The organism is Campylobacter sp. US50a (assembly GCF_004379015.1).
GTDB classification, from domain to species: Bacteria; Campylobacterota; Campylobacteria; order Campylobacterales; family Campylobacteraceae; genus Campylobacter_D; species Campylobacter_D jejuni.
The window spans coordinates 1-82,919 of the sequence record NZ_RYYJ01000010.1; the positions used below are offsets into that span (position 1 = coordinate 1).

At 32.1% G+C, this 82,919-nt stretch carries 79 protein-coding genes and 4 tRNA genes; 27 read left to right on the forward strand and 56 right to left on the reverse strand.

The window, feature by feature from the left end; all coding sequences use genetic code 11:
• Positions 1 to 38 precede the first annotated feature (38 nt).
• The 6 genes from ELQ11_RS07210 to topA all read right to left on the reverse strand — a co-directional run bounded on the left by ELQ11_RS07210 (position 39) and on the right by topA (position 7,170).
• Positions 39 to 806 (reverse strand): hypothetical protein, encoded by a 768-nt coding sequence (locus ELQ11_RS07210; RefSeq protein WP_083263155.1) that lies wholly within the window; start codon positions 804 to 806, stop codon positions 39 to 41.
• Positions 807 to 845: 39 nt separating this feature from the next.
• Complete coding sequence (locus tag ELQ11_RS07215; protein WP_052949470.1) at positions 846 to 1,610, reverse strand: 3'(2'),5'-bisphosphate nucleotidase CysQ; 765 nt, start codon at positions 1,608 to 1,610, stop codon at positions 846 to 848.
• An 80-nt stretch (positions 1,611 to 1,690) separates the two neighbouring features.
• Entirely contained in the window at positions 1,691 to 2,959 is a 1,269-nt protein-coding gene (locus tag ELQ11_RS07220) for a citrate synthase (protein ID WP_134225222.1), read from the reverse strand.
• A 114-nt stretch (positions 2,960 to 3,073) separates the two neighbouring features.
• Entirely contained in the window at positions 3,074 to 4,249 is a 1,176-nt protein-coding gene (locus ELQ11_RS07225) for a cation:proton antiporter (protein ID WP_072223923.1), read from the reverse strand.
• Positions 4,230 to 5,066 carry a biotin synthase gene (locus tag ELQ11_RS07230; RefSeq protein ID WP_074487266.1) on the reverse strand — a complete coding sequence of 279 codons (837 nt, stop codon included), beginning with the start codon at positions 5,064 to 5,066 and terminating at the stop codon, positions 4,230 to 4,232. Before ELQ11_RS07230 ends, ELQ11_RS07225 begins: the two co-directional genes overlap by 20 nt.
• A gap of 1 nt (position 5,067) precedes the next feature.
• Positions 5,068 to 7,170, reverse strand: coding sequence for a type I DNA topoisomerase (gene topA, locus ELQ11_RS07235; protein ID WP_126230522.1), 2,103 nt, complete (start codon positions 7,168 to 7,170; stop codon positions 5,068 to 5,070).
• A gap of 194 nt (positions 7,171 to 7,364) precedes the next feature.
• Between topA and ELQ11_RS07240 the strand changes: the two genes are divergently transcribed.
• A complete protein-coding gene (locus ELQ11_RS07240; protein ID WP_044778601.1) occupies positions 7,365 to 8,636 on the forward strand; it encodes an MFS transporter in 1,272 nt (423 codons plus the stop codon).
• 67 nt (positions 8,637 to 8,703) lie between these two features.
• On the opposite strand, the gene ELQ11_RS07245 is transcribed toward ELQ11_RS07240, so the two are convergent.
• The 23 genes from ELQ11_RS07245 to rpsJ form a co-directional block, all read right to left on the reverse strand.
• Positions 8,704 to 10,716 (reverse strand): CocE/NonD family hydrolase, encoded by a 2,013-nt coding sequence (locus tag ELQ11_RS07245; protein ID WP_126264572.1) that lies wholly within the window; start codon positions 10,714 to 10,716, stop codon positions 8,704 to 8,706.
• A complete protein-coding gene (locus tag ELQ11_RS07250; protein WP_126264573.1) occupies positions 10,700 to 11,953 on the reverse strand; it encodes an MFS transporter in 1,254 nt (417 codons plus the stop codon). The genes ELQ11_RS07245 and ELQ11_RS07250 overlap by 17 nt, the downstream gene beginning before the upstream one ends.
• A 191-nt stretch (positions 11,954 to 12,144) precedes the next feature.
• Entirely contained in the window at positions 12,145 to 13,410 is a 1,266-nt protein-coding gene (secY, locus tag ELQ11_RS07255) for a preprotein translocase subunit SecY (RefSeq protein ID WP_002860827.1), read from the reverse strand.
• Positions 13,410 to 13,802, reverse strand: a complete 393-nt coding sequence (gene rplO / locus ELQ11_RS07260; RefSeq protein ID WP_002851292.1) for a 50S ribosomal protein L15 — start codon at positions 13,800 to 13,802, stop codon at positions 13,410 to 13,412. Before rplO ends, secY begins: the two co-directional genes overlap by 1 nt.
• 4 nt (positions 13,803 to 13,806) lie before the next feature.
• Complete coding sequence (gene rpsE, locus ELQ11_RS07265; protein WP_002779428.1) at positions 13,807 to 14,250, reverse strand: 30S ribosomal protein S5; 444 nt, start codon at positions 14,248 to 14,250, stop codon at positions 13,807 to 13,809.
• 11 nt (positions 14,251 to 14,261) lie between these two features.
• Positions 14,262 to 14,618 (reverse strand): 50S ribosomal protein L18, encoded by a 357-nt coding sequence (gene rplR / locus ELQ11_RS07270; RefSeq protein WP_002870461.1) that lies wholly within the window; start codon positions 14,616 to 14,618, stop codon positions 14,262 to 14,264.
• A gap of 9 nt (positions 14,619 to 14,627) precedes the next feature.
• Positions 14,628 to 15,164, reverse strand: coding sequence for a 50S ribosomal protein L6 (gene rplF, locus ELQ11_RS07275; protein WP_002851302.1), 537 nt, complete (start codon positions 15,162 to 15,164; stop codon positions 14,628 to 14,630).
• Between the two features lie 78 nt (positions 15,165 to 15,242).
• A complete protein-coding gene (gene rpsH, locus ELQ11_RS07280) occupies positions 15,243 to 15,638 on the reverse strand; it encodes a 30S ribosomal protein S8 (RefSeq protein ID WP_002860830.1) in 396 nt (131 codons plus the stop codon).
• A 9-nt stretch (positions 15,639 to 15,647) separates the two neighbouring features.
• Positions 15,648 to 15,833 carry a type Z 30S ribosomal protein S14 gene (locus ELQ11_RS07285; RefSeq protein ID WP_002851478.1) on the reverse strand — a complete coding sequence of 62 codons (186 nt, stop codon included), beginning with the start codon at positions 15,831 to 15,833 and terminating at the stop codon, positions 15,648 to 15,650.
• Position 15,834: 1 nt separating this feature from the next.
• Positions 15,835 to 16,380, reverse strand: coding sequence for a 50S ribosomal protein L5 (gene rplE, locus ELQ11_RS07290; RefSeq protein WP_002870460.1), 546 nt, complete (start codon positions 16,378 to 16,380; stop codon positions 15,835 to 15,837).
• A gap of 3 nt (positions 16,381 to 16,383) precedes the next feature.
• Positions 16,384 to 16,617, reverse strand: coding sequence for a 50S ribosomal protein L24 (gene rplX, locus ELQ11_RS07295; protein ID WP_002779437.1), 234 nt, complete (start codon positions 16,615 to 16,617; stop codon positions 16,384 to 16,386).
• Positions 16,617 to 16,985, reverse strand: coding sequence for a 50S ribosomal protein L14 (gene rplN / locus ELQ11_RS07300; RefSeq protein WP_002779438.1), 369 nt, complete (start codon positions 16,983 to 16,985; stop codon positions 16,617 to 16,619). The genes rplX and rplN overlap by 1 nt, the downstream gene beginning before the upstream one ends.
• Complete coding sequence (gene rpsQ / locus ELQ11_RS07305) at positions 16,985 to 17,236, reverse strand: 30S ribosomal protein S17 (RefSeq protein ID WP_126223236.1); 252 nt, start codon at positions 17,234 to 17,236, stop codon at positions 16,985 to 16,987. Before rpsQ ends, rplN begins: the two co-directional genes overlap by 1 nt.
• Positions 17,237 to 17,245: 9 nt before the next feature.
• The gene (gene rpmC, locus ELQ11_RS07310) at positions 17,246 to 17,431 is read right to left on the reverse strand and encodes a 50S ribosomal protein L29 (RefSeq protein ID WP_002851566.1); all 186 of its coding nucleotides are present in this window, start codon (positions 17,429 to 17,431) and stop codon (positions 17,246 to 17,248) included.
• Complete coding sequence (rplP, locus tag ELQ11_RS07315) at positions 17,418 to 17,843, reverse strand: 50S ribosomal protein L16 (RefSeq protein ID WP_002779441.1); 426 nt, start codon at positions 17,841 to 17,843, stop codon at positions 17,418 to 17,420. The genes rpmC and rplP overlap by 14 nt, the downstream gene beginning before the upstream one ends.
• 2 nt (positions 17,844 to 17,845) lie before the next feature.
• Entirely contained in the window at positions 17,846 to 18,547 is a 702-nt protein-coding gene (gene rpsC, locus ELQ11_RS07320) for a 30S ribosomal protein S3 (RefSeq protein WP_002851138.1), read from the reverse strand.
• The gene (gene rplV, locus ELQ11_RS07325; RefSeq protein WP_002860832.1) at positions 18,547 to 18,972 is read right to left on the reverse strand and encodes a 50S ribosomal protein L22; all 426 of its coding nucleotides are present in this window, start codon (positions 18,970 to 18,972) and stop codon (positions 18,547 to 18,549) included. The genes rpsC and rplV overlap by 1 nt, the downstream gene beginning before the upstream one ends.
• Before the next feature lie 10 nt (positions 18,973 to 18,982).
• Entirely contained in the window at positions 18,983 to 19,264 is a 282-nt protein-coding gene (rpsS, locus tag ELQ11_RS07330; RefSeq protein WP_002851509.1) for a 30S ribosomal protein S19, read from the reverse strand.
• Between the two features lies 1 nt (position 19,265).
• A complete protein-coding gene (gene rplB / locus ELQ11_RS07335) occupies positions 19,266 to 20,096 on the reverse strand; it encodes a 50S ribosomal protein L2 (protein ID WP_002825501.1) in 831 nt (276 codons plus the stop codon).
• A 1-nt stretch (position 20,097) separates the two neighbouring features.
• On the reverse strand, positions 20,098 to 20,379 hold the full coding sequence (locus ELQ11_RS07340) for a 50S ribosomal protein L23 (RefSeq protein WP_002856384.1): 282 nt from the start codon (positions 20,377 to 20,379) through the stop codon (positions 20,098 to 20,100).
• Between the two features lie 2 nt (positions 20,380 to 20,381).
• Entirely contained in the window at positions 20,382 to 20,996 is a 615-nt protein-coding gene (rplD, locus tag ELQ11_RS07345; protein ID WP_002791636.1) for a 50S ribosomal protein L4, read from the reverse strand.
• The gene (gene rplC, locus ELQ11_RS07350; RefSeq protein WP_002870458.1) at positions 20,993 to 21,568 is read right to left on the reverse strand and encodes a 50S ribosomal protein L3; all 576 of its coding nucleotides are present in this window, start codon (positions 21,566 to 21,568) and stop codon (positions 20,993 to 20,995) included. Before rplC ends, rplD begins: the two co-directional genes overlap by 4 nt.
• Positions 21,569 to 21,577: 9 nt before the next feature.
• The gene (gene rpsJ, locus ELQ11_RS07355) at positions 21,578 to 21,889 is read right to left on the reverse strand and encodes a 30S ribosomal protein S10 (protein WP_002779353.1); all 312 of its coding nucleotides are present in this window, start codon (positions 21,887 to 21,889) and stop codon (positions 21,578 to 21,580) included.
• Positions 21,890 to 22,322: 433 nt separating this feature from the next.
• Here rpsJ and ELQ11_RS07360 point away from each other — a divergent pair, with 433 nt between their 5' ends.
• Positions 22,323 to 22,883, forward strand: coding sequence for a hypothetical protein (locus tag ELQ11_RS07360; RefSeq protein ID WP_074487264.1), 561 nt, complete (start codon positions 22,323 to 22,325; stop codon positions 22,881 to 22,883).
• A gap of 110 nt (positions 22,884 to 22,993) precedes the next feature.
• On the opposite strand, the gene ELQ11_RS07365 is transcribed toward ELQ11_RS07360, so the two are convergent.
• The 3 genes from ELQ11_RS07365 to rsmA are packed head-to-tail and all read right to left on the reverse strand — an operon-like array spanning position 22,994 to position 26,554.
• Positions 22,994 to 23,755, reverse strand: coding sequence for a pseudouridine synthase (locus ELQ11_RS07365; RefSeq protein ID WP_002937493.1), 762 nt, complete (start codon positions 23,753 to 23,755; stop codon positions 22,994 to 22,996).
• 35 nt (positions 23,756 to 23,790) lie between these two features.
• Positions 23,791 to 25,785 carry a ribonuclease J gene (locus ELQ11_RS07370; protein WP_079264310.1) on the reverse strand — a complete coding sequence of 665 codons (1,995 nt, stop codon included), beginning with the start codon at positions 25,783 to 25,785 and terminating at the stop codon, positions 23,791 to 23,793.
• Entirely contained in the window at positions 25,754 to 26,554 is an 801-nt protein-coding gene (gene rsmA, locus ELQ11_RS07375; protein WP_002870454.1) for a 16S rRNA (adenine(1518)-N(6)/adenine(1519)-N(6))-dimethyltransferase RsmA, read from the reverse strand. Before rsmA ends, ELQ11_RS07370 begins: the two co-directional genes overlap by 32 nt.
• Positions 26,555 to 26,633: 79 nt before the next feature.
• Here rsmA and ELQ11_RS07380 point away from each other — a divergent pair, with 79 nt between their 5' ends.
• The 3 genes from ELQ11_RS07380 to ELQ11_RS07390 are packed head-to-tail and all read left to right on the forward strand — an operon-like array spanning position 26,634 to position 28,358.
• On the forward strand, positions 26,634 to 27,170 hold the full coding sequence (locus tag ELQ11_RS07380) for a purine-nucleoside phosphorylase (protein ID WP_052859152.1): 537 nt from the start codon (positions 26,634 to 26,636) through the stop codon (positions 27,168 to 27,170).
• 22 nt (positions 27,171 to 27,192) lie between these two features.
• Positions 27,193 to 28,263 (forward strand): 23S rRNA (adenine(2503)-C(2))-methyltransferase RlmN, encoded by a 1,071-nt coding sequence (rlmN, locus tag ELQ11_RS07385; RefSeq protein WP_052859150.1) that lies wholly within the window; start codon positions 27,193 to 27,195, stop codon positions 28,261 to 28,263.
• Positions 28,260 to 28,358 (forward strand): hypothetical protein, encoded by a 99-nt coding sequence (locus tag ELQ11_RS07390; RefSeq protein WP_002869298.1) that lies wholly within the window; start codon positions 28,260 to 28,262, stop codon positions 28,356 to 28,358. The genes rlmN and ELQ11_RS07390 overlap by 4 nt, the downstream gene beginning before the upstream one ends.
• Positions 28,359 to 28,371: 13 nt before the next feature.
• On the opposite strand, the gene ELQ11_RS07395 is transcribed toward ELQ11_RS07390, so the two are convergent.
• Positions 28,372 to 28,448, reverse strand: a tRNA-Met gene (locus ELQ11_RS07395).
• Positions 28,449 to 28,583: 135 nt separating this feature from the next.
• On the opposite strand from ELQ11_RS07395, the gene ELQ11_RS07400 reads away from it, so the two are divergent.
• From ELQ11_RS07400 to ELQ11_RS07420, 5 genes are all read left to right on the forward strand, one after another.
• Positions 28,584 to 28,671, forward strand: a tRNA-Ser gene (locus ELQ11_RS07400).
• Between the two features lie 112 nt (positions 28,672 to 28,783).
• Positions 28,784 to 29,740: a glycosyl transferase family 90 gene (locus ELQ11_RS07405; protein WP_070261419.1), complete on the forward strand. Its 957-nt coding sequence runs from the start codon at positions 28,784 to 28,786 to the stop codon at positions 29,738 to 29,740.
• A gap of 138 nt (positions 29,741 to 29,878) precedes the next feature.
• Positions 29,879 to 29,954 (forward strand) — tRNA-Ala (locus tag ELQ11_RS07410).
• 3 nt (positions 29,955 to 29,957) lie between these two features.
• A tRNA-Val gene (locus tag ELQ11_RS07415) sits at positions 29,958 to 30,033 on the forward strand.
• Positions 30,034 to 30,060: 27 nt separating this feature from the next.
• Entirely contained in the window at positions 30,061 to 30,591 is a 531-nt protein-coding gene (locus tag ELQ11_RS07420; protein ID WP_002870451.1) for a GNAT family N-acetyltransferase, read from the forward strand.
• On the opposite strand, the gene leuD is transcribed toward ELQ11_RS07420, so the two are convergent.
• From leuD to leuA, 4 genes are read right to left on the reverse strand one after another with little or no spacing between them, the layout of a single operon-like run.
• A complete protein-coding gene (leuD, locus tag ELQ11_RS07425; RefSeq protein WP_134225223.1) occupies positions 30,571 to 31,173 on the reverse strand; it encodes a 3-isopropylmalate dehydratase small subunit in 603 nt (200 codons plus the stop codon). The genes ELQ11_RS07420 and leuD overlap by 21 nt on opposite strands.
• 1 nt (position 31,174) lies before the next feature.
• Complete coding sequence (leuC, locus tag ELQ11_RS07430) at positions 31,175 to 32,587, reverse strand: 3-isopropylmalate dehydratase large subunit (protein ID WP_079396633.1); 1,413 nt, start codon at positions 32,585 to 32,587, stop codon at positions 31,175 to 31,177.
• Complete coding sequence (gene leuB, locus ELQ11_RS07435) at positions 32,574 to 33,650, reverse strand: 3-isopropylmalate dehydrogenase (RefSeq protein WP_052859143.1); 1,077 nt, start codon at positions 33,648 to 33,650, stop codon at positions 32,574 to 32,576. Before leuB ends, leuC begins: the two co-directional genes overlap by 14 nt.
• Complete coding sequence (gene leuA / locus ELQ11_RS07440) at positions 33,647 to 35,182, reverse strand: 2-isopropylmalate synthase (protein WP_002870447.1); 1,536 nt, start codon at positions 35,180 to 35,182, stop codon at positions 33,647 to 33,649. Before leuA ends, leuB begins: the two co-directional genes overlap by 4 nt.
• Positions 35,183 to 35,501: 319 nt before the next feature.
• On the opposite strand from leuA, the gene ELQ11_RS07445 reads away from it, so the two are divergent.
• On the forward strand, positions 35,502 to 36,131 hold the full coding sequence (locus ELQ11_RS07445; protein WP_002870446.1) for a hypothetical protein: 630 nt from the start codon (positions 35,502 to 35,504) through the stop codon (positions 36,129 to 36,131).
• 35 nt (positions 36,132 to 36,166) lie between these two features.
• Here the strand turns inward: ELQ11_RS07445 and ELQ11_RS07450 are convergent, their stop codons facing one another.
• The 4 genes from ELQ11_RS07450 to ruvC all read right to left on the reverse strand — a co-directional run bounded on the left by ELQ11_RS07450 (position 36,167) and on the right by ruvC (position 40,839).
• Complete coding sequence (locus ELQ11_RS07450) at positions 36,167 to 36,814, reverse strand: outer membrane beta-barrel protein (protein ID WP_126230514.1); 648 nt, start codon at positions 36,812 to 36,814, stop codon at positions 36,167 to 36,169.
• A gap of 134 nt (positions 36,815 to 36,948) precedes the next feature.
• The gene (gene queF / locus ELQ11_RS07455; RefSeq protein ID WP_070209957.1) at positions 36,949 to 37,332 is read right to left on the reverse strand and encodes a preQ(1) synthase; all 384 of its coding nucleotides are present in this window, start codon (positions 37,330 to 37,332) and stop codon (positions 36,949 to 36,951) included.
• Positions 37,333 to 37,577: 245 nt separating this feature from the next.
• Positions 37,578 to 40,154 (reverse strand): flagellar hook protein FlgE, encoded by a 2,577-nt coding sequence (flgE, locus tag ELQ11_RS07465; protein WP_134225224.1) that lies wholly within the window; start codon positions 40,152 to 40,154, stop codon positions 37,578 to 37,580.
• Positions 40,155 to 40,356: 202 nt separating this feature from the next.
• Complete coding sequence (ruvC, locus tag ELQ11_RS07470; protein WP_079264419.1) at positions 40,357 to 40,839, reverse strand: crossover junction endodeoxyribonuclease RuvC; 483 nt, start codon at positions 40,837 to 40,839, stop codon at positions 40,357 to 40,359.
• A gap of 94 nt (positions 40,840 to 40,933) precedes the next feature.
• Here ruvC and dnaA point away from each other — a divergent pair, with 94 nt between their 5' ends.
• From dnaA to gyrB, 3 genes are all read left to right on the forward strand, one after another.
• Positions 40,934 to 42,256: a chromosomal replication initiator protein DnaA gene (dnaA, locus tag ELQ11_RS07475; protein ID WP_002870442.1), complete on the forward strand. Its 1,323-nt coding sequence runs from the start codon at positions 40,934 to 40,936 to the stop codon at positions 42,254 to 42,256.
• A 158-nt stretch (positions 42,257 to 42,414) separates the two neighbouring features.
• On the forward strand, positions 42,415 to 43,482 hold the full coding sequence (dnaN, locus tag ELQ11_RS07480; protein WP_002860849.1) for a DNA polymerase III subunit beta: 1,068 nt from the start codon (positions 42,415 to 42,417) through the stop codon (positions 43,480 to 43,482).
• Positions 43,483 to 43,511: 29 nt separating this feature from the next.
• On the forward strand, positions 43,512 to 45,821 hold the full coding sequence (gyrB, locus tag ELQ11_RS07485) for a DNA topoisomerase (ATP-hydrolyzing) subunit B (protein WP_126238377.1): 2,310 nt from the start codon (positions 43,512 to 43,514) through the stop codon (positions 45,819 to 45,821).
• 25 nt (positions 45,822 to 45,846) lie between these two features.
• Here the strand turns inward: gyrB and ELQ11_RS07490 are convergent, their stop codons facing one another.
• Both ELQ11_RS07490 and ELQ11_RS07495 read right to left on the reverse strand, forming a co-directional pair.
• Positions 45,847 to 46,188 (reverse strand): monoheme cytochrome C, encoded by a 342-nt coding sequence (locus ELQ11_RS07490; RefSeq protein ID WP_002853099.1) that lies wholly within the window; start codon positions 46,186 to 46,188, stop codon positions 45,847 to 45,849.
• A 2-nt stretch (positions 46,189 to 46,190) separates the two neighbouring features.
• A complete protein-coding gene (locus tag ELQ11_RS07495; protein ID WP_002860851.1) occupies positions 46,191 to 47,429 on the reverse strand; it encodes a sulfite oxidase in 1,239 nt (412 codons plus the stop codon).
• Between the two features lie 173 nt (positions 47,430 to 47,602).
• Here ELQ11_RS07495 and ELQ11_RS07500 point away from each other — a divergent pair, with 173 nt between their 5' ends.
• The 4 genes from ELQ11_RS07500 to ELQ11_RS07515 all read left to right on the forward strand — a co-directional run bounded on the left by ELQ11_RS07500 (position 47,603) and on the right by ELQ11_RS07515 (position 56,705).
• Positions 47,603 to 48,910 (forward strand): Na+/H+ antiporter family protein, encoded by a 1,308-nt coding sequence (locus ELQ11_RS07500; RefSeq protein WP_134225225.1) that lies wholly within the window; start codon positions 47,603 to 47,605, stop codon positions 48,908 to 48,910.
• Between the two features lie 133 nt (positions 48,911 to 49,043).
• Positions 49,044 to 53,531 carry a glutamate synthase large subunit gene (gene gltB / locus ELQ11_RS07505; RefSeq protein WP_134225226.1) on the forward strand — a complete coding sequence of 1,496 codons (4,488 nt, stop codon included), beginning with the start codon at positions 49,044 to 49,046 and terminating at the stop codon, positions 53,529 to 53,531.
• A 21-nt stretch (positions 53,532 to 53,552) separates the two neighbouring features.
• Entirely contained in the window at positions 53,553 to 55,244 is a 1,692-nt protein-coding gene (locus ELQ11_RS07510; protein ID WP_126266646.1) for a DUF262 domain-containing protein, read from the forward strand.
• Positions 55,245 to 55,259: 15 nt separating this feature from the next.
• Positions 55,260 to 56,705 carry a glutamate synthase subunit beta gene (locus ELQ11_RS07515; RefSeq protein ID WP_134225227.1) on the forward strand — a complete coding sequence of 482 codons (1,446 nt, stop codon included), beginning with the start codon at positions 55,260 to 55,262 and terminating at the stop codon, positions 56,703 to 56,705.
• Here the strand turns inward: ELQ11_RS07515 and ELQ11_RS07520 are convergent, their stop codons facing one another.
• The 3 genes from ELQ11_RS07520 to ELQ11_RS07530 form a co-directional block, all read right to left on the reverse strand.
• The gene (locus tag ELQ11_RS07520; protein WP_126267855.1) at positions 56,706 to 57,281 is read right to left on the reverse strand and encodes a ribonuclease HII; all 576 of its coding nucleotides are present in this window, start codon (positions 57,279 to 57,281) and stop codon (positions 56,706 to 56,708) included.
• 33 nt (positions 57,282 to 57,314) lie between these two features.
• Positions 57,315 to 57,554: a ComEA family DNA-binding protein gene (locus tag ELQ11_RS07525; protein WP_002870434.1), complete on the reverse strand. Its 240-nt coding sequence runs from the start codon at positions 57,552 to 57,554 to the stop codon at positions 57,315 to 57,317.
• Positions 57,555 to 57,618: 64 nt separating this feature from the next.
• Positions 57,619 to 58,266: a ferritin family protein gene (locus ELQ11_RS07530; RefSeq protein ID WP_002855562.1), complete on the reverse strand. Its 648-nt coding sequence runs from the start codon at positions 58,264 to 58,266 to the stop codon at positions 57,619 to 57,621.
• A 158-nt stretch (positions 58,267 to 58,424) separates the two neighbouring features.
• On the opposite strand from ELQ11_RS07530, the gene ilvD reads away from it, so the two are divergent.
• A complete protein-coding gene (gene ilvD / locus ELQ11_RS07535) occupies positions 58,425 to 60,101 on the forward strand; it encodes a dihydroxy-acid dehydratase (protein ID WP_070274832.1) in 1,677 nt (558 codons plus the stop codon).
• 11 nt (positions 60,102 to 60,112) lie between these two features.
• Here the strand turns inward: ilvD and ELQ11_RS07540 are convergent, their stop codons facing one another.
• A complete protein-coding gene (locus ELQ11_RS07540) occupies positions 60,113 to 60,637 on the reverse strand; it encodes a YagU family protein (RefSeq protein WP_002860860.1) in 525 nt (174 codons plus the stop codon).
• Between the two features lie 91 nt (positions 60,638 to 60,728).
• Positions 60,729 to 61,955 carry an HD domain-containing protein gene (locus tag ELQ11_RS07545; RefSeq protein WP_002853125.1) on the reverse strand — a complete coding sequence of 409 codons (1,227 nt, stop codon included), beginning with the start codon at positions 61,953 to 61,955 and terminating at the stop codon, positions 60,729 to 60,731.
• A gap of 77 nt (positions 61,956 to 62,032) precedes the next feature.
• Between ELQ11_RS07545 and queC the strand changes: the two genes are divergently transcribed.
• Entirely contained in the window at positions 62,033 to 62,707 is a 675-nt protein-coding gene (queC, locus tag ELQ11_RS07550) for a 7-cyano-7-deazaguanine synthase QueC (protein WP_002871557.1), read from the forward strand.
• Between the two features lie 20 nt (positions 62,708 to 62,727).
• Here queC and dsbI read toward each other — a convergent pair whose 3' ends face one another.
• The 6 genes from dsbI to ELQ11_RS07580 form a co-directional block, all read right to left on the reverse strand.
• The gene (gene dsbI, locus ELQ11_RS07555; RefSeq protein WP_134225228.1) at positions 62,728 to 64,254 is read right to left on the reverse strand and encodes a disulfide bond formation protein DsbI; all 1,527 of its coding nucleotides are present in this window, start codon (positions 64,252 to 64,254) and stop codon (positions 62,728 to 62,730) included.
• Between the two features lie 11 nt (positions 64,255 to 64,265).
• The gene (dba, locus tag ELQ11_RS07560) at positions 64,266 to 64,433 is read right to left on the reverse strand and encodes a disulfide bond formation protein Dba (protein ID WP_002779270.1); all 168 of its coding nucleotides are present in this window, start codon (positions 64,431 to 64,433) and stop codon (positions 64,266 to 64,268) included.
• A gap of 106 nt (positions 64,434 to 64,539) precedes the next feature.
• Positions 64,540 to 66,318 carry a methyl-accepting chemotaxis protein gene (locus ELQ11_RS07565; protein ID WP_126229668.1) on the reverse strand — a complete coding sequence of 593 codons (1,779 nt, stop codon included), beginning with the start codon at positions 66,316 to 66,318 and terminating at the stop codon, positions 64,540 to 64,542.
• Positions 66,308 to 67,222, reverse strand: coding sequence for a cytochrome-c peroxidase (locus ELQ11_RS07570; protein ID WP_134225229.1), 915 nt, complete (start codon positions 67,220 to 67,222; stop codon positions 66,308 to 66,310). Before ELQ11_RS07570 ends, ELQ11_RS07565 begins: the two co-directional genes overlap by 11 nt.
• 101 nt (positions 67,223 to 67,323) lie before the next feature.
• Complete coding sequence (locus ELQ11_RS07575; RefSeq protein WP_126230590.1) at positions 67,324 to 68,190, reverse strand: fumarylacetoacetate hydrolase family protein; 867 nt, start codon at positions 68,188 to 68,190, stop codon at positions 67,324 to 67,326.
• Positions 68,191 to 68,301: 111 nt separating this feature from the next.
• Positions 68,302 to 69,204, reverse strand: coding sequence for an RluA family pseudouridine synthase (locus tag ELQ11_RS07580; protein ID WP_052859117.1), 903 nt, complete (start codon positions 69,202 to 69,204; stop codon positions 68,302 to 68,304).
• 77 nt (positions 69,205 to 69,281) lie between these two features.
• Between ELQ11_RS07580 and purB the strand changes: the two genes are divergently transcribed.
• Together purB and ELQ11_RS07590 are read left to right on the forward strand one after the other, a co-directional pair.
• Positions 69,282 to 70,610, forward strand: a complete 1,329-nt coding sequence (gene purB / locus ELQ11_RS07585; RefSeq protein WP_126264579.1) for an adenylosuccinate lyase — start codon at positions 69,282 to 69,284, stop codon at positions 70,608 to 70,610.
• Between the two features lie 15 nt (positions 70,611 to 70,625).
• Positions 70,626 to 72,995: a ribonucleoside-diphosphate reductase subunit alpha gene (locus tag ELQ11_RS07590; RefSeq protein WP_002860869.1), complete on the forward strand. Its 2,370-nt coding sequence runs from the start codon at positions 70,626 to 70,628 to the stop codon at positions 72,993 to 72,995.
• A 38-nt stretch (positions 72,996 to 73,033) separates the two neighbouring features.
• Here the strand turns inward: ELQ11_RS07590 and ELQ11_RS07595 are convergent, their stop codons facing one another.
• Positions 73,034 to 74,419: a cation:dicarboxylase symporter family transporter gene (locus ELQ11_RS07595; RefSeq protein WP_002871157.1), complete on the reverse strand. Its 1,386-nt coding sequence runs from the start codon at positions 74,417 to 74,419 to the stop codon at positions 73,034 to 73,036.
• 119 nt (positions 74,420 to 74,538) lie between these two features.
• Complete coding sequence (thyX, locus tag ELQ11_RS07600; protein ID WP_002871158.1) at positions 74,539 to 75,162, reverse strand: FAD-dependent thymidylate synthase; 624 nt, start codon at positions 75,160 to 75,162, stop codon at positions 74,539 to 74,541.
• A gap of 119 nt (positions 75,163 to 75,281) precedes the next feature.
• Here thyX and ELQ11_RS07605 point away from each other — a divergent pair, with 119 nt between their 5' ends.
• The 5 genes from ELQ11_RS07605 to ELQ11_RS07625 all read left to right on the forward strand — a co-directional run bounded on the left by ELQ11_RS07605 (position 75,282) and on the right by ELQ11_RS07625 (position 82,797).
• Positions 75,282 to 76,913 (forward strand): CTP synthase, encoded by a 1,632-nt coding sequence (locus tag ELQ11_RS07605; protein ID WP_002871159.1) that lies wholly within the window; start codon positions 75,282 to 75,284, stop codon positions 76,911 to 76,913.
• Entirely contained in the window at positions 76,900 to 78,471 is a 1,572-nt protein-coding gene (gene recJ, locus ELQ11_RS07610; RefSeq protein ID WP_002871160.1) for a single-stranded-DNA-specific exonuclease RecJ, read from the forward strand. Before ELQ11_RS07605 ends, recJ begins: the two co-directional genes overlap by 14 nt.
• 102 nt (positions 78,472 to 78,573) lie before the next feature.
• The gene (locus tag ELQ11_RS07615) at positions 78,574 to 79,602 is read left to right on the forward strand and encodes a type II asparaginase (RefSeq protein ID WP_126214499.1); all 1,029 of its coding nucleotides are present in this window, start codon (positions 78,574 to 78,576) and stop codon (positions 79,600 to 79,602) included.
• Between the two features lie 262 nt (positions 79,603 to 79,864).
• On the forward strand, positions 79,865 to 82,261 hold the full coding sequence (locus ELQ11_RS07620) for a molybdopterin-dependent oxidoreductase (RefSeq protein WP_002871162.1): 2,397 nt from the start codon (positions 79,865 to 79,867) through the stop codon (positions 82,259 to 82,261).
• A 2-nt stretch (positions 82,262 to 82,263) separates the two neighbouring features.
• Positions 82,264 to 82,797, forward strand: coding sequence for a hypothetical protein (locus ELQ11_RS07625; RefSeq protein WP_002871164.1), 534 nt, complete (start codon positions 82,264 to 82,266; stop codon positions 82,795 to 82,797).
• Positions 82,798 to 82,919 lie beyond the last annotated feature (122 nt).

Below are 82,919 nucleotides of genomic sequence, written 5' to 3' on the forward strand. Positions count from 1 at the left end.
ATTTGCAAAAACTGATTAAAGATATCTTAAACTAAAGCTTAGTTTAAGAGCTTTAGGTGGAAAATTTGGTTTTTGATAACATCAGCTAGCATTTTTGGCATTTGGTTTATAATATCTTGATAATTTTGCTTTGCATCTTGATCTTTTAATGTCAAATTTAATTTTGCATTTTTAGCTGAAAGAATTTTTCCATTGCTTGTAGAAATAATTTTAAAATTAACATTAGCCACACCCTCTTTACTAGTTGTGATAAAATAATTTGTAATATTTACATAAAAATCTTGCAAATTTACCACCACAACATAATCTGTAAATTTAGCATACATTTTAGCCTTATCTTTTTCTTGTGTTAAAAAAGGACTTACATTTATAAGTTTTGCATCCTTAGGGCTAAAATATGACAAAGTTTTAGGACTTTGATAAATACCATTTGCAGCAGAATTAACCCAATTAAGCTTTAAACTTTGAATCAAATTTTTAGCAAATAATGTAGAAAATTCCTTATCACTCACCCTAAAACCATCTAAAAAATAACCAAAATTTTTCCTAAAAGTTAATACAATAGCAAAATCAATATCCTTATCTTTGGTGATTTGCGATTTTTTTTCAATCAAGGTAGAACTATCGAACAATGCTTTTTGTTGATTTAGATTTGGATTTGCAACATTTTGATTTAGATCTATTAGCTCAAAACTATCTGCGCTTTTTTCAATTTTAATAACTTTTTTCTGAGAAAAATTATTTGCCAAAAGATTAGAGCTTAAAACTAAACTTAAAAACAAAATGAAACAATACCTCATCTTCATCCCTATAAATTATTTAAATATAAAATTATACTCTTTATTTTATAAAAAATCTTGTAAAAAATTCTTAGATGAAACACAAATAAAAGGACTGGATTTATAATTTAAAGGGTTATATAAAATGTATTTTTTAGAAAAATCTCCCATAAATCCTCCATTTTGATTAATCAAAAAATCTCCTGCTACAATATCCCAAATATTAAGCTTTTCAAATCTTTTATAAACTCCTGCCCTAGCCTCTAAAATAGCACAAAATTTCAATCCAGAACCTATATTAATAGCTTCTAATTGATGCTCTTTTGCAAAGTCTTCATCTTCTTTGCTAAGATGATTAACACTCAATAAGGCTTTATATTTATTTTTCTCGTATTCTTGCTGGTCAATTTGCAAAGGTTTATCGTTTTTATAAACCTTGGTTTTTGCATGAGCATAGAATATATCACCTTTTGATGGATTTTGTATAAGCGATAAAACAGGGCGATTGTCATGAACTAAACTTATCATAACACAAAATTCATCACTGCCTTTTAAAAAACCACTTGTTCCATCAAGAGGATCGATAAGCCAAAAAGTTTTTAATTCTTCACACTCTTCTTTGCTGAGTAATTTTTCTTCTGATAGAATTTTAATATCCGTAGAACCTAAAATATCATTTAGAATTTTATTAGAAGCAAGATCTGCTGATGTAAGCGGGCTTTTATCTTCTTTTTCCCAAGTTTTAAAATTTTTTCTCTCTTCTAAAATAGCTTTAGAAGCTTGATTGCTAGCATTTATAGCAATTTCTAAAAATTTATCAAGATTAAGCATGATTATAAGACTTTCTATAAGATTTTTTAAAATTATACAAGAAGATTTTGTGGAATTTTTAATTTCCACAAAAATTTTAATTAAATTTTACTAGTTTCACCCAAATAAAGTTGTCTTGGACGGACTATTTTAAGACTTTCTTGCTCTTTTTGTTCTATCCACTGAGCTATCCATCCTGGGGTGCGTCCTATAACAAATAAAGTAGCAAACATTTCATTTGGAATACCTAAGGCTTTTAAAATAAGTCCGCTATGAAAATCAACATTCGGATATAGCCCTCTTTGAACGAAATAATCATCATTTAAAGCAATCTCTTCTATACGCGTTGCTACTTTAATAAGATTGGTATCAATACCCAACTCATCAATAAGTTGATCACGAAGTTTTTTAAGTACTTTTGCTCTAGGATCAAAATTTTTATAAACCCTATGTCCAAAGCCCATCAAACGGAAAGGATCGTTTTTATCCTTAGCCCTTTTGATGAATTCATCTACCCTATCAACACTACCTATTTGCTCAAGCATTCTAATAACACCTTCATTAGCTCCACCATGTGCATGACCCCAAAGTGCACCAATACCTGCTGCTATACAGGCATAAGGATGAGCATGAGTTGAACCCACAGAACGAACCGTTGAAGTTGAAGCATTTTGCTCATGATCTGCATGAAGCATAAAAACTGTATCAAGTGCTTTTACTTCTATAGGTTTAAGCTCTACATGATCGTAAGGATAAGTTCTTAACATATATAAGAAATTTTCTGTAAAACCACGATCTAAATTTGGATAAGCCATAGGAAAGCCATGTTTATATCTATAAGCGGTGGCGACTATAGTAGGGATTTTAGCTACTATTCTAGCTGCCATTTCCATATATTCTTCTTTTACATTCATGTTTAAATGATCAGGATAAAAAGCACTAAGCGATGAAACAGCACCTTGTAAAACTGCCATAGGATGAGCATTATCAGGGAAAGAATCAAAAAGACGATGCATACCTTCATGGATAAAAGAACGCTTTTTCATTTCATAACGAAACGCTTCAAGACGCGTAGTATCAGGTAGTTCTTTATAAAGTAAAAGATGAACCACATCTAAATAAAGTTTGTTTTCAGCAAGCCACTCTATAGGATAGCCACGGTGCATTAAAATTCCGTTTTCTCCATCAATATAAGTGATTTTTGATTTACAAGTAGCCGTAGAAGTCAAGCCCTCATCATAAGAAAACATTCCTGTTTGTTTATAAAAACTTGACATATCTACAACGCTTGGGCCAGTTGTACCATCATATATAGGAAATTCATAGCTTTTTCCATTTCTATTATCGGTTATAGTAACGGAATTTGACATTTTTGCTCCTTTTATTGTTACTTTTATTAATTCTAACAAAAAAGGGCGATTATGAGTTTTTTTATTATTAAATTTTTAAGATTTTGTTTGCTTTTTTGAGTAAAAAAGTAACTTTCATTTTTTAGAATTGGAAAGAAATTTAATCATACTCATAACAATAATAGCCTCAAACAACGCTGTTAAAATAAGTGCTGAATAAAGCTTCTCATCAATAACCTTGCCCGAATAACCCAGAGTAGCTGTTGCTATAAGCAAGGTTAAAGGCATAGAATGACTAAGACCAAATAAAATCATATTTTTAAAACCAATTCTTTTTAAAAAAACACTTGCACATAAAATTCTTAAGCCCACCATAACAAACATAAGTAAAAATGCTTGTAAAACGATTTTATAATCTAAAATCATTTTAAGATCAAAGGTTGAACCTATATGGATAAAAAAAATAGGGATCAAAAACCCGTGTCCAAAAGTAGAAAGCTTGTGCTCAAGATCTTTTTTATGATCAAAAAAAGTAGCTATAAATGAACCTGCTATAAAAGAACCAAGAACGATTTCAAGTTTTGTAATAACCATAGCAACAATGATCAGTATAAAAATGGCCATACAAAATCTTATATCTTTTTCATTTTTATCTTCCCATGGCATAAGCACAACTTTAAGCTGAGGATACCACCAAAAAAGCACACCAAGCATTTTAAATCCAAGTAAACAAAGCCCCAAAAAGATATTAAGATATAAAATACTTTGCACTACATCAATAATACCCGTTCCTTCGCGCAAAAAAGCTCCCGCTATAGTCAAAAGCACAATAGAAATCACCTCAGCTAAAGTAGCTACTACCATAGCAATATTTAGCCAATAACACTCTTTTCCAAAATCCTTAAAAAGCAAAGATAAAAGCCCTACACTCATCACAGGTATAATGATAACAAATACTAAAGAAAGTCCAAAAATCCATACTATAAAAGAAGATAAAGCATAAAGTAAAAAAATATAAAAAAAGCTTTTTTTGACAACTTCTTTATCCATATTGAAAAAAGCTCTTAAATTGACTTCCATACCCGCTATAAACATTAGATAATAAAAACCTACATTTGCTAAAAGTGCAAAATTTTCACTTTTTCCTATAAAACCAAAATATGCAATTACCGCACCTAAAATAATTTCAGTAGCCGAAATAGGTAAGCGAAAAATTCTCGCAATATGCGGAGAAAAAAGCAAACACAAGGCTATAACAATAAGAATTTTTAAATCAATTAAAGCCTGCGTATCAATGACACTCTGATGCAAAAGTAAATCCCATTTCTTTTAATTTTATTATATCTTGACTTGGTTCTTCACCTTTAGTGGTTAAATAATCCCCTATAACAATAGCCCCAGCACCTGCTTGAAAAATTTCATATTGTCTTTCTCGTAATACCACTTCACGCCCGCCTGCTATCATTACCACGCTTTGCGGTAAAGCCTCTTTGGTATCACGAACAATTTTTAAGGCTTCATCAGCACTAAGTCTTGGAACTTGTAGTTTTAAATTTTCATTTGCTATAAAAAAATTAATAGGCGTTGAAAAAGGTTGTAATTCTTGCAAAGATTTTCTAAAACTTAGCCTATCTTCTTCACTCTCACCCATACCATAGATTCCACCACAACAAAGCATAAGCCCTGCTTCTTTAGCGTTTAAATTGGTTTGAAATCTACTTTCCCAAGTATGAGTGGTGCAAATTTGTGGAAAAAATTCCTTAGAAGTTTCAAGATTGTGATTATAAGAAAAAATTCCTGCTTTTTTAAGTTCTTTGAGTTGTTCCACGCTTGCCATGCCATTACAGGCAATTAAAAGCAAGTTAGGCACTTCTTTTTGCACGGCCTTAGCAGCCTCGCAAACATACTCAAGCTTTTCATCATCAAGTCCAAGTCCTGCCGTAACCAAACAAAAACCCAAGGCTTCATTTTTCTTTGCCATTTTTGCTTCTAAAACAATTTGTGAAAGTTCTTTACGACGATATTTTTGAATATCTGTTTTTACATATGCACTTTGAGTGCAGTATTTACAGTCTTCTGAACAATTTCCACTCGCTATATTTGAAATAGCACAAAGCATGATTTGCATTCTAATCCTTCATTTCTTTTTTGATTTTACATTTTAAACATTCTAAAAATGTACCTTTTTTAAGCTCTTTTATCACTAAAGTTTCGCCACACTCTTCGCATTTTTCTTCACTTGGTTTGTATTTGCTTATAAAATTGCATTTTGGATAAGCGCTACAGCCATAAAATTTACCACGTTTTGAAAAGCGTTCTACGATTTCACCTTTTTGACAACTTGGACAAGTAATACCTGTACCATTAGCTTTAGCTTTTGCGGCAGTATTTTCGCTTTCATTTTTACTTTCACTTTTTAAATTTCTTGAATACTTACATTTTGGGAAATTTAAACACGCTACAAATTCTCCAAAACGCCCTTTTCTAATAGCAAGTTCCCCACCACAATCAGGACAACTTTCACCTAATTTTGTAACAGTTTTTTGACTAGCGATTTTTGTTTTTCCTTCTTCGATTTTTCTCATAAAAGGATAGTAAAATTCTTTTAAAGTTTCTTGCCAATCTGCCTTATCTTCAGCGATTTCATCTAGGGTATTTTCAAGATTTGAAGTAAATTTGCTATCTACTATATCGCTAAAATTTTTTTCAAGCACTTCGGTTACATTAAAAGCAACCTCGCTAGGAATGAGTTGTTTTTTATCTATTTTTACATAATCACGACTTGTAAGTATAGAAATGGTTGGCGCATAGGTAGAAGGACGACCTATACCTAAACTTTCAAGTTTTTTTACAAGTCCAGCTTCTGAATACCTTGAAGGTGGTTCGGTAAAATGTGAGTTCATTTCTAAATTTTGTACTTTTAAATTTTCACCTATTTTAAGATTTGGTAAAATTTTATCCTTATCCATATCACCATAAACTTTATAATATCCATCAAAAAGGATTTTTCTACCGCTTATTTTAAAAACTGCTCTATCATTTTTTACAAATACATTTTGGGTTTGAGAGATAGCAGGATTTATTTGACAAGCTAAAAAACGATTGTAAATAAGTGTGTAAAGTTTTAACTCATCTTTGTCTAAAAATTTGGACGCAATTTCTGGAGTAAAACTTAAATTTGTAGGGCGTATAGCCTCGTGAGCTTCTTGAGCGCCTTTGGCTTTTGTAGTGTATACATTTGCTTTACTTGGAAGATAGTCTTTGCCAAAATTTGCTTGTATGAATTTTCTTGCATTCTCTATAGCTTCTTTGGCCAAATTTAAACTATCGGTTCTCATATACGTAATAACCCCCATCACGCCCTCGTGAGTATTTACTCCTTCATAGAGTTTTTGAGCTATCATCATGGTTTTTTTAGGATTAAAACCAAGGCGATTGCTAGCACTTTGCTGCAAAGTTGAAGTCATAAAAGGAGGCGGTGGAACGATTTTTCTTTCTTTGCTTTCAATGTCGCTTATAGTATAAGCTTCATTTTTACAAGCCTCTAGTATAAGCTTAGCACGATCTTTGTTGGTAATGGTAAGTTTTTCTATCTTAGCTTTATCAAACTCAACTAGTTCTGCATCTAAATCTTTTTGAAAAATCATATCTATGCTAAAATATTCTAGTGGTACAAAGGCACGAATTTCTTTTTCACGATCGACTATGATCTTTAAAGCCGCACTTTGAACACGCCCTGCGCTAAGTCCTCTTTGAATTTTTTGCCCCAATAAAGGGCTGAGTTTATATCCTACAATGCGATCTAAAAGGCGTCTAGTTTGTTGGGCATTTACAGAGTGCATATCTAATTTTCTTGGATTTTTTAAAGCATTTTCTATAGCACTTTTAGTAATTTCATGGAAAACGATGCGTGGCAAGGTATTTTCATCTTTGCCTATAGCTTTTGCAATATGATAAGCTATGGCTTCTCCTTCTCTATCCTCATCCGTTGCAAGATAAACTTCTTTGGCATCTTTGGCTTTGCTTTTAAGTTCTTTAACTAAGGCGCTATGATCACTTGTAATTCTATACTCAGGGATAAATTCATCATCTTCTATTTTAATCCCAAAGCTTGATTTAGGTAAATCTCTAATATGTCCTTTAGAAGCGATAACTTCATAATCTTTTCCCAAAAAATTTCCTATGGTTTTAGCTTTTGCAGGAGATTCTACTATGATTAAATTTTTCTTCATTTTGCACCCTTGTTAAATAAAAAGCTGAATTTAGCTAAAAATATTTAAAATTCTACTTATAAAATATATTTTAATTAAGCTAAAATATTTTAAAAACAAAACTATCATAACAAAATAAATAAAATATAATTTTAAGTAATTTTAAATACAAATCATAATTTTTGGAGTATAATAAAATAAAAAAGGCAAAAATTATGAATAGCAAAAATTATAAATTTCATCCAAATGACACAAAAATGGATAGAAAAATAATTCAAATTACTGAAAAGTCCGGATTTAAAGCGGCTGTGTTTTCTATGGCCGCTATGACTATGCTAGGAAGTGTGGTCATTTCATCTGCTCTGCCTGCTATCAACAGACATTTTGAAGAACTTTTAACCCAAAGTGGCGCTACTCTTGCTTCAAGTTTCACATTAACTCATCTTGATATACTTGTTCGCTTAGTTTTAACCATTCCTGCTATTTTTGTTGTCATTTTATCTCCATTTGCTGGTATTTTAATGGATAAATTTGGCAAATTAAAATTCATTCTTCCAGCTATGGTGATTTGGACTATTTCTGGGGTAAGTGGCTTTTTCTTAAATGATATTTATGCTATACTGACTTCAAGAGCTATTTTTGGTATGGCAACTGCTTTTATAATGACAGGCGCTTCGGCTTTACTTGGAGATTATTATAGTCGCGGTGGCTTTAATCGCAGAGAAAATGCTTTAAGTCTTCAAGGATTTTTTTGTGCGGTAGGGGGTGCTGTTTTTATTTCTATTGCGGGATTTGTTTCAAGTTATTCTTGGCGTTATCCTTTTTTGGTATATGGACTTGGAATTTTAATTACCTTAATGGCTATCATTTATCTTTTTGAACCTAGAAAATTTAAATTCTATAATCATACAAAAATAGAAGCAAAAACAAATTATTGGCAATTTTTTCCTATCTATTTTATAGGTTTTTTTATCATGGTAGTTTATTATATTTCGCCAACTCAACTTCCTTACTATATAGAAGAACATTTAGGATTGGATCCTAAATATATAGGTATTTCGATGTCTGTGTCTGCACTATGTTATGGTTTTTTCTCTCTAAGCTATAGATATATTATAAAATTCTTAAGTATTAAAACTATCTATGTTTTAACTCTTTTTATCGTATCTTGTTCTTTTTTGCTGCTTTTTTTAGTAGATAGCTTTTTCACAGTTTTAATCGCCTTAGCTTTGCTTGGAATGGGCGGAGGTATTATGCTTGTAAATAATACGGCTTATCTTTTTTCAATCTGTCCTGAAAATGCTCGCGCTAGGGCTTATGGAATTTTAGCAAGTTGTATATTTTTAGGACAATTTTTAAGTCCTATTATCTCTCAACCTATCGTTAGGCAAATGGGTCTTGTAGATGCTTTTTTAATATGGTCAATAGTAATTTTTATAGTGTGCATTGTGTTTTTATTTTTAAAGCAAAAACCTAGGATAAATTAATTCAATTAATTATATTCTTCATAATTTTTAATTAAACCTGATAAATTTAGATTTAATTATCTAGGATTTACAAACTCTTTCGTAGAGTTTTATAATTATAATTTTTATCAAAGACAAGTTTTTCATTTTCCTTAACCTGCATTTTACCCTTGATATAAAAATACTCCTTATCACTGGTTTGAGTAAGAATAATATCAGCATCCATCATGCAATTTTCCCTACCAATTTTCATCTTTTGAGTGATAGTGTATTTAGCACTTAGAGGATCTTCATTTTGAAGGACTAGCTCTCTTTTAAGATTGTGTTCTACTAAAATATCAATCTCATCAAATCTATAAATACCTTCGCCAAAAACTCCACCCACTCCATCGGTTATACAAGTGTAAGTATCGCTTAAAATATCATAAGTTATACTCCTATCTACCCTACCTTCTTTAAGCAAAGTAAGAGGAGTTAAAGGAGCACTTTGAGCTTCTAAATTCACTTTATTGCTATCCTTGCCACTAAAAACAGGTAAAGCAAAATCGCATTCATTTAAATCCAAAGTCAAGGTCACATTTTCAGGCATAGGCCAAAACATAGGCCAAAAGGTTGTAGCCAAAGAAAGTCTTATCTTAGATCCCTTAGCAAAACGATGCCCACAACAATCAAGCCTTAGCTCTCTTTGGATCCATTCATTTTTTATCAAGGGTGTAAATTCACTTCTTTCTTTATTTAAGGCTAAATTTAAAACCCCATAGCTCACCCTTTGTACAAAGCCATCTTCCCTTACTTCACTAAGTTGTGCAAAAAGCATAGCTTTAGGCTTATCGCTATTTAATTTCACTTTTAACAAGGGATAACCTAAAACATCAAGCTCATCTTGCAAAATTTCACTTTCAAAAACCACAGCCAAACCATCATCTAATCTTTGATCTGCAGGACTTTCTCCCAAAACGGCTGCTCCCATCCACTCTCCAGCTAAAAGTCCATGATTTTGTGGGGTATTAATCTTAATGCTTTGCTTGCTTTTTTCTTGAGTGAGTCTATAAGGATTTAAAAAATAGGTATGATAATTTATATCCTTACTAGGATAACTTTCTAATCCCACAAAACGCCCTTTAACCTCACTCACTTTAGAACTAGGTTTTAAAGGATCTTCTATATAAGCTTGTATCATAGGACAATCAAGAACATCATTATCTTCATCTTTTAGCCATTTATCCCACCATTTTAAAGCTTCTTGTAAAAATCCCATAGCAGGAGCTGGAAAACCATCGTGCGGATAAACATGAGCCCAAGGGCCTATAATGGCTTTTCTTGAAACCTTTAAACCTTGCATGAGAGTAAAAACAGGATTGGTATAAGAATCAGCCCATCCATCTAAAGCAAAAACAGGTACTTGTATATCCTCATAATTTTCACTCACCGAGCCATGTTTCCAATACTTATCCTTTAAATTATGTTCCATCCATAAAGCAGGCCATAAAGGCATATTTTCAAGTCTATGAAGCCATTTCTCTCTTCCATTTGGATCGATTTTTGGATCTACAAAACGGGCTTGATAAGCAAGCATGATATTGCCCCACCAAAAATTATCATTGAGTAAGCACCCGCCTTTATAATGTATATCTTCATTGTATCTATCATCGGTAAAACCCACCACTATAATGGCTTTTAAATTCTTAGGTCTTCTAGCAGCCACTTGCAAAGAATTAAAACCACCCCAAGACTTACCCATCATGCCTACTTTGCCATTGCACCATTCTTGTTTGGCTATCCATTCTATAAGCTCTAAGGCATCATCTTGTTCTTGCTTTAAATACTCATCTTTTAAGAGCCCATCAGATTCCCCACTGCCTCTCATATCCACTCTTACAACAACATAACCATTGCCTGCAAAATAGCCATGCATAGGTTCATCTCTTGTTCTTGTACCATCATTTTTTCTATAAGGAATGTATTCTAAAATAGCAGGAAGTTTCTCATTGGTTTGTGGAAACCAAATTCTAGAAGAAAGCCTTGTGCCATCCTTTAAAGTAATCCAAATATTTTCTATCACTTTCACTTTAAATTTAAAATCTTTAATTATTTTCTTCATATTTTTTTCCTTTTTTATTGTATTTTTTTATCCAAAACAAACAAAAAATAGCACCCATAATAGCCATAGCAATCATGATACTAAAATAGATATGAAAACCCTTTACTCCTTGATATTTATCAAGCAAATCTCCTGCTAAAACAGGTGCAAAAACTTCAGGCAAATATCCAAAAGTAGAAACTATACCTATGGCCATACCAGCTAAATGTACAGGAATTTTACCCTCGCTTAATAAAGAATAATAAATACTAAAATTAGAATACATAGCCACATAAACAATCACACAAGCTAAGGTTAAAGCCACCATTTGTATAAAACCACCCCAATAAGCACTAAACATTAAAAGCACCACTCCAAGTCCCATGGTTACAAAACCCACTAACATAACCTTAGCCTTTCCAAAACCATCAGCTACAAAACCACCTACTATAGAAGCAATGGGGCGTATATAAGAGGCTAAAACCGCTAAAATAGCTGCAAATACAGCAGAAGTACCTATAACATTACTCGCATAAGGGGTAAAATAATAAAAACTCATATTGAAAAAATAAGTACAAAAAGTGATGGCCACCACAAGCCATAAAGCAGGATTTTTAATAAGAGATAAAAAATCACTCCATTTTAAATTTTCACTTTTTTCATGCTTACCCTCTTTTAAAAGAAAAAACAAAATCACTGCACTAATTATAGGAGCTAAAGAATAAAAAATGATAATCATCTCTATACCCTTAGAAGCTAAAGCCTTGGTTTGAAAATAGCCAAAAATAGCCGTAGCAATAGCTAAATGTATAGCGCTAACCACACCACGACCCCCTTCAAAGACCCCATAAGCTCTTGCTTGCTCTTGCTCGCTGGCTAAAGTGCGTATGATTTTCATCAAAGAAGGCCAAAAAGTAAGAAGCGAAGTAATACCCCAAAGCCCATAAATAATCATAAGAGCCTTAAGCGAAGCAAAATAAAGATGAAGCAAACCCCCACATCCTGTAGCCACCAAAGAAAAGATCAAAAGCTTCTTAGGAGCAAAACGATCTGCTAAATATCCACCCAAAGCATAAGAAAAAAGTCCTAACAAACCATAAGCACTACCTAATAAACCCATTTGAAAATTATCTAAATGATACAAAGCCATATAATCATCATAATAATACTTTCTAAAATAAGGCAAACCATAAATAATAGAGCCACAAAAAGAAAGCAAAATCAAAGTGAAAAAATTCTTTTTTAAAGTATTCTTCATGGCTTCTCCTAAACAAATCTAATTTTAGTATTACATATTTTTAGTATTTTTTTAAAAAAATTAGAAAAATTTTAAAAGCTAATTTAAATTTTTGTAGATTATTTACACATTTGATAAAAATAAAACATACAAGAAAAAGAATAAAATAAAAAAATTATTTCAACAAGGAAAATTACCCTTGTTGAAATATATTACAAACCTACCGCACTTAAAGTTTGGTATTTACTCATATAAATTTGAGCTTCAATTTTTCTCATTGTATCAAGCGCTACTTGAACTACAATAAGTACAGAAGTACCGCCAAAATGAAAAGGCACACCCATAAATTTCACCAAAACCCAAGGCAAGGTTGCAACAAGCCCTAAATAAATAGAACCTGATAAAGTTAAACGAGAAGCCACTTCATTAAGATAATTTGAAGTTCCTTCACCTGGACGAATTCCAGGGATAAAACCGCCTTGCTTTTTCAAATTTTCTGCTATGTCTTTAGCGTTAAATACAATAGAAGCATAAAAATAAGCAAAGAAAATTACAAACAAGAAAGTTAAAACATGAAACAAATAACCATTTGGATTTAAAAAGTCATTAATGGCTTGCAGATAAGGATTTGTACTAGTTTGTAAAATCGTTGTTGGAAACATCAAAATCGCACTAGCAAAAATCGGTGGAATAACTCCACTAAGATTGAGTTTAATAGGAATATAATTCATAATGCGTTTGTTTTGATTTTGCATTACAACTTTACGAGAATAAGAAATAGGAATTCTTCTTTCTCCAAGTTCTACATAAATAATCACGCCTATAGTGATTAAAATCAAAGCAAAAATTGCAAAAGCGGTTAAGAAATTCATCTCACCTGAATTAATTTGTCCTACAGTTCCTGAAATCGCTCTTGGAATACCTGAAACAATACCTGCAAAAATGATTAAAGAAATACCATTTCCTATACCTCTTTGTGTAATTTGTTCGCCAAGCCACATTAAAAGCATAGTTCCTGCAAGCATAGAAATAGCACAAAGTGCGATAAACATATTTAAATCTTCCACCATTATAGCCCCTGCACCACCACGACCATGTAAGCTTTGCAAACCTATAGCAACGCCTATACTTTGAACCAAAGTAATCACAATAGTCGCATAACGGATAATTTGCATATATTTTTGCATACTATCACGTTCTTTTTTCATCTTACCGATATTTGGAAAAGTTGCCGCAAGAAGCTCCATGATAATAGAAGCAGTAATATAAGGCATAATACCTAAAGAAATGATAGAAAAGCGTTCAGCCGCTCCACCACTAAAAACATTAAATAAACCCAAAGCATTGTTTTGATTGTTATTAAAAAATTCCGCAATCACATCAGCATTGACGCCAGGAACTGGCACATAAGCCAGAACCCTATAAGCAAACAAAAATGCTAAGGTGATTAAAATCTTATTCGTCAATGCTCTATTCATTATTTTGATCCGGTGACGCTAATATTCTCGTCTTTGATTTTTGATACTAAGTCTTTTGCACTTGCACCAATTAATTTGATTTTATTCACAGATTTTGAAATTTTGTGAACACTTTTAATGCTCTCAAATGTAATTTCACTAAGCTCTTTTACAGCTGTGATTTTTTCAACATTAATCACATAAGGTTTTTGAATTTTAGAAGTAAAACCTACTTTTGGTAGTCTTCTTTGAAGTGGTTGTTGACCCCCTTCAAAACCTCTTTTTTCATTATAACCTTTTCTAGCAGTTTGACCTTTACCCCCTTTAGTAGCAGTCTTACCCATGCCAGAACCTTGACCACGGCCAATTCTTTTAGTTTTATGCGTTGAACCCGCTGCTTTTGTTAAATTCATCTTCTTATCCTTTTAACATTGTTAAAGCTTTGATTGTAGCACGAACCACATTAGCTGAATTATTTGAACCCAAAGACTTGGTTAAGATGTCTTTAATACCTGCAAGTTCCACGATAGGGCGTGTAGAACCACCCGCGATAACTCCTGTACCTTCACTAGCTGGTTTAAGTAAAATTCTACTTGCGTTGTATTTTACCTCTACATCATGAGCGATAGTTGAGCCTTTAGTTTTAACTTCAACGATATTTTTAAACGCATCGTCAACAGCTTTACGGATAGCATCTGGAACTTCCTTAGCCTTACCATAACCAACACCTACCAAACCTTTGCGGTTTCCAACGATAACTAAAGCAGTAAATCTAAATCTTCTACCACCTTTAACAACCTTAGTAACTCTGCCGATATCGACGATTACTTCTTCAAATTCTTCTCTATTATATTTTTCCATCGATTTACCCCTTATAGCCTAATGCCATTTTCTCTTAAAGATTCAGCCAAAACTGCAATAACACCATGATATACATAACCATTTCTATCAAAAACAGCTTGTTCTATCTTTTTAGCTTTTAAAGTTTTAGCAAATTCAGCAGCAATTTTTTTAGCGCCATCTTTATTTGCTTTAACGCCAAGTTTGCGTCCATCAACTGCTGCTAAAGTTACAGCTTTTACATCATCAATCGCTTGGATATATAGAGTTCTGTTCGATTTAAATACAGAAATTCTTGGAAAATTTTCACAACCTGAAATTTTCGCTCTAATTCTTTTTTTTCTTTTGATTCTTAAAGTTAGTTTTCTTTTTAATACATTTGCTCTCATATTCTACCCTTACTTCTTAGATGTCTTACCAGCTTTGCGGATAATGCGTTCATCAGAATACTTAACGCCTTTTCCTTTATATGGCTCTGGTGGTCTAAATTCACGAATTTGAGCAGCAACTTGACCTACAACTTGTTTATCACTTCCTTTAACTGCAATAGTATTTTTATCCACTACAATTTCAATTCCTTCTGGAATATCATAATTAATAGGATGAGAAAAACCAAGGCTTAGTTCTAAAACTTTACCTTTTAAAGCTGCTTTATAACCAACTCCATTGATTTCAAGAGTTTTTGAAAAACCTTGAGTTAAACCTACAACGATATTGTAAGCTAAAGCTCTGTAAGTTCCCCAATAAGCTCTACTTTGTCTATCTTCACCTTTTGGAGAAAAAAGAATATTATTATCTTTAATCTCAACATTTACATTTGCTTTAGTATCAAGTTCTTTTGCCAAATTTCCTTTTTTAAATTTAAGCAAATTTCCTTCTAATTTTACTTCTACTCCTGCTGGAATAGCAATCGGTTGTTTACCTATACGAGACATATTTTTCCTTTTTATTTGTCTAGGATATTTCTACTTTTTTAAAAGAATGGATACCCAATGCCATAAAAAGCAGATTTTTTACCAAATAGTACATAAAATTTCGCCGCCAACACCTGCTTTATAAGCTTCATCATTAGCTAAAACGCCACGACTTGTGCTAACTACGATAGTACCATAACCATTTTTAAAACGCTTGATTTCATCTTTACCTTTATAAACACGACGACCGGGCTTAGAAATTCTTTTAAGCTCATTGATAACACTCTTACCTTTTTCATCGTATTTTAAAACTACATTGATAAATTTCTTTTTATCTTCTTCAATAACATTAAAACTCTCAATATAGCCCTTAGCTTGAAAAATTCCAACTAAAGCTTCTACAACTTTAGAATGTAAAAGCTTGGTTGTTTCAAGCTTTCTCATTCCTGCATTTCTGATACGAGTGAGTGAATCTGAAATAATATCATTTATCATATTTTATCCTTACCAACTTGCTTTCTTAAGACCTGGAATCAAACCTTCATTGCCCATTTTTCTTAAGCAAACTCTGCAAATTCCAAAATCTCTATAAACCGAATGCGGACGCCCACAAATTTGGCATCTCGTATAAGCTCTAACCTTAAATTTAGGCTTGCGTGCCGCTTTTGCAATCATTGATTTTTTAGCCATCTTACTTTCCTTTTGTAAATGGCACACCGATAAGTTCTAATAACTTTTGTGCCTGTTTGTCATTTTGTGCTGTTGTAACTATAGAAATATTCATACCATGAGTTCTTAAAATTTTATCATACTCCACTTCTGGGAACATCAACTGCTCATCAAGACCGAAGTTATAGTTTCCGCGTCCATCAAAACCATCTCTACTTAAACCTCTAAAGTCTTTCACCCTTGGCAAAGCAATAGAAATTAATTTATCAAGAAAAGCATACATATTTTCTTTTCTTAAAGTTACCATTACACCTACAGGAAAACCTTCGCGAACTTTAAATCCTGCAACTGATTTTTTAGCTTTAGTAATCACAGCCCTTTGTCCTGCAATTAAAGAAATAGTATCTGCAACATTTTGCAATACTTTTTGATCTTTAGCTAACTCACCAGCACCTACACTGATAACTACTTTTTCGATCACAGGGATAAGCATAGGATTTTTAATATCAAATTCTTTAACCAATGCAGGTTTAATGCTTTGATTGTATTTTTCTTTTAATCTCATCATCGCTTACTCCTGAACTTTTGCCACATTGGAAATATCCATTGGCATTTCTTTATTGATAAAACCACCATTTGGGTTTTTCTCGCTCGGCTTAATAGCTTTTTTAGCAATTTTACATCCTTCAACTACCACTTTAAGTGTTTTTGGATATACCGCCAAAACTTTACCTGTTTTACCTTTATCATCGCCTGTGATAACCTTAACGCTATCACCTTTTTTGATTTTTAATTTAACCGCCATTATAATACCTCCGGTGCTAGTGAAACGATTTTCATAAAGCCACCATATCTAACTTCTCTGCCCACTGGCCCAAAGATACGAGTTCCGATAGGCTCTCTTTTATTATCAAGAATAACTGCAGCATTTTCATCAAAACGAATCAAAGAACCATTATCTCTATGAATTTCTTTTTTAGTTCTAACGATAACCGCTTTTACCACTTGACCTTTTTTAACTTTTCCATTTGGTAAAGCTTTCTTAACAGATGCAACGATTACATCACCTACAGTAGCGTATCTTCTTTTGCTACCCCCTAAAACCTTGATACACATTAATTCTTTTGCACCGCTATTATCAGCAACTGCAAGTCTAGTAAAACTTTGAATCATTACTCAACTCCTGTAGCTAATACAGATTTTAAGCGAAATGATTTTCTTTTTGAAAGCGGTCTACATTCTACTGCAACAATAGTATCACCCACTTTAACTTCATTTCTCTCATCATGAATTAGATATTTTTTAAAGCGTTTAACAATTTTTCTATATCTTGGATGAACCACTTTTCTTTCAACCAAAACACTTGCGGTTTTTTCACCAGCGATTTTAACAACAACGCCTTGAATTTCTCTTTTAAATGCCATTTTCTATCCTTATCTTAAAGCGTTAATTGCTGTATTTATTCTAGCAATGTCTTTTTTTACTTGGCTAATCTCTTTTGGATTAGTAAGTTGCATTGTTTTTAGCTTTTGTTTTAAAGTGAATAAAAGCACCTTTTTTTCTTTTAGCATTGTTGCAAGCTCAGCTGCTGTTTTATCTTTAATCTCAGTATATTTCATTTTGGCTCTCTCTTGTAACAAACTTAGTTTTAAATGGAAGTTTATGCATAGCTAAAGTCAATGCTTCTCTTGCCATTTCTTCGCTTACTCCTGCCATTTCATAAATGATACGGCCTGGCTTGATATTCATTACCCATTCCTCAACAGCACCTTTACCTTTACCCATACGAGTTTCTAAAGGTTTTTTTGTCAAAGGCTTATCTGGGAAAACTCTAATCCAAGTTTTTCCTTGTCTTTTAACGAAACGAGTTAAAGCAATACGCGCTGCTTCGATTTGGCGTGAGTTAATGCGTCCTGCTTCAGTTGCTTTTAATGCAAATTCACCAAAAGTAAATTCTGTTCCACGATTAGCATAACCTCTGTTACGCCCTTTCATCATTTTGCGATATTTAGTTCTTTTTGGCATTAACATGATTATTTACCCCTTCTTGTGCGTCTTGGCTTTTTAGCTGGAGCACTTTCTTCAGTTTTTTCAGGTTGCATACCTTTGTGTAATACCTCACCTTTAAAGATCCATACTTTAACCCCTATGTTTCCATAAGTAGTTCTAGCTTCTGCAAAACCATAATCGATTTTTGCTCTTAAAGTATGAAGTGGAACGCGTCCTTCAAGATACCATTCTGTTCTTGCCATTTCAGCACCGCCTAAACGACCAGAAACTGAAACTTTAATCCCTTTAGCACCTGCTTTTTGCGCGCCTTGAATTACTTTTTTCATTGCTCTTCTAAAAGCAATTCTTTTTTCAAGTTGAGTTGCAACACTTTCAGCAGCAAGTTGAGCTGAAGCTCCTGCTTTTCTTTCTTCTTTGATATTGATATTTACATCTTTACCGATTAAATCTTGCAATTCTTTTCTTAAATTATCAACATCACTACCTTTTTTACCGATGATGATACCTGGTCTTGCGGCAACTACAGTAACGCGAAGTTTTTTAGCAGTTCTTTCTACTAAAATTTGACTAATTCCTGCGTAATAAAGTTTTCTTTTTAAGAAAGCTCTGATTTTGTAATCTTCACCGATATTTTCTACTAAATTTGCTTTAGTTGGAAACCATCTTGATTCCCAGTTTCTATTGATTCCTAGTCTTAGACCAATTGGATTAACTTTTTGTCCCATTAGCTTTCCTTTTTCGCTGTTGCTTTTTTAGTGCTTGTTGTTTTTTTAGCTGGAGCTTTTGTTGTAGTAGTTTTTTTAGCTACTGTTTTTTTCTCTTCAGCTTTCACTTCTGCTTTTGCCACTTCTACTAAAATATGTGAAGTTGGTTTTCTAATACGACTTGCACTTCCTCTAGCTCTTGGTCTAAATCTTTTTAACACCGCAGCTGCATCCACGCGACAACTTTTTACAATCACTTCGTTTGCTTCAAAGCCACCATTTGCTACTGCACTTGAAATTGCGTTTGCGATATATTTTGCACCTTTATTTGGCATAAATTTTAAACTAGCCATAGCTAATTCTGCATTCATCCCCTGAACTTCCCTAGCAATCAATCTTGCTTTAGTTGGAGATAATCTTATGAATTTAATTAATGCTTTACTCATATCTTATCCCTTACTTACCAATTTTCTTTTGCACAGAGCCTTTATGCCCTTTAAATGTGCGTGTTGGAGCAAATTCACCAAGCTTATAACCGATATGATTTTCAGTAATATAAACTGGAATAAAGCTTTTACCATTATGAACATTAAATGTAAGTCCTATCATATCAGGAGTAATTGTGCTTCTTCTTGACCAAGTTTTAATTGGTTTATTATCATTAGCCTTTTTAGCAGCGATGACTTTTTTCATTACATGATCATCAACAAAAGGACCTTTTTTTAGTGATCTAGCCATCTTACTTTCCTTTTCTTCTTGAAATTATTAGCTTATCGCTAGCTTTTTTACGACGAGTTTTCGCACCTTTGGTTGGTTTACCCCATGGAGTTACTGGATGACGGCCTGAATTTTTCTTACCTTCACCCCCACCGTGCGGATGATCTACTGGGTTCATAGCAGAACCACGAGTTTGTGGACGGATACCTCTATGGCGATTTCTACCTGCTTTACCGATAGTTACATTAGCCCATTCTTCATTTCCAACTTCGCCGATACTTGCCATACATTCAGCTAAAACTTGTCTCATTTCGCCACTTGCAAGTCTTAAGATAACATATTTTTCTTCTTTACCCATAAGTTGTGCATAAGCACCTGCAGAACGGATCATTTGACCGCCTTTGCCTGGCTTTAACTCAACATTATGAACAATAGTACCCACAGGAATGTTTTTAAGTTTCATTGCATTACCTGGTTTAATATCAAGTCCGCTTTCAGCAGCTGCAACAATATCGCCAACGCTTAATCCACGTGGTTGAAGAATATATCTTTTTTCCCCATCTTTATAAGCAATCAAAGCAATTCTACAATTTCTATATGGATCATACTCGATTGCTTCTACTTTACCTTCTATACCGAATTTACGACGTTTAAAATCAATAATTCTGTAAAGTTTTTTAGCACCCGCTTCTTTATGACGACTTGTAATTCTTCCATAGCTGTTACGACCCGCGTGTGCTGGAAGTTTAACAAGTAGTGAGCGTACACTTGGTTTAGCTGTAATATCTTCAGAACTTAAACCTGTGATATATCTTCTACTTGGAGTATATGGTTTATAAGTTTTAATTGCCATCTTAAGCCTCCGTATTTTCTAAGCTAACACCTTCAGGTAGCTTAACATAGAATTTTTTATAATCGTTTCTTTGACCTAAACGACCTCTAAAACGCTTAACTTTTCCATCCATTCTTAAAGAATTGATACTTTTTGGAGTTACACCAAAATACTCTTTTAAAACCGCTTTTAAACCTGTTTTAGTCATTTTTGGTGAAGTTTGAATAACTACGACACCTTGCTCTTGCAAATTCAAACTTTTTTCTGTGTAAAGTATAGTCTTTATATCAGTAATATCTGCCATAATTATCCCTCTTTTGTAATAGATTCTAATGCTGATTTTTCTATGATAACAGCATTAAATACAGATACTAAATAAGCATTTACTTCAGTTACATCAACTACATAGCAATTTGCTAAATTTCTGTAAGCTAAAAGTGTTTTTTCATCTAGTAAATCTTTAACGATTAAAGCATCTTTGACGCCAAGTTTTTTAATCACAGCGTTTGCATCTTTTGTTTTACCACTTTCAATAGCCAAAGAATCAGCAGTAAATAACGCACCTTTAGCTGCTTTATCTGCTAAAGCTCTTTCAAGCGCCAATCTTTTTTGTTTTTTATTTACTTTTTGGAAGTAGTTTCTTTCATTTGTTGGACCAAAAGCAACCGCACCGCCTACCCAAACGTTAGTTCTTGTTGAACCCGCTCTAGCACCGCCACGACCTTTTTGTCTCCAAGGTTTTTTACCACCACCACTTACATCACTTCTACCTTTAGTATGAGCTGTATTTGCTCTTAAACTTGCAAGGTAAGATTTTACATACAAGTAAAGATTGTGTGGATTTACTTCCGCATATTTTGAAGGTAAATCAAGTTCACCTGCTTTTTCTAATTTATCATTTAAAACAACTACTTTACTCATTTTGCAATCCTTATTTTACCCATAGCACCATTATAACCTGGTACTGCACCTTTAACTACTAAAATTTTGTTTTCAGCATCATAAGATATAACTTCGTTTTTAACGGTCACTTTAGTATTTCCATAGTGTCCTGCCATTTTCATACCTGGTTGAACACGACCTGGCCATTCTCTATTACCAATAGATCCGTGGCGTCTGTGAAATCTAGAACCGTGACTTGCTGGACCCCCTGCGAAGTTATGTCTTTTCATAACACCGCTATAACCTCTACCTTTAGTGTTAAAGCTTACTTTTAAAATTTTTGCTTCATTTAATGGAGTTTCATCTAAATCTCCTGCTTCAGTATTTGCTACTTCTAAAGTCGCAAATCTATTGTATTCTGCAGAAAGATTATACTTTTTTTGTTGTCCTGCGACACATTTATTACTTGCTTTACCTTTTGGATATGCTACTAAAGCCTTTCCGCCTTCAACTTCACATACTTTTGCATTTACAACTCTTAGTAAAGTTACAGCGATACTTGGATTAGTAATTGTTCTACTCATTCCGATTTTTTCTACAATATATTCCATATCTTATCCTTACTTACCCATAGCTCTTACTTCAACGCTTACTTCTGGCGCTAAATCAAGCTTAGTTAAAGAATCAACTGTATCTGGAGTCGCTGCTACTATATCTAGCATACGCGCGTGAATTCTTATTTCAAACTGCTCACGAGAATCTTTGTTAATGTGTGGAGATTTTAAAACTGTATAGCGTTTGATTTTAGTAGGCATTGGTATCGGACCTCTGATATCCGCACCTGTTCTTTTAACAGCTTCTACGATTGCTGCAACTGTTCTGTCTAGTACTCGATGGTCATAAGCTTTTAGCTTAAGCCTAATTCTTTCCATAATATTTCCTTTAAAAAGAACTCGTTAGTTAAAAACTAACCAATTTATAAAAATTGAAATGAGAGTATATAAAATCTTGTTTTCAAAGTCAAGAAATTCAATGAAAATTTTATATTATTTTCCTTTTTAAAAGGACGAAATTGAAATATTTTATTTTTTGGTGAAAATTTTAACAATCAATGAATTATATTTATTTTAAGGAATAAAATATATAATTATCCAAAAAAATTAAATTATCAAAACATAACATCAAAATGTTTTATAAAATAATTTTTTTATATTTACTTAAGGAAAAAGCATAAAATTCATCTTTTACATTTTAACGTTTTGCACTTTTGTCTTTGGCGTAAACCTTGAAAATTCACTAACCTGTATCAATAAAGGATTAAATTCTCTTAAAGATCCTTATAGTAGAGATAAAGAACTTATTTTTATGCCTATTTATGATATTTTGCAATTTTATGGAATACGTGGTGCTAGAGTAGGTGCTGCAGATTATCAATGTAACATTAAAGACAAAAAGATAGTTTGCGATGTTAAAAATTTTTTTGTAGGCGACGAAATTTTTATTCTTGCTTATACTGAAAATCTTAGAATTATTTACAGTAATTTCAAAGAAGATTTTGGAAAAATAAATGTCTATGCAAAAGATATTCAAATTGGCAACATTTTAAAAAACACTCTTAACAAACATCAAAAAAATAATAATTTTATTAAACTTGCTTTACAAAAATATTCTTTAAATTATGAAGGAAAAATACAAGGAGCTAAATTCAACTCACAACTTAATATCGTAAGCAAAGATTTAGAATTCAATGCAAATTTAAACAATATTTCACAAAAAGAATTTGAAAATGTTTTTAAGTATGTCAAAGAATGTGGTTTTGGCATTTTTATCTCAAGTACTTTTGAAATTTTGAAAAAATATAAAAAAGAATTACATTGCAAAAGTCAAATTTGCAGAGAAATAGAAAAAGATTTTTATTTTATGTAAAAAACAATTTAAGTTAAATTTGTCCATCTTCACATAAATTACAAAAATTTTAAAATAATTTAAAGTCTTTTATTTTAATCTCCCTTCAAATTAAAATAACCTATAAAAAATTAATAATATATATTATTCATTTTCAAAAAATCTCTTAGTTTTTCATATTCTCCATTTTCTAAATAGCGATGTTTTCCAGCCTTTAACATACCAAGATCTAATGCTCCAAAAGCAACACGCTTAAGATCCATAACCTCAAGATCAAAATGTCCAAAAAAGCGTCTAAGCTCTCTATTTTTACCTTCATTTATAACCACTCTAAGCTTAGTATAACCTCCACTTGATCCAAAAATTTCAAAGTCTATAAAAGGAGCAAAACTCATAGAGGTAATTTTAGTTTTTGCATGTGCGCCTTTTTTTTCGTTTTTAATCTCAAGTCCATTTTGCATCGCTTCGATGACTTGTTTGCTCACCGTACCTTTAACTTTAAGGTAGTATTCTCTTTCTAAATCACTATGCATTAAAGCATCGGCAATCACAGGAGAATCTGTAAGCAAAAGCAAGCCTTCACTTGCATAATCTAGTCTGCCTACACTAAGCCAAGTACTAAATTGTCTTGGCAAGGTATCGTATATAGTTTTTCTTCCACGATCGTCTTTTTTACTGACAATTTCGCCTTTTTGTTTATGGTAGATTATCACGCTAAATTGCGTTCTTTTTTGCACTCTTTTACCCTTAACAAAGACTTTATCATCAAATTTAACCTCATCGCTTAAAAGGGCAATTTTGTTGTTTATTTTTACTAAACCTTGTTTGATAAGTTCATCAGCTTCACGGCGTGAATAGCGGGTGTTATGGGATATAAATTTATTAATTCTCATTTGATCTTCCTTAAAAAGGGCGTTTTTGCCCTTTTTTACATTACAAAAATAGTTGGAACTATGGTTGGGTATTTTTTAATCTTTCTAAAGATATGTTTTCTTAAAACTTGGCGGATTTGATTTTCTAAAAATCTTGGATCATTGAGTACTTCATCTTTAACATTAATGAAAAACTGTCCTAAAACTTCAGCCATATCTTTGCTAAAAGCATGATCGTGTTTGTCAGCTACTAGCCCATAGCTAAATACTCTTGGTTTGTTGATCAGTGTTTTTGTGGCTTTGTCAATTTGTGCGATAATAACCACTATACCACTATCTGCAAGTTTTTGGCGATCTATAACTACATCATCGGCGATTTGTTTGTTGATTTGATTATCCACAAAAACTTTACCTGTTTTTACGGTTTTTATGCGTTTAACATATTTTTGGCAAAGTTCTACTTGATCACCATCACTCATAAGATAGATATTTCTTTCAGGAATACCGCATTTCATCGCTGTTTCTTTGTGTTTGGTGATGTGATTGTATTCTCCATGAACTGGTAGGAAAAATTTAGGCTTAGTAAGGGTTAGCATAAGCTTTTGTTCTTCTATACTAGCGTGTCCGCTTACATGAATTTCACTAAATTCTTGATACGCTACTTTAGCTCCTGCTTTTAAAAGATAATCAAGCACCGCAGAAACACTTGCTTCATTTCCTGGTATGGCTTTAGCTGAAATGATCACTTGATCTGTAGGTTTGATTTTTATAAATTTATGCTCATCTGTTGCCATTCTATAAAGCGCACTCATGGTTTCGCCTTGACTTCCTGTAGTTACAATAAGCACTTCATTGTCTTTATATTTGCTTACTTCATCAGCATCGATGAAAATTTTTCTATCAAGTTTGATGTAGCCTAATTCCATAGTGGTATAAAGATTTCTTTCCATAGAACGACCGATCACACAAACTTTTCTACCGTATTTTAAACCATAAGTGATAGCTTGATAAACGCGGTGGATATTAGAACTAAAGGTGCTCATGATCACCCTGCCTTTGGTGCGTGCAAAAATTTGATCAAAAGTTGGCCCTACGGAGCTTTCACTTTTTGTATAACCTTCTTTATAAGAATTTGTACTATCACTTAAAAGACATAAAACCCCTTCTTCTCCATAATGCGCCAAACGCCCTAAGTCTGTTGGATAGCCATCGATTGGAGTTTGATCGATTTTAAAATCACCTGTGTGGATAATCGTTCCTGCTTTTGTTTTGATCGCAAGTGCTGAAGCATCAATGATAGAATGCGTGATGTGAATCCACTCTATATCAAATTCACCTATCTCATAAACTTTGCGTTTTTCTACAGGACGAAACCATTTGCGTTCTGCTTTTAAGCCATGTTCTTCAAATTTGTTTGAAATCATTCCTAAAGCCAAAGGTGTAGCGTAGATAGGAAATTGAAATTCTTTAAAGAAATAAGGCACCGCACCGATATGATCTTCGTGCGCATGAGTGATCACTATACCACGAATTTTATCTTTAATTTTTCTTACATAGTCAAAATCAGGAATGATAATATCTACCCCATGCATAGTTCCATCAGGAAAACTCATACCTATATCTACTATAATTGCATCTTTATTGGTTTCAAAAACACTGATATTTCCACCAATTTCTCCCAAGCCTCCTAAAGGAGTGATGCGGATTTTATGTTCGCTAGAATTATTATATTTTAAAGGGTGTAAGCGGTTTTCATGTGAAACACGGTTAGCTTCTATACATTCTGCAAGAGCGATTTGCCAATCTTCATTGCCTGTGAGTTTTGAAGGAAGATTGCGATTTTTTTTCTTTTTTTTCTCAGTTTTATTCTCTGAGTTTTCAGAAATTTCCTTGTTAGAATTTTGATCAATTTTTGGAGTATCATTTTCATTTTGCAAAGAATCGGCTAATTTTTTTCTGCGATTTTTATATTTATAGCGTTTATTGTTTTTTGAATTTGAGTTCGGATTTTGTTCGTTTTTATTTATCTCTTTGTTTTCGTCCATATTCATCCTTTAATTTGTCATAAATTTTAAGGTATGAATCAACGCAAATTTCATGTGGTCTGATGTTTTCTTTTAAGCCAAGGGTGCTTAAAACTTCTAAAACTTTTGCTTTATATGTTTTTAAATTTCCTAAGAGTTGTTTTCTAGGAGCTTTAAAACAGTCTTTTAGAAAATTTTTGAAATTTTCTATTTCGCAAAGTTCATCAAAATCCTTAGTTTTAATCAAACTCATCACCGCTGACATAACTTTTGGTGGAGGATTAAAACATTGTGGATCAACATCAAAAAGTATTTTTCTTTCGCAAATCATTGCACTTAAAACACCTAAGGAAGAAAACTCACTATTTCCTTCTTTAGCGCAGAATTTTTCAGCCATTTCTTTTTGCACCATTACAATAAGCCCTAGACAATTTTTATCTTCTAAAGCTTTTAATATAATATGACTTGCAACATAATAAGGCAAATTTGCAACCAAAAAATATGGTTTTTCATCAAGACTAGGATTAAAAGCTTCGCTTGCGTCTTGATGGATCAAGTTAAATTTTCCACATTCAAGTTCTTTTTGAAATTTCTTTTTTAAAATAGGTATGAGATCATTATCGATTTCATAAGCTTTTACTTGAGAAATTTTTAAAAGTTCTTGCGTTAAATCACCTAAGCCAGGCCCAATCTCAATGATATTGTTCATCTCTTTGGGTATGGCTTGGATGATTTTTGCTAATACGCTTTTATCGATTAAAAAATTTTGTCCGTATTGTTTTTTTGCTTTAACCATAAGAAATAATTTTATCTAAAAATTCTTAATTAAGTCTTTTTAGGTAGAATTATTTTTGTAAAATTTCATAAGGATCAAAATGATTGTTTGTGCGGGTGGAAATGAAAATTTTTCTTTTGCAAAAGCTATAGGTATAGGTTTGGTTGAATCAGCTTTTCATTTGGGTCAACTTTGCTTAAAAGAAACACCATCAAAACTTATATTTATAGGAACTTGTGGACTTTATGATAAGGGAGAAATTTTAGAAATTTATAGAAGTTCATATGCTTTTAATGTAGAATTTTCTAAAATTTCACATGCTTTTTATACTCCTGCAAAATATGAAATTTGCTTAGAAAAAGAAAATGTTTCTCGTGAAACAATCAAAATCAATTCTTCAAATTATATTTGTCAAAATTCAAAAGCAGCAAAAGAATTTTCAAAATTAGGTTTTTTTGCAGAAAATATGGAAGCCTTTTCTGTTTTGAGCGTAGCTAAAAATTTAAATATTGATGCAGAGTGTATTTTGTGTGCAACAAATTTTTGTAATGAAAATGCTCACGAAGATTTTATAAAAAATCATCAAAAGGCAAAAGAAAAATTAGAAGAATACTTAAAAAAATATCATTATATTTAAAAATTCAAAAAGGAAAATAATTTTGAAAGAGCTTGTTAATATTTTAGATTTTTTACCTGAAGAATTAGGAGAAAAAATCAAACCGATGTTTCGCGTGAAACAAATTTATCAATGGATTTATCAAAAATACGCCAATGATTTTTCCGATATGTCAAGTTTACCAAAAGATCTACGTTTAGAACTTGCGCAAAATTTTCATTTTTCTCCTGTAAAATGCGTTAAAAATGAGCAAAGCAAAGATGGAAGTATAAAATATCTTTTTGAACTTATCGATGGTTTAAGGGTAGAAAGTGTGCTTTTGCCTATGAAAGAAGAAAAAATAGACACAGAAGGCAAAAGAATTTCTCATGCGAGATATACTATCTGTGTTTCTTCTCAAGTAGGTTGTAAAAGCGGATGTAGTTTTTGTCTTACTGCCAAGGGTGGTTTGAAAAGAAATTTAAGTGCAGGGGAGATAGTCGGACAAATTTTATGGATAAAGAAACAAAACAATATCCCTTATGAACGCCGTGTAAATATAGTATATATGGGTATGGGCGAGCCTTTGGATAATCTTAAAAATGTTTCTAAAGCGGTAAAAATTTTAGCGCAAAATGAGGGGCTTGCCATAAGTCCTCGCCGTCAAACCATCAGCACTAGCGGTTTAGCAAAACAAATCAAAGAATTAGGTCAAATGAATTTAGGTGTTTTACTTGCTATATCATTGCATGCGGTTAATGATGAGCTTCGAACTGAGCTTATGCCTATCAATAAAGCTTATAATATCGCTGCAATTATGGATGCGGTGCGTGAATTTCCTATAGATCAAAGAAAAAGGGTAATGTTTGAATATCTTTTAATTGATGGTATCAATGATAAGCTTGAACACGCTAAAGAATTAGTCAAGCTTTTAAACGGCATTAAAGCTAAAGTGAATTTAATACTCTTTAATCCACATGAAGGAAGTTTATATAAACGCCCTAGTTTAGAAAATGCGATTAAATTCCAAGATTTACTCAGTAATAAAGGTGTAACTTGCACTATAAGAGAAAGTAAAGGGCTTGACATTTCAGCTGCTTGTGGACAGCTTAAAGAAAGGGCAAAAGAACAATGACAATGTTAGATATTTTTGAAATCGTTTTTATAACAGCTGTTGTGATTATAGGTTTCGGTGGAATTGTTTTTGTAGTAACAAAAGAAAAAAAATAATTATTACATTTAATGGTGTCAAGGGGGAGACTTGAACTCCCGACCTCCGGCTTATGAGACCAGCGCTCTAACCAGCTGAGCTACCCTGACTAAAAATAAAAATATAATTATACTACTTTTTACTAAAAATTTTCTGATTTTTTTAAAAAATAATTTTATTTTCAATATTTAAAAAATTTCTTTATTTTTAAAGCTTTTATAGATATAATGAACACTTTATTTCATAGACAGGTGTCCGAGCGGTTGAAGGAGCACGCCTGGAACGCGTGTAAAGTGCAAGCTTTCGAGGGTTCGAATCCCTTCCTGTCTGCCATTCTTATTTTTAATATTTAAAAATTATTGTTTTGTCAAAAGTTATTTTATTGTTTACAAATTCTTAAATTTTTGATAAAATATTAAAAATTTTATTTATTAGGTTTTTTATAATGCTACAATCAAGACTTTTGATGAATTTAAAAGGAATAGGAATATCTTTTATACCAAGATATTTTTTTCAAATAAATTTAGATAAAATTTTTAATGATATTTTAAAATACAATATTAAAGACTTAGAAGAAATACAAACTCGAGTTAAATATTATAATCAAATAAATGAATTTTTTACACCTACAGCAAAGGAAAAAATAGGAAAATTTCCTTTTAAAGACACCTCTTATGCTTTTGATGCTTATGAAATCAGTAAATACTTTAAAGATGAATTTTTATGGAATAAAGAATTTGGCGATGTAAGACATACTTTTAAAGAAGCAACTATTTGCAAATCGAGATCTTTGGAAAATAATATAAATAATATTTTATTAAAACTTGATAAAAATAGGCATTTTTGCTTTTTAAAAGATAACATAAACTATGAAAATAAAAAGGATATAGCAATATTTAGAGGAGCAGTATTTCAAAAACATAGAAAAGAATTTTTTGATTCTTATTTTGGTAGAACTTTTTGCGATATAGGAGATACTTCAAAACAATCTAGCCAATGGAAAAAAAACTTTTTAAATAAAAAAGAACAAATGAAGTATAAATTTATAATTTCTTTAGAGGGTAACGATGTAGCAAGCAACTTAAAATGGGCTATGAATTCTAATTCTTTAGTTTTAGCTCCAAAAATAACTTGCGAAACTTGGTTTATGGAAGGAACTCTAAAACCAAATTATCACTTTGCTTTGATTGATAATGAGAATTTGTCAGCAGTAATTGAATATTTTAAAAGTCGCCCAAAAGATGCATTGGAAATTATTAATAATGCTCATCAATATATTAAGAAATTTTTAGATAAGAAAAAAGAATTCCATATAGGAATTTTGGTTTTGACCAAATATTTTTATTATTCTAGACAGCTTGAACTTAGCAAAAAAAGAGATATTTTAGAATTAATCAAATAGTAAAATTACTCTCATTAATTCTCTAATTTTTCATAAAAATAAATCTTTTTATACATATATTACATCATAAATTAAAAATTTGATTTTAGTTTTCAGCCAAAAACAAGTAATATTGCGATAAAATCTCAGACTTATAAAGGGGCATTAGCTCAGCTGGGAGAGCACAACGCTGGCAGCGTTGGGGTCAGCGGTTCGAACCCGCTATGCTCCACCATATGGTTCCGTAGCTCAGCTGGTAGAGCACTACCTTGACATGGTAGTGGCCGTTGGTTCAAGTCCAATCGGAGCCACCATCACCCTTCCTTATACAAAGGATTATTATGCAAAACACTATCATACAAAAAGCCGTCCATAAAGATTTAAATTCTATACTTGAAATCACAAAAGATGCTTTAAATGCTATGAAAGCTATGAATTTTCACCAATGGGATGAGAATTATCCCAATGAAATAGTTTTTCAAGAAGACATACAAGCACAAGAACTTTATGTGTTTAAAGAAAATGATGAAATTTTAGGCTTTATCTGTATCAATGAAAAATTTGAACCTGAATTTTACAAACAAGTTATTTTTAACAAAAATTATGATGATAAAGCCTTTTATCTACACCGTTTAGCCGTCAAACAAAATGCAAAAGGCAAAGGCGTGGCACAAAAACTTTTAAATTTTTGCGAAAATTTTGCCTTGGAAAATCACAAGGCAAGTTTAAGAGCAGATACTCATAGTAAAAATTTTCCTATGAATTCGCTTTTTAAAAAGCTTGATTTTAATTTTTGTGGAAACTTTGACATACCTAATTACCAAGATCCTTTTTTAGCTTATGAAAAAATTCTAAACCAAAAAGCTTTTTGAGTTTTTTTCATAGGCTTTGATTTGTGCTTCATGTTTTAAAGTCAAAGCTATATTATCAAGTCCTTCCAAAAGACAAATTCTGTGAAAATCATCTAAATCAAAAGAAAAAATCTTATCTTTAAAAAATACTCTTTTTTCCAACAAAGAAATTTCTATATTTTTATCTTGGGATTTTTTTAACTCATCAACTATTTCCAAAACCTCATCTTTAGCAAGCTCTATAGTAAGCAAACCATTTCCTAATGCATTGTTTTTAAAAATATCCGCAAAAGAAGGTGCAATAATAGCTCTAATACCATAATCAACCAAAGCCCAAGGTGCATGCTCTCTTGAAGAGCCACTACCAAAATTTTCAAAACTTACCAAAATAGAGCTATTTTGATATTCTTTTTTATTGAGATTAAAATCCATATTTAAAACACTTTCTTTATCATCTAAATAACGCAAATCATGAAACAAATGCTTGCCAAAACCTTGCTTAGACACTGCAAGTAAAAATTGTTTAGGTATAATTTGATCTGTGTCTATATTGGCATATTCTAAAGGACAAGCTATACCTTTATATATAATAAATTTTTGCATATTAAACTCCTAAATACTTTCTATTATCACAAATAACACCTTCTATGGCACAAGCTGCTGCACTTGCAGGACTCATCAAATGAGTGATAGAACCTTTACCTTGTCTTCCTACAAAGTTACGATTTGAAGTTGAAGCAACTCTTTGACCTGAATTTGCTTTATCATCATTCATACCAAGACACATAGAACACCCTGCATATCTCCACTCACACCCTGCATCGATAAAAATCTTATCAAGTCCTAAATTTTCAGCTTCTTTTCTTACTTGCATTGAACCAGGCACGATTAAAGCTTTAACATTTTTATGAATTTTGCGCCCTTTTAAGATATCAGCGGCTATTTTAAGATCTTCTAAACGCCCATTTGTACAAGATCCTATAAATACAATGTCGATTTTTACCCCTTTTATAACTTGATCTTGCTCTAAATTTACATAAGATAAAGCATCAAGCAAAGATTTTTGCTCACTTTGATTTTTAAAATCACTTATTTTTGGAATTTTTTCATCTATGCCAATCACTTGCGAAGGATTTGTTCCATAGCTAATTTGTGGTTTTATCTTGCTTGCATCCAAAGTAATGCTCTCATCATATTTTGCCCCTTCATCACTTCTTAAACTCTTCCAATACTCACAATACTTTTGGAATTCTTCTCCTTTAGGTGCAAATTCCTTTCCCTTAATATACTCAAAAGTGATTTCATCAGGAGCTATCATACCTACTTTAGCTCCAAATTCTATAGCCATATTACAAAGAGTCATTCTAGCTTCCATGCTTAAATTTCTTATAAGTTCTCCGCAAAATTCTATAGCATAACCTGTGCCTTTTGCCGTGCCGTATTGTGCGATCAAATACAAAATCAAATCCTTAGCATAAACGCCTTTTTGAAACTGCCCTTTACATTCGATTTTCATGGTTTTAAGTTTGGCTTGTTTTAAAGTTTGCGTTGCCATGACATGCTCTACTTCACTCGTGCCTATACCAAAGGCTAAAGCTCCAAAAGCCCCATGTGTTGCCGTATGAGAATCCCCACAAACTAAAGTAACCCCAGGTAAAGTAAAGCCAAGCTCAGGACCTACTATATGAACTATGCCTTGATTTTTATCTCCAAGTCCTAAAAGCCTTACTCCAAATTCCTTAGTATTTTGCATCAAAGTTGTAATTTGCTCTTTTGCCATATCAGAACAAGCATTTAAATCCATACTTTTAGTTGAAACATCATGATCTATAGTAGCCAAAGTTAAATCCGCTCTTGCCATTCTACGCTTAGCCATTTTAAGCCCTGAAAATGCTTGAGGGCTTGTTACTTCATGGATTAAATGTCTATCGATATAAAGTATAGGAAGTTCGTTTTTGCCTTCATAAACCACATGAGCATCAAAGACTTTTTCATATAAAGTTTTAGCCATTGTTATTCTCCTTTAAAATTTCTAAAATATAATCTCCCATTTCATCAGTATTTAAATACGACTTAGCATTTAAATCCTTAGTCATTTTTCCTTGTGCCAATGCTAAAGATATAGCATTTTCTATATCCTGCGCGGCTTGTTCTTCTTTGAAACTATACTTTAACATCAAAGCCGCACTTAAAATTTGAGCTATGGGATTGGCTATATTTAAATGAGCTATATCAGGCGCACTTCCACCTGCTGGCTCATAAAGCCCAAAACCTTTATCGTTTAAACTTGCTGAACTTAACAAACCTAAAGATCCATTAATGGCAGCTAACTCATCACTCAAAATATCACCAAAAAGATTTGAACAAAGCATAACATCAAAAATGCTAGGATTTTTTACAATCTGCATCGCAGCATTATCCACATACATGTACTCTAAGTTTATATCTTGATAATCTTTTGCAACATTTGCCACTACTTCTCGCCACAAAATAGAACTTGCTAAAACATTCGCCTTGTCGATTAAATGCACTTTTTTCTTTCTTATTCTTGCACTTTCAAAAGCGATATGAGCTATCCTTTCTATCTCTTTTTTAGTGTAAATTTCAGTATCATACGCACTTTCCTTGCCTAAATCTTGCTTACCAAAATAAATCCCACCTGTAAGCTCTCTAACACATAAAATATCCACTCCTTTTTGGATAATCTCATTTTTTAAAGGTGAAGCATGAGTTAAACTTTCATAAATTTTACAAGGACGCAAATTTGCAAACAAATTAAAATACTTTCTTAAAGGCAAAAGCGAGGCTCTTTCAGGTCTTTGATCTATGGGCAAATTATCCCACTTAGGCCCACCAACAGAACCAAATAAAATCGCATCACTTTGCTCACAAAGCTTTAAAGTTTCATCACTTAAAGCCACTCCATAAGCATCTATACTTGCACCACCTATTTTAGCTTCGTTAAATTCAAAACTAAAATTGTATTTTTGCGCAATAAAAGTTAAAATTTTTAAAGCTTCTTTCATCACTAAAGGTCCTATGCCATCTCCTGCTAAAACAGCTACTTTATAAGTTTTCATGCCATTTTCCTTTCTTCTACTTTTAAAGAGCGATAAATCGCATTGTAAGCACTCACAAAAGCTTGTGCTGAAGCTTCTATAACATCTGTTGAAAGTCCTTTTCCATGGAATTTTCTCCCTTTAAATTCCAAATCCACATCCACTTGTCCTTGAGCATCTACCCCTGAACTTTTTGCATTAATACTGTAAGCTTTTAACACAGGCTTTAAATTTGTTATCCTAGCAATGCAGTTAAAAACTGCTTCAACAGGACCATTTCCTGTGCAAGCTTCAGTTTTTAGCTCTTCTTTGATACGCATACAAACACAAGCGGTTGGGATATTGCCACTAATCACGCTTAATTTTTCAAGTATAAATTCATTTTCTTCTTCATTTTCATAGCTTAAAAACATCAAAGCTTCTAAATCATAATCATACACTTGACCCTTTTTATCCGCAAGGCGTAAAAAACGCTCATAAACATCATCTAAATTATAAGTATTTTCATCATAGCCTAAATTTTCAAGGCAAGTTTTTATCATAGCTCTTCCACTTCTTGCCGTCATTAACATACGATTTTCATGAATTCCTATGGCACTAGGGCTTATGATCTCGTAAGTTTGCCTATTTTTAAGCACTCCATCTTGATGAATGCCTGAACTATGAGAAAACGCATTGCTACCAACTATAGCTTTATGCGAAGGTATGCTTTCATTAGTGATAGCTGAAACTAATTTTGAAGTTTTAGAGATATTTTCACATTTAATATCAGTATAAAAACCTTTTAAATAATCTTTCCTAGTTTTTATCGCCATAACCACTTCTTCTAAAGCACAATTGCCCGCCCTTTCGCCAAGTCCATTTATAGTGCACTCTATCTGTCTTGCACCTTGTAAAATAGCACTTAAGCTATTGCCCGTTGCCATACCTAAATCATTGTGACAATGCACAGAAATGATAGCCTTGTCTATATTTGGCACTTTGTTAAATAAAATTTTGATGATATTAGCAAATTCACTTGGCAGGGTATAGCCCACAGTATCTGGGATATTTATAGTTTTAGCGCCTGCTTTTATCGCATTTTCCACCATAAAACAAAGATTATCTATAGGAGTTCTTCCTGCATCTTCGCATGAAAATTCTACATCATCAGTATAAGATCTTGCTCTTATAATCGCTCTTTTTGCCATAGACAAAATTTCATCAAAATCTTTTTTTAATTTATCTTGTATATGTAAAGTTGAAGTGGCTATAAAAGTATGAATCCTAAAATGCTTTGCCACTTTTAAAGCTTCATAAGCCATATCTATATCTTTATCCAATGCTCTAGAAAGTGCACAAATGGTTGAGTTTTTAACCTTAGAAGCGATCTTTTGCACCGCTTTAAAATCCCCTTGTGAAGATACCGGAAAACCTGCTTCTATAACATCTACGCCTAAATTTTCAAGCGCTAAAGCGATTTGTAATTTTTGATTGATACCCAAAGAACTGCCTAAAGCTTGTTCTCCATCACGCAAAGTGGTATCAAAGATTATGATTTTATTATCTTTCATGATTTAATCCTTTAAAACCAAACAAACTAAATGAATTTAAAAAAATTCAAAAACTTGACAACAATGATAAAAACTTAAAAATATAAAAAATGATTAAAAATAAAATTGAGTTTTAGAGTGAGAGTTGCAGTAGTAGATTAAAAGTATCTTTACTTTTTTGTTGGACTGAATTTGAAATTTTAAAAATTTGTTTCATCTTTTCCTCCTTTGTTAAAATTAATCCCTAATGTATCATATTTTTAGTAAATGTGTTTGTAAAATTCTTAAATTAAGAAAATTATTGATATAATTGTAATTTTAAGTAACAAAAAGGATGTTGATGTTAAAAGAACTCTTAGAGATTAAAAAGGAAATGGAACCTGTTATCCACGAAGCCAATGTGAAATTAAATGTCCTAGCTCGTGAAGTCATAGTCCGAAAAAAAGAATACGAAATTTATGGCCCTATGGTAGATCGTGTTTATCTTGATAATGCCATTTATGTTAAAGTTATGTCAAGTGGACGCGATGTAAAAACAGACAATGTAGCTATAAAAAATGGTTTTTACATGGTTTTTGTAGCCCCTGAAAAAGAAAGTACAAAAGACATCAAAAACAAACTCAAAGTAGCTTATGAGGGGCTTGATAACAAATTTATCGCTACACTCATACGATCTTGCCAACGCTTTAAAGAAATCATAAATAAAACCCAAGCCACACTCGCTAAAGCTTCTAAAATGAATGTAGTAGTAAAAACAAATTTAGGCGAAGCAAGTGCTGCACTTAAATTTAACATCAATATAGAATACACTAGAGATACTCAAAAACTCACCCGCGAAAATTCAAAATCAGCAGGAAGCTTTAGAGATACTAAAACTTATATAAATCTTATAGTAGAAAAAAATACAGATTCTCAAATTTGTGAAAAATTACTTGACGATGTTGAAAAATACTTTATTGGTGGAGGTTGATTTCATTAATGCAAGTTATAAAAACTTGCATTAGATTAAAATTTATAATTATATCCTAAATATACACCATAATTTATTTGTTTAGGATCGTAAAAGTTTGAACCTACTGTATTTTGATAAAAATTTCTAGAATTATAATGAATTTGCTCTGCTTTAAAGCCTAATTCTATTTCATTATGTGGTGTCAAATCATATAAAGCACCTATTTTCGCTCCATAAAAATAACCGTCAAAATTTTGCGACAAAGATAAAAAGCTTGTTTTTAAGGTAAGATCTGTTCTTGCATATCCTCCATACACACCTAAAACAGCTCTGGTTTTTTCAAAAAGCTTAGGAGTAAAATCATAACCTGTTAAAAATTTATGTGTAGCAAAATCACCTTCGATTTGAATTTTAGGAGTTTTGATAAAATCACTAAATTCATCAGAATAATTATAACCAGCATAAATTCTATGATTTTCATTTAAACGATATCCAAGTTTTAGACCAAATGATGGTATATTACCTGAAATATCTCCATTAAAATTTTGCTTTGTATTCTTCTTATGTTTTAACTCACTTTTTACTTGAGCATGCATCCAAGCTGCATCAGCACCTATAAAAAAACCGGAATTCTCATCTGCTAAAGCCAAATTTGAAAACAAAGTAGCACTTGCGACAATGCTTAATAATTTTTTATTCATCCTAACTCCTTATAATAAAATTCGATCTAAAAATTTTATATCTTTTTATATTATATATTCTTCAAAGATTAAATAAGAATTTTTATAAAATATTTAATCTTTACATAAAAATATGTGAATATTTTACTCAAATATTATTTTGGAACAACTATATCACTACGACATTCTATCACCGTATGCACATTTCCACGCGGGTTAAAATCCCCTACAACTTTAATCCATTTTGGTTTTAATTTATCTTTTAAAGTATTATAAATTTCATTGATACTTGCTTCATGTGAAACATTTCTATACATAAAAGTATTGATATAAAGCTTTATCGCCTTAAGCTCAACCACAAATTTATCAGGCATATATTCAAGATAAATCGTCGCAAAGTCAGGATAACCCGAACGCGGACAAGTACACATAAATTCAGGCAAAGTGATTTTAATGATATAGTCATTTTTCGCATCATTTGGCCAAATTTCCATATTTTCTACATCAAATTCTTTGATTTCTTTTTCACCATAACGCATAGATTTTCCTTAAATTTAAATTCAAGCAAAAATTATAACAAAATAAGTTTTTAAAACGATTATGATACAGATAAGAAAATGCAATTTTATTGCAACTCACCCCTAGCAAGAGTGAGTTAGCAATAAATTGAAGGCAGTTCAAGCCTAAGCCTAGTATTACAAGACTACCAAGATAGGCTTGTAAAGCAAGGCTTGCTCCCTTTAAGGGAGCAAAAAACAATATTTTATAGAATGCTAAGCTTAAATTATTGTTTAAGCTGAATCAAGGTTTGAAGCATTTGATCACTGGTTGAAATGGTTTTTGAGTTTGCTTGATAACCCCTTTGGATAATGATAAGTTCTGTTAAAGAACGGCTCAAATCCACATTTGACATTTCAAGAGCTGAGGTTTTCATCTCACCACGACCCCCTGTTCCTGCTTCACCTACTACAATATTACCACTATTTGCAGTAACTTTAAAAAGGTTTCCGCCGATTTCTTCAAGGCCTGAGTTATTAGCCACTGAAGCCATTGCGATTTTTGCTACAGCAAAGGTTTTACCATTGGTAAATTCGCCCAAGATATTTCCTTTATCATCAACGCGAATTGCATCAGGTTTTAAGTTTCCTGAAGTATAACCATCGGTTGCTTGTCCTGTTAGAGTTGAAGCAGAGTTTGAGCTTACAAGGCCGTCATTACTTCCGCTTGTTCCAAAGGAAAGTTTGATTTGTTGATTTGGCGCAGCACCATTGTTTGGTGAAAAGCTTATAGTTTTTGGTGTATAGCTAGCCAAAGATCCATCGTTGTTAAATCTTGCACTACCCACGATGATGTTCGTAGGACCTTCTCCTGTAGTGTTGATCTCTGCAGGTTCTGGCACACGGATGATCATTTGCCATTCATTACCCCCATCTTGAGTGGTACTTTGTTTTACAAACTGTACTTCAAGACTGTGTTTTGAACCTAAAGAATCATAGATATCAAGCGCGGCTGAAAAAGATGAAAGTTTAAGTTGTTCGCTTTCTTTGATCGATCCACCCGTTACTAAAGGACCATCCCAAGCTTTAAAGATAGCTGTAAAAGCATCGTTTGTACTTACTGTGCCTTCTTTGTTAGAATAAGCAGTGATATTAAAACTCATATTTTTTGGTGTAGTTTGCGTAGCATTAGCCACTCCAGCACCTTTTGGAATAGTTGAATCTTCTTTAGCATTTGAGATAGCAAAATGTCCTGTATCATTTACCACAACTTTTACAGCTTGGTTTACATCTCCAGTTGCAGTAAATTTACCATCTCCATCATAGTCTACCCCATATCTAGCATCTCTTTGTAAAAGTTCTCTTAAATCTTCTGTGGTTCTAAACTGTCTTGCATTTGTATTTAAAAGGCTACCGTTTTTTACAGCATTAAAATAATTAGCAGAAGCAGGATCCGTAGGAACATCATTCGTATTATTAGGCGTATTATCATTAAAACTAGGGCCTCCATCAGGATTGTACATAGGTGGTAAATCCACAGGATTTGAACTATAGATATATTTATGCGCAGTGATAACCTGAGCTGAATTTGTTCCAGTTAAGGTTACAGGTTTTTTACCATCTGGAGTAGGATTCATTTGAGTTGCAGTCCATAAAGAAGTACCATTTTTCGTAATTGCTGGATTATTTTGATTAAAAGTAAATTTACTATCATTTGTATTCCATACTGCATTCCAAAGTTCACCTGCTGTATTTCCATCATTTACAGTTAAGCTAATATTTTTCATATTGTCTGTAGTGCCATCAGCATTATCATTTACAAACTGTATACCACTGCCATCAGAACTTTTAACTGCTTTTACTCCTGTTCCATCTCTAGTATCGGTTGGTGCGGTGAAAGTGTTGATATAAGCTATAGCATCATCTATACTTTGAATATCAGCATTTTGAATTTTAACCCCATTTATAACTATATCTAAATTTACCTTTTGATCTTTATTACCCCAAAAAGCCGCAGTTTGATTTGTATGAGAATTTTCATCAAAAGCTTTAGCACCAACTTGATTAGTAGAGTATTTTGCATCAGCGTATGAAACCCAAATTCCTTGACCATCTCTTAAATTTAACCCTGTTCCACTGGCGTTAAAAAGCGATCCTGCATCCACACCTTTTTCGGTTACTTCAATCGAGTTTTTAGAAGTGGTATAAAACTGAGTCGTTCCTGTATCGTTTTCATCTTCAGCTTTGTTGGTTTTAGTATTATAACCATGAACTGAGTCAAGACCATAAAGATTTCTACTTGAAGTTCCTATATTTAAACCACTATTTAAATTTGCTTTGATAGCTACTTCGGTTGATTTTGCTGCAGGGATATGCATGCCTGGATCGATGAAAATATTTTGTGGAGTTCTTGAACTATCTATGGTTTGATCATCCCAGTTGATATTCCATCCTTGAACAATAAAACCTGAATTATTTACAAAGTTACCATAAGCATCAAGCTTAAAGCCTCCATCACGCGTAAGATAGTTTGTAAGACCGCCATCATCACTTACCATAAAAAAACCATCACCATTGATAGCAACGTCAGTGTTTTGATTTGTAGTTTGAACTGAACCTTGAGAGTGAATTCTTGTAGTAGAACTTACTGAAACGCCAAGACCGATTTGAAGTGGGTTTTGTCCGCCTCTTCCATCAGTTGGAGTTGTAGCGATTTTTACTGTTTGGCTAAACATAGTTCCAAAATCTGCACGAGAGTATTTAAAACCATTGGTATTAACATTTGAAATGTTATTACCTTCAACATCCATCGCAACTTGATGTGCTTGTAGTCCGCTTACGCCAGACCAAAGTGATCTCATCATCTTAAATCCTTTATAAAATATTGCTTTAAAAATTTAACGCTTTGGCTTTAAAAAACTTTTGCGTTTATGTGAAGTTTTACAAGCAAGTTCTGTTCCAACTTTTGAAATTTTTTATGAATTTTTTAAAAATTTATAGAAAAAATTTAAAGGTATTTTAGGAGTTTATGGAACTTTGGACTTTTGTGTAATGAAAATTACTAAATCACACCCTAACTCTTAAATTTGCCGCATGGGTTAAAGCCACTGCTATAGCATCTGTGATATCTAAAGGCTTGACATCTTTACCAAGTCCTAAAAGTCTTTTTACCATAAAAGCAACTTGTTCTTTGGTTGCTTTGGCTTTTCCTGTGACGGCTTTTTTCACTTGTAAGGGAGTGTATTCTGCAAAGTCTCCATGAATTTGAAGAATTTTTAAAGATAGGGCTCCGCGAAATTGTGCGAGTTTTAAAACGGTTTTTGGATTGTAAGCAAAAAAGATATCTTCTATAGCCACCTCATCAAAAGAATGATTTTTAAAAATCAAATCCAAACCCTCGCAAAGCTCTGTGATTTGATACTGTAAAGTACTTGGCTTTATCTTTATAAGTCCTGCTTCTATGAGAATATTTTTTCCTTTGCTGGCTTCTATGATAGCATAACCGCAATTTCTCGAACCTGGATCTATACCTAAAATTTTCAAATTCATACCTTTTGAAAATAAAATACAAAAGCGGATTTTAACCTTTTTTTATGAAATTTAAGATAAAATTTATACATTATGCAAAATTTAAAGAGAGATTATGAATCCAAGCCAAATACTTGAAAATTTAAAAAAAGAATTAAGCGAAAACGAATACGAAAACTATCTATCAAATTTAAAATTCAACGAAAAGCAAAGCAAAGCAGATCTTTTGGTTTTTAATGCTCCAAATGAACTCATGGCTAAATTCATACAAACAAAATACGGCAAAAAAATCGCACATTTTTATGAAGTGCAAAGCGGAAATAAAGCCATCATAAATATACAAGCACAAAGTACTAAACAAAGCAACAAAAGCACAAAAATCGACATAGCTCATATAAAGGCACAAAGCACGATTTTAAATCCTTCTTTTACTTTTGAAAGTTTTGTTGTGGGGGATTCTAACAAATACGCTTATGGAGCATGTAAAGCTATAATACATAAAGACAAACTTGGAAAACTTTATAATCCAATCTTTGTTTATGGGCCTACAGGACTTGGAAAAACACATTTACTTCAAGCAGTTGGAAATGCAAGTTTAGAAATGGGAAAAAAAGTCATTTACGCTACAAGTGAAAATTTTATCAATGATTTTACTTCAAATTTAAAAAATGGCTCTTTAGATAAATTTCATGAAAAATATAGAAACTGCGATGTTTTGCTTATAGATGATGTGCAGTTTTTAGGAAAAACCGATAAAATTCAAGAAGAATTTTTCTTTATATTTAATGAAATCAAAAACAACGATGGACAAATCATCATGACTTCAGACAATCCACCCAACATGCTAAAAGGTATAACCGAACGCTTAAAAAGTCGTTTTGCACATGGGATCATAGCTGATATAACTCCACCTCAACTAGATACAAAAATAGCCATCATAAGAAAAAAATGTGAATTTAACGATATCAATCTTTCTAATGATATCATAAACTATATCGCTACTTCTTTAGGGGATAATATAAGAGAAATCGAAGGCATCATCATAAGTTTAAATGCTTATGCAACCATACTAGGACAAGAAATCACACTCGAACTTGCCAAAAGTGTGATGAAAGATCATATCAAAGAAAAGAAAGAAAATATCACCATAGATGACATTTTATCTTTGGTATGTAAAGAATTTAACATCAAACCAAGTGATGTGAAATCCAATAAAAAAACTCAAAATATAGTCACAGCAAGACGCATTGTGATTTACCTAGCTAGGACACTTACGGCTTTGACTATGCCACAACTTGCGAATTATTTTGAAATGAAAGATCATACGGCTATTTCACATAATGTTAAAAAAATCACAGAAATGATAGAAAATGATGCTTCTTTAAAAGCAAAAATCGAAGAACTTAAAAACAAAATTCTTGTTAAAAGTCAAAGTTAAGTGAAAGGATGTGAAAAATAAATTCTAGAATGTGAAAAAAAGAAATTAAGCAAAGTATGATAAAATACAAATTTGATTATTTTGCTTTGAAGAATTTCACAATTTCAACAAGCTTATTATTACAACGAATTTAAATTAAAATAAACCAAGGAGAAAAAATGAAGTTAAGTATCAATAAAAATACTTTAGAATCTGCAGTGATTTTATGTAATGCTTATGTAGAAAAAAAAGATTCAAGCACCATTACTTCTCATCTTTTTTTTCATGCTGATGAAGATAAACTTCTTATTAGAGCTAGTGATTATGAAATAGGTATCAACTATAAGATAAAAAAAATCCGCGTAGAATCAAGTGGTTTTGCTACTGCAAATGCAAAAAGTATTGCAGATGTTATTAAAAGCTTAAACAACGAAGAAGTTGTTTTAGAAACCATTGATAATTTCTTATTTATAAGACAAAAAAGTACAAAATACAAACTTCCTATGTTTAATCACGAAGATTTTCCAAATTTTCCAAATACAGAAGGAAAAAACCAATTTGACATTGATTCAAGTGACTTAAGTCGTTCTCTTAAAAAGATATTACCAAGTATTGATACAAACAATCCAAAATACTCCTTAAATGGTGCATTTTTAGATATAAAAACAGATAAAATTAACTTCGTAGGAACTGATACAAAACGCCTTGCAATCTATACTTTAGAAAAAGCAAATAATCAAGAATTCAGTTTTAGTATCCCTAAAAAAGCTATCATGGAAATGCAAAAACTTTTCTATGAAAAAATAGAAATTTTTTATGATCAAAATATGCTTATCGCTAAAAATGAAAACTTTGAATTCTTTACAAAACTTATTAACGATAAATTTCCAGATTATGAAAAAGTTATACCAAAAACTTTCAAACAAGAACTTAGCTTTTCAACTGAAGATTTTATAGATAGTCTTAAAAAAATCAGCGTTGTAACTGAAAAAATGAAACTTCATTTTAACAAAGATAAAATCATCTTTGAAGGTATAAGTTTAGACAATATGGAAGCAAAAACAGAACTTGAAATTCAAACAGGAGTGAGTGAAGAATTTAATCTTACTATAAAAATCAAATATTTACTTGACTTCTTAACTTCTATAGAAGAAGAAAAATTCACTTTAAGTGTAAATGAACCTAATTCAGCATTTATAGTCAAATCCCAAGGACTATCAATGATTATCATGCCTATGGTTTTATAATAAGAACAAGTAAAAGATAAAGGAAAAATATGCAAGAAAATTACGGTGCGAGTAATATTAAAGTCCTAAAAGGCCTAGAAGCTGTTAGAAAACGCCCAGGTATGTATATAGGAGATACAAACATAAGCGGACTTCATCATATGATTTATGAAGTTGTGGATAATTCTATCGATGAAGCTATGGCAGGACATTGTGATACTATAGATGTAGAAATCACTACTGAAGGAAGCTGTATAGTTAGTGATAATGGTCGTGGTATTCCTGTTGATATGCACCCAACTGAAAATATGCCGACTCTAACTGTTGTTTTAACTGTCCTTCATGCAGGGGGAAAATTTGATAAAGATACTTATAAAGTTTCAGGCGGTTTGCACGGTGTTGGGGTTTCAGTTGTAAATGCACTTTCTAAAAAACTTGTAGCTACAGTTGAAAGAAATGGAGAAATTTATCGTCAAGAATTTTCAGAAGGTAAAGTTATCAGTGAATTTGGTGTGATAGGAAAAAGTAAAAAGACAGGAACAACTATAGAATTTTGGCCTGATGATCAAATTTTTGAAGTGACTGAATTTGATTATGAAATTTTGGCTAAAAGATTTCGTGAACTTGCATACTTAAATCCAAAAATCACTATAAATTTTAAAGATAACCGCGTAGGCAAACATGAAAGTTTTCACTTTGAAGGTGGAATTTCTCAGTTTGTTACAGACTTAAATAAAAAAGAAGCTTTAACTAAAGCAATTTTCTTTAGCGTAGATGAAGAAGATGTGAATGTTGAAGTAGCTTTGCTTTACAATGATACTTATAGCGAAAATTTACTCTCTTTTGTAAATAATATCAAAACTCCAGATGGTGGAACACATGAAGCTGGTTTTAGAATGGGCTTAACTCGTGTGATAAGTAACTATATAGAAGCAAATGCAAGTGCTAGAGAAAAGGATAATAAAATCACAGGCGAAGATGTGCGTGAAGGCTTGATCGCTGTTGTGAGTGTAAAGGTGCCTGAACCACAATTTGAAGGACAAACCAAAGGAAAACTTGGTTCAACTTATGTGCGTCCTATAGTTTCAAAAGCAAGTTTTGAGTATTTGACTAAATATTTTGAAGAAAATCCTATCGAAGCTAAAGCTATAATGAACAAAGCTTTAATGGCTGCTCGTGGTAGAGAAGCAGCGAAAAAAGCCAGAGAATTAACGCGTAAAAAAGAAAGTTTAAGCGTAGGAACTTTACCAGGGAAATTAGCTGATTGTCAAAGTAAAGATCCAAGTGAAAGTGAAATTTATCTTGTGGAAGGGGATTCTGCAGGAGGTTCTGCAAAACAAGGTAGAGAAAGATCTTTCCAAGCTATACTGCCTTTGCGTGGTAAAATTTTAAATGTTGAAAAAGCAAGACTAGATAAAATTTTAAAATCTGAGCAAATTCAAAATATGATTACCGCTTTTGGCTGTGGTATAGGTGAAGATTTTGATCTTTCAAAACTTAGATATCATAAAATCATCATCATGACAGATGCGGATGTTGATGGATCTCATATACAAACCTTGCTTTTAACTTTCTTCTTCCGTTTTATGAATGAACTTGTAACAAATGGACATATTTATCTAGCACAACCACCTTTATATCTTTATAAAAAAGCTAAAAAGCAAATTTATTTAAAAGATGAAAAAGCTTTGAGCGAATACCTGATAGAAACGGGAATAGAAGGTTTAAACTATGAAGGTATAGGAATGAATGATTTAAAAGATTATTTAAAAATCGTTGCAGCTTATCGTGCGATTTTAAAAGATCTTGAAAAGCGTTTTAATGTGATTTCTGTGATACGCTATATGATAGAAAATTCAAATTTAGTTAAAGGAAATAATGAAGAATTATTTAGTGTAATCAAACAATTTTTAGAAACACAAGGACACAATATCTTAAATCATTATATCAACGAAAATGAAATTCGAGCTTTCGTTCAAACTCAAAATGGCTTAGAAGAACTTGTGATCAATGAAGAACTTTTCACTCATCCACTATATGAAGAAGCAAGTTATATTTTTGATAAGATTAAAGATAGAGGCTTGGAATTTGATAAAGATATTTTAGAAGTTCTTGAAGATGTTGAAACCAATGCTAAAAAAGGTGCTACTATACAACGCTATAAAGGTTTAGGGGAAATGAATCCTGAGCAACTTTGGGAAACCACAATGGATCCAAGCGTAAGAAGACTTTTAAAAATCACTATTGAAGATGCACAAAGTGCAAATGATACCTTTAATCTCTTTATGGGTGATGAGGTTGAACCAAGACGCGATTATATCCAAGCACACGCTAAAGATGTAAAACATTTGGATGTGTAAATTTATCATTGAAGAAATGATTTCTTCAATGAGTTTTGTTTTGTAAGAGTATAGCTAGAGGAATTCTTCTTCTTGTATCGTATTTTTCTCCATAATATTTTTCAAGATAATTTAAAATTTTTTCTTCATCTTCAGGTTCTATTTCCCAAAGTCCTTCACTATCTTGCATCCATCTTATAGCTGCTAACCAAGCTTTTCTACTTGCGTGCATATTGGTAATGAGATTGGATCCATGACAAGCTAAACAATTTGCTTCCACTAAAGGTGAATCAGGATCGATAATCAATCCTGTATCAGGGTTAATTTCAAGATTTTGAGCCCAACTTGCACTTAAAAACAATGCTAAGATCAATATAATTTTTTTCATACTTAAACTCCATAAACATTAACTCTATGGCATGCATTATTGATATATCCTCCTGGATTCCACTGTGCTAAAACCATAGGTTGACTGTTACCTTGACTATCGATAGCTCTTGCCCAAATTTCATAATATCCTTTTGTTGGTATTGATATTTGAGCACTCCATTTTTGCCATGCTAATCTATTTAATGGTTTTTCTACCTTTGCTTTAGTCCATGTTACGCCATAATCATTGCTTATATAAACTTCACTAACTTCAAGTTCGCCAGCCCAAGCTTTACCTCTAACTTCAAATTTTTTATTTGTTTTTATTTCAGAACCATTTTTGATATTAGTGATTACAGATCTTATAGGCATTGATTCTATGATTTTCATCTCGCCTTTATAGTTAAAATCTCCTGGTTTTACTGGATTTACAGGAACTTTATAAGAACCTTCCATTTTTTCACCATCATGAATTTTATTTCTTACTGAAATTTTATAAAGCCATTTACCGCTTGTACTTGCAGGATAACCACCGCAAACAAGTCTAAGCGGATAGCCATTAACTAAAGGAATATCTTTACCTTCATAAGCCCAAGCAATTAAAGTTTCATCTTGTAAAGCTTTAGAAATAGGAACTCCTCTACTAATAGGTGAAGTTTCTTCACCATTTAATTTTGTATCTATACCATAATATCCGATATACACCGCATCATTTTTGATGCCACAATCTTTTAAAATATCTTTTAAACGCACTCCTGTCCATCTACCACAAGCTACTGCACCATAACCCCATTGAGTTCCTTTTGTGCTAGGTATAACTTCGGATCTACCATTTCCACCGCATTCAACTGTTAAGGCATAAGTATAGGTTTTAAATTTCTTTTTTAAATCTTCTATGGTGTAAGATTTTTTATTGATAATGCTTTCTCCATCGATTTCTAAAGTCCAACCTTTATGAAGTCTTTCTTTTATCGTTTCTAGGCTTGGTGGTAAGCCATTATTTCTAACAAAGAAATTTTCAGGTTTTGTAAAATCAGAATCAAGAGCATAAATTTCAGTTTCTGCTGTTAATGGTTTTTCACCATGATAGATAAGATCTTTTTTACCTTCTATTTTAAAATCAGGCAATTCTTTTGCCAAAGCCTTACTTCCTAAAAAATTCTCAAAAGAAAAATTTGACAATACACTAATGCCAAATAAACCAAGTCCTATATTTTTTAGAAAGTCTCTACGATTTTCTTTTTGATCGTTTTGTTTCATTGAAATATCCTTAAATATTTATATAATCTTTTATTTTATTATAAATTTTAAAAATTTAAATAATTAATTATTTTTATAATTTTACATATTAAAATAAAATCATCATATGTTCGAGTTTTATTACATTTTAACTAAGTTTTTTCTACAATTAAATTTTTAAAATTATTTAAGGAATGATTTTGACTTTACTTACTAATCCTATCATTATCAGTGTTGTTTTGATGACTTTACTTTGTTTGCTTCGTTTTAATGTGCTTTTGAGTCTTTTGATTTCAGCTCTTGTTGCAGGTGTATTTTCTCATCTTGAACTCGTAGATACTATGAATATACTTATAAGCGGAATGAAAGAAAATTTAAAAACAGCTCTTAGCTATATACTCTTAGGAGCCATTGCCGCAGCGATTTCAAAGACAAATTTAACTGCATATTTGATTAAGATAGTAAGCCATTTTATATCTCATAAAAAATATTTATTGCTTTTGTTTATAGCTTTGATTTCTTGTTTTTCTCAAAATTTAATTCCTATTCATGTGGCTTTTATACCTTTGTTAATTCCACCTCTTTTAAGTCTTTTTAATAAACTTAAAATCGATCGTAGAGCGGTTGCTTGTGCTTTAACTTTTGGACTTACTACGCCTTATATGGTTTTGCCAGTAGGCTTTGGACTTACTTTTCAAGATCTTTTAAAAGATAATTTAAATGCAAATAATGTAAGTGTATCTTTAAATGATGTTACAAATACTATGTATTTTGCTGCTATTTGTATGATAACAGGACTTTTTCTAGCGCTTTTTGTGTTTTATCGTAAGCCAAGAGAGTATCAAGAAGTAGAAATTGCTAAAGTAAATTTAGAAAATCTTGAAATGACTCGTAAGGAATGGGGCGTTTTAGCTGGGCTTGTTTTAACTTTAATTTTGCAAATTTTGACTATGAATTTACCTTTATCAGGGCTTTTGGGTTTTGTTTTAATGGTTATTTTGGGTGGAGTTGAATTTTCAAAAGTCAATGAAGTTTTTGATGATGGACTTAAAATGATGGGTTTTATAGCTTTTGTTATCCTTGTTGCTGCAGGATATGGAGAAGTTTTAAAAGAAAGTGGATCAGTAGTAGATCTTGTAAATTCAGTCGTTCCTTGGATGGAGCAAAGTAAATTTTTAGCAGTATTTTTCATGCTTTTAATAGGACTTATCATCACTATGGGTATAGGTACTTCTTTTGGAACTATACCTATCATAGCTACGCTTTTTTGTCCTATTTGTTTGGAGCTTGGTTTTAGTACAGCACTTATTATATTTATCTTAGGAGTAGCAGGAGCTTTAGGAGATGCAGGAAGTCCAGCCAGTGAAACAACCATGGGAACTACTGTAGGATTAAATGCTGATAAACAACACGATCATATTAAAGATACTTGCATACCAACTTTTATTTTCTATAATGGCCCATTATTGATTTTAGGTAGTATTATCGCCATGTTTTTATAATTTTTACAAATCTATCAAAATATTTTTTAATTTATTTATTTTTAAGATAAAAATTATATCGATTTTAAAAAAATGTATGCTATAATCCTTATAAAGCTAACAAAATTTAAATCAGTCTTATAAGGAGAGCAAAATGGATTTAGAAAATATCCTAGAAAATAATCAAAGCATAGGTTTATATCACCCAAAGAATGAACACGATGCCTGTGGTATCGCTGCAGTTGCTAATATACGCGGTATTGCTTCTTATAAGGTTATTTGTGATGCTTTAGAAATTTTGATGAATCTTGAACACCGAGGTGGTGCAGGAGCTGAAGAAAATTCAGGTGATGGGGCGGGGATTTTAATCCAAATTCCACATGATTTTTTTAAAACTCAAGAATTGGGTTTTGAACTTCCTAAAAAGGGTGATTATGCCGTAGCACAGATGTTTTTATCACCCAATACTGATGCAAAAGAAGAAGCAAAAGAGATATTTTTACAAGGTTTAAAGGATAAAAAACTTGAATTTTTAGGTTTTAGAGAAGTGCCTTTTAATCCTAGCGATATAGGTGCAAGTGCTTTAAAAGCTATGCCTTATTTTTTACAAGCCTTTGTGAAAAAACCAAGTAAAATAAGTGCAGGGCTTGAGTTTGAAAGAGTGCTTTATAGCACACGTCGTCTCATAGAAAAAAGAGCTATTAATGTGCCAAAATTTTATTTTTCAAGTTTTTCTTCACGTACTATAGTTTATAAAGGAATGCTTCTTTCAACTCAATTGAGCGATTTTTATCTCGATTTTAAAGATGTTAATATGAAATCAGCCATTGCTTTAGTGCATTCTCGCTTTTCGACTAATACCTTTCCAAGTTGGGAAAGAGCCCACCCAAACCGCTATATGGTACATAATGGAGAGATTAATACCATACGCGGAAATGTTGATAGTATAAGAGCTAGAGAAGGTTTGATGCAAAGTGAGTATTTTGAAAATTTAGATGAAATTTTTCCCATCATAGCTAAGCCTAGCAGTGATTCTGCAATGTTTGATAATACTTTAGAATTTTTAGCTCTAAATGGTCGTACTTTAGAAGAAGCTTTTATGATGATGGTGCCAGAACCTTGGCATAAAAATGAAAATATGGAAAGCAAAAAGCGTGCTTTTTATGAATATCATTCTTTATTGATGGAGCCTTGGGATGGGCCTGCTGCTATAGTTTTTACTGATGGAGTGATTATGGGGGCGAGTTTGGATAGAAATGGTTTTCGTCCTTCAAGGTATTATCTTACAAAAGATGATATGCTCATACTTTCAAGTGAAACAGGGGCTTTAAAACTTGATGAAAAAAATATCAAAGCCAAAAAACGCTTAGAACCTGGAAAACTTTTACTCGTTGATACAGCAAGAGGTAGGGTTATAGCTGATAATGAAATCAAAGAGCATTATGCTAATGCTAAGCCTTATAAAAAATGGCTTAAAAATTTAGTTGAACTTGAAAAACAAAAAAGTGGAGTTTATAAACATCAGTTTTTAAAAGAAGATGAGGTTTTAAAACTTCAAAAAGCTTTTGGTTGGAGTTATGATGAGCTTAAAATGAGTGTGGCTGCTATGGCTCAAAATGGCAAAGAAGCTATAGCAGCTATGGGTGTAGATACGCCTTTGGCTATACTTTCTAAAACTTATCAACCTTTGTATAATTATTTTAAACAACTTTTTGCACAAGTAACTAATCCTCCCCTTGATGCCATAAGAGAAGAGATCGTTACTTCTACAAGGATTTATCTAGGAAGCGAAGGCAATTTATTAAAACCTGATGAAAACAATGCAAAACGCGTAAAAATAGCCTTGCCTGTGATAAGCAATGAAGAACTTTTTGAAGTTAAGGCTTTAAATAAATTTCAAGTTAAAGAATTTTCTATACTTTATGATTATTCTAAAAAAACTTTAGAAAAGGCTTTAGATGAGCTTTGCGTTAAGATAGAAGATGAGGTTAAAAAAGGTGTTTCTATTATCATTTTAAGTGATAAAGGAGTGGATGAAAAAAACGCTTATATCCCCGCTTTGCTTGCTGTTTCTGGAGTGCATAATCATCTAGTAAGAAAAAATTTAAGAACACACACAAGTCTTATTATCGAAAGTGGTGAACCTAGAGAAATTCATCATTTTGCATGTCTTTTAGGTTATGGTGCGACTGTTATTAATCCTTATTTGGTTTATGAGAGCATACAAAAACTTATTGTCAATAAAGATTTAAATTTAAGTTATGAAAAGGCGGTAGAAAATTTCATCAAGGCAAGTTCAAGTGGCATAGTCAAAATTGCTTCTAAAATGGGAGTTTCTACCTTGCAAAGTTATAATGGCTCTGCACTTTTTGAATGTTTGGGCTTAAGCTCTAAGGTGATTGATAAATACTTCACTTCTACAACTTCACGCATTGAAGGTATGGATTTAGAAGATTTTGAAAAAGAACTCATTGCTTTACACAAACATGCTTTTAACGATACACATAAGGCTTTAGATTCTAAAGGAATTCATGGTTTTAGAAGTGCTAAAGAAGAACATTTAATCGATCCGCTTGTGATTTTTAATCTTCAGCAAGCCTGTCGTAACAAAGACTATGAAAGCTTTAAAAAATACTCGGCTTTAGTAGATGAAAAACAAGTTAATTTGCGTTCTTTGATGGAATTTGATTTTAGTGAAGCTATCAGTATAGATAAGGTTGAAAGTGTAGAAAGTATAGTTAAACGCTTTAGAACAGGGGCGATGAGTTATGGTTCTATTTCTAAAGAAGCACACGAGTGTTTAGCACAAGCTATGAATAAAATAGGTGCTAAATCAAATTCAGGCGAAGGTGGCGAGGATGAAGAACGCTATGAAATCAAAGAGGGTGTGGATAAAAACTCAGCCATTAAGCAAGTAGCAAGTGGGCGTTTTGGCGTGGATTTAAACTACTTAAGTCATGCAAAAGAAATTCAAATCAAAGTCGCTCAAGGCGCAAAACCAGGTGAAGGCGGACAATTAATGGGCTTTAAAGTCTATCCTTGGATAGCTAAGGCTAGACATTCTACTGCAGGTGTAACGCTTATTTCCCCACCTCCTCATCATGATATTTATTCTATAGAAGATTTGGCTCAACTTATTTATGACTTAAAAAATGCTAACAAAGACGCTAAAATTTCAGTAAAACTTGTAAGCGAAAATGGCATAGGAACGGTTGCTGCAGGTGTGGCTAAGGCAGGAGCGAATTTAATCCTTGTTTCAGGTTATGATGGAGGTACGGGTGCAAGTCCTAGAACTTCTATACCGCATGCAGGAATTCCTTGGGAGTTAGGTTTGGCTGAAACACATCAAACTTTGATTTTAAACAAGCTTAGAGATAGGGTAAGATTAGAAACTGATGGAAAGCTTATGAATGGGCGTGATTTAGCCATAGCAGCACTTTTAGGAGCTGAAGAATTTGGTTTTGCAACCGCGCCTTTGATTGTTTTAGGTTGTACGATGATGAGAGTTTGTCATCTAAATACCTGTCCTTTTGGTATAGCCACTCAAGATACAGAACTTAGAGATCGTTTCAAAGGCAAAGTAGATGATGTGATTAATTTCATGTATTTTATAGCCCAGGAGCTTAGAGAATACATGGCAAGGCTTGGTTTTGAACGCCTAGATGATATGATAGGTCGCGTGGATAAACTCCGCCAAAAAAGTGTGCAAGGTAAAGCAGGAAAGCTAAATTTGGATAAAATTTTAAAATCCTTGCCTACTTATAATAGAACCGCTGTGCATTTTAAAGATTATAAAGACAATAAACTTGAAAAAACGATTGATTATAGAATTTTACTACCACTTTGTAAAAATGCTGTGGAGAAAAAAGAGCCTATCAAACTTTCTTTAGAAGTAGGAAATCAAAGTCGTACTTTTGCAACTATGCTTTCAAGTGAAATTTTAAAAACTTATGGAAAAGGTGCTTTAGATGAAGATAGTATCCATATCAAAGCTATAGGCAATGCAGGCAATAGCTTTGGAGCGTTTTTGTTAAAGGGCATTAAACTTGAGATTATAGGCGATAGCAATGATTATTTAGGCAAGGGTTTAAGTGGGGGAAAAATCATAGCAAAAATTTCAAATGAAGCCACTTTTTCACCTGAAGAAAATATCATCGCAGGAAATGCTTGTTTATATGGAGCAACTGAGGGTGAAGTGTATTTAGATGGTATAGCAGGGGAAAGATTCTGTGTAAGAAATTCAGGAGCTTTAGCTGTGGTTTTAGGAACAGGCGTGCATGGTTGTGAATATATGACAGGGGGACTTGTTGTAGTGCTTGGCGATGTGGGTGCGAATTTCGCTGCTGGTATGAGTGGGGGCGTTGTTTATATCTTTGGAAGACACAATGAAGCTCATGTAAATACCGAGCTTGTAGACATTAAAGATCTTAATGCTAAGGATGAAAAAGAATTAAAAGCCGTGATAGAAAAACATATCGCTTATACAGATTCTAAAAAGGCTAAAGATATTTTAGAAAAATTCGATAAAAAAGACTTTTTTAAAGTCATGCCAAGAGATTATGAAAAGATGTTAAAAATGCTTGATCTTTGTAAAAATGAAAAAGATCCGAACTTAGCAGCATTTTTGAAAATTAAAAAATAAATTTTTATTAGAGGAGAAATTATGGCTGAAATGAAAACAGAAAGAAAAAGTGTTTTAGATTATCTTTCTAAAAATAAATTTTTAATTCCAATGTATCAAAGACCTTATGCTTGGACATTAGAAGAATGTGAACAGTTGTGGAATGATATTGTTACTTTTTTTAATGATGAGGATAGAAAACCTGAAGATGAATATTTTTTGGGTAGTATTGTGATGTATAAGCAAAATAATCATCAAAATATCATAGATGGGCAACAAAGAACAACATCTTTAAGTCTATTGCTAAAAGCTTTGTATGTAAAAGCCTTTAAGGATAGAAGTGAAGAAACAAGAAATCTTGTGTCAATGCTCGAAAGATGTTTATGGGATATTGATGATGTTAGCGGAAAAGTGGATTATGCTATATCTCATTTACAAAGTGAAGTGATTGCAAAAGAAGATGAAGATATATTGAGACAAATTTTAACTAATGAATACACTTTAAAAGATGAAGATGTTAAATCAAGGATTGAAAAAGTTAAATCTAATTATGAGAAAAATTATTTATTTTTCCTTTTAAAATCTGATGAATTTGCAAAAGAAAATCCAACCAGATGGGAAAAATTATGTGTGGTAATATTAAAATCTTGCATTTTGCTACCTATAGAATGCGAGGGGTATGATGAGGATTCTAGACTTGAAAATGCTTTAAGAATTTTTAATACTCTAAACAATAGAGGAATTCCACTTAGCGACTCTGATATTTTTAAGGGAATTATTTTTAAGAGTAAAAGAAACTTAGAAGAAAGAAAAGAATTCGCATCTAAATGGAAAGAGCTTGAAAGCCAAAACAATATGGATTTTATATTCAGAAACTATATGCATGTTATTCGCGCGAGAAATAAAATTAAAACAAGTGAGATTGGTTTAAGACCATTTTTTACCAGAGAATATAAAAATATTTTAGAAGATGATAATATGATGAATGAAATTGAGCTGCTTGGTAAATTTTGGAATGATGAATTTAGTAATTTATATAATAATAGGTCATATCAATTTTATGAAGTTTTAAATGAGTTACCAAATGAATATTGGAAATATTTAGATAGTGCATATTATATGTATTGTCAAGATAAAAAAATAAATCATTTTGATGGGCACGATAAGTTTTTAGCGAAGATGATTGCTAATTTTTTGGTAAAACTTATCAATAAGCCAACTGTTGCAGAAATTAAACCAATTGTTTTTAATGCATATGCATCACTATATTCAAAAGGAGAACTAAATTTTCAGACAGATTCAAAGCAGATTTTAGAAAATGAAACACTATTTAGGGAACAATTTTTTAATGCAAACAAGCTTATCCCAGCACTATTGACTTTAAATCTTTATTTGAAATATCCAAATCAAGAAATTAATATTAAAGCCGAAATTGAGCATATTTTCCCAAAAACCACACAATGGAGATCAAGCTATACTGGATGGAGTAAAGAAGAAGCACAACCTTATATTGAATCCATTGGTAATAAAATGTGGCTTGAAAAAAGACTTAATATTAAAGCAAGTAATAATTATTTTGACGATAAGAAAGAAAAATATAAAGAATCAAAATTTTTAGAAGCACAAGAATTATCTCAATCTGCAAAAAATGATTGGTTAAAACAAGATATTGAAAAGAGAAATGAAGAGATTTATAATAGATTAGTAGACTTTTTTAAGCAAAATATTGATTAGTTTTAAGGAGTAAAAATGGGAAATGCAAGAGGTTTTTTAGACTTTAAAAGAATGGATTTTAAAAAAATTGCTCCTAAGGAAAGGGTTTTAAATTACAAAGAATTTACAACGCTTTTAGACAAGAAAGAACAAGAAATTCAGGGCGGACGATGTATGGATTGTGGTGTGGCCTTTTGTCATACGGGCGTGATGAGCGAAGGAAAAGATATAGGCTGTCCTCTAAACAATCTCATTCCTGAATGGAACGATCTTATTTATCGTTCTTTATGGGAAGAAGCTTATGAAAGACTTGAACTTACTAATCCTTTTCCTGAATTTACCGGTCGTGTTTGCCCTGCTCCTTGTGAAGATTCTTGTGTGTGTGCTATAAATGGTGTTAGTGTGAGCATAAAAAATAATGAATTATCCATTATAGAAAATGCTTTTAAGGAAAATTTAGTAAGAGTAAATAAACCTAAGCAATATAATGGCAAAAAAATCGCTATCATAGGAAGTGGACCTGCTGGACTTGCTTGTGCTAATACTTTAAATTCACTAGGTTATAAAGTAAGTGTTTTTGAAAGAAGCGATAAAATAGGTGGACTTTTGATGTATGGTATCCCTGATATGAAGCTTGATAAAAGTATAGTTCAAAGACGTGTGGATTTGCTTAAAAAAAGTGGGATTGAATTTAAAGTGAATGAAAATATAGACAGCAAAGATAAGGTTTCAAAACTTCTAAAAGAATTTGATGCTTTGGTGCTTTGTACAGGAGCAAGTAAGCCTATAGATCTTGATATAGAAGGTAGAAAACTAAAAGGGGTTGAATTTGCTCTTGATTTTTTAACGCAAAATACCAAAACTTTGTTAAAAACAGGCAAGGGTGCAGATACGGCCAAAGGTAAAAATGTCTTAGTTATAGGAAGTGGGGATACAAGTGTGGATTGTATTGCTGTGGCGACAAGACAAGGGGCTAAATCTATAGTGCGTTTTGAAAGAAGTCCAAAAAGACCTTTGCAAAGAAGCCAAAACAATCCTTGGCCTTTAAAAGCTGACATTTTTACTACTGATTATGGTTTAGAAGAAGCCATTGCTGTATATGGCAAAGATCCTAGGGAATATCAAAAAATGACAAAGAAATTTTTAGGAAAAACTCATGTAGAAGGTGTTGAAGCAAATGATTTAAAACGCGAGTTTAAAGAAGGTAAAGCTATCAATGTTGAAATTCCAAATTCTAAAAAAACTTATAAAGCGGATTTAGTGCTTTTAGCTATGGGTTTTAGCGGGTGCGAAGAAGCTATCGCTAAAAATTTTGGAGTGAAATTAGATGAGAAAAACAACATAAACACAGAAAATTTCCAAACCACTCATAAAAAAATCTTTGCTTGTGGAGATGCTAGAAAAGGACAATCTTTAGTTGTTTGGGCTATAAAAGATGGTATAGAATGTGCTTTGAGTTTGCATCAAAATTTAGCAAAATAATCATAAAAGTTTAAAACTTTTTCGGTGGAGTTTGCAAATTCCAAATTTAGCTATAAGTTCTTTATGAGCTTTTGTGCCATAGGCTTTGTTTTTTTCAAATTCATAACAAGGAAAGTCTTTAGCTAAGAAATTCATCACCCTATCTTTACTAACTTTTGCAAGTATGCTAGCTGCACTTACTTGCAAAATGCTAGAATCGGCTTTGATTTGTGTTTTTATCCCATTTATACCTAGGTTGGTGTTTCCATCATATAAGAAGTTATTTTCTGTTTTAAAATGCTTTTTTATAAGCTTTAAGCCTGTTTTTAAACAAGTGTTTAAGCCTAGTGCGTCGATTTGTTCTGAAGAAAAAGCAAGTATGAGATAGTTTGAATTTTTGATGATGATTTCATAAAGTTCTTCGCGTTTTTTTTCGCTTAGTTTTTTAGAATCACACAACCCATCAAGTTTTTTGTTCAGTTTGCAAGCCGCCATCATCATAGGACCTGCTAAAGCACCGCGTCCTGCTTCATCAATACCGATTAAATTTATATCAAATTCGTTTAAAAGTTCTTTTGTGTCAAATAAAGTTTTCAAAATTTTTCTAAAAAGAAGGACAAAAATGCCCTTTTATTCTACTGTGATATCATTTTTGATTTTTTCAAAAAGCTTATCACCTATGCCTTTAACTTTTTTAAGATCATCAATACTTGTAAAATTTGCTTCTTTGCGGTATTCTAAAATTGCTTTAGCCTTAACTTCGCCAATACCATTTAAACTTTTTAATTCTTTTAGCGTTGCAGTGTTGATATTTACAGCACCAAAGAGAAAAGCCGTTAAAGCAAAAAATAAAAATAGTAATTTTTTCATTTTTTTATCCTTTTATTAAAAAATAATTATAATATTATCTTAAAAAGGATAAGAATTTCTTAACTTAACCCAAAAATTCGCGTTTAAAATACTCTTTTGGTGCTTTACATAAAGGACAGGCTGCTGGAGCTTTTTTACCACGATGTATATGTCCGCATACTTCACAAACCCATAATTCTTCTACTTCGCTATTAAAAAATTCTTCTTCTTCAAGCATTTTTTTAAGCGCTAGATATTCTCTTTCGTGTTCGATTTCTACTTTGCCAATAGCTGTAAATAATCTCGCTATAGCCTTTTTGCCTTCATCTTCAGCAATTTTTGCAAAATTTGGATACATAGTTGTGTGCTCATAGTTTTCACCTTCTGCAGCACTTACTAGATTTTTTGTAGTTACCTCTAAAGGTTTGCCATCAACGATTTCATGATAAGCTTTAAATTCTGCTCTTGCATGCCATTTTTCATTTTCAGCTGCTTCTCTAAAATGTCTAGCAACCGCATGCCAACCTTCTTCTTCAGCTACATCAGCAAACAAATCGTATTTGTTTCTTGCCATAGATTCGCCCGCAAAAGCTTTCATCAAATTTACTGCAGTTAAATCTGTAGTGATACATTTCATTTCTTCACCGCAACAGCTAAGCTTACCGCCACCTACATTTTGAACTTCTACTTCATTGCCACATTTTTGGCATTTATAGGTTTCATATTGTCTCATTTTGACTCCTTTTTGATTATCAAAAAGCATTGTATTATAAAAAAATATTTTTGTCAATTAATAATTTTTATCATTTATGAAAATGTATATCAAAATAAATTTCACAAAAATTAAGCTTTGCTAAATATAATTTTAAAAAATTATTATCAGGAGTTACAATGAGAAGCGATGCGATAAAAAAAGGACATTTAAAAGCACCTAATCGTTCTTTACTTCGTGCTTGTGGTTTGAAAGATGAAGATTTTGACAAACCTTTTATAGGTGTAGCAAATAGCTATATAGACATAATCCCAGGGCATTATTTTTTAAATGATTATGCTAAAATCATTAAAGATGAGATACGCAAAAATGGTTGTGTGCCTTTTGAGTTTAATACCATAGGCGTAGATGATGGTATAGCTATGGGACATGAAGGTATGCTTTATTCTTTACCAAGTCGTGAAATCATCGCAAATTCCATTGAAACAGTGATGAATGCTCATCAACTTGATGCTTTAATCTGTATTCCAAACTGCGATAAAATCACTCCTGGTATGTTAATGGGAGCTTTAAGGGTCAATGTTCCAACCATTTTTGTAAGTGGTGGGCCTATGGCTTCAGGAGTAACCAAAAAAGGAGAAAAGATCAGTCTTAGCTCTGTTTTTGAAGCTGTAGGGGCTTATGAAGCCAAAAAAATTAGCGAAGAAGAATTTAAAGACATAGAATGTTCAGCCTGTCCAAGTGGTGGATCTTGCTCGGGAATGTTTACGGCAAATTCCATGAATACCTTATGCGAAGCTATGGGTATAGCACTAGAAGGTAATGGAACCATCTTAGCCTTAAGCAAAGAAAGAGAAGAGCTTTTAAGAAAAGCAGCGCGTCGTATTTGTGAAATCGCCTTAGATGAGCGTTTTAAAATTCGCAATATCATCACTCAAAAAGCCGTGCGTAATGCCATGGTAGTAGATATGGCAATGGGTGGAAGTAGCAATACAGTTTTACACATGCTTGCCATTTCGCGTGAGGCAGGGGTAGCGCTAGATATTAAAGATTTAAATTTTATCTCAAGCAAAGTTGCACACATAGCAAAAATAGCCCCATCGCTAAATAGTGTTTATATGGATGATATCCACAAAGCAGGGGGTGTGAGTGCAGTTATGGCTGAAATTTCAAGCAGACAAGGACATATTTTAGAACTTGATGCACTGACTATCACAGGAGAAAGTCTCAAAGAACGCTTAAAAAATGCCAAAATCAAAGATGAAAATATCATTCGTAAGGTAGATAATGCCTACTCAAAAGTAGGTGGGCTTGCTATTTTGTTTGGAAATTTAGCTGAGCAAGGTTGTGTTATAAAAACCGCAGGAATAGTTGGAGAAAGAAAATTTAAAGGCAAAGCTGTTTGTTTTAACTCTCAAGATGAAGCTATAAAAGGCATCATTAAAGGCAAGGTGCAAAAAGGAAATGTTTGTGTGATACGCTATGAAGGTCCAAAAGGTGGCCCTGGTATGCAAGAAATGTTAAGCCCTACTTCACTTTTAATGGGTATGGGTTTGGGTGCTGATGTAGCTTTAATCACTGATGGTCGTTTTAGTGGGGCTACAAGGGGTTTAAGCGTCGGTCATATTTCCCCTGAAGCAGCTGAAGGTGGTCTTATAGGACTTTTAAAAGATGGAGATGAAATAGAAATTGATGTAGATGCTTATACCATCCATGCAAATTTAAGTGAAGAAGAAATCACTCAACGCAAAAAAGAATTTGTATTACCTCAAAAAGAAGTGCCTTCAAGATGGCTTAGAATGTATCAAAAACTTGTTAGCAATGCTAGTAAAGGTGCGGTTTTGGATATGGAATGAAAGGAAACCTTTCATTCTTCTATTTCTTTGGTTATACGATTTCTTATATCTCTACGAACTATTTCCATGCCCCACAGCCAAACAATATGTCCAAAAATTTCAGACAGGTGTTCATCAAAAGGAATTTCAGAAAGTGGTGGAACTTCTGCAATTAAAGGCATTACAATAACATGGGCAAAAAGATAAACAAAAAATCCAAAAACTGCACCTTGCCACATAGTAATACGGTGCCATTTTTCCGCTATCATACAATAAGCCACTCCAAAAACAATAGAAAAACCAACATGCACTATAAAAATTGACAAAGGCATTTGCATACCTGAAAACATATAAGTCCAATCAGTAGGTAAGCCTAGTTGTTCTAGAAAAATTTTAGGTGGAGTAACGCGTTCTAAAGCATCTGCTGGCCAAAAAACATTGGGATTTCTTGGAGGAAAAGGTACTTCCCACCCCCATTTAACAATAGCTCCGAAAATACCCGCTAATATACCTATAAAAAAGGCTAAAGTATAGCGCTTTTGAAAGTATTTTTTCATAATAACTCCTTTATATTTTATACAAAATAAAATTTGAATTTATAATATTTTTATTTAAAATATATTGAAAATAGGAGTATAAAAATCTTATTTAAATTTTAAAATACTCTCTTAAACTTTCACAAATTTCAAAAAAATTCACCCCATCTATAGTAGGATTTTCTTTAAAAAACTCATGCATTCCTAAAAAACCACTCTCAAGTTCTTTAGACTTTACACCATAGCTTATACTAAGTCCTGCTTCTATATAAGCGGCGATTTTATCGCAGTATTTAAGCGCCTTACCATCTATAGCGCCAAATTCATTTTCATTAAAAGAGCTTAAGCTTCCGCTGCAAAGCTCGATTTTAGCATTTTTATAAGTGCGGTTTTCAAACTCATTTTTTACAAAATTTGACTCACCGTTTCTACCTTCTCTAATACCTAAAATATAAGAAAACTCAGCCCTTAAACCCTCAGGCACGAAGGGTAAAATTCTCTCATTAATAAGTTTCATTTCATAATCATTTATGATGTCATGAAGCCCATCAATACCGTATTTTACAGGGCTGATAATATCACGTGTTAAAGACTCTGGTAAATCATGAAACAAAGCACAATAAAAATTATTCTCAAGTCTTTTATCGCAAGCCTTGATTTTTAGTGAGTAAAAATATCCTAAAATCGCCACCACAAGCATATGTCCTAAAACCGCAGTTTCTGGTATGCGTGGAGTTTGAGCCCAACGCTTTTGAAAGCGAAGTCTTCCGCTAAGATCAATAATTTTTGCAATTTTTTGATTTAAAGCGATTTTTCTAGCTCCTATAAGTTCATAGTAATCTTCTAATTCTTCTTCAACTTTGTTTTTAATCTCATCAATATCATTTAAAAAAGCTGAGGTTTGATAAACTATGTTAAATTCCCATCTTGTAGCAAAATATGAAGCTGCTTTTAAGATAAGTCTTTCTTTAGCATAAGCATTACCGTTTAAATACGCTTCAAAACGCTTTAGAAATTCCCCATCTTCTATATCTTCTATCATAGGTTCGATTTTGCTTAAAACCCAAGCATTAACTTCAGCTTTTTTTTGACGCACGATTTCATGATACACATCAGGGCGTATATCGGTTACTACCACACGACTTAAAAACTCAAAAATTCCCCCTTCTATAATCACTCTCATATCCACATCTTTTTCCATTTTAGCGATAAAATATGCGATGATGAATTTATGAGCTTGTTTGTCAAGTTCAACCAAATTTGCCATTCTTGGATAATCATTCCAACGACTGATAGAAGCGGCTTTAAAAATGTGTTCTATGAGTTTTATGTTTATCATGCTTTTGCCTTTTTTTGCAATTTAAATTTAAAAATTTTCGTTAAAATTGCGAAATTATAGCAAATTTAAGGATAAAAATGAGTAAAAAAGCACTTTGCATTATAAGTGGTGGTATGGATAGCACTTTGTGTGCTTATCTAGCCAAAAAAGAAGGTTATGAAATCATCGCTTTGCATTTTGATTATGAACAACGCACTCAAGAGAAAGAAAGAGAATGTTTTAAGCAAATTTGCAAGGCTTTAAAAGTAGAAAAATCTTATATTTTAGATGTGAGTTTTATCAAAGATATAGGGGGTAATGCCTTAACCGATAAAAGTATAGACATTCCTAAAAATGAGCTTTGCATAAGCGATACCCCACCTATCACCTATGTGCCTTTTCGCAATGGAATTTTCTTAAGCATAGCAGGATCTTTGGCTGAAAAGGAAAATTGTGAGAGTATTTTTATAGGGGTGGTAGAAGAAGATGGCAGTGGTTATCCTGACTGTACTGATGAGTTTATACAAAAGGCACAAGAATTTATCAATGAAGGCACGAGTAAGAATTTCAAAGTTTATATAAAAACTCCGCTTGTTAGACTGAACAAAGCTAAAATTGTAGAACTAGCCTTAAAAGAAAATGTACCTTTAGAACTTACTTGGTCTTGTTATGAGAGTGAAGATGAAGCATGTGGGGAGTGCGATAGTTGTTTGCTTCGTTTAAGAGGTTTTGAAAAAGCAGGGTTTAAAGATAAGATCAAATATAAGTCCTAGTTTTCACTAGGACTTAAAGCTTAGTTTAGAGTATAAAGCTTGTTTGCTCCATCTTGATAAGAAAGAATGTTGATTTTTCCATCTTTAAAGAAAATGCTTCTAGCATTAGTGATAGAGCTTGGGAAAGCGATAGTTTTTACTACTTCTTCCTTAACTGGATCAATTACGGCAATCACATTGTGATTTTTACTAAGTGCATAAATTTCCCCATCTTTAAAAGTCATAGAAGTTACATAAAGATCGCCTAAAGTTTTACCTTCTTTAAGATTTGCTTTTGGAGTAAATTCTCCTGAAAGAACACGATCTTTTAAAGAAACTTTAGAGATTACAAAAGTTTTAGCGTCTTTGTTGTTTGGAACAGTTGCAAGATAAAGATAATTTCCATCTGTGCTCATGCTTGCTACATGGTTAAATTTCGCTCTTACAGTATCAAGTCTTCCACGACCTAAACCTTCACCTTGGCCTTTAAATTTATCATTACCTTTTACAAAATCAGCGTATTGTTTAGCGATATCTTCTTCACTTGCATTAGGATTTTTTGCAAATCTTAAGAAAGATTTGTTTGAGCCCATAAGAATGAATTTATCGTTCATATAAGGTATGATGCCAATAATTGGATCAATAGAAGCTGAAAAATAAGGATCAAGCTCAAAACCTTCTTTAACGCTAAAATTATTGTCTAAGAAAGCCACATCCCATTTAGAGCTTGCTACAAATTCATTGTTGATATAATCAAGAGTATTGATGGCTTTGTCAAAATTTATAGTTTGTTCATTTGAGATTTTAAGCTCATCATTGATTTTTGCAAATGGAGCATTGTTGATATCATTATCAAATTTTATGCCAAGTTTTTCACTTGCAGGTGCAAAAGCATAATCAGGAGCTTTAACATCGCGCTTTCCTAAGAAAGAAATATTTTGCCATAAACCATTCCAACCTTCTTTACTCCAAATGATGTATTTTGGATTTAAGCTAAATCTTACAGGATCGCCTTGTCCCACATAAGGAGGAATTCCTGTGCTTACAAAAGCTTGGAAAACATTTGAAGCTACTACAATCGCACTGATAACTACAGCTGCGAGAGAAAATTTCGTATATTTTCTAAATTTTTCTCCATTTAATTCTGCTTCAAAAGCATTAAATTTAGGAGCAAAAGCAAAAATCACACCTAAAAGCAATACAACAGCCCAAAATACCACTTCAGCCCAAAAATAAGTATGGATACCAAAAACTGCTAAACCAAAACCTTGATCTAAATCTCTATGAGCGTGATTGCCATAGTGAGCAAAAGATTGATAAAGGCCTACTGCTGTCATGATTAAAAGAGCAGCAAGGTATTTACCTTTCATACCATAACGAACAATGAAAAGCGCCATCACACCGATAAAGATCATTGCTTCTCTTTGTCCCCAGCAAAGCGTGCAGGGACTATCACCCAACATATAACCAAATACAAAATTTGCAATACCTACAGGTAAGAGTATGATCAAAAAGCCTGCTAAACACATTAGCGTATAGAAATTTTTTGTTTTATTGATTTCGTTCATTTAGCCCTTCCTTACAGATTCATTATTGTTAATAGTGCGCCTGTTTTGTGGCCAACATAGAAAAAAACCATTAAAAGCCAAGCTACCATTACCAAACCAAAAGCCAAATTTTCTTTTTCTGGTTTTTTGATAATCAGTATCAAGGCGATTAAAACTAATAAAAGTTCAAGAAACTCCATAGTATCTCCTTATGAAATAAAAACCGTTAATTTTACTTTAAAAACATAAATTAAAGATAAATTTTTTATTAAAATTTCGTGTTAATTTAAATTAACACGAAAAAAGTTACTGAAAGCTACTTAATTTTTCAGAGAGTTTAGACGCACCATTTAGAACATTTTGAGAGATGTTATTGATTTCGGATGATAAATCTTTAACAGAATTTGCAAGTTCGTTAACCTTGTCTATGCTTGTTCCTAGGATAAGCATTTTATCTTTTACTTCCATGCTTTTATCTTTCATGGTTTGGGTTGATTCTATAGAGCTTTCTAGTTTATGCATAGAATTTACAAGTTCTTGTTGCAAATCATTGGTTTTTAAAGAGGTTTCTTTCATAGAATCATGGATAAGATCCATTAAGGCTTTGTTGTCATTGATTTGTTGGACTATAGCATTAACAGTAGCATTTATATTTAAAAGAGATTTACTTGTTTTATCGGCAAGTTGACCTACTTCATCAGCAACAACTGCAAAACCCCGTCCATGTTCGCCCGCTCTTGCAGCTTCAATAGCTGCATTCAAGGCAAGTAAATTGGTTTGATCGGCTATATCTCTAATAGAACTTGTAATTTCTATGATATTATCTGCACTTTGAGTTAGATTATCCATATTGGCTACTATATTTTGCTCTTTTTCATTATTTTCATTTATTAAATTTATAAGTTCAGATAGAGTAAGTTCTACCTTATCCATCAGTATGTGCATATCTTGCATATTTTCTATGCTTTCTTGCGCTAAATTTCCCGCAAGATTGATATGATCATCTAAGACATAGGTGATTTCTTTAACACCTTGAATTTGTTCATGTTGTGAATTAGAACTGTTTTCAAGCATCATAGAGTTGTTTTTGAGCTTTTGTGAATTTTGATGACTTGATTTAGCATTTTCTATGGCTTCTATGATTGAGTTTTGAACGGTGGATATAAATGAATTAATATATTGAGCACTTTGTCCAAGTTCGCTTTTTGGATCTATATTTAAACGAGAGTGTAGATTGGCTTCTTTACTAGCTAAATTAGCGCTTAGTTTTTCTAAAGTATGAATTGGCATGATGACTTTTTTTAGTGTTAATAAAATAAAAAATACAAATAATACAAGAGTGATTCCAAACACTGTTAAAGCGATATAAAATTTAAATAAATTGGATTGTTCTATAGTATTTTGGGTGAAAGTGTTAAGTTGTTTTAACTCTTTCATAAGAGAATTATTCTCATAAATAGAAGAATTATCTTGCATAATAGAAATCTGTTTTACAATCATTTTATAGTGTTTTAGAAAAAGTTGTAAATTTTCACTTTTTGTATCGTTTTTGATTTCTTTCATAAGATTGTTGAGTTGATTGAGTGTTGTTTTTTGTAAAATACTTTCAGTTGAAAGAACGCTTAACATAGAACTCATTGTTCTATAGTTGTTTTTATTTGTTTCATGGTTTTGTTCTAATTCTTCAAAATAATTTTTAGCCAATTCAAACAAATAAAGTTTTGAATTTACTGCTATGGAATTTGCGGATTTGAAATAATTAAGCTGGATTAGTTTGGCATTAAAAATTTCTTCTGCTCTGTTTATGTCAATCCCAAAATTTTTAAGTCTTTTAAAGTTTTCTTCCATTTTTTTTATTGCTTGAACACTTTGATCGTAGTTAATAAAATTAAAACTATTTTGAAAAACGGAATTGATTTTTTCATCTGAAATTTGTAGCTGCTGAACTATGTTTATTAAGTCTTTATTATCTTTAGATGAGGAGTAGTTGTTAAAAATAATACCTAGCAAAACAAGAATAAAAGCTAAAACTAGTGTAGATAAAATAATAAATTTTATCAAAAATGAACTTTTTTTATTTGTCATGATATTCTCCTGTCAAGCTTTCTAGGAATGCAACTATATTATCAACTGTTTTTTGATCTAAAAATTTTCCTAGTTGATAGTAAGCCATAAACTGAACACAAGCATCTAAAGTAGGTATAGAACCATCGTGAAAATAAGGCGCGGTTTTGGCTATATTTCTTAAACTAGGAACCTTAAACATCATTTTATCAGCTTCTCTTTTTGTGATTTCATAGCGTCCTAAATCTTCTTGATTTGGGTATTCTTCAAAAATACCGATTTTTTGAAACATATTTCCACCTATATTTTGACCTTGATGACAAGAAATACAGCCATTAGCTTTAAAATCTTCATAACCTTTTTTAGCTTGAGCTGAAATAGCATTTTGATCTCCGCTAAGATAGCGATCAAAAGGAGAATTTGGAGTGATTAAGGTTTTTTCAAATTCTGCAACTGCAAGAGCTATGTTTTCTACCGTAACTTCTCCATAAAGTTTTTTAAAAGTTTTTACATAATCTTCATTAGAATTAACTTTTTGTAAAAGAAGTTCAGGACTTAACCCCATTTCTTTGGGATTAAAAAAAGGCACTTTTGCTTGTTCTGCTAAATCTTTGGCTCTACCATTCCAAAATTGCACAAAATTAAATACAGAATTAAAGGTTGTGGGAGTGTTAAAGGGTTTATCGAGTTGATTATCAACTCCTATTGAAAATTCAAGTCCATCAACACCGTGCTGATCAAGCCTATGGCAAGTATTGCACGAAACTTTTCCATCTTTGGATAAACTTTTATCCATATAAAGATTTTTACCAAGTTCAGCTTTTTCTTTATCATAAGAGATAGATTTTGGAATAGGAGTTATCATATCTATTGCAAAAACTATATTTGCATAAGATAAACATAAAATCATTATTATTTTTTTCATGGCAAATTTCAACCTTAATTTTAAGTTTTTAAAAAGCCATTATAGTGTAATTTTAGTAAATTGTTTAATATTTGATATTTTTTATTTAATATTTTTTTATTTTATTTTACTTTATTACAAAGTTCTCCTAAATTTTCTATGACACAACGAACTTGATCTCCTGATTTTAAAAAAGTAGGTGGATTTAACCCCATGCCTACTCCACTAGGAGTTCCCATAGATATAATGCTTCCAGCTTTTAAAAGCATGCCCGCGCTAAGTTCTTCTAAGACATAAGCAATATCAAAAATAAACAATCGGGTGTTAGAGTTTTGGCGTAGTTCATCATTGACATAGCTTTGAAGTTGGAGTTTAGGAGGATAAGAAATTTCATCTACGCTTGTGATATAAGGTCCCATTATAGTGCTACCTTCAAGACTTTTTGCTCGGTAGAATTGTTTGTGGCGTTTTTGAAGTTCGCGAGCTGAAATTTCATTGATAATAGTATAGCCAAAGATATAATCTTTTGCATCTTTAGCTTTGATTTTATAAGCATCTTTACTTAAAATAAATGCAAGCTCACATTCATAATCAAGCTGAGAAGTTACATCTGCATGTAAAGGTATATCACCAAAAGGTGGCGTAGCTTGATTGCAGCGTTTTCCAAAATATACAGGATATTCTCTTTCTTCAAATTTTTCACCCTTAAATTTGGCAGATTCTTTGGCATGATCTAAAAAATTAATCCCAAGACATATAATATCTTGACGAGGTTCTATAATAGGGGCTAGATAATCTTCTTTTGGAATTTCATAGGCTATTTTAGAATCCAAGTCTGTAAGCTTGTGTTTAAATTTATCAAAATAGATAATAAATTCATTCATATCGTTAGTTTCAATGCCAAGATCAGCAAAACTTACAATTTTTCCATTAGAATTTAGTACTCCTAGATTGGGTTTTTGATCCTGTATAAAATTAACAAATTTCATTAGAAAATCTCGCTTTTTTATTTAATTATACTTAAAGTTTTAGCAAGAATTATTTTTTTGTTTTAAAATTTGGTAAAAAAGTGATTGATTGTAGCGTAGCGAAACATCATTTTATTTTATGGAATTGTTGAAAATTTCTTTTATGTTTATTTTTGAGTTGATATCAAAATTTTGATTTTTATATTGAAATTTCAAACGATAAGAATGCAAACACAAACGCAAGGCACCTGTAAGTTTTAAGCGTTCTTTAGGATTTAATTTTTCATCTAAAATGCTTTCGATTTGTTCTTTGCTAAGCCCATAAAGCGGATCTCCTAAAATGGTATGGTTTTTATAGTGCAAATGCACTCTTATTTGGTGTTGCCTGCCTGTTAAGGGTTTGCAAAGTAAAAGAGTAGCGTTGATTTTAGGAAAGTATTCTAAAATTTCAAATTCAGTGATAGCCTGTTTTCCTTCTTTGCAAATTTGCATTCTTGTTTTTACATCATCGTAGTTTTTAGTTAAATTTATAGCTTTATCAACTATAAAATTTTCTTCTATTTTTCCATGAGCTAGAGCAAGGTATTCTTTTTGAACTAGTTTTTTTTCAAATAAGCTTTTAAGATCAATTTGTGCTTTTTTATTTTTGGCTATAAGTATAAGTCCGCTCGTTTCTTTATCGAGCCTGTGTGTTACGCAAGCTTCTTTTCCCCAAAGATGCCAAATTTCATCACTAAGACTGTATTTGCAATGTCTACCATTTGGATGGCTTAAGATCCCACTTTCTTTTTCAAGTATGGCAAAGTCTTCATTTTCAAAGACAATTTCTACTCCTTTGGGGTTGTTTTCATAGACTATAAGCTCTACTAAACCATTTAAAATTTTATTCTTTTCTTCTACTAAAATTCCATCACAAAAAAGTCTTTTTTTGTCTATGAGTTTTTGTGCTTCATTTATGCTAATTTTTAAATTTTCCATAAGGACTTGAAACGCCTTTTTTCCATTATTTGAGAGTTTTATTTTTATGTAGGCCATTTAATAACTTTCTTAGGATAATTTGATATAATTTCCGTTTTTTAAAATATAAAATTATAGCTAAAAAGGTTTCAAAGATGGTTGAAAGATATAGCAGAGAAATCATGGCTAAAAAATGGGACATGCAAGCAAAATATGATGCGTGGTTAAAAGTAGAATTAGCTGCTGTAAAAGCTTGGAATAAACTCGGTCTCATTAATGACACAGACTGCGAAAAAATTCTTAAAAATGCAAAATTTGATATTGCAAGAATAGACGAAATAGAAAAAACCACAAAACACGATGTTATCGCTTTTCTTACAAGTGTAAGTGAAAGTTTGGGAGAAGAGAGTCGTTTTGTGCATTATGCAATGACAAGTTCTGATTGTATAGATACAGCTGTTGCTTTACAGATAAAAGAGAGTTTGGAGCTTATTTTAGAAGATGTTTCTTTGCTTTTAGAAGTGATCAAAAAGCGTGCTTTGGAGCATAAAAACACCTTAATGGTAGGAAGAAGTCATGGAATTCATGGAGAGCCTATCACTTTTGGTTTGGTGTTAGCTATTTGGTATGATGAAATTTTGCATGCAAAAGAGCTTTTAGAACATGCAAAAGAAGTGATAAGCTATGGAAAAATCAGCGGTGCAATGGGAAATTTTGCTCATGCACCTTTGGAATTTGAAGAAGAAGTTTGTAAAAATTTAGGTCTTAAAGCCGCTCCTGTTTCAAATCAGGTGATTCAAAGAGATCGTTACGCTCAAGTTATTTCTGCTATTGCGATTTTAGCTTCAAGTTGTGAGCAAATCGCTGTAGCCATAAGACATTTTCAAAGAACTGAAGTTTATGAGGCTGAAGAGTATTTTAGTGTAGGACAAAAGGGAAGTTCAGCTATGCCACATAAAAGAAATCCCGTTTTAAGTGAAAATATCACAGGGCTTTGTCGTGTGCTTAGATCTTTTGTAGCTCCAGCTTTAGAAAATGTTGCACTTTGGCATGAAAGAGATATATCTCATTCTAGTGTCGAAAGATTTATTTTGCCTGATGCTTTTATCACGGCTGATTTTATGCTTATGCGTCTTACAAATTTGATTGATAAGCTTTTGGTTTATCCTGAAAATATGATGAAAAATTTAAATCTTACAGGCGGGCTTGTATTTTCAGGGAGAGTGCTTTTAGAGCTTCCATTTAAAGGCATTAGTCGCGAAGAAGCTTATAAAATAGTTCAAAGAAATGCTATGAAAGTTTGGGCGGATTTGCAAAATGGCAAGGCTGCTATCAATGAAAAAAATGAAAGTTTGTTTTTGTTGGCGCTTTTAAGCGATGAGGATTTAAGAAAAAGTTTGAGCGAAGAGGATGTAAGAAAATGTTTCGATTATAACTACTATACAAAAAATGTTGATGCAATTTTTAAAAGAACATTTAAATAAAAAGCAAGGAAGGCAATGAAAGTTATTAAAAGAAATGGTCGTACAGAAGAATTGGATATTTCTAAGATCAAAAAATGTACCTCTGATGCTGTAAAAGATTTAGAAGGTGTGAATTTAAGCGAACTTGAACTCGATGCAAAGATTCAATTTCGTGATGGAATTTCAACTGAAGAAATTCAAAAAACTTTAATTAAAACTGCAGTAGATAAAATAGATATTGATTGTCCAAATTGGACCTTTGTTGCAGCTAGACTTTTTTTATTTGATTTATATAAAAAAGTTAATGGTATGAATCGCTATAATCATTTGCGTGAATATTTTGAAAAGGGTGAAAAAGAAGGAAGAATTTTACTTGGTCTTAAAGAAAAATATGATTTAGATGATTTAAATGCTTATATTAAACCTGAACGCGATATGCAATTTACTTATCTTGGTATTAAAACTTTATATGATAGATACTTGATTAAAGATAGCAAAGGTATGCCTATAGAGCTTCCTCAGCAAATGTTTATGGCTATTGCGATGTTTTTAGCGCAGAATGAATTTAATCCCCAAGAATGGGCAAAGAAATTTTATGATTTAATTTCTAAATTTGAACTCATGCTTGCAACTCCGACTTTATCTAATGCAAGAACAACGCGCCATCAGCTTAGTTCTTGTTATATAGGTTCAACTCCTGATAATATTGAAGGTATTTTTGATTCTTACCAAGAAATGGCTTTGCTTTCTAAATTTGGTGGCGGTATAGGTTGGGATTGGTCTAAAGTGCGTGCTATGGGTGGAAGCATAGATGGACATAAAAACGCTGCAGGAGGGATTATACCTTTCTTGAAAATTACTAATGATATTGCCGTGGCAGTAGATCAACTAGGAACCAGAAAAGGAGCTATAGCCGTTTATATAGAACCTTGGCACATGGATATAAGTGATTTTATTGATTTGCGTAAAAATTCAGGTGAAGAAAGACGCCGTGCTCATGAACTTTTCCCTGCTTTATGGATCAATGATCTTTTTATGAAGAGAGTAAGAGCTAATGATAAATGGACTCTTTTTGATCCTGCAGATACAGCGGATTTGTGTGATTTATATGGCGAGGCTTTTGAAAAACGCTATGAAGAATATGAAAAAGATGAAAGCATTACCAAAGAAATCGTAGAAGCTAAAGAGCTTTGGAAGAAAATTTTGCTAAATTATTTTGAAACAGGCTTGCCATTTTTATGTTTTAAAGATAGTGCTAATAGAGCAAATCCAAATGCTCATGTAGGAATTATTAGAAGTTCAAATTTATGTACTGAAATTTTTCAAAATACCGAGCCAAATTATTATCAAATTAAAGTAGTTTTTGAAAATGGAGATGAGCTTCATTTTGATGAAGAACAAAAGGTCGTAATCGATGGGGGATATGAAAAACCAGCCAAAAAAATCTCAACTTTAGATAGTATTGATGGTAATAAAGTTTATATAGTAGAAAAATATAAAAATGATGGAAAAACAGCCGTTTGTAATCTAGCAAGTATAAATCTTAGCAAAGTATATACCAAAGAAGATATAGAGCGTGTTGTGCCAACGGCTATTCGTATGCTTGATAATGTAATTGATTTAAATTTTTATCCTCATAGAAAAGTAAAAGATACAAATTTAAAATCTCGTGCCATAGGTCTTGGAGTCATGGGTGAGGCACAAATGCTTGCTGAGGCTAAGATTCATTGGGGAAGTGATGAGCATTTAAATAAAATCGATGAGATTATGGAGCAAATTAGCTTTGAGGCTATTAATGCGAGTTCAAATTTAGCTCTTGAAAAAGGTTCTTATGAAGATTTTGAAGGATCAAACTGGAGCAAGGGGATTTTTCCTATTGATGTAGCAAGTCCTAAGGCTAAAGCTTTAACTTTAAGAGAAGGTTTATTTGATCAAAGTGAATGCGATTGGGTTAAACTTAGAGAAAAAGTTAAAAAAGATGGTATGAGAAATGGTTATTTGATGGCCATTGCACCTACTTCTTCTATTTCTATCTTGGTGGGTACTACGCAGACTATAGAACCTGTTTATAAAAGAAAGTGGTTTGAACAAAATTTAAGTGGTATGATACCTGTTGTTGTGCCAAATTTAAGCCTTGATACTTGGCAATACTATACTCCAGCCTACGAACTTGATCAAAAAATTCTTGTAAAGGCTGCTGCTGTGCGTGGTAAGTGGATCGATCAAGGGCAGAGTTTAAATATCTTTTTGTCGCTCGATAAAGCAAGTGGGGGATATTTAAATGAAATTTATCAACTCGCTTGGGAGCTTGGAGTAAAATCTACTTATTATTTAAGAAGTGAAAGCCCTGATAGTGAAAAAGTCAATGTTGCAGATCGTAGCATAGAATGTGAAGGTTGCCAATAAATACTAAAACCCAATGAAAAGCATTGGGTTTTAAAAGATTAAGAATTGTAAATTTCTTTATCTAGAGCTTTTAGATTTTTTGCGGTACAAAGTGCCGAAGTCATAGCTCCTGAGACATTGCTTGCTGTTCTTGCCATATCTATAATAGGATCTATGGCTAAAATCAAACTTAGCATGACAAAATTATTACCAAATCCAATCCCTGCTAGCATAATAGAAGCTGCCATAGTTGCGCTTCCAGGTACCCCAGCTATACCCAAGGATCCAATCACAGCTACCAAAACTATCATTAAAGCAAATGTAAAATCAATATGTGTATGTGTAGCAAAAGCTACAAAAACTGCTGCTAAAGCTGGAAAATATCCTGCGCAACCATTAAGTCCTGTTGTTGTACCTATAGATGCTACAAAATTAGCTATAGCTGAATTAACTCCAAATTTATTTTGCAAAGTTGAAGTGGTCATAGGTAAAGTGCCTAAAGAAGATCTTGAGCTAAATGCAAATAACCATACAGGAAAGGCTTTTTTTGCATATTTTATAGGGTTTAACCCTTGTGAAGCAAGAAGTAAAAAATGCACCCCAAACATTATAAACATAGCTATATAAATAAGCATTATAAAAAGTCCAGCTGTTTTGATAGCTTCAAAACCATTGCTTAAAAGCACATTAGCCATCATACAAACTACAGCATAAGGCATAAATCTAATAACTGTAGCAGTCATGTTCATCATAATATTATAAAAGGTTAGGATAAAATTATGAAAACTTTTAAAGGCTTGTTCATACTCTTCTTTTTTAGAAATTTTTTTAGCACTAATTCCTATAAAAAAAGAAAAAATGACAATAGCTATAATATTTTCTTTATTAATAGCTGTAATGATGTTGCTAGGTATTAGTCCTAGTATAATATTTGAAAAAGTTTGAATTTCGCGAATTTGTTTATCTCCTTCATGTATAGCAAAATTACTTCCTAAATCAAAACCATAACCTAAAAATATACCCAAGGTTGCAGCTATGGCTGTGCTAAAGAGTATCCAAAAAAGACTTATTCCAAGCAAGGAGGATATTTTGATATTTTTATCAATTTCTATAATTACTTTTATAATGCAAATGCTTACAAGAGGAACAACTAGCATTTTTATAAAAGCTACAAAAACAGAACTTACAAATGCAAACCAATGTTTTGTTTCACTATACCAAAGAATATTACTTGCTTCTTTAGCATCTGGAAAATTTGCCAAATATTGCAAAGCAAAACCAAACCCCAAACCCATTAAAAGCGCAAATAGCATGCGAAGAGAAAAATTGATTTTTATATCCCGCATTTTTTTTAATGCGTAAAAAACAACACAAAGCATAGCAAGAGTAGTTATAGTATGAGCTTGTGAAATCATTAGAAAATCTTGAAAAAATTGTTTATCCATAAAAAGTCCTTATAAGAAACTATAATCAAGCACAAGGTATATGAAAATATACTTGCATAAAGCTTGATTTTATAAATGGTAGCATAAAAATATTTTAAATAAGATAAAATTAGTATGATTTATTCTATATCTTTATGTAAGCAATGTTCAAATATAAATTTGTGTTCTTGTGGTAAGGCTTCAAATAAAGCATTTGCTAAATTTCTAATCTCCCAAAGAGCTGATTTTGAACTACGCAAAGATATGAAATTTTGTAAACTTCTTGCATTAATCGTTAGTGTAAGTTCGGTTTTATAGCTTTCTGGTAAGCAGTATTTGGCTATATCTAGACTAATGCTTTTTTGTAAAATAGTGCGTAAATTTTCTAAGGCTTTAATGCTTGCGTTATCAACCTCTTCATTACCACAAAGCACAAGATAACGGCTTGCATTTTCAAAATCTCCTATTTTAAATTCAGCTTCATTGCGAAGTTCTTTTAAGGTATAACGCGTGCTTTTTACACTAGGACTAGTGTGACGGTGTCTTGCAACTTCTTGCAAACAAGCTCTTGAAATTCCTTGTATATAAAAAGTATAGTTTAGATGTTCTAAGGTTGAAGCGTGTTTGAATTTATTGCCCACGCGATCGATAAGTTCTTTATCTTTTTCGCCACCGCAATCGCCTTTTTCAAAGCTTTGCCAACAAGTTCTTGTTGCATGAGAACAAATAGATAATGGAGTGTGAAAAAGTAAAGTGATTTGCATGCTTATTCCTTTTTTGATAAAAATATTTTTTGTAATTCTTGCATTTTTTACTTAAAATTCTAATGAAATAAAAAGTTTTATCAAGCTATAATTAGATAAAAAAATAAGGCTTATTATCAATGAAACAAACAAAATATATTTTTGTAACAGGTGGAGTTTTAAGTTCTTTGGGTAAAGGGATAGCTGCTGCTTCTATCGCAACACTTTTAAAAAATTCAGGACTTAAAGTGAGTATTTTAAAAGCTGATCCTTATATCAATGTCGATCCAGGCACCATGAGTCCTTTTGAGCATGGGGAAGTTTTTGTAACTGATGATGGAGCAGAAACAGATCTTGATTTGGGGCATTATGAGCGTTTTTTGGATGAGAGTTTATCTCAAGATAATAACTTTACTACAGGACGCGTTTATCAAAGTGTGATTGAAAAAGAAAGGCGTGGAGAATATCTTGGCAAAACCATTCAAGTTATCCCTCATATAGTAGGAGAAATCAAAGATCGCATTAAAAAAGCAGGAGAAGGCAAAGATATACTCATCGTTGAAATAGGCGGAACTGTTGGGGATATAGAAGGCTTGCCTTTTTTAGAAGCCATTCGTGCTTTGCGTTTGGAAGTGGGTAAAAATAATGCTATGAATATTCATCTTACCCTAGTACCTTTTATCAAGGCTGCAGGAGAATTAAAAACAAAGCCAACTCAACATAGTGTAGGCGAGTTAAGACGCATAGGCATTAGTCCTGATATGATTATTTGTCGTAGTGAAAAAGCTCTTGATAGAGATTTAAAAGATAAAATTGCTATTTCTTGTGGAGTGGAAAAAAATTGCGTGATAGAAAGTGTTGATGCGGCTAGTATTTATCAAATTCCACTTAATTTTTTAAAGCAAGATATTTTAAGCCCTATTGCTGAAATTTTGGATTTGAAAAATTTAAAACCTAATATGGAAAATTGGGACTCTTTGGTAAAAAGAGTTATAGCTCCAAGTAATGAAGTTAAAATCGCTTTTGTAGGCAAATATGTGGATTTAAAAGAAAGCTATAAAAGCCTTACTGAAGCTATTATACACGCAGGCGCAGCTCTAGATACTAAAGTGGAGTTAAAATGGGTAGATAGTGAAAAACTTGAAAATATGGAAAGTGCTGAAGTATTTAAAGATGTGAGTGGAATTTTAGTTGCTGGGGGATTTGGATATCGTGGTGTAGAAGGTAAGATAAAAGCCATTCAATACGCAAGAGAAAATAAAATTCCTTTTTTAGGAATTTGTTTAGGTATGCAGCTTGCTTTGGTGGAAGTTGCTAGAAATGTATTAAAACTTAAAGATGCAAATTCAAGTGAATTTGATGAGAAATGCCAAAATCCTGTGGTTTATTTGATTGATGAATTTATGGATACAAATGGAGAAAAACAAATTCGTACTGCAAAAACTCCTTTAGGCGGAACTATGCGTTTAGGGGCTTATAAATGTGATATCAAGGAAAAATCCCTTTTGGCTAAGGTTTATAATGAAGCAAAAAGTGTAAAAGAACGCCACCGCCACCGTTATGAAGCAAATCCAAAATATAGAGCAGATTTTGAAAAACACGGTTTGATTGTAAGTGGTGAAAGCAAAGGATTGATTGAAGCAGTTGAACTTAACTGTCATCCTTTTTTCTTGGCTGTGCAATTTCATCCAGAATTTACTTCAAGACTTGAGCATGTTAACCCTGTGATTTGCGGTTTTATCAAGGCAGCTATAAACTATGAAGATAATTAATAAAAATGAAATTAAAAAAATTTTGGCTTCACGCTTTGAAAAAGATTTACATACCAAACTTTGTGATCTGCCTTTGCCATGCTGTTTAAAGGATGCATATAAAGCAGCTAATCGAATCAAAGAAGCTGTAGAAAAAAATGAGAAAGTCGCCATAGTAGGGGATTATGATGTTGATGGAATCATTTCTTGTGTTATTATGGCAGAATTTTTCGATGATATAGGTTTTGATTATATAGTAAGAATTCCAAATCGTTTTAAAGATGGATATGGATTAAATGCTGAGATCATCAACGAACTTGATGTAAATTTAATAATAACAGTAGATAATGGAATAGCTGCTCTTGAAGCAGCCAAACTCTGTAAAGAAAAAAATATAGATTTGATTATCACTGATCATCATATGCCTCAAGATGTTTTGCCTGATGCTTTTGCCATTATCAATCCAAAGCAAAAAGATTGTAATTTTCCAGAAATTGAAATTTGTGGAGCTCAAGTGGCATGGTATTTGATAGCGGCTTTAAAAGAAGTTTGCAAGCTTAAATACGATATGAGTAAATTTTTAGAACTTTTGGCGATTGCAATTATTGCAGATATGATGGAGCTTAGAGATTTAAATCGTGCTTTAGTAAGGCGTGGTATAGATCATATTAACAAATCCAAAAGAGCTGCTTTTCGGGCTATTAAGCATTATTATCAAAAGGATAAATTTGCTCTTGATAATATAGGATTTTTAATTGCTCCACTTATAAATAGTGCTGGAAGAATGGATGATGCAAGTATTTCTTATGAATTTTTACACACTAAAGATTTTAATAAAGCTTTAGAATATCTAGAGCAAATTGTTAGTTTTAATGAAAGTCGTAAAGATGAAGAAAAGCAGCTTTTTGAAGATAGTTTAAATCAAATCGATGAAAACGATTCTTGTATTGTGGTATCGGGATTAAATTGGCATGAAGGGGTTTTAGGGATTGTGGCAAGTCGTTTAGCTAAACATTTTAATAAACCTGCTTTTGTATTTTCTCAAAATGAAGAACACTTAAAAGGCAGTGCAAGAAGTGTTGGTAAGATTGATATTTTAGCTTTAATTTCTAAGACAAATTCTATATTAAGCAATTATGGTGGTCATAAAGGTGCTGCTGGAATCAGTTTAAACTCTGAAAATTTTGAACAATTTAAAAATAAAATCAAAAAAGAATGTTCGCAAATTTCTGAAAGTGAATTTTTGGATTCGGATGAAATTTTAGGAATCTTAGAACCTAGCGAAATTGATTTCGAAATGCTTGAAATTTTAGAATCTTTTGAACCTTTTGGACATAAAAATCCACGACCTTTTTTTGTTTTAGAAAATCTTTGTGTAAAAAATAAAAAACTTCTAGGTAAAGATGAAAAACACTTAAAGCTTATTTTAACCAAGGAAAATAAAACCATAGAAGCTTTATTTTTTAATTTTGATAAAGAGCCAGAATTGAATCAAAATATTTCTTTGCTTGGAAGTATTTCTAAGAATGAATTTAGAGGATTGGTAACTCCGCAATTTGTTATTAAAGAAATTTTATAAAATTTATAAAATTTTTATTTATTATTTATTAATATTATATAAGTTTCATTAATGAAACGAATTTTAACAAAATAAGGGGAGAATTGTGAAAAAGTTACTATTATGTGTATTAGTTTTTTATCTATAGGAGCATGTATGGCAGAAGCTAAACCAAAGATTGCCATTTTAGCAACAGGTGGAACGATAGCAGGTTCTATTGATAGTGCTGTTGCCACAACAGGTTATACAGCTGGGGTTGTTGGTGTAGATGTTTTAATCAAAGCGGTTCCACAAATTCAAGATTTAGCTAATATTAGTGGGGAACAAATAGCAAATATCGATAGTTCAAATATGCGTGATGAAATTTGGCTAAAGCTTGCTAAAGAAATCAATAAGCTTTTTGCCGAAGGGGTGGATGGTGTGGTTATAACTCATGGTACTGACACCATGGAAGAAACTGCTTATTTTTTAAATTTAACCATTAAAAGTGATAAGCCTGTAGTTTTAGTTGGCGCTATGCGTCCATCAACTGCTATAAGTGCAGATGGGCCAAAAAATCTTTACAATGCTGTAGCATTAGCTGCTGATAAAGAATCTAAGGGCAAGGGTGTTATGGTAGCTATGAATGATAAAATTTTAAGTGCTAGAGGCGTGGTAAAAACCCATAGTTTAAATGTTGATGCTTTCTCTTCTCCCGATTTTGGGGATTTGGGTTATATAGTAGATGGTAAAGTCTTTTTCTATAATAATGTTACTAAAGCTCACACAAAAAACACTCCTTTTGATGTAAGCAAACTCACAAGTTTACCAAAAGTAGATATTCTTTATAGCTATTCAAATGATGGTAGTGGTGTCGCTGCAAAAGCTTTATTTGAACATGGAACTAAGGGTATAGTTGTTGCAGGAAGTGGTGCAGGAAGTATACATGAAGATCAAAAAAATGTTTTAAAAGAGCTTATAAAAAAAGGACTTAAGGTTATTGTAAGTTCTCGTACCCAATCAGGTAGTGTGATTGTAAGTCAAGAAGACCAAAATTTAGGTTTTATTTGTGCGCATGATTTAAATCCACAAAAAGCTAGGATTCTTTTGTTGCTAGCATTGACTAAAACAAATAATAATAAAAAAATTAAAGAATATTTTCTAAAGTATTAAAGTTTATAAAAATTAATTTCATTGCAATTGAGGAATAAAAATTAAGTTTATAATATTAAAAATTAATGTGAGTACTAGAGATATATTTCGTTAAAAAGTAAATAATCAATTTTTATTTTAAAAAAGTATTCAAATATAATTTGAATGATTTGATAAAATTTAATTTTAATAATACAAATTATTTTATAATTAATTTAGCATATTTTAAAACTATCGTATTATAATTAATTTGAAATTATTTCAAATTTAATAAAGGTATAAAATGGGTATTTCACGAAGAAATTTTCTTAAAACTTTGGCCGCAACTTCTGTAGTTGCTTCTGTAAATCCACTTATGGCAGCTAAAGAAACTAAATTTTATGATATAAAAAAAGTTCCTCATGCGACGCATTTTGGTGCATTTTGGGCTGATGTAAATTCAGAAGGTAAAATAGTAAAAGTTACTCCTCAGCAATCTGATAAACATCCTTCAGTAATTACAGATGCTATTATTGATAGGACTTATTCAGATACAAGAGTGAAGTATCCTTGTGTTAGAAAAAGTTTTTTAGAAGGTAAGAAAAAACCTAGTTTAAGAGGTAAAGAGCCTTTTGTAAGAGTGAGTTGGGAAAAAGCTTATGAGCTTATTTTGCAAAAATTTAAAGAAACTCCTATTGAAAATTTATTTAATGCAAGTTATGGCGGTTGGGGACATGTAGGCTTATTGCATAATTGTAATTCTGTAGCAGGAAGATTTTTTAATACAGCACTTGGTGGACATATAGGTACAGATGGTGAGTACAGTAATGGTGCAGCTGGAAAAGTAAATGCTAGTATTATGGGAGATTTGGAGGTTTATTCTTTGCAAACAACCCATGAACAAATTTTAAAAAATACTCAAGTTTATGTACTTTGGGGTACGGATCTTTATAAATGCAATCAAATCGATTTTAAAGTTGCAAATCGTGGGAATGATGAGTATTATAAAAAATATCGCAAATCGAATATAAAATTTATAAGCATTGATCCTCAATATACTCAAACTGCAGAAATTTTAGATGCGCAGTGGATTAAAATCCGTCCAAATACAGATGTAGCTTTGATGCTTGGTATTATGAATTATCTTTATAAAAGCGGAAAGTATGATAAAAAATTTATAGAAAAATATACCGATGGTTTTGATAAATTTTTACCTTATTTATTGGGTAAAAGCGATGGTATAGAAAAAACTCCTGCATGGGCTTCAAAAATAACAGGTTTGGATGAAAAGGTTATTATTTCTTTGGCAGATACTTTTGTTAAAAATCGCACTTTTTTAGCAGGAAACTGGGCTATGCAAAGAGCACATCATGGCGAGCAAGCTGATTGGACTTTGATGGTTTTAGCAGCTATGATAGGACAGATTGGCCTACCAGGAGGTGGATTCGGATTTTCTATGCATTATTCAGGTGGTGGACAGGCATTTTCAGGTGTAAGACTTCCAGTAGGTTTGCCGCAAGGTAAAAATAATCTTGATTTTAATATTCCAGCAAGTAGGGTTTCAGAAGCTATTTTAAATCCAGGTAAAACTATTAAATTTAAAGGTAAAGAAATTACTTTTCCTAAAATTAAAATGATGTATGTAGTAGGTGCTTCTATTTTAGGACATCATCCAGATACGAATGAGCTTATTCGTGCGATTCGAACTCTAGATACTGTTATTGTGCATGAGCCTTGGTGGACTCCTATGGCAAAAATGGCAGATATTGTTTTACCTTCAACTACAACTTTGGAAAGAGATGATATTAGTTTTGGTGGATCGTATTCTCAAGACTATGTTTATGCGATGAAAAAAGTGATAGAACCAGTTTTTGAAAGTAAGAATGATTATGATATTTTTGAAGAAATGGCAAAAAGAATAGGAGAAAGAGAACATAAAAAATTTACTGGAGGAAAAACAAAAGAACAATGGCTTGAAGGATTTTATGGAAGAAGCGATTGTCCTGATTACTTAAGCTTTAAGGAATTTTGGGATAAAGGTTTTATTCATTTTACGCCACCAAAAGAAGCCTATGATTTTGTAAGACATTCAGAATTTAGAGCCGATCCAGTCGCAAATAAACTTGCAACAGAAAGTGGTAAAATTCAAATCTATTCACCTAAATTTGAAAAATATAATTTAGAAGATTTTAAAGCACATCCAACTTGGTTTGAACCGGCAGAATGGTTGGGGAATGAAAAACTTACAAAGAATTTTCCATTCCATTTATTAAGTCCGCATCCAAGATATAGAGTACATTCTCAACTTGATAATACTTGGGTAAGAGATCTTTACAAGATTCAAGGTCGTGAACCAGTGGTTATAAATAGTGAAGATGCTAAAAAGCTTGGTATTACGCATGGTGAAGTAGTAGAAGTATATAATGATCGTGGAAGTTTATTAGCGGGTGCTTTTGTAACAGATAAAATTATGCCAGGAGTAGTTAGCATACAAGAAGGTGCTTGGTACGATCCTGAAGATGCAAATGATAGAAAACCAAGATGTAATGCTGGACATGTTAATGTTTTAACAAGTTCAAGGCCAACTTCAACCATGGCACAAGCAACAAGTGTAAATACTTGTTTAGTGGCTATTCGCAAGGTTAAAGGAGCTGTAAAACCTTATAAATCAATAACACCACCAGAAATCATAGGAGCTTAATAATGAAAAAGTTTTTAATTTTATTGACTTGTTTATGTGGAATTTCTTTTGCACAAGATGCATATATTTTTAATGAAAAAGTGGAAATTTTAGATCCGAAATCTAAAAAAGCTGTAGGTGAAATTTATGAAGGGGTTAAGGTTGAAGTGCTTAAAAAAGAAGGCGATATGAGTCTAATTAGAGTTGGTGGATTTGCAGTGGAAAATGATCCAAAAACTTTGGCTTTTACTAAAGATGGAATTTATGTACTTTTAAAGCTTAAAAATCAAAATGTTTCTCCTATTATGGAATTTTGGGTAAAAAACAAAGATTTGACTGATAAAGAAATCGATGCTTGGGATGAGGTGGAATTGACTTATTATGATACTTGTACTTCTTGCCATGCAGCTCATAAACCAAAAGAACATCTAATGGAAGAATGGGATGCTTATTTATCGGCCATGCAGGGTTTTGCAAAAATTACTGATGAAGAAAAAGCTAGAATATTGCGTTTTTTACAATCTCATGCTAGTGATGGACCTGTAAATTTAAATTAATTTTATTTTTTAATTTTCCAAAACAAGGCTAAATTCTAAGCCTTGTTTAATCCCTCTTTAAGTTTAATTGGTTATACTTTCATTTCCTTTTTTGAAAAAAGGACTTAAAATCTTTTAAATTA

Bases quoted from the DNA above. Each gene is read 5' to 3' on its own strand.
- ELQ11_RS07210 (WP_083263155.1), bottom strand. From the start codon at position 806: ATGAAGATGAGGTATTGTTTCATTTTGTTTTTAAGTTTAGTTTTAAGC.
- ELQ11_RS07215 (WP_052949470.1), bottom strand. From the start codon at position 1,610: ATGCTTAATCTTGATAAATTTTTAGAAATTGCTATAAATGCTAGCAAT.
- ELQ11_RS07220 (WP_134225222.1), bottom strand. From the start codon at position 2,959: ATGTCAAATTCCGTTACTATAACCGATAATAGAAATGGAAAAAGCTAT.
- ELQ11_RS07230 (WP_074487266.1), bottom strand. From the start codon at position 5,066: ATGCAAATCATGCTTTGTGCTATTTCAAATATAGCGAGTGGAAATTGT.
- topA (WP_126230522.1), bottom strand. From the start codon at position 7,170: ATGAAGAAAAATTTAATCATAGTAGAATCTCCTGCAAAAGCTAAAACC.
- ELQ11_RS07240 (WP_044778601.1), top strand. From the start codon at position 7,365: ATGAATAGCAAAAATTATAAATTTCATCCAAATGACACAAAAATGGAT.
- ELQ11_RS07245 (WP_126264572.1), bottom strand. From the start codon at position 10,716: ATGAAGAAAATAATTAAAGATTTTAAATTTAAAGTGAAAGTGATAGAA.
- ELQ11_RS07250 (WP_126264573.1), bottom strand. From the start codon at position 11,953: ATGAAGAATACTTTAAAAAAGAATTTTTTCACTTTGATTTTGCTTTCT.
- secY (WP_002860827.1), bottom strand. From the start codon at position 13,410: ATGAATAGAGCATTGACGAATAAGATTTTAATCACCTTAGCATTTTTG.
- rplO (WP_002851292.1), bottom strand. From the start codon at position 13,802: ATGAATTTAACAAAAGCAGCGGGTTCAACGCATAAAACTAAAAGAATT.
- rpsE (WP_002779428.1), bottom strand. From the start codon at position 14,250: ATGGAAAAATATAATAGAGAAGAATTTGAAGAAGTAATCGTCGATATC.
- rplR (WP_002870461.1), bottom strand. From the start codon at position 14,618: ATGAGAGCAAATGTATTAAAAAGAAAACTAACTTTAAGAATCAAAAGA.
- rplF (WP_002851302.1), bottom strand. From the start codon at position 15,164: ATGTCTCGTATAGGTAAACAACCGATTGCTATTCCAGCAGGAGTAGAA.
- rpsH (WP_002860830.1), bottom strand. From the start codon at position 15,638: ATGATAAATGATATTATTTCAGATTCACTCACTCGTATCAGAAATGCA.
- ELQ11_RS07285 (WP_002851478.1), bottom strand. From the start codon at position 15,833: ATGGCTAAAAAATCAATGATTGCAAAAGCGGCACGCAAGCCTAAATTT.
- rplE (WP_002870460.1), bottom strand. From the start codon at position 16,380: ATGATGAGATTAAAAGAAAAATACAATCAAAGCATTAAACCTGCATTG.
- rplX (WP_002779437.1), bottom strand. From the start codon at position 16,617: ATGGCGGTTAAATTAAAAATCAAAAAAGGTGATAGCGTTAAGGTTATC.
- rplN (WP_002779438.1), bottom strand. From the start codon at position 16,985: ATGATTCAAAGTTTTACTAGACTTGCAGTTGCTGATAATAGCGGTGCA.
- rpsQ (WP_126223236.1), bottom strand. From the start codon at position 17,236: ATGGCATTTAAAAGAGAAATTCAAGGCGTTGTTGTTAAAATCGCTGGT.
- rpmC (WP_002851566.1), bottom strand. From the start codon at position 17,431: ATGAAATATACTGAGATTAAAGATAAAACAGCAGCTGAGCTTGCAACA.
- rplP (WP_002779441.1), bottom strand. From the start codon at position 17,843: ATGTTAATGCCAAAAAGAACTAAATATCGCAAAATGATGAAAGGGCGT.
- rpsC (WP_002851138.1), bottom strand. From the start codon at position 18,547: ATGGGACAAAAAGTTAATCCAATTGGTCTAAGACTAGGAATCAATAGA.
- rplV (WP_002860832.1), bottom strand. From the start codon at position 18,972: ATGAGTAAAGCATTAATTAAATTCATAAGATTATCTCCAACTAAAGCA.
- rpsS (WP_002851509.1), bottom strand. From the start codon at position 19,264: ATGGCTAGATCACTAAAAAAAGGTCCTTTTGTTGATGATCATGTAATG.
- rplB (WP_002825501.1), bottom strand. From the start codon at position 20,096: ATGGCAATTAAAACTTATAAACCATATACTCCAAGTAGAAGATATATC.
- ELQ11_RS07340 (WP_002856384.1), bottom strand. From the start codon at position 20,379: ATGGCAGATATTACTGATATAAAGACTATACTTTACACAGAAAAAAGT.
- rplD (WP_002791636.1), bottom strand. From the start codon at position 20,996: ATGAGTAAAGTAGTTGTTTTAAATGATAAATTAGAAAAAGCAGGTGAA.
- rplC (WP_002870458.1), bottom strand. From the start codon at position 21,568: ATGGAATATATTGTAGAAAAAATCGGAATGAGTAGAACAATTACTAAT.
- rpsJ (WP_002779353.1), bottom strand. From the start codon at position 21,889: ATGGAAAGAATTAGGCTTAAGCTAAAAGCTTATGACCATCGAGTACTA.
- ELQ11_RS07360 (WP_074487264.1), top strand. From the start codon at position 22,323: ATGCCTATTTATGATATTTTGCAATTTTATGGAATACGTGGTGCTAGA.
- ELQ11_RS07365 (WP_002937493.1), bottom strand. From the start codon at position 23,755: ATGAGAATTAATAAATTTATATCCCATAACACCCGCTATTCACGCCGT.
- ELQ11_RS07370 (WP_079264310.1), bottom strand. From the start codon at position 25,785: ATGAATATGGACGAAAACAAAGAGATAAATAAAAACGAACAAAATCCG.
- rsmA (WP_002870454.1), bottom strand. From the start codon at position 26,554: ATGGTTAAAGCAAAAAAACAATACGGACAAAATTTTTTAATCGATAAA.
- ELQ11_RS07380 (WP_052859152.1), top strand. From the start codon at position 26,634: ATGATTGTTTGTGCGGGTGGAAATGAAAATTTTTCTTTTGCAAAAGCT.
- ELQ11_RS07390 (WP_002869298.1), top strand. From the start codon at position 28,260: ATGACAATGTTAGATATTTTTGAAATCGTTTTTATAACAGCTGTTGTG.
- ELQ11_RS07405 (WP_070261419.1), top strand. From the start codon at position 28,784: ATGCTACAATCAAGACTTTTGATGAATTTAAAAGGAATAGGAATATCT.
- ELQ11_RS07420 (WP_002870451.1), top strand. From the start codon at position 30,061: ATGCAAAACACTATCATACAAAAAGCCGTCCATAAAGATTTAAATTCT.
- leuD (WP_134225223.1), bottom strand. From the start codon at position 31,173: ATGCAAAAATTTATTATATATAAAGGTATAGCTTGTCCTTTAGAATAT.
- leuB (WP_052859143.1), bottom strand. From the start codon at position 33,650: ATGAAAACTTATAAAGTAGCTGTTTTAGCAGGAGATGGCATAGGACCT.
- leuA (WP_002870447.1), bottom strand. From the start codon at position 35,182: ATGAAAGATAATAAAATCATAATCTTTGATACCACTTTGCGTGATGGA.
- ELQ11_RS07445 (WP_002870446.1), top strand. From the start codon at position 35,502: ATGTTAAAAGAACTCTTAGAGATTAAAAAGGAAATGGAACCTGTTATC.
- ELQ11_RS07450 (WP_126230514.1), bottom strand. From the start codon at position 36,814: ATGAATAAAAAATTATTAAGCATTGTCGCAAGTGCTACTTTGTTTTCA.
- queF (WP_070209957.1), bottom strand. From the start codon at position 37,332: ATGCGTTATGGTGAAAAAGAAATCAAAGAATTTGATGTAGAAAATATG.
- flgE (WP_134225224.1), bottom strand. From the start codon at position 40,154: ATGATGAGATCACTTTGGTCTGGCGTAAGCGGACTACAAGCACATCAA.
- ruvC (WP_079264419.1), bottom strand. From the start codon at position 40,839: ATGAATTTGAAAATTTTAGGTATAGATCCAGGTTCGAGAAATTGCGGT.
- dnaA (WP_002870442.1), top strand. From the start codon at position 40,934: ATGAATCCAAGCCAAATACTTGAAAATTTAAAAAAAGAATTAAGCGAA.
- dnaN (WP_002860849.1), top strand. From the start codon at position 42,415: ATGAAGTTAAGTATCAATAAAAATACTTTAGAATCTGCAGTGATTTTA.
- gyrB (WP_126238377.1), top strand. From the start codon at position 43,512: ATGCAAGAAAATTACGGTGCGAGTAATATTAAAGTCCTAAAAGGCCTA.
- ELQ11_RS07490 (WP_002853099.1), bottom strand. From the start codon at position 46,188: ATGAAAAAAATTATATTGATCTTAGCATTGTTTTTAAGTGCAAGTTGG.
- ELQ11_RS07495 (WP_002860851.1), bottom strand. From the start codon at position 47,429: ATGAAACAAAACGATCAAAAAGAAAATCGTAGAGACTTTCTAAAAAAT.
- ELQ11_RS07500 (WP_134225225.1), top strand. From the start codon at position 47,603: ATGATTTTGACTTTACTTACTAATCCTATCATTATCAGTGTTGTTTTG.
- gltB (WP_134225226.1), top strand. From the start codon at position 49,044: ATGGATTTAGAAAATATCCTAGAAAATAATCAAAGCATAGGTTTATAT.
- ELQ11_RS07510 (WP_126266646.1), top strand. From the start codon at position 53,553: ATGGCTGAAATGAAAACAGAAAGAAAAAGTGTTTTAGATTATCTTTCT.
- ELQ11_RS07515 (WP_134225227.1), top strand. From the start codon at position 55,260: ATGGGAAATGCAAGAGGTTTTTTAGACTTTAAAAGAATGGATTTTAAA.
- ELQ11_RS07525 (WP_002870434.1), bottom strand. From the start codon at position 57,554: ATGAAAAAATTACTATTTTTATTTTTTGCTTTAACGGCTTTTCTCTTT.
- ELQ11_RS07530 (WP_002855562.1), bottom strand. From the start codon at position 58,266: ATGAGACAATATGAAACCTATAAATGCCAAAAATGTGGCAATGAAGTA.
- ilvD (WP_070274832.1), top strand. From the start codon at position 58,425: ATGAGAAGCGATGCGATAAAAAAAGGACATTTAAAAGCACCTAATCGT.
- ELQ11_RS07540 (WP_002860860.1), bottom strand. From the start codon at position 60,637: ATGAAAAAATACTTTCAAAAGCGCTATACTTTAGCCTTTTTTATAGGT.
- ELQ11_RS07545 (WP_002853125.1), bottom strand. From the start codon at position 61,955: ATGATAAACATAAAACTCATAGAACACATTTTTAAAGCCGCTTCTATC.
- queC (WP_002871557.1), top strand. From the start codon at position 62,033: ATGAGTAAAAAAGCACTTTGCATTATAAGTGGTGGTATGGATAGCACT.
- dsbI (WP_134225228.1), bottom strand. From the start codon at position 64,254: ATGAACGAAATCAATAAAACAAAAAATTTCTATACGCTAATGTGTTTA.
- dba (WP_002779270.1), bottom strand. From the start codon at position 64,433: ATGGAGTTTCTTGAACTTTTATTAGTTTTAATCGCCTTGATACTGATT.
- ELQ11_RS07565 (WP_126229668.1), bottom strand. From the start codon at position 66,318: ATGACAAATAAAAAAAGTTCATTTTTGATAAAATTTATTATTTTATCT.
- ELQ11_RS07570 (WP_134225229.1), bottom strand. From the start codon at position 67,222: ATGAAAAAAATAATAATGATTTTATGTTTATCTTATGCAAATATAGTT.
- ELQ11_RS07575 (WP_126230590.1), bottom strand. From the start codon at position 68,190: ATGAAATTTGTTAATTTTATACAGGATCAAAAACCCAATCTAGGAGTA.
- ELQ11_RS07580 (WP_052859117.1), bottom strand. From the start codon at position 69,204: ATGGCCTACATAAAAATAAAACTCTCAAATAATGGAAAAAAGGCGTTT.
- purB (WP_126264579.1), top strand. From the start codon at position 69,282: ATGGTTGAAAGATATAGCAGAGAAATCATGGCTAAAAAATGGGACATG.
- ELQ11_RS07590 (WP_002860869.1), top strand. From the start codon at position 70,626: ATGAAAGTTATTAAAAGAAATGGTCGTACAGAAGAATTGGATATTTCT.
- ELQ11_RS07595 (WP_002871157.1), bottom strand. From the start codon at position 74,419: ATGGATAAACAATTTTTTCAAGATTTTCTAATGATTTCACAAGCTCAT.
- thyX (WP_002871158.1), bottom strand. From the start codon at position 75,162: ATGCAAATCACTTTACTTTTTCACACTCCATTATCTATTTGTTCTCAT.
- ELQ11_RS07605 (WP_002871159.1), top strand. From the start codon at position 75,282: ATGAAACAAACAAAATATATTTTTGTAACAGGTGGAGTTTTAAGTTCT.
- recJ (WP_002871160.1), top strand. From the start codon at position 76,900: ATGAAGATAATTAATAAAAATGAAATTAAAAAAATTTTGGCTTCACGC.
- ELQ11_RS07615 (WP_126214499.1), top strand. From the start codon at position 78,574: ATGTGTATTAGTTTTTTATCTATAGGAGCATGTATGGCAGAAGCTAAA.
- ELQ11_RS07620 (WP_002871162.1), top strand. From the start codon at position 79,865: ATGGGTATTTCACGAAGAAATTTTCTTAAAACTTTGGCCGCAACTTCT.
- ELQ11_RS07625 (WP_002871164.1), top strand. From the start codon at position 82,264: ATGAAAAAGTTTTTAATTTTATTGACTTGTTTATGTGGAATTTCTTTT.